The 115,343-nt window shown below is 41.0% G+C and carries 97 protein-coding genes, 1 tRNA gene and 1 pseudogene (2 of these 99 only partly in view); 56 read left to right on the top strand and 43 right to left on the bottom strand.

What is annotated here, in order from left to right; genetic code table 11:
- On the bottom strand, positions 1-248 hold the 5' portion of the coding sequence (locus RIB15_RS15435) for an STAS-like domain-containing protein (protein ID WP_350203071.1). Its footprint begins 55 nt before the window's first position; the window shows 248 of its 303 coding nt (coding positions 1-248); it begins with the start codon at positions 246-248; its stop codon lies off the left edge, out of view.
- Positions 245-1,177: a hypothetical protein gene (locus tag RIB15_RS15430; protein WP_350203070.1), complete on the bottom strand. Its 933-nt coding sequence runs from the start codon at positions 1,175-1,177 to the stop codon at positions 245-247. The genes RIB15_RS15435 and RIB15_RS15430 overlap by 4 nt, the downstream gene beginning before the upstream one ends.
- A 107-nt stretch (positions 1,178-1,284) precedes the next feature.
- Between RIB15_RS15430 and RIB15_RS15425 the strand changes: the two genes are divergently transcribed.
- The 3 genes from RIB15_RS15425 (at position 1,285) to RIB15_RS15415 (ending at position 3,640) form a co-directional block, all read left to right on the top strand.
- Positions 1,285-2,052, top strand: a complete 768-nt coding sequence (locus tag RIB15_RS15425) for a DUF932 domain-containing protein (protein WP_350203069.1) — start codon at positions 1,285-1,287, stop codon at positions 2,050-2,052.
- 128 nt (positions 2,053-2,180) lie between these two features.
- On the top strand, positions 2,181-3,116 hold the full coding sequence (locus RIB15_RS15420) for a YqaJ viral recombinase family nuclease (RefSeq protein WP_350203068.1): 936 nt from the start codon (positions 2,181-2,183) through the stop codon (positions 3,114-3,116).
- Positions 3,117-3,127: 11 nt separating this feature from the next.
- Positions 3,128-3,640: a phage replication initiation protein, NGO0469 family gene (locus RIB15_RS15415; RefSeq protein ID WP_350203067.1), complete on the top strand. Its 513-nt coding sequence runs from the start codon at positions 3,128-3,130 to the stop codon at positions 3,638-3,640.
- 51 nt (positions 3,641-3,691) lie between these two features.
- Here the strand turns inward: RIB15_RS15415 and RIB15_RS15410 are convergent, their stop codons facing one another.
- Complete coding sequence (locus RIB15_RS15410) at positions 3,692-4,621, bottom strand: ComEC/Rec2 family competence protein (RefSeq protein WP_350203066.1); 930 nt, start codon at positions 4,619-4,621, stop codon at positions 3,692-3,694.
- Between the two features lie 197 nt (positions 4,622-4,818).
- On the opposite strand from RIB15_RS15410, the gene RIB15_RS15405 reads away from it, so the two are divergent.
- Positions 4,819-5,022, top strand: a complete 204-nt coding sequence (locus RIB15_RS15405; protein WP_350203065.1) for a hypothetical protein — start codon at positions 4,819-4,821, stop codon at positions 5,020-5,022.
- A gap of 2 nt (positions 5,023-5,024) precedes the next feature.
- The gene (locus RIB15_RS15400; protein WP_350203064.1) at positions 5,025-5,732 is read left to right on the top strand and encodes an SOS response-associated peptidase; all 708 of its coding nucleotides are present in this window, start codon (positions 5,025-5,027) and stop codon (positions 5,730-5,732) included.
- Here the strand turns inward: RIB15_RS15400 and RIB15_RS15395 are convergent.
- Complete coding sequence (locus RIB15_RS15395; protein WP_350203063.1) at positions 5,724-6,215, bottom strand: hypothetical protein; 492 nt, start codon at positions 6,213-6,215, stop codon at positions 5,724-5,726. The genes RIB15_RS15400 and RIB15_RS15395 overlap by 9 nt on opposite strands.
- Before the next feature lie 42 nt (positions 6,216-6,257).
- Positions 6,258-6,863: a hypothetical protein gene (locus RIB15_RS15390; RefSeq protein WP_350203062.1), complete on the bottom strand. Its 606-nt coding sequence runs from the start codon at positions 6,861-6,863 to the stop codon at positions 6,258-6,260.
- A gap of 72 nt (positions 6,864-6,935) precedes the next feature.
- Between RIB15_RS15390 and RIB15_RS15385 the strand changes: the two genes are divergently transcribed.
- Complete coding sequence (locus RIB15_RS15385) at positions 6,936-8,279, top strand: Y-family DNA polymerase (RefSeq protein ID WP_350203061.1); 1,344 nt, start codon at positions 6,936-6,938, stop codon at positions 8,277-8,279.
- Between the two features lie 21 nt (positions 8,280-8,300).
- Here RIB15_RS15385 and RIB15_RS15380 read toward each other — a convergent pair whose 3' ends face one another.
- Positions 8,301-8,681: a hypothetical protein gene (locus RIB15_RS15380; RefSeq protein ID WP_350203060.1), complete on the bottom strand. Its 381-nt coding sequence runs from the start codon at positions 8,679-8,681 to the stop codon at positions 8,301-8,303.
- A gap of 301 nt (positions 8,682-8,982) precedes the next feature.
- Between RIB15_RS15380 and RIB15_RS15375 the strand changes: the two genes are divergently transcribed.
- The 4 genes from RIB15_RS15375 to RIB15_RS15360 all read left to right on the top strand — a co-directional run bounded on the left by RIB15_RS15375 (position 8,983) and on the right by RIB15_RS15360 (position 11,249).
- Positions 8,983-9,765, top strand: a complete 783-nt coding sequence (locus RIB15_RS15375; protein WP_350203059.1) for a lipase family protein — start codon at positions 8,983-8,985, stop codon at positions 9,763-9,765.
- Between the two features lie 123 nt (positions 9,766-9,888).
- On the top strand, positions 9,889-10,254 hold the full coding sequence (locus RIB15_RS15370; protein ID WP_350203058.1) for a hypothetical protein: 366 nt from the start codon (positions 9,889-9,891) through the stop codon (positions 10,252-10,254).
- A gap of 151 nt (positions 10,255-10,405) precedes the next feature.
- Positions 10,406-10,714, top strand: a complete 309-nt coding sequence (locus RIB15_RS15365) for a hypothetical protein (RefSeq protein WP_350203057.1) — start codon at positions 10,406-10,408, stop codon at positions 10,712-10,714.
- Between the two features lie 175 nt (positions 10,715-10,889).
- Positions 10,890-11,249 (top strand): hypothetical protein, encoded by a 360-nt coding sequence (locus RIB15_RS15360; RefSeq protein WP_350203056.1) that lies wholly within the window; start codon positions 10,890-10,892, stop codon positions 11,247-11,249.
- Between the two features lie 265 nt (positions 11,250-11,514).
- Here RIB15_RS15360 and RIB15_RS15355 read toward each other — a convergent pair whose 3' ends face one another.
- Positions 11,515-11,751 carry a helix-turn-helix domain-containing protein gene (locus tag RIB15_RS15355; protein WP_350203055.1) on the bottom strand — a complete coding sequence of 79 codons (237 nt, stop codon included), beginning with the start codon at positions 11,749-11,751 and terminating at the stop codon, positions 11,515-11,517.
- A 75-nt stretch (positions 11,752-11,826) separates the two neighbouring features.
- On the opposite strand from RIB15_RS15355, the gene RIB15_RS15350 reads away from it, so the two are divergent.
- From RIB15_RS15350 to RIB15_RS15315, 8 genes are all read left to right on the top strand, one after another.
- On the top strand, positions 11,827-12,030 hold the full coding sequence (locus RIB15_RS15350; RefSeq protein ID WP_350203054.1) for a hypothetical protein: 204 nt from the start codon (positions 11,827-11,829) through the stop codon (positions 12,028-12,030).
- A 17-nt stretch (positions 12,031-12,047) separates the two neighbouring features.
- Entirely contained in the window at positions 12,048-12,575 is a 528-nt protein-coding gene (locus RIB15_RS15345; protein WP_350203053.1) for a hypothetical protein, read from the top strand.
- Positions 12,576-13,411: 836 nt separating this feature from the next.
- A complete protein-coding gene (locus RIB15_RS15340; RefSeq protein WP_350203052.1) occupies positions 13,412-15,781 on the top strand; it encodes a glycoside hydrolase family 78 protein in 2,370 nt (789 codons plus the stop codon).
- Positions 15,782-15,808: 27 nt separating this feature from the next.
- Entirely contained in the window at positions 15,809-16,240 is a 432-nt protein-coding gene (locus tag RIB15_RS15335) for a hypothetical protein (protein ID WP_350203051.1), read from the top strand.
- 303 nt (positions 16,241-16,543) lie between these two features.
- Positions 16,544-18,808, top strand: a complete 2,265-nt coding sequence (locus tag RIB15_RS15330; protein ID WP_350203050.1) for a Piwi domain-containing protein — start codon at positions 16,544-16,546, stop codon at positions 18,806-18,808.
- Positions 18,809-19,684, top strand: coding sequence for a hypothetical protein (locus RIB15_RS15325; RefSeq protein WP_350203049.1), 876 nt, complete (start codon positions 18,809-18,811; stop codon positions 19,682-19,684).
- A 214-nt stretch (positions 19,685-19,898) separates the two neighbouring features.
- Positions 19,899-20,324, top strand: coding sequence for a hypothetical protein (locus tag RIB15_RS15320; protein WP_350203048.1), 426 nt, complete (start codon positions 19,899-19,901; stop codon positions 20,322-20,324).
- Between the two features lie 88 nt (positions 20,325-20,412).
- Positions 20,413-20,544: a hypothetical protein gene (locus RIB15_RS15315; RefSeq protein WP_350203047.1), complete on the top strand. Its 132-nt coding sequence runs from the start codon at positions 20,413-20,415 to the stop codon at positions 20,542-20,544.
- A gap of 590 nt (positions 20,545-21,134) precedes the next feature.
- Here RIB15_RS15315 and RIB15_RS15310 read toward each other — a convergent pair.
- From RIB15_RS15310 to RIB15_RS15280, 7 genes and pseudogenes are all read right to left on the bottom strand, one after another.
- Positions 21,135-21,356: a hypothetical protein gene (locus tag RIB15_RS15310; RefSeq protein ID WP_350203046.1), complete on the bottom strand. Its 222-nt coding sequence runs from the start codon at positions 21,354-21,356 to the stop codon at positions 21,135-21,137.
- Positions 21,357-21,541: 185 nt separating this feature from the next.
- Positions 21,542-22,339 (bottom strand): PriCT-2 domain-containing protein, encoded by a 798-nt coding sequence (locus RIB15_RS15305; RefSeq protein ID WP_350203045.1) that lies wholly within the window; start codon positions 22,337-22,339, stop codon positions 21,542-21,544.
- Positions 22,340-22,635: 296 nt separating this feature from the next.
- Positions 22,636-23,460, bottom strand: a pseudogene (locus RIB15_RS15300) (VapE domain-containing protein); the annotation flags it as partial.
- 12 nt (positions 23,461-23,472) lie between these two features.
- Positions 23,473-23,778: a hypothetical protein gene (locus RIB15_RS15295; RefSeq protein ID WP_350203044.1), complete on the bottom strand. Its 306-nt coding sequence runs from the start codon at positions 23,776-23,778 to the stop codon at positions 23,473-23,475.
- A 270-nt stretch (positions 23,779-24,048) separates the two neighbouring features.
- A complete protein-coding gene (locus RIB15_RS15290; protein WP_350203043.1) occupies positions 24,049-24,405 on the bottom strand; it encodes a hypothetical protein in 357 nt (118 codons plus the stop codon).
- A 1-nt stretch (position 24,406) separates the two neighbouring features.
- Positions 24,407-24,823 carry a hypothetical protein gene (locus RIB15_RS15285; protein WP_350203042.1) on the bottom strand — a complete coding sequence of 139 codons (417 nt, stop codon included), beginning with the start codon at positions 24,821-24,823 and terminating at the stop codon, positions 24,407-24,409.
- A gap of 95 nt (positions 24,824-24,918) precedes the next feature.
- Entirely contained in the window at positions 24,919-25,698 is a 780-nt protein-coding gene (locus tag RIB15_RS15280; protein ID WP_350203041.1) for a hypothetical protein, read from the bottom strand.
- A 299-nt stretch (positions 25,699-25,997) separates the two neighbouring features.
- Here RIB15_RS15280 and RIB15_RS15275 point away from each other — a divergent pair, with 299 nt between their 5' ends.
- From RIB15_RS15275 to RIB15_RS15260, 4 genes are all read left to right on the top strand, one after another.
- The gene (locus RIB15_RS15275; RefSeq protein ID WP_350203040.1) at positions 25,998-26,666 is read left to right on the top strand and encodes a helix-turn-helix transcriptional regulator; all 669 of its coding nucleotides are present in this window, start codon (positions 25,998-26,000) and stop codon (positions 26,664-26,666) included.
- 658 nt (positions 26,667-27,324) lie between these two features.
- Positions 27,325-30,465 (top strand): Eco57I restriction-modification methylase domain-containing protein, encoded by a 3,141-nt coding sequence (locus RIB15_RS15270; RefSeq protein WP_350203039.1) that lies wholly within the window; start codon positions 27,325-27,327, stop codon positions 30,463-30,465.
- A gap of 74 nt (positions 30,466-30,539) precedes the next feature.
- Entirely contained in the window at positions 30,540-31,463 is a 924-nt protein-coding gene (locus tag RIB15_RS15265) for a DUF5655 domain-containing protein (RefSeq protein WP_350203038.1), read from the top strand.
- A 1,072-nt stretch (positions 31,464-32,535) separates the two neighbouring features.
- Positions 32,536-33,000, top strand: a complete 465-nt coding sequence (locus tag RIB15_RS15260; RefSeq protein ID WP_350203037.1) for a hypothetical protein — start codon at positions 32,536-32,538, stop codon at positions 32,998-33,000.
- Positions 33,001-34,069: 1,069 nt separating this feature from the next.
- Here RIB15_RS15260 and RIB15_RS15255 read toward each other — a convergent pair.
- On the bottom strand, positions 34,070-34,381 hold the full coding sequence (locus RIB15_RS15255; RefSeq protein WP_350203036.1) for a GIY-YIG nuclease family protein: 312 nt from the start codon (positions 34,379-34,381) through the stop codon (positions 34,070-34,072).
- 442 nt (positions 34,382-34,823) lie between these two features.
- Between RIB15_RS15255 and RIB15_RS15250 the strand changes: the two genes are divergently transcribed.
- Positions 34,824-35,204 carry a RidA family protein gene (locus RIB15_RS15250; protein ID WP_350203035.1) on the top strand — a complete coding sequence of 127 codons (381 nt, stop codon included), beginning with the start codon at positions 34,824-34,826 and terminating at the stop codon, positions 35,202-35,204.
- A gap of 561 nt (positions 35,205-35,765) precedes the next feature.
- On the opposite strand, the gene RIB15_RS15245 is transcribed toward RIB15_RS15250, so the two are convergent.
- The 4 genes from RIB15_RS15245 to RIB15_RS15230 form a co-directional block, all read right to left on the bottom strand.
- Positions 35,766-38,408 (bottom strand): TonB-dependent receptor, encoded by a 2,643-nt coding sequence (locus RIB15_RS15245; protein WP_350203034.1) that lies wholly within the window; start codon positions 38,406-38,408, stop codon positions 35,766-35,768.
- The gene (locus tag RIB15_RS15240) at positions 38,405-39,367 is read right to left on the bottom strand and encodes a FecR family protein (RefSeq protein ID WP_350203033.1); all 963 of its coding nucleotides are present in this window, start codon (positions 39,365-39,367) and stop codon (positions 38,405-38,407) included. Before RIB15_RS15240 ends, RIB15_RS15245 begins: the two co-directional genes overlap by 4 nt.
- A 77-nt stretch (positions 39,368-39,444) precedes the next feature.
- Positions 39,445-40,704: a hypothetical protein gene (locus tag RIB15_RS15235; RefSeq protein WP_350203032.1), complete on the bottom strand. Its 1,260-nt coding sequence runs from the start codon at positions 40,702-40,704 to the stop codon at positions 39,445-39,447.
- A 140-nt stretch (positions 40,705-40,844) separates the two neighbouring features.
- Positions 40,845-41,450: an RNA polymerase sigma factor gene (locus RIB15_RS15230; protein ID WP_350203031.1), complete on the bottom strand. Its 606-nt coding sequence runs from the start codon at positions 41,448-41,450 to the stop codon at positions 40,845-40,847.
- Between the two features lie 56 nt (positions 41,451-41,506).
- On the opposite strand from RIB15_RS15230, the gene RIB15_RS15225 reads away from it, so the two are divergent.
- Positions 41,507-42,313 (top strand): M23 family metallopeptidase, encoded by an 807-nt coding sequence (locus RIB15_RS15225; RefSeq protein ID WP_350203030.1) that lies wholly within the window; start codon positions 41,507-41,509, stop codon positions 42,311-42,313.
- An 85-nt stretch (positions 42,314-42,398) separates the two neighbouring features.
- Here RIB15_RS15225 and RIB15_RS15220 read toward each other — a convergent pair whose 3' ends face one another.
- The 3 genes from RIB15_RS15220 to RIB15_RS15210 all read right to left on the bottom strand — a co-directional run bounded on the left by RIB15_RS15220 (position 42,399) and on the right by RIB15_RS15210 (position 48,583).
- Positions 42,399-45,236, bottom strand: a complete 2,838-nt coding sequence (locus tag RIB15_RS15220; RefSeq protein ID WP_350203029.1) for a M16 family metallopeptidase — start codon at positions 45,234-45,236, stop codon at positions 42,399-42,401.
- A gap of 285 nt (positions 45,237-45,521) precedes the next feature.
- Positions 45,522-47,975 carry a penicillin acylase family protein gene (locus tag RIB15_RS15215; protein ID WP_350203028.1) on the bottom strand — a complete coding sequence of 818 codons (2,454 nt, stop codon included), beginning with the start codon at positions 47,973-47,975 and terminating at the stop codon, positions 45,522-45,524.
- Between the two features lie 317 nt (positions 47,976-48,292).
- On the bottom strand, positions 48,293-48,583 hold the full coding sequence (locus tag RIB15_RS15210) for a GIY-YIG nuclease family protein (protein ID WP_350203027.1): 291 nt from the start codon (positions 48,581-48,583) through the stop codon (positions 48,293-48,295).
- A 360-nt stretch (positions 48,584-48,943) separates the two neighbouring features.
- On the opposite strand from RIB15_RS15210, the gene RIB15_RS15205 reads away from it, so the two are divergent.
- Positions 48,944-49,423: a DinB family protein gene (locus RIB15_RS15205; protein ID WP_350203026.1), complete on the top strand. Its 480-nt coding sequence runs from the start codon at positions 48,944-48,946 to the stop codon at positions 49,421-49,423.
- 259 nt (positions 49,424-49,682) lie between these two features.
- On the opposite strand, the gene RIB15_RS15200 is transcribed toward RIB15_RS15205, so the two are convergent.
- Positions 49,683-50,723 (bottom strand): GMP reductase, encoded by a 1,041-nt coding sequence (locus tag RIB15_RS15200; RefSeq protein WP_350203025.1) that lies wholly within the window; start codon positions 50,721-50,723, stop codon positions 49,683-49,685.
- 119 nt (positions 50,724-50,842) lie between these two features.
- Between RIB15_RS15200 and truA the strand changes: the two genes are divergently transcribed.
- Together truA and RIB15_RS15190 are read left to right on the top strand one after the other, a co-directional pair.
- Entirely contained in the window at positions 50,843-51,577 is a 735-nt protein-coding gene (gene truA, locus RIB15_RS15195) for a tRNA pseudouridine(38-40) synthase TruA (protein WP_350203024.1), read from the top strand.
- Between the two features lie 104 nt (positions 51,578-51,681).
- Positions 51,682-51,753, top strand: a tRNA-Asn gene (locus RIB15_RS15190).
- A gap of 100 nt (positions 51,754-51,853) precedes the next feature.
- Here the strand turns inward: RIB15_RS15190 and RIB15_RS15185 are convergent.
- The 4 genes from RIB15_RS15185 to RIB15_RS15170 form a co-directional block, all read right to left on the bottom strand.
- Complete coding sequence (locus tag RIB15_RS15185) at positions 51,854-52,447, bottom strand: hypothetical protein (RefSeq protein WP_350203023.1); 594 nt, start codon at positions 52,445-52,447, stop codon at positions 51,854-51,856.
- A 67-nt stretch (positions 52,448-52,514) separates the two neighbouring features.
- On the bottom strand, positions 52,515-53,453 hold the full coding sequence (locus tag RIB15_RS15180) for an NAD(P)-dependent alcohol dehydrogenase (protein ID WP_350203022.1): 939 nt from the start codon (positions 53,451-53,453) through the stop codon (positions 52,515-52,517).
- A 42-nt stretch (positions 53,454-53,495) separates the two neighbouring features.
- Positions 53,496-54,341, bottom strand: a complete 846-nt coding sequence (locus tag RIB15_RS15175; RefSeq protein ID WP_350203021.1) for an alpha/beta fold hydrolase — start codon at positions 54,339-54,341, stop codon at positions 53,496-53,498.
- A gap of 77 nt (positions 54,342-54,418) precedes the next feature.
- On the bottom strand, positions 54,419-55,066 hold the full coding sequence (locus RIB15_RS15170; RefSeq protein WP_350203020.1) for a hypothetical protein: 648 nt from the start codon (positions 55,064-55,066) through the stop codon (positions 54,419-54,421).
- Positions 55,067-55,891: 825 nt separating this feature from the next.
- Between RIB15_RS15170 and RIB15_RS15165 the strand changes: the two genes are divergently transcribed.
- From RIB15_RS15165 to RIB15_RS15155, 3 genes are all read left to right on the top strand, one after another.
- Entirely contained in the window at positions 55,892-57,700 is a 1,809-nt protein-coding gene (locus RIB15_RS15165; protein WP_350203019.1) for a helix-turn-helix domain-containing protein, read from the top strand.
- Positions 57,701-58,144: 444 nt separating this feature from the next.
- Positions 58,145-59,020: an SDR family oxidoreductase gene (locus tag RIB15_RS15160; RefSeq protein ID WP_350203018.1), complete on the top strand. Its 876-nt coding sequence runs from the start codon at positions 58,145-58,147 to the stop codon at positions 59,018-59,020.
- Between the two features lie 10 nt (positions 59,021-59,030).
- Complete coding sequence (locus RIB15_RS15155; protein WP_350203017.1) at positions 59,031-59,444, top strand: DUF6567 family protein; 414 nt, start codon at positions 59,031-59,033, stop codon at positions 59,442-59,444.
- A gap of 364 nt (positions 59,445-59,808) precedes the next feature.
- Here RIB15_RS15155 and RIB15_RS15150 read toward each other — a convergent pair whose 3' ends face one another.
- The gene (locus RIB15_RS15150) at positions 59,809-60,492 is read right to left on the bottom strand and encodes a DUF4386 domain-containing protein (protein WP_350203016.1); all 684 of its coding nucleotides are present in this window, start codon (positions 60,490-60,492) and stop codon (positions 59,809-59,811) included.
- 199 nt (positions 60,493-60,691) lie between these two features.
- Positions 60,692-61,828, bottom strand: a complete 1,137-nt coding sequence (locus RIB15_RS15145) for a DJ-1/PfpI family protein (protein ID WP_350203015.1) — start codon at positions 61,826-61,828, stop codon at positions 60,692-60,694.
- A gap of 184 nt (positions 61,829-62,012) precedes the next feature.
- Here RIB15_RS15145 and RIB15_RS15140 point away from each other — a divergent pair, with 184 nt between their 5' ends.
- From RIB15_RS15140 to RIB15_RS15120, 5 genes are all read left to right on the top strand, one after another.
- Positions 62,013-63,782, top strand: a complete 1,770-nt coding sequence (locus RIB15_RS15140; RefSeq protein WP_350203014.1) for a helix-turn-helix domain-containing protein — start codon at positions 62,013-62,015, stop codon at positions 63,780-63,782.
- Positions 63,783-63,945: 163 nt separating this feature from the next.
- Positions 63,946-64,578, top strand: a complete 633-nt coding sequence (locus tag RIB15_RS15135; protein WP_350203013.1) for a CatB-related O-acetyltransferase — start codon at positions 63,946-63,948, stop codon at positions 64,576-64,578.
- A 40-nt stretch (positions 64,579-64,618) separates the two neighbouring features.
- Positions 64,619-65,593 (top strand): NAD(P)-dependent alcohol dehydrogenase, encoded by a 975-nt coding sequence (locus RIB15_RS15130; protein ID WP_350203012.1) that lies wholly within the window; start codon positions 64,619-64,621, stop codon positions 65,591-65,593.
- On the top strand, positions 65,586-66,266 hold the full coding sequence (locus RIB15_RS15125) for a DUF4386 domain-containing protein (RefSeq protein ID WP_350203011.1): 681 nt from the start codon (positions 65,586-65,588) through the stop codon (positions 66,264-66,266). The genes RIB15_RS15130 and RIB15_RS15125 overlap by 8 nt, the downstream gene beginning before the upstream one ends.
- A gap of 479 nt (positions 66,267-66,745) precedes the next feature.
- Complete coding sequence (locus RIB15_RS15120; RefSeq protein WP_350203010.1) at positions 66,746-67,561, top strand: AraC family transcriptional regulator; 816 nt, start codon at positions 66,746-66,748, stop codon at positions 67,559-67,561.
- Positions 67,562-67,576: 15 nt separating this feature from the next.
- Here RIB15_RS15120 and RIB15_RS15115 read toward each other — a convergent pair whose 3' ends face one another.
- The 3 genes from RIB15_RS15115 to RIB15_RS15105 form a co-directional block, all read right to left on the bottom strand.
- Entirely contained in the window at positions 67,577-68,044 is a 468-nt protein-coding gene (locus RIB15_RS15115; RefSeq protein ID WP_350203009.1) for a VOC family protein, read from the bottom strand.
- 2 nt (positions 68,045-68,046) lie between these two features.
- On the bottom strand, positions 68,047-68,499 hold the full coding sequence (locus RIB15_RS15110; RefSeq protein WP_350203008.1) for a DUF6265 family protein: 453 nt from the start codon (positions 68,497-68,499) through the stop codon (positions 68,047-68,049).
- 140 nt (positions 68,500-68,639) lie between these two features.
- Positions 68,640-69,452: a helix-turn-helix domain-containing protein gene (locus RIB15_RS15105; RefSeq protein WP_350203007.1), complete on the bottom strand. Its 813-nt coding sequence runs from the start codon at positions 69,450-69,452 to the stop codon at positions 68,640-68,642.
- Positions 69,453-69,599: 147 nt separating this feature from the next.
- Between RIB15_RS15105 and RIB15_RS15100 the strand changes: the two genes are divergently transcribed.
- The 5 genes from RIB15_RS15100 (at position 69,600) to fbp (ending at position 77,243) form a co-directional block, all read left to right on the top strand.
- Positions 69,600-70,088 carry a hypothetical protein gene (locus RIB15_RS15100; protein WP_350203006.1) on the top strand — a complete coding sequence of 163 codons (489 nt, stop codon included), beginning with the start codon at positions 69,600-69,602 and terminating at the stop codon, positions 70,086-70,088.
- A 120-nt stretch (positions 70,089-70,208) separates the two neighbouring features.
- Positions 70,209-71,036 carry an alpha/beta fold hydrolase gene (locus tag RIB15_RS15095; RefSeq protein WP_350203005.1) on the top strand — a complete coding sequence of 276 codons (828 nt, stop codon included), beginning with the start codon at positions 70,209-70,211 and terminating at the stop codon, positions 71,034-71,036.
- Between the two features lie 139 nt (positions 71,037-71,175).
- Positions 71,176-71,859 (top strand): hypothetical protein, encoded by a 684-nt coding sequence (locus RIB15_RS15090; RefSeq protein WP_350203004.1) that lies wholly within the window; start codon positions 71,176-71,178, stop codon positions 71,857-71,859.
- 742 nt (positions 71,860-72,601) lie between these two features.
- Positions 72,602-76,051 carry a T9SS type A sorting domain-containing protein gene (locus RIB15_RS15085; protein WP_350203003.1) on the top strand — a complete coding sequence of 1,150 codons (3,450 nt, stop codon included), beginning with the start codon at positions 72,602-72,604 and terminating at the stop codon, positions 76,049-76,051.
- A gap of 178 nt (positions 76,052-76,229) precedes the next feature.
- Positions 76,230-77,243, top strand: coding sequence for a class 1 fructose-bisphosphatase (fbp, locus tag RIB15_RS15080; RefSeq protein ID WP_350203002.1), 1,014 nt, complete (start codon positions 76,230-76,232; stop codon positions 77,241-77,243).
- Between the two features lie 2 nt (positions 77,244-77,245).
- On the opposite strand, the gene RIB15_RS15075 is transcribed toward fbp, so the two are convergent.
- The 10 genes from RIB15_RS15075 to kduI all read right to left on the bottom strand — a co-directional run bounded on the left by RIB15_RS15075 (position 77,246) and on the right by kduI (position 87,264).
- The gene (locus RIB15_RS15075; RefSeq protein ID WP_350203001.1) at positions 77,246-78,541 is read right to left on the bottom strand and encodes a TRAP transporter large permease; all 1,296 of its coding nucleotides are present in this window, start codon (positions 78,539-78,541) and stop codon (positions 77,246-77,248) included.
- 12 nt (positions 78,542-78,553) lie between these two features.
- On the bottom strand, positions 78,554-79,045 hold the full coding sequence (locus tag RIB15_RS15070; protein WP_350203000.1) for a TRAP transporter small permease: 492 nt from the start codon (positions 79,043-79,045) through the stop codon (positions 78,554-78,556).
- Positions 79,046-79,048: 3 nt separating this feature from the next.
- A complete protein-coding gene (locus RIB15_RS15065; RefSeq protein ID WP_350202999.1) occupies positions 79,049-80,050 on the bottom strand; it encodes a TRAP transporter substrate-binding protein in 1,002 nt (333 codons plus the stop codon).
- On the bottom strand, positions 80,043-80,714 hold the full coding sequence (locus RIB15_RS15060) for a bifunctional 4-hydroxy-2-oxoglutarate aldolase/2-dehydro-3-deoxy-phosphogluconate aldolase (RefSeq protein WP_350202998.1): 672 nt from the start codon (positions 80,712-80,714) through the stop codon (positions 80,043-80,045). Before RIB15_RS15060 ends, RIB15_RS15065 begins: the two co-directional genes overlap by 8 nt.
- 100 nt (positions 80,715-80,814) lie before the next feature.
- Entirely contained in the window at positions 80,815-81,993 is a 1,179-nt protein-coding gene (gene uxuA, locus RIB15_RS15055; protein WP_350202997.1) for a mannonate dehydratase, read from the bottom strand.
- Positions 81,994-81,999: 6 nt separating this feature from the next.
- Positions 82,000-83,037 carry a PfkB family carbohydrate kinase gene (locus RIB15_RS15050; RefSeq protein WP_350202996.1) on the bottom strand — a complete coding sequence of 346 codons (1,038 nt, stop codon included), beginning with the start codon at positions 83,035-83,037 and terminating at the stop codon, positions 82,000-82,002.
- Positions 83,038-83,165: 128 nt separating this feature from the next.
- Positions 83,166-84,212, bottom strand: coding sequence for a LacI family DNA-binding transcriptional regulator (locus RIB15_RS15045; protein WP_350202995.1), 1,047 nt, complete (start codon positions 84,210-84,212; stop codon positions 83,166-83,168).
- A 69-nt stretch (positions 84,213-84,281) separates the two neighbouring features.
- Positions 84,282-85,577, bottom strand: coding sequence for a DUF4861 domain-containing protein (locus tag RIB15_RS15040; protein ID WP_350202994.1), 1,296 nt, complete (start codon positions 85,575-85,577; stop codon positions 84,282-84,284).
- A 10-nt stretch (positions 85,578-85,587) separates the two neighbouring features.
- Positions 85,588-86,373: a gluconate 5-dehydrogenase gene (locus tag RIB15_RS15035; protein ID WP_350202993.1), complete on the bottom strand. Its 786-nt coding sequence runs from the start codon at positions 86,371-86,373 to the stop codon at positions 85,588-85,590.
- A 51-nt stretch (positions 86,374-86,424) separates the two neighbouring features.
- Complete coding sequence (kduI, locus tag RIB15_RS15030; protein WP_350202992.1) at positions 86,425-87,264, bottom strand: 5-dehydro-4-deoxy-D-glucuronate isomerase; 840 nt, start codon at positions 87,262-87,264, stop codon at positions 86,425-86,427.
- Between the two features lie 259 nt (positions 87,265-87,523).
- Here kduI and RIB15_RS15025 point away from each other — a divergent pair, with 259 nt between their 5' ends.
- The 15 genes from RIB15_RS15025 to RIB15_RS14955 all read left to right on the top strand — a co-directional run bounded on the left by RIB15_RS15025 (position 87,524) and on the right by RIB15_RS14955 (position 112,511).
- Positions 87,524-87,910 (top strand): VOC family protein, encoded by a 387-nt coding sequence (locus tag RIB15_RS15025; protein ID WP_350202991.1) that lies wholly within the window; start codon positions 87,524-87,526, stop codon positions 87,908-87,910.
- A gap of 215 nt (positions 87,911-88,125) precedes the next feature.
- Complete coding sequence (locus tag RIB15_RS15020; RefSeq protein ID WP_350202990.1) at positions 88,126-89,208, top strand: glycoside hydrolase family 88/105 protein; 1,083 nt, start codon at positions 88,126-88,128, stop codon at positions 89,206-89,208.
- Between the two features lie 30 nt (positions 89,209-89,238).
- The gene (locus tag RIB15_RS15015) at positions 89,239-90,585 is read left to right on the top strand and encodes a pectate lyase family protein (RefSeq protein WP_350202989.1); all 1,347 of its coding nucleotides are present in this window, start codon (positions 89,239-89,241) and stop codon (positions 90,583-90,585) included.
- 77 nt (positions 90,586-90,662) lie between these two features.
- Positions 90,663-92,300, top strand: a complete 1,638-nt coding sequence (locus tag RIB15_RS15010; protein ID WP_350203081.1) for a glycoside hydrolase family 43 protein — start codon at positions 90,663-90,665, stop codon at positions 92,298-92,300.
- A gap of 2 nt (positions 92,301-92,302) precedes the next feature.
- Positions 92,303-93,076, top strand: a complete 774-nt coding sequence (locus RIB15_RS15005) for a rhamnogalacturonan acetylesterase (RefSeq protein WP_350202988.1) — start codon at positions 92,303-92,305, stop codon at positions 93,074-93,076.
- Positions 93,076-94,803, top strand: a complete 1,728-nt coding sequence (locus RIB15_RS15000) for a glycoside hydrolase family 28 protein (RefSeq protein ID WP_350202987.1) — start codon at positions 93,076-93,078, stop codon at positions 94,801-94,803. Before RIB15_RS15005 ends, RIB15_RS15000 begins: the two co-directional genes overlap by 1 nt.
- 1 nt (position 94,804) lies before the next feature.
- On the top strand, positions 94,805-95,821 hold the full coding sequence (locus RIB15_RS14995) for a pectinesterase family protein (protein ID WP_502881376.1): 1,017 nt from the start codon (positions 94,805-94,807) through the stop codon (positions 95,819-95,821).
- 78 nt (positions 95,822-95,899) lie between these two features.
- Positions 95,900-96,868, top strand: coding sequence for a pectinesterase family protein (locus RIB15_RS14990; protein ID WP_350202986.1), 969 nt, complete (start codon positions 95,900-95,902; stop codon positions 96,866-96,868).
- Between the two features lie 35 nt (positions 96,869-96,903).
- Positions 96,904-98,439 (top strand): tagaturonate epimerase family protein, encoded by a 1,536-nt coding sequence (locus RIB15_RS14985; RefSeq protein WP_350202985.1) that lies wholly within the window; start codon positions 96,904-96,906, stop codon positions 98,437-98,439.
- Between the two features lie 331 nt (positions 98,440-98,770).
- Positions 98,771-101,272: a TonB-dependent receptor gene (locus tag RIB15_RS14980; protein ID WP_350202984.1), complete on the top strand. Its 2,502-nt coding sequence runs from the start codon at positions 98,771-98,773 to the stop codon at positions 101,270-101,272.
- A 40-nt stretch (positions 101,273-101,312) separates the two neighbouring features.
- Entirely contained in the window at positions 101,313-103,868 is a 2,556-nt protein-coding gene (locus RIB15_RS14975) for a TonB-dependent receptor (RefSeq protein ID WP_350202983.1), read from the top strand.
- Between the two features lie 43 nt (positions 103,869-103,911).
- Entirely contained in the window at positions 103,912-105,927 is a 2,016-nt protein-coding gene (locus RIB15_RS14970) for a T9SS type A sorting domain-containing protein (RefSeq protein ID WP_350202982.1), read from the top strand.
- 237 nt (positions 105,928-106,164) lie between these two features.
- Complete coding sequence (locus tag RIB15_RS14965) at positions 106,165-109,059, top strand: TonB-dependent receptor (protein WP_350202981.1); 2,895 nt, start codon at positions 106,165-106,167, stop codon at positions 109,057-109,059.
- Between the two features lie 103 nt (positions 109,060-109,162).
- Positions 109,163-111,457 (top strand): T9SS type A sorting domain-containing protein, encoded by a 2,295-nt coding sequence (locus RIB15_RS14960; RefSeq protein ID WP_350202980.1) that lies wholly within the window; start codon positions 109,163-109,165, stop codon positions 111,455-111,457.
- A gap of 175 nt (positions 111,458-111,632) precedes the next feature.
- Positions 111,633-112,511 (top strand): RCC1 domain-containing protein, encoded by an 879-nt coding sequence (locus tag RIB15_RS14955; RefSeq protein WP_350202979.1) that lies wholly within the window; start codon positions 111,633-111,635, stop codon positions 112,509-112,511.
- Positions 112,512-112,594: 83 nt separating this feature from the next.
- On the opposite strand, the gene RIB15_RS14950 is transcribed toward RIB15_RS14955, so the two are convergent.
- A complete protein-coding gene (locus RIB15_RS14950) occupies positions 112,595-114,112 on the bottom strand; it encodes a glycoside hydrolase family 28 protein (RefSeq protein WP_350202978.1) in 1,518 nt (505 codons plus the stop codon).
- A 376-nt stretch (positions 114,113-114,488) separates the two neighbouring features.
- Here RIB15_RS14950 and RIB15_RS14945 point away from each other — a divergent pair, with 376 nt between their 5' ends.
- Positions 114,489-115,343: the start of a pectate lyase gene (locus tag RIB15_RS14945; protein WP_350202977.1), read on the top strand. 891 nt of this gene lie beyond the right edge of the window; only the first 855 of its 1,746 coding nucleotides appear in the window; it begins with the start codon at positions 114,489-114,491; the stop codon falls past the right edge of the window.

Here is a 115,343-nt window from a genome sequence, read left to right as displayed (position 1 = left end):
AGAAGTCTCTCATTATTTTCCGCACCATCTAGCTTAAACTTGACTTTAGATTTAAAGTCATCTCCCAATTCAATATATAACTCACCAAATAACTCTTTACAAAACCCGGTTGATAGGCTTTTTAAATCAGTAAGATCAAAATGAATTTCAGCTTCCTTTTCAACTATTTCTAAGATTTCATTTTTAATTTTGACCCCAAGAACTCTTGGACCTAAAGTTTTTCCATATTCAGATAATTTAATCTTCATAATGTAATCTGGTGATCTTCGAGATAATTTTCCACTTTTCTTCCATTCATTATCTCTTCAAATTTAGTATCTATTTGTGCCTTAATCTTTAAGTAGACTAATGTGCCATTTTCAAATCCACCTATCCCTGTCCTCATGGAATTATTTGTGACATTAATACTTCTACCGGAACTCCAGATGTGCAATTCGCCACTATTTGATTTAATTAGTTCTGAAGAACTATACAAGCCATATCCTGGACTATTATTTGGGTGTCCAGTTACTTTTTCCTCAAGTGCTTTTTTCAGTATTTGGTCAGTTGAAAAGTTACGGTATAAATCTTTGCTTTTTAAGCTATTTGCTATACCCTGTCCTAAGTCTAAGATAGCAATTTCAACTCCACTTTTATATGAGAATGACTGGAAATAAATTGGTTTGGGATACTCTTCAGTGTAATAACATTCATAACCATGTGTGCCTGCATTGTCCCAAATTTCATTTAGTATATAATCCAATGTTGCAAATGTATTATCTGTGCATTCAGTTCTAACTTTAATATGATCCATGATTTTTTCATGGACATCTAAACACTCATCCGTATTGTTACAACGTTCTAAAGGAACAGTATAATTAGAAATAGATTTTACGTAAGAGTCATGATATAACTCTTCCAGAGTATATAGCCCCCACGATTGTAGAATTTTAGTTACCCGGCTGCTTTTTTTATATCGTACATAAGTTTCAATTTCAGGAGATTTGTCTTTATAAATATCTCTAAAAGCACTCAGTAATACCGTTCCAGCAGGATTTATGAAGTTGCACTTAGAAATGTCAAATGTAACACGGTCATATTGATTAATAACTCTTAAAAAATCAGTAGATAATTCAAATAGCTCACTAATTTTTTTTCCTGTCAACCTCTCAGGAACACTTATAGTATAATTTTTCATACTAGTAATTATGTTGGAAACAACGCTTAATATATAATTTAAAACATTGTTTTTAAGGTATAAGAATTATGAGCAATTCCGCTTATTAAATCTATAATTCTTATACCATGAACCTACAACCATTCTGCTTTCCCGTTGTGGAAAGAGTCGTTGCAGTCGACAACGCCAAAACACCTCTTATCGACATCCAAGACCAAGATTCCTTTCTCCCTAATGGCTATAAAGCTATTGTCCGGGAGGATACCAATGAAGTGATAAGCATTGTCCGCGATTCCTATAAAATCGTGACTAACTCCGAGCTGATTGATCAGCTGCTTCGGCAACTGGCCACTTGTGGACATTCCTTCAGGATTGATCCGTCTCATTCCTTTGTAAGCAATGAGCGTATGAGGCTACAGATCACCTTTCCAGAATTAAAACTTCGGGACCAAGAGTCTGAGATTGCCTTATCCGCTTTCATTCACAACTCGTATGACCAAAGTGAAGGCGTTCGGTTTTATTTCGGAGCCATTCGTGCTATTTGTTCCAATGGGATGGTCTTTGGGCAGGTGCTTAGTAAATACTACTCCCGTCACACCAAGGGGTTCTCCTTTGAGAATCTGGGAGAGAAGCTGACAGAGGCTCGCGAATACTTTCCTGAAATTCAAGAGCGCATCAACCGCCTGGAAGTGCTTCGGGTAGACGAACAACTGGTCGAAAACATCTCAGAGAAGATATCTAAACGACTAGCTCAGGAAGCCATTGACGAGCAGGAAATAGGACGCATTTCCCAATGGATGCTTTTGAACCGTCTCACAAATCGTATCTCCCATGAGATGGAGCCACACGTACAGGCACGCTATCAGGACAAAGTCTCCAAAGTGTTTGCCTTATGAAGCTCCCCAGACTCATCATTAAAGTGATCATCATCATTATCACCGGAGGAAAAAACAAACCCAGATAAAGGCCGCTGTATTGCGGCCTTTTTTATTGGGATAACCTACACCTTTAACACTATACCACTATGAGTACCAAACTATTAGATAATATCCCCACTAAAGAGTGGGTAGATGCCCGCCAAGAATACCTGGGCGGAAGCGAAGTTGCAGCAGCACTCGGTAAGAGTCCCTATCAAACACCCTTTCAACTGTGGCTGCTGAAAACAGGCCGTAGAGAGCCGCAAGGTTCCACACCGATCACAGAGATGGGTCATATACTGGAGCCCGTCTGCGCGGAAAAATTCACAGAAAAGACTGGACTTAAAGTCCGCAATATTTCTGAGCCCTACGAGCATGAGGAGTACTCATTCTTACTCGGAAACATTGATAGGCAAATTGTAAGCTCTGAGAAGCATCCATGGCCTGGTGTACTCGAAATAAAAAGTACTACAAGCTTCAGAATGCGTAATGAGCCTAATGCCTATCCACTTAGCTGGGAATATCAGATCCAACATTACCTGATGCTTACGGGCTACCAGTATGCGTACCTCCAAATCATGGAACGTGATACGGGCGTGTTTCACGATCCGATCTACATCGAGCGAAATGAAGAACTGATCGCCATCAACACCCAAAAGGTGATTGAATGGTGGGAAGATCATGTGATTGCAGATGTCCCGCCTGATGCAATGACGGATGAAGACCTACTCATTTTATACCCGGACGCCAATGAAGGAGAAACCGTAGAGGCCAATCCTCGTCTCTATGCATACTTTCAGCAGCTTCAGAAAGTAAGAGACCGTCTGGATGAGTATAAAATTCACAAGGAGTCTTTGGAGCTTCTGCTCAAAGAAGAGTTAGGGAATGCTGAGCATATGACACTTGCAGGCCGGAAGCTCTTGAGCTGGAAGAACTCTACCCAACGAAGGTTAGATACCACCACCTTCCGCAAAGAGTACCCACAGCTTTACAAGCAGTTCCTGAAAGAAACCACTACCCGACGTTTTACCATTAACACTTAAACCCAATAATCATGGCACTAATTATAAAAGAAGAAATAATCGAATACCCCCTTGCTCCAGATGGACTTCAAGATGCCGTTCTCGTGGACGTGGTAGACCTCGGCGAGCTTGACACTCCCTGGGGCCCGAAATCGAAAATTTCTCTCGTCTTCGAGTTGGAGGACACGGACTCAGAGGGAAAGCATTTCATCGTTACCAAAAGGTATACGAAATCCATGAACATCAAAAGCAACCTTCGTTCCGATCTAGAGCGATGGCGCAGTTCTAAGTTCACCAAAGATGAGCTGGAAAACGGAGTAGATATGGAAGCCTTCATCGGGTTGAATGCTACGCTGTTTATTTCGCATAACGAATCCGAGGAGCACGGCAAAACATTTGCCAACATTGAAACCATTCTTCCCCGGAAGAAAAACAACAAAGTCGTCTTCTATGACCTCAAGTCTTCTGGTGATTATACCCGAGTAGTTGAAAGGGAGAATTATAAAGAGCCCGAGGAGTATGCCCAACATGTTAATGGAGCGTAAGCTCCAAAAAAGAGAAGGCACACCTTCTCTTTTAGATTAACATTCGCACAATTAATTCTCATAACCAACACTTATTACCCCTTCCGAAGTAATTGAAATAATGACAGAGTCATCTCCGCTCCCATCAACTACACCCGTAACTCCATCGGGCTCCCAGTGTCCGGCGTGAGATTCATCATCTTCCTTGTCGGTTCGGAAGATATTATGTAATAGAACCCCCGAATCTAAGAAACGCTGTGCAACCGCTGACCTTGGATGTCCGTACCTGTCATTACTACCTGAAGGAAAAATAACATATTCCGGATTTACTGACTCAATGAAAGGAATCGAACTGGCATCATTTCCACCATGATGAGAAGCTACAAGTAAATCTGAATCTATGGGTACCGCAAACCGGTTAGCGACCACAAATTTTTCAGCAGCTATAATACCATTATTGGGAAAGTTATCTGTTTCATGACGGCCAATCATGTCTCCAGTGAGAAGAATACTTTTTTGCCCATGTACAATTCTCATTACGATACTACCAGCATTGCGGTATTCACTTTCTTCGGATGGAGAGAAACCCCATTGAGGAGGTGGCACATGAAAACCAGCTACAAATGTAATATAGGTTTCTCCATAAACCCAGGTAGATCCTATGGGTAGCTGATGAACTCGTAGGTTAATGAGCTCATCTGGGTGCTCTGCATTAATAGCTTCATTGAGCTCGTTCCATTGCCCTATATCCGGGCGCTGGAATCCTGACCATAAAATCTTTTTTACCAAATATTCATCCAGTACTTTATCTGCATCGTAGATATGGTCTGAATCATTGTGGGATAACACGATCAGATCTATTGGTTGTTCTTCGGGTATCATTTCATTTATGTCATCCAGACAACCTCTTCCAACATCATAAAGCATGTAGTATGGGTCTGATGAATCCTGTAGATTTGGTATTTCAGCAATCACGCATAAACCAGCACCTACATCGGCCACTTTTACCTGTAGGTTTTGGGCGGAAATAATGCAAGTATTAAAAATTAGGAACATTATTGGCGAGAGAATCTTTGTTAATTTCATGGGTATTGAATTAATGGACCTTCAATAGTAAGAGTGTTTTTACAGACACTCCTTACAAAAAAGTTTTATTTAGTTTATAATACTACCAGATGTTCTAATTAATTATTAGTGATATGGCACAGTTTAAAATAGAAACAAGGAAAGACTCACCAGTAATTATTCACCAAAATAATCCGAAATTTGAAGCTTGGTTAGGTGGAGAAGATGGAGACTGGATTAACTGTGTTGAGTGGATTGACGAAGTTCCTGAAATAGAAAAAGACTCCTGGAAGGATAAAGCTAATCAATGGTATGAATCGAAAATGATGGAGAAGTAAGTATGTGTGGCCGGTATGTATTATTTAAGCAGATACAATCTATTGACGAATTCCTGAATGCTGTTGATAGTGGTAAATACAGAGCGCCGGGGAAGCAGGGGGAGTTTGAGTTTCGACCTAATTATAATGTAGCTCCCACCAATATCATGCCGGTAGCTTACACCAATGAAGACGGCAAAAGAATACTTGAACCGATGCATTGGGGTTTTATGGGCTGGAAACCCAAAGAAGGAGATCGTCCGTTCTTACCAATCAATACCAGGGACGATAAGGTTATGAAAAGCCGAATGTGGACTAAGCCATTTTTACATAAACGCTGCATTGTGCCTGCCAATGGATTTTATGAATGGACTGGAAGCAAAGGTAATAAGACCCCGCACTTTATCTATCCGAAGAATGGAGAGTTCATGGGGTTTGCCGGAATTTATTCAGATTTAGCACCAGAGAATTCCGGCGCTGGAATGTCCTACTCTATCATTACTACAGAACCAAACAAGGTTATGGAGAATATACACGATCGAATGCCGGTTATTCTACATCCCTCCGAGTTTGATGACTGGCTTGATCCGGGTAATGATGATCCAAATTATCTAAAGGATTTTTTGAAACCTTATCCTGATGATGGTATTGGTGAACACATAGTATCAAAAGCGGTGGGGAAGGTGCAGAATAATGAGCCTGGGCTTATTGAAAAAGCTGAACTATTCTGACTTTAAGTGCTCTTTTATAAAATCTATATCAGTCTCTACTCTATCAACTGAGGCCAAAATAAGGTCCAGATATCTGGTGATTTGTTTTTTGCCTTCAGTTTCTTGAAGATTTAACAGAGGCAGCTTCTCAAGGAACTCCTGACTTCTTTCCTGAAGCTCATCTTGATCTTTAATAATGCCATATATTTCCTGAATGAAAGATTCATCTGATTTACCTGAAGGTGAATACACGTCTTCCATGAATTTTTTCATGAGTTGGTTGAGCCCGCTTAAATGAGTTTCAAAATCCTCAATTGGATCGTTATCTAAATATAAATCTTCTTCGGTATAGTATTCTTCAGCTTCATCTTTTGGTTCAGAGTCATCATCTTCATGGTACTCTGAATCAAGAGCAAATACGTAGCGATTTAATGAAAAGGTCAGGTTACCTAAGTGATAACTTAATTCAGAAATGACTTGTTTAGCTTTTTCTCTTTGGTCCATAGTAGTAATATTAGTTGTCAATATAGTTAATGTATTTATTGGTCAGGCAAAAAAGAACTCTTCATCTACTTCCTGCATCAACCTCCAGTCTAACTGATCGAGAATATACACCAGGTGAAAGAACCGGTGCTCATCGGTTTCCACTACATAATTAAGCTCTTTGGTAATCATCACGTTTTCCGTATGCCGGGTGGGAATGCCTATCACCTGGGCTGAGTTAATTTTCCCGGACTGAAACCTATATGGTTGCATGCGTCGGATGAGTGGTCGTTCGGTTCCATCGTAGTGTTTTTTAGCCATCTCTTCTGGTAGCAGCTCAAACCGGTATGGGACAATCCGGTGTGCCCGTGAAGGAAGATGTTTATGCCGTTGCACATACACCAGCACCCGATCAATGGTTTTACCTTCATAACCCGGCGTCGGTATCAAACTCCAAAGCAGTTCCTCTTCATCAAATATCAGATCTAATACATCTCCGAATTTGGTTTCTATAGTATAAAAAGATTGCCGAACTCCACCTTGTATCTTACTATGACAAGAGCGTACCTGAGCAACATCTCTCTGGTATGGATTTCGCCAATATGGAGCTTCTATAATCCCGTAACGGGTAAAGACTGCCAACATATCTACAAGTGGAAATTTGTTCATGACCATCAAATCTATTTGGTCATTTTAAACTACACACATATATTATACATATCAATATGTACAGGAAGAATTATGCCACATAAAAAGCCTCATCCTTACCAGCCAGAGAAAGATGTCCACCGGATTACCCTATACAATACGATCTACCCTGAGCATCAGCATCGCTCAAAAAAAGAGCGCCTATATCTGCACTTCGACTTCGCCTGTTTCTATGCCCAAGTCGAGCAGCTCCGGAGAAAGATGTATGGCCTGCCCCTGATCATTGGAGGCTGGAGAAAGTACAACGGACAGGTGAAAGGTATTGTGGCCACCGCCTCCTATGAAGCCCGGCAGTTTGGCATCAAAACAGGCATGAGTGCATTTGAAGCGTATCAGCTTTGCCCTCATGTGTGTATGCTACAGGTAGATTACGATGCTTATACCTCCATCTCCAAACAAGTGCATTTCATATTTAAAGAGTTTGCCCCGGTAGTTGAGCGCTACTCGATGGATGAATACTTCATGGAAATAGACTTTCTTCGAGACCGTTCCCGGAAAGAGATTGACGGGTTTGCCAAGCGCTTACAGGATCGCATTTACGAGGCTACTCATTTGGTGGGTTCAGTAGGCATCGCCCGATCCAAAACTTATGCCAAGCTTTCCAGCAGCTTAAATAAGCCCAAAGGTCGAACGATGGTTTTGACTGATGAAGATGAACGTACAGATATCTGGCCACTAGATGTAGATGAAGTGTGGGGTGTTGGTAGGCGCCGGCATGAACACATTTTAGCCGAGGGGTATAAAACCATTGGCGATGTAGCTGAAAGAGGCAATGAGAAAATCTTCACTCGTCTTTTCGGGGCTAACTTTGGTAAGATGCTGTTCCAGACTATAACGGGTAAAGACCAAGGCCGCGTAATGGAAGAGATCTCCGAAGATTACAAGCCCAAACAAGGAGTCAGTTATGGACATACTTTCTCGGAAGGGTCGACAGAAGTAGACCGCATCAAAGGGGAGTTTGCCATTGGAGTGCAAGGACTTTGTTACCGGATGAGAGGGTATGGTATTCGGGCCAATTCCTATTCAGGGATGTTTGGTTTTAATGAGCCTGATAAGCCTGGGGTGGGATTTCGGTTTGTTACCCCGGCTCATACCAACATCGATGATTACGTGTACCAGGCTTTAATGGAAAAGGTAGAACCGGCTATAAAAAAGGCCTGCCAGCATGGCATCGAGATCAGAAACATTATGCTGGGTACACATCAGATCGATAAAACCAATCAGCTTAACGTGTTCTTCCAGGATGATGAGGATAAGGCAGCCCGGGTGAAAGCCATGGATGAGATCAAAAACCGATTCGGGCAGAAGTATATTACCAAAGCCAATATGCTACATCGGGTCAAAGGGAATACGCATTTTTTGGGGAGAAATAACTAAAAAGCTTTAGAATCTTAATTTTCAAGAGCCCTTCCAGACAATTACCTGTGCTTTATAAACTGTCTTAGACGTTTCATCAAAGGTAGCTATCCCATTGGTCATTGATCCTGTTCCAGCATTTCCACTTTCAAATTTAATTAAAGCATCACCACCCATTTCCTTTGCTCTATCCCGTAACTTCTCCATTATTTTCTCTGACCTATTACTTGGCCCATTGGCTGTTACCTCACCAATCACTTCATATTCGTTTTCAATATCTTCAACCTGTAATATTTTCATAACATAACTATCAGGTTTAGAATCCCTTTGGTTCTGATCAAAATTTACAGCCTGAACTCTGATACATGATACAAGTATTAATGCCCCGAATAGGATTAATAACCTATTTCTTACAATTTTCATAGTAATCCCAGATGTTGATACTTAAGATTTAATTTATATGCTAATCTTAGTTCTATTTAAAAATAATATCAAGTAGTATAGAAGGGCTGAGGCTAAAGTATATTTTCAAAGCGAATACATACTTTTTTTGGGAATGTAAAAGTAAAATTATGCGCTAATGTGATAGCTTAGTAGTCTTTAACAAAGATTTCGATAATATTTGATTATAAGCGGTTAATTATGATAATTCTAAAGAGACTAGCGATTTTAATTCCCGGTCGTTATGTACCATCTTCACCTTAAGCATTATCATATTTAAACAATGACGAGAAGTACTTCGTATCAGGAATACCAAAATCTTGCTCAGGTGTGTAAGGCAACTTACGCAGGCCCTATCCGTCAATCTAATCTTGGTTACGACTCGCAACGTATCGTCCATGGTTCATTTGGCAGAGGTTACTGCCGTATTTTTTGGCGTTCAGACCATGTCGTTATTGCGTTTCGAGGAACAAGAGAAAGTGTTGATTGGTCTATCTCAAATTTAAAAGCCTTCCCTGTACGACTCAATGATTGTGGTGATAATGATATTGGTGTTCGAGTACACCGCGGTTTTCAGAGAACACTTGATTTTGTTGATAAGTCGACTGGTCTTCGCAGTCTTGAGGCGATCTGGTATCATTTAACCAAAGAAGAATTGCTACAGCGAAAGCTTTCAATTATTGGCCACTCTCTCGGTGGGGCACTTGCGATTTTATTCGCTGTAAAGCTTCGTTATATGTATCCCAGTTATGTAAATGCAAATTTGATTGAGATAGTAACTTTTGGGTCGCCAGCTATAGGTGGTTCATCATTCTATAAATACTATGATGATCTTCATTCCCGTACTGTAAGAATTGTAAATGGATCAGATGCTGTACCGTTCACTCCACCTTTGTGGTATCGTCATGTAGGAAAAGAAATATGGTTGGGAGAAAGAATCAAAGTAGAAGACTTAGGTTGGCATCGAAGGCTGTTCTATGCACTTAATCCATTTGAGATATTTAGTATCGTAGGTGATCACTCGATTGAATCGTACATTAACCGCCTCGCTGAAAATGGCGCATAATAATTGGCTTCAACTAGGACGCGGACGGGGTGCAATCAAACTTGATTGCCAGGAAATAATTTTGCTACTTCAAATAAATTATAATCCCCGCGCCGTTTAAACGCTGGGTCGTTAGCAAGTTTCATGAGTAATAAGATTATTTTTAGTGCGGTAAGTGTTTTACTAGTATTTATTATTTATTTCTTATCAATAAATAGTTTTTCTTTCAGAGATAAATTAATGGAGATAGATTGCTCAGAAATTAAAACAAGAGAAATTGTTGAGACTTATGTTCCGAAATCAAATTTTATCAAAAGAAAAGCAATCAGAATAATTACTGATTCAAACGAGTATTTACTAAAAAATAATAGCGAAGAGTTGGTCAGTTCATCATTCAAAAAAATTGAGAGTTGCAAGGAAGTGCTAACAATTAATTTTAAAAGAAGATCTGAAAGTTTAACTGGTATAGAAAATGTATTTTTTAATTCTATTGATCTTATTATAAAATAGTAATTAAGCTTTAGAAAACTTGCTAACAATGCGTTTTAAATCGGACGCGGACGGAGTTCGATGGAAACTTGATTGCAAGGAATTAATTTTGCTACTTCAACGAAATCATAATCCCCGCGCCGTTTAAACGCTGGGTCGTTATGTACTTTCCATGAAATCTGATTTAAAAAAGGAAATATTATCTCTTGCCACTGAAGACTATTTTGGTCTTTATGAAATTATTTGGGGTTTAAATAATGAGTTTCCTGAACTGAGTGAAGCAAAAAAAATAAGCCGTTCAAAGAAAGCTATTTCAGAGTTATTGCAAGAAGAATTAATTCAGTTGTACAAAATTGAAGTTTCAAATGAAAAGTATGTTCTTATTCCTGCTGACGAGATTGGCTCATTTTTAGAAAAAGCAGAAAGTTGGAAACCAGGTAGTTCATACATTGGTTTTACTGCAACTTTAAAAGGTGAGTAAACTTATTTTACCAATTCAAAAAGTACATAACAACCGCATTAACGGCGGACGCAGACGTGGCTTTAATTTAATTTCTTGCCAATGATTGTTCAAATGGATAGCCTTTTAAAAAATCATAATCCCTGCGCCGGTTATGCGGTAGGTCGTTATACCTCTAATCTAATTCTGAAATAATATGGAACACACTGCCTTAACATTGCTTATTCTACAGATAAATAAATTGTTGGATACTGGGAAGTATGATGATATTACTGTTGATGATATTTATATGAATATTGATGAAGGAACGCTCTTACAATTCTTAAAAAATGAGTGCAGTGATGATATTGATCTGAGCTATCACTTGAGCACAAAAAAGAACTTCGAGAAATTTTATTTGGAACATCTTCAATCATTATATGATGCTTACGCTGGTGACCATAAGCGGAAGTGGGGTATCAAAAATAAAGGATTATGTCTTCTTCTAGCCTGGACAAATGAGATTTTACAACAAGGAAGTGGATGGAAACCAGCTAATAATATTTCCAAAAGATGAGCACCATAGATTACTTGTCCAAGAGATGTAACATCTTTACGGGTTTATCCGGCACTTATATCAGTTCTGTTTAGATCCAACAATCCAATCCTAATAAAGAAAAGCTCAACAGTGGTGGAGTGCTAAAAGTTTGAAGATTATTTTACTGTGTACTGTTAGTCGTAATAGTTGAATAAGTAATACTATTCTCAGCTACTAAATTTCAAAACTATACCACTTTATCACTTCTTAAATACTAATGTCACAAATAAACTCAATTTAATCCTCATCCTAATATTTCATCTACCTTCTGTGTAAACTCACTAACAGAGATATCCATTGCATTACAGAGTCGGTATATCGTATGCATAGTTGGTCTGCGCTTCAGTGATTCTATCTTTTCCACCATGGTTCTGTGAACACCACTTTCTTCAGCCAGTGCAATCTGAGATAAGTTCTTCTGAGCTCTGAAATGCTTTAATGTTTGGGCAATTGCTCTGGATATTTGCTCGTCTGTAGCCATTCCCAATAATGCCTTGACAAACAAGTTCTAACAACATACTATAGGGTGGTTATTTAATAAAATATGGAGGCCAGTATGTTGTACTATATTGTAGCCGGAGGAATAGTCATTTATGGGTTGTGGGCTGCCGGTAGTTTGAGTAAAGAGAGGGAAGAGAAGCTAAAAACCAGCAAATGCCTTAAATGCGATGAAGGAGTTGGGCAGCTGCAACAATCAAATAAAGGAAAGTATTCTTATAAATGTGATAATTGTGGGTCAGATTGGGTGGAGCGAAGATGAATGAGAGCAATGATAACATGACCAACTTAAAAGCCAGCATAATACTTTTTGTATTACCTGTATTTGTCTTGGTAATATTTGCAGTTAAGTTTGATTCTAAGGGGGCGGAAAACACAAAATATGAACTATCAACGGTACAAAATTATCCTCAGGAGACACAAACTCAATCACCTATCCCAGTGGATATTCTTGATGATCACTCGATGTTGGCGGAGAGTTTTATTGAACTGTTATCTAATAGATTGGATGTGGAAAATACATTGTTTGAGAAGAAAAGAATGTCAACAGGAAAATTAGCCGATTTTACTACACTGAGTATTGGCCCGACCAGTAGTAGTGATTTTAAATCTATTGTAGATTTTGAGGTAATGTTGGATAGGGATATAGAGAATATAGCCGGAGGATGGACAGATGAAAATGGCGTTATTATGACGCTACTCAATTTGAATACAGACGACAAAAAAGCGAGAGCATTGATGTTAATAGCTTACGATGCTTTTGAAGGTAAAGCTGTTTTTAATACAATGAGTTCGGTATTGAATTGATTTATCTATGAATTAAAAGATATTCTAAAAACAGTCGACCTGTTGTTCTGATTTTGGCTTTTATATTGACTTTTTTCACATGTGGTTGAAGTTGGTACATCGAAAAAGGAATAATCCCGATTCAAAAAAAGAAAACACATTTAGAATATTTTCTAAGAAGCATGCCTTAAGAGTTATTTCAGACGTAAAAAAGAATTCCAATAAAATAGATAACGGTCTTCAAAGTCTGTTTTCTACTTTTGCTACCGATTCGACGTTATTTTTGAAACAGAATTAAATTTATGACCAAAATTATTAAAGAAAATAAACTTATTACAGCCCTGACGACATTATGGCTTCTATTTGGTGTTAGAGTTCTGTATGTGTCCACACAAAAAACAGTGGTAAGAGGTTATATAGATAGCGATTATAACGTTCAATCATATAGTGCTACACCCTCTATAATGGATGGCTTTCCTGGTTTTCTTCTCCTATTTGTTCTTCCAGTTGCTTTGATATGGGGATGGAAATGGTACCAAAGGAGCAAAAGGGTGGATAAATAGCTTAGGTAATAATAGTCGGGTTAAAATAAGCTATGTGTTAAACTTTTTTGCCCAATTACAAGGCTTGTGACCAAGTGGCGAAAAATGCCAAAAACTCTTCTGGAGATATGATGCGGCTGAAAAACCGGCCAGATTATGCTGATGCGGTTAATAGCTGAGTCAGCGGAAGAAGGAGCGGCAGCTCTTTCTTTTAGCCTAACATTTAAGCATTGTTTTAACTACCTTTAGGGCAATTAGTATTACAGAATATAAGAGAATATGATACGTAAAGTCACAGTTTTCGGGCTACTCATAATGACAATATTTACCTCAAATGCTTTTGGTCAATTTGCTGGGGGTAGTGGTACAGAAGAAGATCCTTATCAAATTTCTACTGTCGAACAGTTACAATCTATTAGAGATTACACTAATAAGCACTTTATTCAAATCAATGATCTAGATGCCAGTACAACTTTATCTTGGAATGATAGTACTGGATTTGAGCCAATTGGTGATTCTATAATTAAATTTACAGGATCATACAATGGAGATAATTATAAAATAACTAATCTTGTCATTCATAGGCCGGATGAATATAGAGTTGGAATATTTGGATTTGTAGATAGAGGTAGTATTATAAGTAACTTACAATTAGAAAATATTGTAGTAGATGCAGGTGGTATAGTAGGAGCATTGGTAGGAGAAAATAACGGGAGCATAAATAACATAAAATTAATTGGTCAAGTAACAGGGGGTAATGAAGTTGGTGGCCTTGCTGGATTTCACAGGTATGGTGAAATTAGTGATATAGAATTAAATATAAGTGTTAAAGGGTCTTCTACTAGTGTTGGAGGGTTAATTGGCTATGCAAGAGGAGGAATTATTGATAATGTTTTTATAAGTGGGGATGTAACTGGTGAAAGTGTTACTGGGGGATTATTCGGACAAATGGGTGTAACTCTCAGTAATTCTTATTCTGATGCAAATGTTACTGGGATCAATATGGTAGGAGGTCTAACTGGATCCATGAGGTTCGGAGGTGAAATTTCAACTTCATTTGCAACAGGGGATATTCTTGGTGAAAATCATGTTGGGGGGTTGGTTGGTGAAACTAGCAATACATTTCAAAATACAATTGATCAATCATATGCTTTGTGTACAGTTCAAGGATTTCAAAATATTGGAGGTTTCATAGGCACAAGTTATGGAGAAACAAGTGTTAGTAGTAGTTATTCTGCAGGTGAGGTAACTGCTGACTCCATTTTTGGCGGCTTTATTGGGCTTAATGCAGGAAGTATTAAATCATCATATTGGAATAAAGATAGTGCAGATGTTGGTGTTGGTCATGGTTTGAAAGAGGGTGTTAACAGTTTAAGGTCTAGCCAAATGAAACAAGATTCTGCTTATTTTTATATGGCATCGTTTGATTTCTTAGATACCTGGCATCTAACTGATACCTACCCGGCATTACAGTGGCAAGATGTTGATGCTATACCTACTCCTGACTTAGATCCACCAAATGCTGTGGATAAAGTTTACCCTGTTAACGGAGAAGACTGGGTTCCTGTTGACACAACGTTTAAATGGATTAGTAACGAAGCAGACACTTATGAAATCCAAGTTTCTTCAACAAGTAGTTTTGAGTCAAATGTTGTGTCAATATCTAGCATTCAGGATACAACTATTGATTTATCTGGATCACTAGGCTATGGTATCGATTATTATTGGAGAGTTAGAGGTACTAATCTAGCTGGTACCGGCGAATGGAGTGAAGTAAGTATTTTCAAAACTGAATATGCATTGCCGTCTCCAACTACAAAAACACCCTCTGATAGCTCGGAAAATGTTTTAGTGCCTACTCGCTTCGAATGGGCTTCTGTAAGCGGAGCGGATGATTATGAGCTGCAAATATCTGTCCACCAGACTTTTGATTCATTATTTTCCCTGCCTAAATCTGCAACTTACAAATCTGCAAGTAATGATTGGTATATTGCTCAAGTTGTTGATAGCTTAAAGCTTAGTGCTCAATATTTCTGGAGAGTCCGTGCTAATAATTCAACAGGAAACGGTGAATGGAGCAAGATTCACACATTCATCACTGAAAGTGGAATCCCTGACATACCAGAATGGGATCCAGAGAACGGAGAGCAAGATGTATCAACATCGCCTAAATTAGTCTGGTCATCTTCTCGTAATGCAGAAACCTATCAAGTTCAATTGTCAGAAAGTGACGTTTTCCAAGATACAACTGTGAATGTTTCTGGTTTAAAAGAAACAGAGTACCAAGTAAACAACCTAAAACATAATACATTTTACTATTGGAGGGTGCAGGCCCATAATGATATTGGTGCAAGTGGTTGGTCTGATGTGCTCTCGTTTACTACTGGTGTTTCTACATCAAATGAAGTTGAAGGCACTCCAACAGAGTATACTCTCAAGCAGAACTACCCGAATCCATTCAATCCCACTACACAAATTCGTTATGGAATTCCACAGGCTAGTGGAGTAGAACTGGCTATCTTTAACATGCTTGGACAAAAAGTAGCCACATTAGTAAATGGCAAGCAAAGCGCCGGCTGGCATACCGCTACTTTTGATGCTTCCTGGCTTTCCAGCGGGTTCTACATTTACCGCATACGGGCCGGTGAGTTTGTGAGCACGAAGAAACTGATGCTGATTAAATAAGAACACTCAAAACATAATTAGTTATAAATGGGTACTTATATAACACGAAGATGTCCCCATTGTGGGTATACTTTAGAGTCTTTTGAGCGTAAATATTATGCAATTGGTCCACCACTAGTAAATTGCCCAAGCTGCCATCAAGGAATAAAACTCGATCATATTACCGAGTGGGGTCTTAAAAATATATTCCAAAAAATTGGCTTTATACTGATTACAATTTATACAACTATTTTATACGGCTTTATGGGAGGCATTTTTTTGTATGCCGGTTTCTCTTACATATTTGAATACACGATTGATAACTTTCATGCATTAATCTGCGGTCTATTTATTTGGGTATTATATAGTTTATATCATGTATTTTCATTGGGTAAGGAAATTGCAGAATCAAATAATAGGTTAAGTGACTCTTCATACAGAAAGAAGCTTGAAGAAGCAGGATTTAGGATTGATCAATAAGTTAAATTTTCTTGAATCGAGTAAATCTATTTGTTAGGTATAAAGAAAGCATCTATTGTGTAATTTCTTTCATTATATAAGTCATAAAAAAATCAGCCATTAAGCAGTGGGGAAGTCGTATAGTATGCTGAAAAATTCTCCTACAGAAATGATCTGATTGAGTTACCAAATGAAGAGCATTGAAAAAGTTATCCTTACTAAATACTCCCTTCGTACTTACGAAGATTTTGGGTCTACGATACATTAAATTATTATCTAATATGGAGTGTATATTAACAAGGAATAATCTTTTACGAACTAAGTATGGCATCTACAAAAATACTAACCAACTTTTTCCCAATAGAACTTTTCCCACCTAAAGAGTTAAAGCTTAAACTTTTCCCTTACTCTTTAGCTTTATTACGTGAATTAAGGGATAAACACAATGACACACATTCGTTTTTTCGAACTGGTGATTATATATATGGATCTTGGATGAAAGGAGATCAAATTGAGGGTGAAACGGTAATTGTAGATACTGAGAATTCTCCCGAAATAGTTTCATCCTTAATAAAGCACATTTTTTTTAGAGCCTTCCTTGAAAACACAGATGATATTGTTCCATTAAGTTTCTATCCATTTTCATTTGTATCACCTCTTGATTTGCATGATGCAGTAAGAGAGTTTTTACCTGATAACCTTAAAGGCATTATAACATATGATAGACAGTTTGAGATTGATCTAAGAACAATAAACGGAGTGAAAAAGCAACTCAAGTATGGCTTTACAATTAATATCAGCCATCTGTGGAATGTTTCTGAGAATATTCTTGAATTGATGAATAAAGGTATTAATCTAATTGGTTTTGATATAATCCACGCACGCCCATTACCAGGAAAAAAAGGAATTCTAGCTCCCCAAGAGACTTTGTTAGGAAGTTTGACAAAAGTTGAAAACAGAACCGCTTTTATTGATACTAATGAAGGCGAAGTTCAAATTAATGCTGAACAATGCTTTATTAGAAGAAGCACGGTATCAATTAAGAAATTACTAGTTGAACTTTTAAGTGAAAACCAAGCAGATCAAATTGTTAACAAAGCAAAAGTTAATAGCAGACTTAAATCCGACTATAAACAGTATTATACCAAGTTATATAAAGTTGTAAGTAAGCGACTTTCAAATTGGAGATACCATAGCTTGGATGGTTTTGAATATGTTCTCTCTGAAAATTCAGAGTTACCTCATAATAATTATTCATTAGAAGAGAATAAGTTCATATTCGATTATGGAACAGGAAGTGCTAACACAAGCATAATAAAAGGGCTTAGTGAGTTTGGTCCTTTTGACTCCACCTCTTTTACACCAAAGACCCCAAACATACTAGTTATTTGCAAGCCTGAATCGAGGGGAGGTTTTTCTAAAACTATGGGAATGCTGGGAGGCGGGATGCCTGACAGTAAGTATTATCGTAGGGGTATGAAAGACTTATTTAGATTACAGGATATAAATTTTGATGTCGGAGAGATTCAAGAAGATAATTATGAAGGTTATTTAAAAATAATTAAAGAGAAGCTAGCAGGAAATAAATCGTATGATCTTGTTGTAGTAGAAGGTACAAATAGAGATGCCTACAAAGACCAAAAGAATAATCCCTACTATAGGGTTAAGGCCTTTTTGCTATCACAAGGTATTCCTGTACAAGCGTTGCAAGAAAACAGAACTAGAAATACCAATGGACTTGAATATATTTTAGCTCCTCTTGCACTACAAATGTATTCAAAGATGGGAGGAATCCCTTGGGTTCTACCATCATCAAATGATGTTGATTGGGAAATAATAGTAGGTGTTAGCCATACTTACCTAAGAAGTAGCCATTATAAGGGAGGGGATTCTAAAAGAATAGTTGGATTGACAACTTTCTTTTCCAGTGACGGTAATCTATTGTTTTCTGATAATAGTAAAGCAACTGATTACGATAATTTCTTTGATGAACTTTTGCTAAGTCTAAAAAGCTCGGTTAATAAACTGAGTGAAGATATGGCTTGGAAGAAAGGGCAAACCGTAAGGTTTGTATTTCATGTGTTCAAACCAATGAAGAATACTGAGCTTCAAGTTGTTCAAGAGTTAGTGAACAGTTTTGAAGATTTTTCCATACAGTTCGCTTTTGTACAAATAGTAGATAACCATCCTTTTCTTCTTTTTGATAAAAAATCACCCGGTTCAAGAGGTAGAAGTAAGGTCAATAAAGATTTTGTACCCCTCAGAGGAACCAATCTGATAATCAATGATAACGAATGTTTATTAACCACCATGGGAGCCCATGAAATCAAATTTAAAGGGCATGCTCCAAGTAGGCCAGTTCTTATTAAATTACATGAGGAATCTACATTTAAAGACATGCACCACATTACTCAACAGGTATATAAATTTTCCCATCATTCTTGGCGCTCTTTAAATCCCAACCACACGCCAGTTACCTTATTTTATGCCAAGATGATTTCAAAATTGCTGGGACAATTTAAAGGTATTCCAGATTTCAGTTCTGCGGCTTTGTTAACAGCGATGAAAAGAAAAAAATGGTTTTTATAGATGTCTGATATCCTACAGTCAAATTATTGGGAGGCTTTCAAACAATTCATATTTCAAAAAGAAATTAAGATTGAAAATGAATTTAAAAGCTCTGATATCAAGCATCATATTATAAAGCTGATGATCGCTATTCAGGCTAATGAAAAAGCAAAATTTGACAATGCTTTCTCACAAATAAAGCAAAGAAAACTGGATGAACATGTACAGTGGATATATGACGATATATTGGTATTCGTGATAACTGTAGGTGTATTAAAATTCAATGTTAATAAGGATTGGATAAACCAACTTTTTGTATTGAGGGTTAAGAACCAAGCAGATGACAAGAAAAACTATACTGAAACACTCCATTTCCTTTTGAATGATAGTAATGCTGGTCAAGCACATTTGATAGCTCTTTGTAGAGATTTATCAGGAACCGTTGATAAGCTGGTAGATCAAGATGTGATTGAAGCCTATGGTATCGCTAAAGAGAAACAGAGCATTGAAACTGAGGAAGTGGAAAGAGTTATCTCAGAAGCGTCATTACAAACGGTGATAAAACTTAAAGGGCTTGATGACTTGGAAAAGAGAAGAATGCAAATAGCCTTTATTAATAATTTTTTTGGCAGATCCTCACTAATTGCAAAGGTTATATTTTGGTTATGTTTTGTGGCATTAATTCTGGTAGCAATTTATTTCTCATATTGGTTTATAACCACCATCCAATCTATGGATGAAAGTTGGTACAAAACATTGCTTGAATATGTTGTAAGCCCAATGCTTTCTTTTGGTTCAATATGGGCAATATTGACTAATAAGAAGAAATTAACTCATTCATTAGAGGTAGCAATCAATAAATTTTGGGGTAAAACTTCAGGAGAGAAATTACTATAACTTAAAATCATATTTATTGATTAAATCATAAAATAAAAACACTTCCAACTTGCTCACGGTTATAAAATCAGCATGTCTTAGCCAGCGTTGTACGGTACAATTAGAATCACAGGTGAGAAGTAATGTTCATTTAATTCAGCTAAGTTTATTATTTATAAAAAATTCTATTTTAAAAAAGTTGTTTCTATTGTTCACCATTTAGTTATATAAGCTAATGCTCAAAGACCCAATAAAAGATAAAGAAGTAAAGGCTATACCTCGATCGTTACAATCAGAGTGGGATCATTACACCGCTAGTATTTCCGAAGATGAGAAAAAGGCTATAATTAACTGGATTAGCAGTCAATTTGATGAAGTTGCGAATAGAACGGAAAAAGTTCAACCGTCAGGATGGTTAGGGAGTAAATTCAAATGGGATAATACTCCATTGATGCCAATATACAGAGAATGCACTCGGCTGATGGAGGGATTTCCAGAAGAAGAGATACAAGAAAAAGCTGGTCAAATATTTGGTTTATATGTGTCTCTTACTTTAGCAGAACATCGAGATGAACCGTGGATGTTTGTGAAAGGAGATCATTACAAGTCGAAAGGAGTCCCGATCAGAAGCAGGATATATTTTCTAGGAGAAGACGAATGACAAGATGTTCAGTCCATTCATTAATACTAAGTAGGGACTTTAATTCGTTTTCAATTGCAGAACAAATAACATAAAAAAGGAGGCTCATATGGGAATCAAACCCGGCCCAAAGAAAATAGCTAAGTCTACCGGTAAACCCGACCGGCGTCAGCGGGACAATAAAAAAACACCTGGAAATACTCCTTCACTCAAGAAACATAAGCATAAAAAAGGTGATTGAGTGTATCTGAGTAGGTTTAGGCATTCCAAAATAAAGAAAAAAAGCCCCCATCTCTGAGGGCTTTTATTTAAACATGCAGGAATTCCAGCATAAAGTCCTCAGCATCATGGGCATAACATCAGCCCATGGATGCAGCGCCATGGATCTTAAGGCTCCCAGTCAAACTTCCCGAAATCCGGTAGGAGTGTAGGTGCACTTTATTGATCATTACAATGTCTCCTATGCCATCAATGTGAGCATTTGCGGCTATGATATTGCCTCTTGCTTTATTTTTGCTGTGAATGGAACCATTTACAGCATTCCCTGAGAAGTGAGCGTCATTAATTAGGCTTACACATTTCTTTACATCTCACGGGGTTGCTAACGGTAACCTATCTTGAAGATAGTCTCCATCAAGCTTTTCATCATGTTCCCGGTCAATAACCAAGTATCAGCTAAAAAAGGGTGACAATGATATTTGCTCACCCGCCGCCCCTACAAGCTGGGGAGACTGTGTACAGAATACCCCCAGATATTCTTGGGTACTTAATTCTTGATATTGGTAAGACCGTTGTAATCAGCGGTTATTGGTTACTTTAAATTTAACTATGCTAATTTGCATGGGTTTTCTCCTTTATTTGTTTTTTGTTAAAAAGTTCTTGTTGGATGTGCAGGGCAAGTTCAATGACGTTTTCTGACTGGATTTGAACACTCTTATGTTCAGTATTAATGTTTTTAATCAGTTTTTGGATGAATTCCCCAGAGAAATCTACATGTGTGAATTCCTCCGGATCGCGCTTCCCGCTATCAATGGCCTTTTTTAGAATAGGCATGAATTCGATGGGCCGCTTTCACCCGTTAGTTTCAACGATACCTCGGATTACCGAAGTTGTTGTATCAAAGTACTCGGCTGTTTTTCGGTGGCCGAACATGTATCAGATGGACTGAATGGCTACTTCGCCATATTGGTCCAGAAGCCGAGATGATTTTGTGTTTTTATATTTCATAATGATTGATTTTAGATGTTATGTTTAGTGCAAATATGAAAGAAGGTGCCGATGCCTATCGGTCCAGGCCTCAGGCATTTGGTGTACTGAGAGTCGGCATGTTTCTTATCGTATTTATGATGATGTTTGACTGCCCGGTGAAAATAATCTCGCCCAGCTTCCCCAAACTCAGAAGCCAGCGCAAATCCTATATCCCGGTATATAAAATAATCAGGGGCTATAGGAATTTTATAGGTGTCTATAACCTGGAGCTTTTGTTCGACAAGATCTTTTGTTTTGCTATGCGATGTAGGGGGAAGACATTTTTTGAACACTATACGTTTCTTAGGAAGCCGATCGTAAACCTCAAAATCATCAGCAATGTATGCATCCGGATCATAGGAATAGGCGCGTTTATCATTGGCGTTTTTCCCTTTGGTAGAATCTAAGAGGATGCCGAGTTCTTTGAAGTCAGCGTCAAGCTGCTGGAAGTGCTCTTTTTGCTTGTCCGGAAAAGCGATATGAATGAGCCCCCAGACGCCATGACCGGAAACGGATAACCCAGCAAACGCTACATAGGGAATCAGAGAAACAAATTCTCTCACCTCCGTCCAGTCAGTAAAACTGGGGTTGTCGTCCTTGTCAATATCGAAGGTTAGCCAGCCGGTTCGCCGCAGGATGTGCTTCTCTGCATGCCCACCTTCCAGCAGCGCACCGGCACATAGTTGAGGCAGGTTCATTTTATGAGTTTTATCACCGGATTTTCGGTATTCCAGCACCAGATGCCCGAACTGCTCTCCGATTCTGCATTCCTGGATCCAATCATACAAGAGGATGGGTTTAGGCGGTTTTCAGTACTGGGGCAGATAACTGACCTGTGTGTTAAATAATGGGTGTATGTTCATTTTTGTTTCTTTTTTGATTAAAAATTACATGGGTGGGTAGTAAGTAGTTAAATAGGGGGTAAACTATAGTATTATTGATATATACTTTTATAATGAATATAGATGTATAACTACCCACCCTATGGTTAAAAACCCCCTTCAGGGTATAATTGGGACTGATTTCGAGGGTGGGTAGATGGGCAAGTAAGTACCCACCCAACATCCCCCAACTACCTCATGAATTACCTGTCATTACTCTCCTTTTCGGTCTCATGCATAGTATCTGCTATATTATTTTCATGATAACTGGGTCGTCGAAGCAGATAATATTTCACATTGTGGATCTTTATATATTCAAAACCCAGTTTCGTTAGTGCTAATCCTAGTTTTATTGCTTCGCCGCGAGCATTACCCGGTAACCGGTCACCATGCAGTTCTTTGAGTATTTCGGTAGCTGTTTTTTTAATTGCACCACCATGCCCTTTTTTATAGGGTCTGAAAGTCTTCCAGAGCAACTCTTCTTCAGGCTTTATGATCTCAAAAGCGGTGTTTCGCTCGTTGATCTGCTTTATCTCAGCTTGGTCAAAGTAATATTTAAAGCCGGACTTATACAGGTCGTAGGCTTGCTTCCAGACCTTATCCATATCAATGGTATGCTCATAATTTACTGAATGAGCATGATGAATTAAGAACCGGCGAGAACCGGTGGAATCACTTAGTATCTGGTCTATATTTACGCTTCCGACAAATGAAGCTCTGCGCATGAGGTTCTGAGAAAATTTATCATACGGTCGCCGGACTCTGATATCCGTTTTTGTGATAATTTCCTTCAGCGCCGCTTCTTTATATTTGGTAAGGGCTTCCAGCTCATCGACATTAATAATTAGGCATTCCGCTAGATTAATTATGGAGTCCTTATTATTGGGGTCTAGCTGTCCTGAGTAATAGTAATCTTGGATGGATTTGGGCATTAACCTTCCCAGATAGGTAGATTTACCACATCCTTGAACTCCTTTGAGTACCAGAACGGTATGATTAACTGTTCGTAGCTCCATGGCACATGCTACGGTAGCAACTAGTCATTTGCGGAGGCACAGCTCCCAGTAGGCTTGATCGGTAGTTTTAACCTCGCTGGCGAGTTCTTCTATGTAATCGTTTTTTGAAGGAAGAGCAGGAAGTCCTGTGAAGTATTCTTTAATAGGATCATACTCCGGAACAAAGTCAGAGTTCAGCAGGCTCCTAAGATTGGCTTCGGTAGTTTTACCACCATCTTTTTTATGCTGCTGATAAATGCTGTTAAAGCGCCGGTCATCGAGTTGTTTCCATGAACCGTTCTCTTCTATTTCAGTATAGCTTTTTACAGTATTATATCGAAAGTTGTACAAGTGACTCAGGTAAGCTCGTAAGTCATTGGGGTCAATTATGACCTGTTGTTGGATACGAGTGGAGGCTCCGAAATTGGTGGGGTCAGTACTTCATAACCCGGTATTATTTTTTTTCATAATTTTATTTTGTTTATATGTTATAATTAATTCTATTATATAATAAAGCACAAGTCAAGTGAATTTTAGAATAATTATGAAAAACCTCCAGTAGCGCGCGTACCAGAGATTTTTCATTTATTAAGAAAGGTTTAGTTGTTTATATAAATCAGGTTAGCTTTTTGCAATTGCCTCCATCAATCTTTTATGCTCAGATTTATTTATACGTTCGTTTTTGTAAATGATTAGTCTACTTGATTTGCCACTAGATTCTATATCAGCCATCAGTACTGCTTCAAAATGACCAGTAATATTAGGTATCTGAGTTTTGTGATCAGTAAGTCTCAAACGACCAAAAAATATAGAGCCATGCATCTGCCCAACACGGTACATATATATAATCTCTAATTCTTTTAGTTGTTCAGCTAAGTCTTTTTTGGGACTTGTCATGATTGATTCGCAGTATAAACTACCTTTACCATTACTTAGATGGCTGAATACTTTAATTTTTCCGCTAATTTTAATATTCATTTCAGCCTCCTGCTTTGCTAATTGAGTGTTTCTTCTCTTCGCGTTTGTTAGAGTAAAACTCTTCTAAAGCGGCTGACCATTTCTTTAGTTCTTGCTTCAGGTCATTACCTGTATACCGTCCATCTAGGTAAATATGTTCGACTTGATCTCCACGGTCTACGATCGCTATATGTTCAGATATAAAGTACAACTGCTCTTCATCATGGGTTTCAAGATCGATATCCTGAATTTGATCAGGGTATTTTTCTTTTAAATCATAATGGAACATTTCAATAATGTCGTAATGATCACCTGGATTATCCTTACCATGTGTGACAGTTATAGTAGCTAGGTGTTGATCTGCTATTTCGGGGTCTTTATGATGAGTAAAGACTTTAGTTTCCGATATATAGGATATATTATTTATGGATTTTTCCATTTTCCTCCATTAAAAGGATTAATGTTTTAATTGATAGGAAATGATAGGGAAACTATATTGTGGGATTGGGATTACAGGTAAAAGATCATCCCAAATTATATTTTTAAGCTATTCCAATATTTTTTAATCCAGGAGTCTGTAATGGTGTCCGGATACATTTTATCAAATGCATATGCAATCTCAGAACACATATTACCTTGATGATAGGTCCAGTATTTAGTGTTATTTATTTTATTTGTTTTTTGTTTAAACAAATAAGTCCTTGAACGACTAGTAAGAGTGTATTGCTCTGAGATTTTCTTAAGTTCGGTCTCAAAGTCATGAATAGTAGTTATTTTACCTTTCTTTATAGCTCGGATAAACCCCCCGAAATTTTTTCGTAATCGCTCCCTTTTATCAGCTAATTTGATGACTACACTACTCTCAACCCTTTTTCTTAATCTAGACCCAATATCTGCTTTTTTAATTTTATTAATTATTCCATATTGATCCTTTAGGCATACGGCCGTGATATATACATGCATTTTCTCTTTGACATAAAATATATATCGTAATTTATCTGACTTTAAGCTGTATAGTAAAATGAAGTCAATACGTTCGTGATCATATAACACTTTTTTAAGGCAATAACCTTTAGGAATCAGGAACTCTATGATGCTTTTTCCCGGTTTCTCCCTTGAATAGCTAAAGTTTCCATGCTCGTCATAAAGATTTAAATTGTCAAAATAGCTTTCAATGCCAGCTATATCTTTATTAAATTCATAATAGGGTGAGTTAATACTTTCAATAGTATCTATTTCTGAATACTCAAATTCTGATTGAGGTGAATTCAATTTACCCTGTATTCTCGCATGTTGTTTTAACTCAATGTTCATTACAATTGCAATTTTATGGCTCGTTTTATAAAAAAATAATCAAATTTGTCGGTAATAATATCAAATAAAATGTTAGCAAATGTGCTGAAAAGAGGGAATAATGATTTCCTAATTGAACATTCAGTGAAGTTAAATCCCGAAGAGATACATTTTGAAGATGGTTTTACCTGAGATGTTAGAAATTTGGGTATTACGGAACCGGGAATCTCGAAATCACTATTCCCAGCAAAGAAGACTCAAAAAGCAGAGTCGTTGATTTTGAGGATTTATGAAGGCGGTTAACATATAAACTTCTAAAAATGATATATCAAGCAAAACATATAATTTCAATACGCGATCACGTAGATAGTGTGTTTCTGCTTCATATAAAATTCCCAGAACAGGTTGATATAAATGTTGAGTTGGCTGAGATCAATAAATTGTGGGGCGAAAATCCATCAGGTTCTCAAATAGTTGATGAAAAAGAGTTATCAGGATTTTTTGACAAACATGGGCACTTTGTGTTTAGCAGGAAAATTAAGGAGCCAACCGCAATATATATAGAATTAGAGAAGGGGTACGAATTTCAGGATCTGATTTTAGAAGACTCAGGAATGCTAAAAAATATATTTATTTCTGATATGGGGAGATTGATCTATGCTTTTTATATGACTGGAAGCTCAGACATTGTTATTCAGGGTCGTAAGGTAAAAGGCTCTTATATTGAAAGCCTGATTAGTACTTCTCCCACTGATTCCCGAATTAGACACATATTGTTTGAGAGGAGTAAGATGGATAATTCTAAACCTGAGTATACCGTTGATGATTTACTAACAGCTGATGAAGTAGCTGAATATTTAAAAATGAGCAAAGGAACCTTTCAGAATAAATTATCGAAAGGTGAGATAATTAACCCTGTGATAATAGGTGGTAGTAAGAGATGGAAGTATAGGGATTTAGTCGATTGGATAAAGGAATTGAAGCCATAAAAACAAGACGAAAACTAGACGAATTCCATGAAAAAGTGTGAAAAAACATGAAAATTCGTGACTCGAAAAGTTGAAATGAGGCTTTCAGGGCCATATAGCGAGGGTGAACCGTGAATCCCCGCACCTCCACTTTATACTTCAAAAGCCATCATATTCGAAAGAGTGTGATGGCTTTTTTTTGTTTTCACATAGACGTTTTTTGAGAACATACAGATAGCTGAAAAAGCAGTTTTAATAGCTTTTCCAGTGGGCTTGCCAAACGATGCTTATCGTTCAGCAAATTGTTGCGCATCAACCATCTGGTTGATGCTTATGATTTTGGTCAGCGATGCTTATGTGTTGGAATAGTCAAAGTGTGTACTGACTTTTTTGTTTTTGATCAGCTTTCCTAAGACTGATGCTTTCCCTATAATCCGTTGATATTAAATTGATTTAAACCAAAGCTCTTGGTCTGACGACTCCAAGCTCGTCCGACCAATGGGTGGATTTGGCTTCTTGATACAGGGATAAACTTAAATTGTTATAAAAAGTCATTCCGCGGCGCATGCCCGGAATCCAAATGTGTTATTGAATACAAGACTTGATTTTATGACGACATTTAGATTCCTGCCTCCGCAGGAATGACCCTAATTAAAACTACTTTAGCAGAATATTATCTATGCCACTATTCCAAAACGCGGTACTGAATAAATATTTGTCGGGGATTGATGAAAAGAAGGTTGAGCAAGCCTGGGAAGCTTTTACCGCTCATTTCCACAATACCGAAGTTCAACAAAACATCCGCGAAGCTAAAGAAGAATCGTATCAGGAAGGGTTTTTGGATGACCTGTTTGTGAAAGTATTGGGTTATACCAAAAATCCCTCTCCAAATTATAACCTGGTGGTGGAGCAGAAAAACCTAAGTGATTCCAAAAAAGCAGATGGAGCACTTTTGGATGGAGATGAAGTCCGCGGGGTGATTGAGCTTAAGGGCACTGAAACCACTGATCTGGGTAAAGTAGAAACACAGGCTTTTGGGTATAAGAACAAACAGCCGGATGCCCTCTATGTCATCATTTCCAACTTTGAGAAGCTGCGGTTCTATATTGACAACGCGGTGGACTTCATTGAGTTCAACCTCTTCACGCTCACCAAAGAGGAATTCAAGGTACTGTGGCTGTGTCTCGGTTATTCCAATTTTGCGAAGGGGCTGCCAAAGAAGATCAAGGACAGTTCATTAGCGGAAGAAGAAAACGTTACCAAAAAGCTGTACAAGGATTATTCCGACTTTAAGCACGCGGTGTTTGAAAGCATCAAAAAACACAACCCGGAATACGACAAGCTGCTGCTTTTCAAGAAAACGCAGAAACTGCTGGATCGCTTTTTGTTCATCTTTTTTGCCGAAGACCGGAACCTGCTTCCGCCCAATTCCATCCGCGAGATCATCAAGCAGTGGATGGACCTGCGGGATAAGTACGATGAATATGTTCCGCTGTACGAGCGCTTTAAGAAATACTTCGGGTATATGAATGAAGGCCATAAGGGCAAGAACCACGAGATTTTTGCCTACAACGGCGGACTGTTTGCCGAAGACGAAGTACTGAACGATTTGTCCATTGACGACGACCTGCTCTACAAACACGCAACGCAGCTCAGTCATTATGACTTTGACTCGGAAGTAGACGTAAACATCCTCGGCCATATTTTTGAGCATTCCCTGAACGAAATCGAGGAAATTACCGCCGAGCTGGAAGGGCAGGAAGTGGACACCTCCAAAACCCGGCGTAAAAAAGACGGGGTGTTTTATACGCCCAAATACATCACCAAGTATATTGTGGAAAATACGGTTGGCAAGCTATGCGAAGAAAAGAAAGCCGAACTGGAAATTGTAGATGAGCGTTTTACAGAAGCAAAGCGAAGAACCCAAAAAGGCATTGACGATCTGAAGAAATACAGGGATTGGCTGCTGAACCTGACCATTTGTGATCCTGCGTGTGGTAGTGGAGCATTTTTAAACCAGACGCTGGAGTTTTTGATTGCGGAGCATTCATACATTGATGAATTGCAAAGAAAGTATCACGGGGATTCTTTAGGTCTGTCTGATATTGAAACCCAAATTTTAGAAAGCAATCTCTTTGGGGTAGATATAAACGAGGAGTCGGTGGAGATCGCCAAGCTCTCCCTGTGGCTGCGCACCGCCCAAAAAGGCCGCAAGCTCACCTCGCTGAACAATCACATAAAATGTGGAAACTCGCTGATCGATGATCCCGAAGTGGCCGGCGACAAAGCCTTTGACTGGGAAGAAGAATTCCCGGATGTATTTGCCAACGGCGGCTTTGATGTGGTGATTGGGAATCCGCCTTATGTGAAGTTGGACACGATAAAAGAAACTGCAACAGCTTTAAAGAAACAAGGTTATGAAACATTCAGCATGCGGGGAGATTTATATGGAATATTTGTTGAAAAAGGGTTTGACCTCTTAAAGCCAGAAGGAATCTACTCTTATATTATGCCTAATAAATGGTTGCAAGCTGGTTATGGGAAACCATTGAGAAAATTGTTTCTATCAAAAGAATTGGTTCAGCTAATTGACTTTGGAGATCTTCAGATTTTTGATGGAGCAACAACTTATCCCTGTATTTTTGTTGCGCGAAATGATCAACCAAAAAGTAGTATTGATGTTGCTGTATTAGTAACAGCTGGTGAAGAAGATTTTAACACAATTGTTAGTTCTAATTTAGAAACATTTTCTGTTAATGATTTTAGTGAAAAAACTTGGGTTATATCTTCTAAGAGAGAAAAAGAAATACTAGAAAGAATAAATAGTAATGCAATTCCTATGAAAGATTTTGTTAAAGGAAATGCTAAATATGGATTAAAAACTGGCCTTACTAAAGCATTCTTGATTTCCGAAAAAACAAAAAATGAAATACTCGAAATTGATCCTAAAGCTAAGGATCATATTGAGCCCTTTTTACAAGGTCGTGATATAACAAAATATTCTAATGCTACTGTAAATAGTTATCTAATTCTTTTTAAAAAGGGATTTACTAAAGATAGGTTAGGTGATTGTACAGAAGAAGAAGCGTGGAAATGGTTAAAAGGTGAATATCCTGGAATAACGAAATGGTTAGCACCATTTGAAGAAAAAGGAAAAAAAAGAACTGATCAGGGTGATTTTTGGTGGGAACTTAGAACTTGTGATTATTATGAGGAGTTCGAAAAAGAAAAAATTATGTATCAAGTATTGCAGGTAAAACCCTGTTTTATTTATGATACTGAAGGCTTCTACTGTAATAATTCGATGTGGATAATACCAACTAATGAAATCAGCCTTGTCGGTATTTTGAATTCAAAAGTTGGTTGGTGGTTAATTAAGCAATATTGTACACAGATACGAAATGGTTATCAGTTGATATGGAAATATTTTGGGCAAATTCCTATTCCAAAAAAATTAAATGGTAATCTTAAAGGTCATGTAGAAAAGATTATAACCACTAATAACAAGCTTCAAAAGCATACTGAAAAGTTTTCAAATTTATTGCTATCCAAATTTGACATAGAAAAACTATCTCAGAAACTCCAAAGCTGGCACGAGCTCACCTTCAAGCAATTCCTGAAAGAGCTGAAAAAGAAAAAAGTAGAACTCAACCTCGATAAAGAAGCCGAATGGATGGAATACTTCAATCAGCAAAAAGCCCAGGCCGACGACCTCAAATCCCAAATTGCCCAAACAGATTCTGAGATTGACGCGATGGTGTATGAGTTGTATGGGTTAAGTGAGGAAGAGATTGGAGTTGTGGAGGGGAGTGCCGGGTAAAAGCTTGAGAGAACATTAGGTATACGTGGTTCTGGTTGACCCAGAATTGAATTTTAAAATAAGAAACAGCAATTATGAAGTTGTTTAATATAAAAGAAGGTAGTGTCGTCCGGGTACATTCTTCCCCTTTTAAGTTGGAAAAGGACATACAAAAGCTGGTTGAAAATAATACCGGTACTTTATTCAACCTGGAGTACGTAAGGTCCGAATTTACTGTGGAAAGCTTCAGGCTTGATACACTATGCTACGACAAAGAATCTAATTCCTTTGTGATTATTGAGTATAAAAACGACAAAAAGTTTTCAGTAATTGACCAGGGGTACACTTATCTGTCTTTACTTTTAAATAACAGGGCTGAATTCATTTTGGAATACAATGAATCGAAAGATGGGATTTTAAAGCGAGATGATATTGACTGGTCGCAATCACGGGTGTTATTTATTTCACCAAGGTTTACTGAATACCAGAAACATTCGGTGAATTTTAAAGACGTACCCTTTGAACTTTGGGAAATTCATAAATACGAGAACGATACTATAGGCTTACAAAAACATGAACCTTCGTCGAGTGCAAGCATTCAAATGACTTCCTCCGGTAAATCTGGATCGGTTGTAGATTCTGTTTCCAGGGAAGTAAAAGTCTATAATGAAGATTATCATCTGTACAAGAATGAAAATCGCCCACAAGAGACTATCGACCTTTATTATAAATTAAAAGAGCGAATTCTTGATTTAGGAGACGATATTGAAATCAAGTATTTAGCACAAACTGTTCAGTTTAAAATTGATAAGTCTATTGTTGACCTGATTATCTACAATTCAGGAGTAGTCGCCGTTATTAATGTGAAGAAAGATGAGCTTGAAGATCCAAGAAAGGAAACACAGGATATGAGTGAAAAAGGTCACTGGGGTAATGGCGACTATAAATATAAAGTGAATTCTGACAGTGATATTGAATACGCTATTTATCTTATAGAGCAGGCTTACAATAAAGCATAAAGAAACCTGAATAGGATTTTTACCTTCGCTACGAAATTCCATCTTCGCAACGCAGTCTGGAAAAGGTTACAGAAGGGGAGCCATTTGATCAAGCTGGAGCATAAATCAAGCTCATCCTTCCATCCTGCACATCAAGGTTCAAACCGGGAGAGGAAAAGGGAGATCCTTCACTACATTTCGCTGCGCTACATTCGTTCAGGATGACGGGGCATTTTAATCATGATGAAAGCCGCCGTTGACGGCTTATGGTGATTTCCCCTCCCGCTTGTCATGCTGAACGGAGTCGACCTGTAGGGAGACGGAGGGAAGCATCTTCCCGAACCGAGATCCCAAGTGAATTTAGGAGATCGCGTCGTCGCCAGGCAATGGAGTCCTGTTTAACCGTATAATACTCCTCGCGATGACCGGGCTTTTACTACTAATTAACGTCCATACCCACACCCAACGTCATTGCGAGGAGGCTGTGTTGTGGAATACAGGGTTGGGAAGGTTAACGACGCGGCAATCTCTCCGAATCGGCATCCCAGGTGGATTAAGGAGATCGCGTCGTCGCCAGGCAATGGAGTCCTGTTTAACCGTATAATACTCCTCGCGATGACCGGGCTTTTACCACTAATTAACGTCCACACCCACACCCAACGTCATTGCGAGGAGCTTGGGATGTGAAATACAGGTTTGGTATATATAACGACGAAGCAATCTCCCCGAACCGGCATCCCAAGTGGCTTAAGGAGATCGCGTCGTCGCCAGGCAATGGAGTCCTGATTCACCGTATAATACTCCTCGCGATGACCGGGCTTTTACCACTAATTAACGTCCACACCCACACCCAACGTCATTGCGAGGAGCTTTAGGTGTGGAATACAGGGTTGGGAAGGTTAACGACGCGGCAATCTCCCCGAATCGGCATCCCAGGTGGGTTAAGGAAATCGCGTCGGCCGGTGGTGTTGCTAAGTTCAGGCTAATAAAGATACTCCCCGCGATGACGGGGATAACTTGAAGCAAACTCCTAAAATTTGACATCCTGATATTGTAGATTATTTTAGAAGCGTACAAATCAAAAAGGGGTATTATGCAACAAAACGAAGTGGTACTGGAAGTAAAAAAAGGTATGAAAATCTATCAACTGACCACCGGGGTACTATGTACCGGTGCTGTCGGTTTCCTTTTCTATGGGATGACAGAACTTTGGGAGTTTATGGAAAAGAATCAGGCGCTGCTTTTCGGAGCAATTATGATTCTTTTTTGCATGGGTATGATGTACACCATGCTTTACAGTTTTCGTCATCGAATTGTCTTTGATAATGAAAAGATGACCCGCCATGGTGTGTATAATAGCAAAGTTATATACTATAAAGATATGGAGGAGATTCGTTTTACCGACCATTATTGGCAATTCAGTGCTACTGGCAAAGTACTGGGGAATGCCCAAGCTTACCTGATTGATTTCAAATATAAGGACAAAGAAAAGGCGATCTCTTTTTTGAAAGAATTATTTTCGAATGAAGACCAACCGAAAGTAATCGTCGACAAGTGAGAGTGTTTCTGACGTTCTTTCGAACAGGCTGCCATTCGTCGCTTAATATGTTCGGGAGAGGTGCAAAAGGAATAACTTGAAGGGGGAAGGGCTTTTGTTTCAAGTAACTTCAATCAATATACGGCGGCAGGGCCCGGCTGACCAAATCTAATTTATTTTGGCCGACCAATGGCTGATTATGTATAAGTAATAACAGGTAATATGTATTCAATGTGATTTTTTAGTGGTGTAATGAGGAGGAATAAAGGTGGCACAGGCAGGTCAGAAAGATCTTACACTTCATTTCGCTGTGCTTTATTTCGTTCAGGCTGACAAGCCTGATATTCGTTTTGCTCATGCCTTCCTCCCCGTCATTGCGAGGAGGCTGTGTTGTGGAATAAAGGGTTGGGAAGGTTAACGACGCGGCAATCTCCCCGAATCGGCATCCCAAGTGGCTTAGGGAGATCGCGTCGTCGGCGGGCAATGGAGTCCTGATTCACCGTATAATACTCCTCGCGATGACAGGGCTTTTACTACTAACCACATCCATATCCAACGTCATTGCGAGGAGGCAGGGATGTGGAATACAGGGTTGGGAAGGTTAACGACACGGCAATCTCCCGGAATCGGCATCCCAAGTGGATTAAGGAGATCGCGTCGTCGGCAGGCAAGGGAGTCCTGACTTACTGTATAATACTCCTCGCGATGACTGGGCTTTTACTACTAACCACATCCATATCCAACGTCATTGCGAGGAGGCTGTGTTGTGGAATACAGGATTGGGAAGCTTAACGACGAAGTAATCTCTCCGAATCGGCATCCCAGGTGGGTTAAGGAGATCGCGTCGTCGGCGGGCAATGGAGTCCTGACTTACCGTATAATACTCCTCGCGATGACCGGGCTTTTACTACTAACAACATCCATATCCAACGTCATTGCGAGGAGCTTGGGATGTGAAGTACAGGTTTGGTATATATAACGACGAAGCAATCTCCCGGAAGCGACATCCCAAGTGGATTAAGGAGATCGCGTCGTCGAAAAAAAGTGGAAGCCTAAGCCCAGGCTAAAGAAACTCCTCGCGATGACGGGTTTATTTATAGTTCTTAGGAATAATCTCGTAGTAAAGGTCTTTCCACTCCGGGTTGAAGTCATTAATCAAATCAATCTTTTTCTGTCGCGATCCTGCCTTAATTTGTTTCTCTCTTTCAATAGCGTGAATAGGATCACCGGGTCCCTCAAAGAAAACCAGCCTGTCTACATTATATCTTTTAGTAAAACCTTTGATTTGTTTGTTCTTATGCTGCCAAACCCGATTTACTAAGTCACTTGTAACCCCGGTATACAGGACTGTATGATGTTTATTGGTCAGGATGTACACGTAAAGGTCTTTATCTCTTGGCATTACAGATTATAATAAAAACGCCCCGTCATTGCGAGGAGGCCGCAAATCCGAATGTAGGGCTGGGTGCATAACGACGCGGCAATCTCCCGGAATCGGCATCCCATGTGGCTTAAGGAGATCGCGTCGTCGTCGGGCAATGGAGTCCTGACTTACCGTATAATACTCCTCGCGATGACCGGGCTTACTACTAACCACATCCATATCCAACGTCATTGCGAGGAGGCGCAAATCCGAATGTAGGGCTGGGTGCATAACGACGAAGCAATCTCCCGGAATCGGCATCCCAAGTGGCTTAGGGAGATCGCGTCGTCGGCAGGTGGTGTAGTCTAAGTCTAAACAAAGATGCTCCTCGTGATGACTGAGTTTTTATTTGTCCAACTTTCCAGAATTGAAGAACTTGTCAGCGAACCGATCATTCATTCAAAATTCAGAATAAGAAACCATGAGAACGAATATATCCTCCGGGGCGGAGTGGGAAAATAAAGTCGGCTACAGCCGGGCGGTGAAGACAGGGAATCAGATCTTTGTTTCCGGTACCACAGGCATTGATGAAAACGGGGACGTTGTGGGTAAAAATGACATCTACCTTCAAACCAAACAATGCATCCTGAATATTGAGAAGGCGCTGAAGGAGCCTGGTGCTTCACTGGAGGATGTGGTTCGTACGCGGACGTTCATCACGGACATAGACCGGTGGGAGGAATTCGGGAAAGCTCATCAGGAGTTTTTCGGGGAAATTAAACCGGCGGCTACATTGGTGGAGGTTTCGCGGCTCATCCATCCGGATTTACTGGTGGAGATTGAGATGGATGCGGTGGTTTAGGTTTTAGTGAGTCATTCGTAGGTATCCTCAGGATGACTCTGTTTTCCCCCCCATTGTCATCCTGAGTGCGTAGTAAAGAACGAGGGGCAGTGCCCGTTAACACGAAGGATCTCAACCTCTGGCATAGCAAGTGGTTTAACCTTTGAAATCCCTCGTGATGTAGTTTAGAATCCTGTCAAGCTATAGTACACTCGGGATGACAACGAGTATGAAAAGGGGCTGTGCCGGGAATTGTCTGGTGAGCATCATGGCCAGAGTTCTTCGGAAGTATCCTCAGGATGACTTTGTTTTTTCCCCATTATCATCCTTGTAGATGGCAAGCTTTGTGGTTTTTGCATTGGGCATAATAAAGCACATTAGTAAGGAAAGGGAGATCCTTCACTGCATTGCGCTACGCTACATTTCGTTCAGGATGACAGTGCTATTACTATATAACAAGTAAGCCGCAGTTGGCGGCTTAAGATTGTTTCCCAATAACCCTGTCATACTGAGCGGAGCGAAGTATCTCATGTTTGTGGTTCCGGGGCATATCAGCAACGGGTTCAGGATGACTGTTAACCACTAAAATCTAACCATCACATTAAACGAAGGCTGGATGCCTAAATCATAGACGTTCACGGCTTGTGAGCTGAGTCGACGCTGCGAGGCCGGTACAGAAGTGTCGATCACTAAATCCAGTTCGCGGTACCAGGTATTCTGATGGTCCAGCAGGTTGAAAACCGAAGCCCCGATTTCTACCTGGGTTCCGTCCAGTTCCATATCATATTCAAAACCGATATCAACACGACGGTAATCATCCAGTCGCTGCTGATCTTCCACCTGTAAAAAGTACAATCGGTTTGGTGTTCCGGAAGCAACGGTCAGGCTGAAAAAGGTTTTCAGGTTGGGAATAACCCGGTATTCAATGGTTGAATTGAAGCTGTGCGTCCGGTCCCATTCGGCATGGAATTCTTCTCCACCCAGCAGATTTGGATTTTGAAAAGTGGCTTCCGAAAGGGTATAAGAGTGGGTTAGCGTCCACTTCTGAAAACGGTTCTTCAGCAAAAACTCAAGTCCTTTAGCCGTACCGTCGTTGTCATAAAACCAGGGCGGGGCATTAAAGCTGTTGATCAGTGTTTGAGCGTTAATGTCAAATAACCGGGCGTTATCCAGCGACTTATGATAGCCTTCCACCTGGAACAACGTGTTGTTCAGAAGCCTGAAATAAACGCCCGCAGTAAAGTAATCTGAAGCCGTTGGCGGCTGCTCCTCCGAACTGAGAATCCAGACATCCGGACTGCTGATATTGTAAAACGCCAGCCGGTGCGTAAACTGGTAATTCCGGCTGTATCCCAGTCCTAAAGAAACATCACGCTCGTTAAAGAATTTCAGTTTTACCCGTGGGGAATAGTACAGGTAATCACCATCTGTATAGTAATGCAACCGTGAACCGAGATGGACATCCACAATATCCAGAGAGGTAACATCAAGCTGGGCATAAAGGTCGGCCAGGCTGGATTCGAAAGAGGTCAGGAATCCGGGACGGTCAAAAGATTCTTCGAAATATTCCCCCAGAAAATACTGGTACGATGCTCCGAATGTCCATTGGGTGTTGGGCAGCACCAGATCGAAAGATTGATCCAGTTTTACTTCGTTGAAAATGCTTTCGTTTTGAAGCGGAAAGGTAAATACTTCTATGTTTGCACCGTTTTGTTGCACGCGGTTATAGACAAAATCATCTTTGCTGAATTCGGAGTTATAGATGCTGACCGCCGCCATCGAGCTGCTGTAGAGCCGGCCAGAAACCGGAGATTTATAGGACAAACTGGAACTAAAATTTCCCCACTCATTAAGGGTTTTTACTTCTTCCCGGGCAAAACGCTGTCCGGGATTGTTGGGGGTGAACCGGCGCACGAGTCGCTCAGCATTCTGGCTCACATCATCGGCTCCATAATAAGCACCGGCGATCAGTCGGCTTCCGTTTTCAAATTCAACATACATTTTTCCATGAAGATCAAAGAAAGCAGCGTCATATTCCCCCGGAAAAACCAGTCGCGATTCCAGATTGGTGATGTTATCGCCGGAGAGATTGCTGGGCCGGTCGATGTTCAGTCCAAAAGCAATCAGTTCATCATTCTGAAACCAATTCAGGGCATTCATATAGGACGTGCGTCCGGAAAACAGCCAGCTGCTTTTACCCGGAACAATAGGACCCTGAAGAGTGGCGTTAAAGGCAGTATTGCTGAGTCCGGCTGAAGCGCCAAAATCATTCAATGAGCCGGTTTTGGTGAGCATGGCTATGGTTCCGCCGGGCGAGGACTGAAACTGTGCGGGCGTCACGTCATAGAAAAAACCGGAGGTTTGAAGTGCGCTTGGGTTGAAACTATCCAGCAGCCCGAAAAGATGACTTTGATTGTAAATCGTAATGCCATCCAGCAGGATGTGTGTGGCATCAGCTGAACTGCCCCGTACATTGATTCCATTATTAAGCGCGGTTCCATTGGTGACGGAGGGAAGGGCCTGTAAGGCTTTGGTGGTATTGTTTTCTCCCAGAGGATTCAGCACGCCGGCGTTTACAAAATTGCGGTAGATGCTGTCGGAGCCTGACGGGTAGGTAAACCCGGTTACAATGATATCGTTTGCCTGAACAGCGGTTGGCATGAGCCGGATAGTCAGATCCTTGAACGATGTATGCTCATTCAGATTAAGCTGAATCTGGTTGTTTTCATATCCAAGATAGGAGCAATTCAGGATAACCGATTTCCCGGATAAGGTTTCCTTAATGCTGAAAACACCGGAGGCATTGGTAGCTACGCCTTTTTTAGTTCCGTTCTTTTCAAAGTAAACGGTAGCGTAGGGTAGGCGCTCGCCGGTTTCGGCATCTACTACCTGTCCCGATACAGAAAATTGTGCAGCTGAGGATGTTGACTGCTTATACAGGATGATTTGCTTTCTGGAGGTATCGGCTTCAACGGCGATGTTGAAGCGGGAAAGTCCGGCCCGCAGTGAGTCGATTATAGATTCAGAAGAGGCCGAAAAGCTTAAGCTGATACCAGCAAGTTGAGATTCCCGGTACAGAAATCGGTATTGGTCTTCGGATTCAATAGCATCAATAATTTCAAGTACCGGAGTCTGATCAAAGTCATATTGTGCACTGACAAAGCGGGGTAAAACAAGGCAAATGATCGCCCCGAAAAATATGATCAGCCATTTCTCTCTCATCATGAATTTGATTTAAAGACATATGAATCTTGACCGGTTTGTGTGAAGGTTCCACCCAATACCAGCTCAAGATCGCTAAGTACAGAAGGCAGATCAGTCAGCTGAACAGAACCGCTCAGGTTTTCCTGAAGAATTCCGGGCTCAGCCTGAATATGGATATTGAAATGCTGCTCCAGTTCACTGAACACCTGTTTTACGGCTTCATTTTGGAATATCAGTTCATTATTCAGCCAGTCGGTAAATGATGTCTCATCTGTATTAGCTATCTGCGGGGTTTCTGTAGTTTCATTCACGGTAGATGATTGTCCCGGAGCAAGTTCTACCGACTGCCGGCTATTCAGGGAAGTATATTGAATGCGTCCTTCCTGAAGGTATACGGTGGAGGCGTTGCCCCAGTCACTCAGTATAAATTTGGTTCCCAGTACCTGTACTTCTGATTGGCCTGTTTTTACCGAAAATATCCGGTCCGGATTTGTGGTTACTTCAAAAAAGCCTTCACCAGTCAGTTTGTACCCGGCTGTTTGTTCAGAAATATCCATCTCGTATAATTTCGAATGGGGGCGAAGGGTGACTGATGAGCCATCGGGCAGTGAAATGGTTTCAGCTGTCGCTAAACTTTCCCCAATCAAAACAGGAGCGGTCAGGTTTTGGTACAGATAGCTTCCTGCAAATGCTGCGATGACTAAGGCCGCGGCTACCGCATATCTTCGGATGGCCGGGGATAATTTGAGAATTCGTGCTGAACCAGTGTTTTCATTAATTTCGGTTTGAATGGAATCCCAGATAGATTCAGAGCTGATGGCTGTTTCGGACTTTCCTACAGAGTCTTTATACTCAAAAAGCCTGCCCAACAAAGGATCTGAAGAACTTTTCAGGACACTGAGATTCGGCAAAGCCTCGCCAATTTGACGCGCCAGCTGAAGGTCTTGATCGTCCGGTGATATGTTTTGATTGTCAGCCATTAAAATTATTGGTCTAAGGAAAAACCAGGCAGACCCGTTCAAAAGTCTGCCCGGTAATGTTTGAAGATTAGTTTGGGTTAGTCATTGTCATCATCGTCGTCATCATCACTATCATCGTCTCCACCGTCGTTATCGTCATCATCATCGTCTCCATCTCCATCATCTTCTGAAAGTTCGAACTCGATTTCTTCAGCGATAAATTCAGAGCGGTTATTCGGATTTCGGTATCCTTCCACTTCAGCAGTAACACCTATTCCGGCTTCCAGGGCTCTTGCTACAGCTTCCAGCGAATCCAGTCCGTCATCACCTTCGATTTCTGTACGATCAGAGACCTGAACCAGAATATCGTTTCTGAGGGTTACGGTTTGATTCAGGGTATCTACAGCCACGACAGAAGATTCAATGTCAATCTCATTATCGCTCACAAAACCAGTACGCAGATTTACTTTGAACAAGCGGTTAATATTCGCAAAGCGAAGAAGGGCTGTTCCGTCACCGTCCATTTCAATAGTCCCGGAAATGGTTTTGGAGGAACCTTCTCCATTACTGCTTCTGAATAGGTTCAGTTCATAGGTCAGCGTTCCGGTTACACCTTGTGTGAGTGAACCGTAAGCGGCTACGGTATCTTTATTCACCTGAATATCCAGGAAATTGATCTCGTTCACGAAAGAACGTTCGAACGTATCACCTTCTCTGGTTACCCCGTCAATAGAGCCATTGCCATAATGGTTTCCATCAATGGTGAGAATGGAGCTGGCACTGCTGACACCGGTTATTGAAAAAGTATCTGCACGACTAAATTCAGAACTCTTGAATCGATTTTGAGTAGTTCCTGTTTTATCGGAAGTGAAATCGATGTTTTCAATGCGCTCACGATTCATTCTTGGAGCTGCAATATACTCTCCGTTCAAATCGGTGAATACATAGGTTAGCACAGCAGAAAGGCTTTTCTGGAAATTCGGGTTGTTCACTTCCCGGTCAAAACTGATGGTATGCGTTCCCGTTTCCGGATCATACTCATACTGATAGTTGCTTTCTCTTCCGCGGCCAGAATGGTCGTCATCATCATGATCCTGGTAACCTTTCATTTGGTTGTCGGATCCGAATCCTGAGGATGAAACATTGGTAAGTGCATCGTTCAGGCTGGAGAAAACGCCGTCATTATCATCAGAAAGGGCCTGACCCATAATCTGGCTGGCGGCTTCTATTTCTTCTGCTGTCAGTTCCTGATTGTTGATATCGTCGGAGATATCGTCCAGGGTACAGGCAGAGAGCATGGCTGCCAGTACTACGAGCGGAAGTATTTTTTTAGGAATTTTATTGAATAGTGATTTCATAATGATTCAATTAATTATGTGTTCACTACTAGTACACATCAGATTCAAAGTTCCCCTAATCACATAGTAAATAAATTTCCACAGAATTCATGCAAGAAAAAGTCCTGTTATATTTACCTGAGAATCAGATGGAAATTGACTTATAGATAATCTTTTGCAGCTTCAGAAAGCGAGGAGCGGAGATCTTTAAGGGCCAGCCCCATATGGTTTTCGATGGTTTTGACGGATACATCCAGAAACTCTGCGGCTTCTTTATAAGTGAATTCCTGCAGAAAACAGAGCCTGAATACATGTTGTCGCTTTTCGGGCATTGCGGAAATGGCCTGTTCAATGGTTCTGTTTAATTCTTCCTGATGAATATTCTGATCAGGACGGTTGCCGGAGTCACTGTAGTCCAAATCCTGAACTTCTTTATTCTGATCGAATTTCTCGTTATCACGAAACAAGTTGAGCATTCGCGTATAGGCAATTCGGAAAAGATAAGCCCGCAATGATTTATGTTCTTCAATTGAAGAGCGGTTCTCCCAAATATACACAAAGGCTTTCTGGATCAGGTCTTCAGCGGCTTCTTTTGCAACACCTCGGGCAGATAAATATCGAAACAATTCACTATGATGGGCATCAAAAAATTTTTTAAATGCTTTTTGATCACCGTTTTTAATTTTTAAATAAATCTGCGTTTCGTTAGACTCCCCGTCGAGCGAAGTACCCAGAAGCAGCAGTAAGTGAATAATGGATAGATCCATAGATGAAATTTAATTAGGACCGAATTTCAATAAAATACCTTAGAATAAGAAATCAGATGAAGTCATTTTGGTTCATATTATTGTTGAGTATAGGATTTTTAGCTCAGGACGAAGGATCGGTTGAAGTTTACAGGGTAGAAAAGGAAGAGCATATTGAATTGCACGCAAGGAATACGCATTTATTTCCTGTGACGATTGAACTGGATGCAGAAACAGAGAGACTGGAGGAGAACAAAAGACTCCCGGTAATTGACTTTATTCCGCCTCAGAGCAACCAGCTTTTGGTAAGTTTCAAATATACCGACCTTAGCCAGGGATGGGATCTCAGCACCAAATACCGGTATTATGTGGGTAGCATTTTTGCCCGTCATAATGATTCATTTGCTTATCGGCTGCCATTTCCTGTGGGAGAGACCTATAAAGTAGATCAGGGATTTGGAGGATCGTTTTCTCATTATGGGGATTTGCAGCATGCGCTGGACTTCAACATGCCAAAGGGCACAAGAATCTATGCAGCACGCAGCGGTAAGGTCGTGATGATGGAGGAGGAGCATAATCGGGGAGGAGGTACAGAAGACATGATGGAGTACGCTAACTTCATCACCATTTTGCATGATGACGGCACTTTTGCCGATTACTCACATTTGAGACATCAGGGCGTTGAAGTTCGTTTGGGCCAGGAAGTGAGAACAGGCCAGCTTATCGGGTATTCCGGCGCTACAGGATATGCTACCGGTCCGCACCTTCATTTTACGGTCAAAAAAGCCAAAAGAGGTGGTGGTTTTATTTCGATACCGGTGAAATTCACCACCAAAGATGGCATTATTGAACTAAAAGAAGGCCAGAGTTATATCGGTTATTGATTTGGTTAGTTATGAGTAGTGAGTTACGGGTTATGAGATTTTGACTTAACCATTTTACTCAGTCCTCATAACTCACTACTTATTCCTAATTGCCTTCTTTGAAGGATTCGTTAACCAACACAGGTTCTCCAAAGCCAAGTTGTTCTAAACGATCCATTTGTGTTTTGGCATCGCCCACCACCAGCCAGATCATTTTATCCGGATTAGCATAGGTTTCGGCCAGCTCCCGGATACGCTCTTGGGTCATATTCTTAACGATTTCTTCGCGCTGCTTGATGTAGTCAGGTGACCAGCCATAAGCACTGATATTTTCCAGCATATTCAGTTTGGCGCCTAAGGTTTCAAACCGGCGGGCATTACTTTTCAGCAGGAAGCTCTTGGTGTTTTCAAGATCTTCTTCGGTGAAAGTGTCGGGATAATTTTCCAGAATTTCTTTGACCAGAGCCGCTGATTCATATGTCACATTGGTTCGTACACCACTTGAAATCATAAACGGACCGGCGATATCAGAACCGGAAAATCCGGAGCCAATTCCATAGGTGTAGCCTTTACCTTCTCTGAGTTCCTGAGTGAAACGGGAAGCAAAACCACCGCCACCAAGCTTGTAGTTCATTACTTCAGCCGGATAGAAGTCGGGATGGGTTTCAGGCATGGCCAGATAACCAAATCGCAAAACGGATTGTTTGGCATCCGGTACATCATAGAAATATACTTTTGAAGCGGAAGGAGATTCCGGCGATTCAGATTCAGGGATTTCAACCTCTTTTGATTCCCATCGCTCGTTAATGCTTTTGAGCGAGGCTACAACTTCACCCTGATCAATAGCTCCAACCACATGCATATCAGCTACGGAAGGAGACAAGTAATTTTCATAATAGGATTTCAGGTCATCCAGCGTTATTGCTTCGATACTGTTTGTAGTACCGATAGGGTTGAAGGATAAAATATGATCTTCACCATACAGTAATTTATTGAAGGTGTTGGTGGCAATACTATTTGGATTGGCACTTTGCTGAGCAATCTGACTCATCGTGCTCTGTTTAGCCAGATCAAACTCGCGTTCATCCCAGCGGGGTTCCAGCAGCATTTCCTCTACCAGCTTAAGGGTTTCATCGTAATAACGAGCAAGTGAGTTCCCCCTGATGGTAATAGATTGACGGCCTGAGTTTATATTTATGCTTGCGCCCAGCTCATCGATGGCTTGTTCCAGTTCTTCCGGGGTTTTATTGGCAGTTCCTTTGGTTAAGAGTTCTGCAACCAAATTGGCTACACCGGTTTTATCTGGATTTTCCAGCATCAATCCGCCTTTAATGGTGATCTCAAATTCAACCAAAGGCAGCTCGTAGTTTTCAATTCCATATACATCCAGTCCATTCGAAAGCTCCGTTTCCCAAACTTCAGGTACTTTCAAATCCGGACTTTCACCATAGGGAGGTTCCACAGAACGGTCAAAGCTGGATGGCGTTTTTTCATAAGCTGTTTCCTCGGGAAGGGTAAAGCTTTCGCCTTCTCCATTTTGAACAATCTCTTCTTCGACTACTTCAGCCAGTTCAGATCCTTTCAGCGCCAGTTCTTCCTGGCCCTGTGGTACAAAGCTGGTGGCTACGAAATGCTGGCCTTTGATGTATTTCTGATATACCCGCATTACATCTTCTTTAGTCACAGCCAGCGTTTTCTGGATGTCTTTGTTGATATAACCGGGGTTATCTGCAAAGATGTTGTACTGAGCCAGCTGAAATGCCTTTCCAAGCACACTTGAAAGACCATTATAGAAATCGGTTTCGATGCCCGCTTTGATGCGATCAAGGTCAGCTTGTGTAAATCCTTCTTGCTCAAACAACATAAAAGCCTCGTTTACGGCTCCGGCAACGTCATTCAGGTCCGTATTCGGATATGCACGGGTGATGAACGAAATTTCACCAGCCAATTCAGAATTTCCGCTGTTCATGAACACATTGGAAGTCAATTCCTGCTCTTCAACCAACACTTTATAAAACGGCGCTTTTTTCCCATCAGCCAGAAGTTCGGTGAGGATGTCCAGTGCGTATGCATCTTCATGATATAAATCGACACCCGGCCAAACCATTCGTAATTCAGGCAAACGGGCGAAATTATCTTCATAATATTTTTTCTTGGTTTGATCCAAAGATGCTGGCATATCCGGTAGCGGTTCAATTTCTTCGCCACGGGGAATTTCATCAAAATACTTGTGGATCCATTCCTTGGCCTGATCAGAATCAAAATCACCGGCAAGTACTAAAGTGGCATTATTTGGAACATACCAGCGATTGTAGAAGTCTTTTACATCCTGAAGAGTGGCATTCTGGAGGTCCTCCAGAGAACCAATAACCTGCCAGTTGTATGGGTGTTCTTTTGGATACATATTCTTGCCAACCACGTAATTGGCATGACCATAAGGCGCATTATCCACTCCCTGGCGCTTCTCATTCTTGACCACCTGCTTCTCCTTGGCGAGTACCGCTTCGGTTACGGTATTAATGAAAAAGCCCAGTTTATCAGCTTCGGCCCAAATCATTTTTTCCAGGGCATCTTTAGGAACTGTCTGGAAATAATTAGTTCGGTCACGACTGGTTGAGCCGTTTGCTCCTGAACCTCCGATTCGGCTGCTCATTTTATCCAACCCGCCTTTGCCAAGGTTCTCGGATTCCAGAAACAGCAGATGCTCGAATAGGTGGGCAAAACCGGTGCGCCCTTCAATTTCACGGGCTGAACCGACGTGGAAAGTCAGTGCTACCGCAACAACAGGGTCGGAATTGTCTTTATGAAAGATAACTTCCAGACCATTGTCTAGCGTGAATTTTTCATAGTCAACAGAGAACTCATTTTGCTTTTGTACACAAGATATGGCGAGAAAAGAAGTGAGTAAAAGTGTGGAGAAAAGATAGAGAATGCGTGGCTTCATGGGATGTGTTGAGTTTGGTTAAGTCGGAATATACGTGGTGGGGAAATACGCTGCTGTAAATATTCTTGTTGCGGATGGATTTGTTAAAATTGGTGAATGCAGCGAGGGTGCAAACATATGCGCCCCATCACACTTCACGAAGGGCTGAAACCCTTCGCTTGTTTACCGGAAGAGAGGGTTGCAGATGGGAAGATGGTGTTTGATGATTGGGTGCATTCCGGTAAGCAAGCGAGTCGTTTACGGCATCATTTATAAGAGATGATGGAGAAAAACAATTATACAGATTTACTCCACCGGCACCAATCGCATCGTTCGGATTTCCACCTCTTCAAAAAGGGTTGAATCCTGGTAAAGCCATCTGTACTGACCATCGAGCCACAGATCGGTTTGGTCGCCATAATGGTCTGATAACGGATTCCCGGATTGTCCGGTAGGCAGGATGCTTTTGCTCTTGCTCATATCAGATAAATCAGAAATACGACGTATGGAAGGCCCAAGTATCATTTCAAAAGCATTATTCCAGCGATATTGACCATTATTTACGCTCATACCGTGGCTGGGGACTTTATATGGACCTTTACTGAGTACGTTATCCACAATGAGTTTCAATGCTTTTGGTGCTTCCGGGTCTTTGGCTGCCTGAGATAAGAGTGGCGGTTCCAGCCTGAGTGTATGAAGCTGCTCCCATCTCCATTCAAATGGTTCACTGCCCAGAGAATCACTTAAAAACAGAATGGCATCCTGCATGCTTTTTACCACCATATCTTCTTTGGTCTCAACGGAGTCGGTAGCCAGATTATCGAATAAAGAACTTTCTGTATCTATGAGCGATGACATAGTCCGGACCGGGATATTCTCATGATGAATGAAATTGGAGTAGGCTACATCGCCGAAGTCATCCTTAAGCGTGTTTTGTGTAAAGTTCACAAAGAAAACGTCAAAAATAGAAGCGGCGGTTGATTTCAAATCGTACTGATAGTTCCAGTTCTCCAGGTAGGAAATGGGAAGGTCAAAATTATATGCATCCTGCCCCTTAATGATCTCGAGGATCTTTGGCGTCAGTTTGGCTGCAAAGGCAGAGTAAGAATCGTTTTGTAGCTGCTGAAATTGGTCGTATCCCAAAGTGGAATCTGAAGTCAGAATTTGTTCAATGCGTTCAATCCTTGAAGGGGGCTCCCAGAATGTGGCAATATAATAAGGGTAACTGTCGGTAGTGATTTTATTGTTGGCATTGGCAATCCAGCCATCTTCCGGATTAATTAGCCGGGGCATTTGTTCATGAGGAATAAAGCCCTGCCAGTCCTGTGATGGGTCCCAGCCTCGTCTCAAGGTAATCGGGTCGCCGGTTCGGATAGGAAGTTTGGCCACCGAATACATTGCGATGTTGCCTTCTACATCACCATACATCAGGTTCAAACCCGGCACACCAAAAGTTGGGAGGGCGTCCTTGAAATCCTGAAAATTATCTGCCCAGTTGATTTGATACAGCGTCCGCATCTCGTTACTCATTTCATAGCCCGTCCACTGCATGGTTATAACTTTATCTTCCGTCAAAGCCTGAACCGGATAGATGTCAGAAATGACCGGTCCGTGTTTGGTGTAGCGAATTTCAAAAGACTGGTCATCACCGTCTTTAACTTTTATAATCTCCCGAATTTTATTGAACTGTTGGTAAGAAGCAGTGGAGTCGTTTAGAGAATCGGCTACATATCGGCCACGATCCTGTGGATCTACTTGCTCGAGAAAGAAGTCAGTGTCATCACTCATGATACTGGTAAATGACCATGCCATCCGATCGTTTTGGCCAATGATTATAGCCGGCACTCCGGCAAGGGTAGCACCCGATACGTTCTTTCCATTCAGATTCAGGTGTACCTCATACCATTTACCGGGCATATCCAATCCAAGATGCGGATCACCGGCAAGAAGTGGATAACCCGATTCTGATTTGGAACCATCTATCACCCATGCATTACTCCCAACATGAGTTCCTTCCATTTCAAGCAGTTCACGTTTGTTAATTTCCTGTTGCAGCATAGGCATCAGCGCTGAAGAAAAGCCCATGGATTCGGTATCATCCAATGAGGTTGGAGCTGTATCAGGGAATCTCAATTGAAGCTGATCAAACTGGTTGGCTGGTAGTTTTTCCTGTAAATAACCGTAGGTAACTTCACTCCACCAGCCCATATTCAATTCCCAGCTCATGAGCCGGCTGACGGCCAGTGAACGGGCGGGATTCCATTCAAGCGGCTGGATTCCGGTCAATGAAAACTCAACCGGCAAACGATTTGAGTTGTCATCTACAAATGCATTCACTCCATTTGAATAGGCATTCAATACAGATCGCTCTTGCTGTCCAAGAGTATCTACAAGCTGTTGCGCAATTTTCCAGAAGCCGAGCGTCCGCTGATATTTATCCAGATTGATAAGCTCCTGATCATTTCCAAAGAACTCCGCAAACCGGCCTTCGGCAGCGATCTGTGTGAGTGTCATTTGCCAAAGCCGGTCTTGTGCATGAACATAGCCTAACGCATAGTATAAATCTTGCACATTGCGGGCATAGATATGAGGAACGCCGTATGCGTCCCAATGAATTTGAACCTCTTCAGAAAGCCCATTCATGGTAATGGTTTCTTCATAATCGGGCAGGGGTTTGTAGAAGGTCCAGTAGAAAGCCAGGCCGGCAAAGCCCAGGATCAGAATGAAAAAGAAGATCAACAGCTTTAAAAAAGTGTTCATGCAGTAGTAAGTATTAAATTGAAACTGTTATGGAAATTAAACAATCTGAAGGGGATATAAATCCATTATTTTTTATTTGGAGTTGGTCGGAGTGAGGTATGGATGAAGGGTTCATTACGACTTTTCTTCAAGGGATGAAAGAATCAGTTTCACAATGTCATCCTGAGTGCGTAGTGAGTAGCGAAGGGTAGTGCTGGAGAACACGAAGGATATCAAATTGTAATTTATCGTTGACGTCAGGCGTTGAGATCCTTCGCGTTTATAACCTAAACCTGTATGGCATCTCTTCGCTCAGGATGACAATATTTGTTGCTGATTTATGAATACCAATCCTTGGCCAGGTCATTCCACTTCGGATTCATACTATCTATTAATTGCTTTTTCTTCTTTCGACTCCAACCCTTGATTTCTTCTTCTCTCTGAATGGCATATCCAACATCATCTGTTTCGGCATAATAGACCAGTTTGTGTAAGTTATATTTCTTAGTGAAACCATCAATCAGCTTTTGCTTGTGCTGATAAACTCTGTGCTGCAGATCATTAGTCATTCCAGTGTAAAGCATCCTGGAGCTATTGCTCAATATGTATGCATAATAAGATTTACTCATGTTTGTTAGAGCACATTTAAAAGAATTACTTACAGATTTTTCCGGCTACCCTCAATTGTCATCCTGAGTGAGTAGTGAGTAGCGAAGGGTAGTGCTGGAGAACACAAAGGATATCAAATTGTAATTTATCGTTGACGTCAGGCGTTGAGATCCTTCGCGTTTATAACCTAAACCTGTATGGCATCTCTTCGCTCAGGAGGACAGTTTTTGTTGCTTGATTGGTTTGAGGAGTCGATAAGAAATCAAACAAGTCATTTACGGCTTCACGATTCTAAATCCGAATTAAATGCAGTTTGAATGATTCTCCCATAACATGTATTTAAGGGATGAATTCAAACCTAACAAAAGCCAAAGCACTTCATGGAACAGCATTCAGAGCGGGTAACCCGCGAGCATTTAATACACCAACTGGAAGGCGGGCAGGCATTTATAAAAATAGAGGATTTACTGGATGAAATTGATTTCGAAGATTTGGGAAAGCGCCCGGATGGACTTCCATATTCTTTTTACGAACAGTTTTTTCATTTACGGGTTGCTCAGTATGATATCCTGGATTTTAGCAGAAACAGCCATTATGAGCGAATGACCTGGCCTGATGATTATTGGCCGATGGAGCAGGCTCCTGCAAGTGAAGAAGAATGGGAAGAACTGAAAAAGCAGTTCTTTGACGAACGTGATGAGATGATGAATTTTATTCTGGATCCAAAAAATGACCTGCAGACCGAAATTTCCCACGGTGATGGACAAACCTTACTTCGTGAAGCCTTACTGGTTCTGGAACATAACGCATATCATATTGGTCAGCTGGCGATTATATTTCGGTTGTTGAATAAGGAGTGAAGTCAAAAGGGTAGCAAAGGGTGATGTTCATGAGTAATATTTTCATCCTGAGTGTGTAGTGAATAGCGAAGGGTTGGGGAAGATAACACGAAGGACCTCAAATCATGAATCATCAGCTATGTTTGACGTTGAGATCCTTCGCGACAATCAGCAAAACCTGCATAAAAGTCTCTTCGCTCAGGATGACAATTTTATTTCAGTCATTGGAGAAGTAAGTCGTTTACGGCATCGCTTACCATGTAAAAGCACCAAGTTAATCCTACTCAGAAAACATCTCATTCAGCTGTTCCTGAACACGAATGAAGGTAGTTCTTTTGGTCAGCTCTTTTAGTTGTTTGGCACCTACATAGGTACAGGTAGAACGCACCCCACCCAAGATATCCTGAACGGTATCTTCCACTGGTCCTCGGTAAGGCACTTTCACTGTCTTCCCTTCTGAGGCCCGGTATTCGGCAACACCTCCGGCATATTTATCCATAGCGGTTTCAGAGCTCATGCCGTAGAATGATTTAAATTTTTCGCCATTTTCTTCTATCAGTTTTCCACCGCTTTCCTCATGACCGGAAAACATCCCGCCAAGCATTACGAAGTCAGCCCCTCCGCCAAAAGCTTTGGAAACATCACCAGGGGATTTACAGCCCCCATCAGATATAATTTGTCCGCCAAGCCCATGAGCAGCATCCGCGCACTCTATGATAGCAGACAGCTGAGGAAAACCTACACCGGTTTTGAGTCGGGTTGTACAAACCGATCCGGGGCCAATCCCAACTTTTATGATATCAGCTCCGGCTAACAATAACTCTTCTACCATTTCACCTGTTACCACGTTTCCGGCAATAATTACTTTTGCGGGATATTTTTCACGTACTTTTTTCACGAACTTTACGAAGTGTTCAGAGTAACCGTTGGCTACATCAATGCAAATGAAGCGAAGCTGAGGAAATTCCTCCATAAGTGTATCCAGCTTATCCATATCTGAAGACCCGGTTCCGGTACTTACAGCAATATACTCCGTGATATTTTTATCGGCCGACTTTAAGAAAGCTTTCCATTCCTGAATTGAATAATGCTTGTGGATGGCGGTAAACATTTTGTATTCAGCCAAAGCTTTCGCCATTTCGAAGGTCCCCGTTGTATCCATGTTGGCAGCCATTACAGGAACACCGGTCCAGTCTTTTTCGGCATGCAGGAATTTAAAAGTCCGTTCCAGGGAAACGTCTGCCCGTGATTTCAGGGTAGATCGTTTTGGCCGGATCATTACATTTTTAAAACCAAGCTTGATATCTAGTTCTATGCGCATAATATTTTTTCAAAATTTCAGGCTAACAGTTACTTACGAAAGATGATAAAATTCAGGACGAAACTGAATATGTATTTTCTAATGTCAAGAATGTGAAATCACATTCATATATTGCAGACATGCAGAGATATCTACTTACGATTGAGTACGACGGCACCGATTTTTCAGGCTGGCAGATTCAACCCAATGCACCTACCGTTGAGCAAACTATTGAGGATGCATTCTCTACGATTCTGCAATCCAGTATTGATATAATAGGGCAGGGGAGAACCGATGCCGGTGTACATGCAACCGGACAAACAGCACATATAGATTTACCCGAAACTGTTGCTGCCGAAGATCTTATCTATAAAGCAAACAAGCTGATTGGGAAAGAAATTCAAATCACGGATATAAAAAAGGTGGGCGCTGAGTTCCACGCTCGTTTTGATGCAGTTGGCCGACAGTATGAATACACCATCACTAAAAGATGGATGCCGTTGAAGGAACGTTATTCGTGGCAGCTCAATCAACCCATCAACTTTGCTAAACTGGAAAGTTGTGCCAATATCTTGAAAGGGGAGTTTGATTTTGCAGGATTTTCTAAGTTCAATGAAGACAACATGACGACCCTTTGTGAAATCCAGCTTTCGGAATTTGAGCAGGAGGGAGAGGTGATCCGGTATCATATCAGAGCCAATCGGTTTTTGAGGAATATGGTACGCCGACTGGTGGGAACAATGGTGCGCGTAGCACAAGACAAAATGACGATGTCACAGTTTGAGGAGGCTTTAACAAACCCGGATTCAAACATTCCAACTTTTACAGCACCTGCGGGGGGATTGGTGCTTCAGAAAGTTTTCTATAAAAAGTGAAGAAAAGTGTTGAAAGTAGGCGGATAATGTCTTTATATTTGTCGCCCCTTCAACGGGGCTTTTTTTATTTATTGAAGTAAATAAAGTCAAAAAGCTACAAACATTCCTCGGTAGCTCAGTGGCAGAGCAGTTGACTGTTAATCAATTGGTCGTAGGTTCGAATCCTACCCGGGGAGCTTAACAGCCGATCATCGCAAGATGGCCGGCTTTTTTTATGTCTCTCCATTTCGCCTGAAGCCTTTTGTCAGGTATGTCTTGCACTTTTATTTTTCCGGATCAATTGGGTTTAGAATATTCAATGAGTTCCTCGACATACAAAAAATCACCTTGAGACTGAGTCAGTTTAATAAAAGTTTTTACTACCGGAGCATACAACCAAATCTCCTCTTCATCCGCATTATATCCTCTGGAATTTGTGGTTTTACCGGTGTACTTGATGGTATATGCCATGAATGTTCCGGCTTCTACCGTTTCCTCCTGATAGGATAACACTTCGGCTTGTTGACTCTGTGTTCCCGTGGTACCATCCTGACTGGTCCAGCTGTTTTCATATTTCCACGTCTTACCTACTTCCAATGGCCAGTCATACTTAGGTGTTTCGCTTTCATCCGGCTTCACGATGTCGGCGAGAGGAATGGTGTCATTGCCTATGGTCATTCCCAATCCTTCATTCATTTGTACGATCATTCGTTTGTCGGTGCCATCTGAACGTACTTCTCCTTCAGTCGTTACGCCTTTGTATTTCCAAACCCACGTTTCGCCAAGTTGATAATCTTCGATAGTAGGTTGTTGGGTAAGGTCAGGTTTCTTTTGGCTATCGCAAGCACTTAATATAATCAAGCATAAGAGTGTAATAAGTTGAGTTTTCATCTTTGTTTTTTTTGATAATGATTTTAGCGCTGAATTCATGGTTATTTTTGTTTTGTTCTTTGACAGGTCAAAGGGAAACACTTATGATGACATTACCTTGCTTATGCCCAAGTTTAACATAATCGTGGGCCTCGGCCATTTTTTCTAATGGGAAGACTCTATCAATTACCGGTTTGATTTTCCCTGCTGCGAGGTAGTTTTTCAATTGTATAAAAGCACTTTTAGGGGTTTTGGGTACGCCAGTATCAATGGATATGTATTTACCATTTTTATGTAACGCCTTTTTGCTTTTTTCTTTCAGTATTGAGGACTTTGAGTTTCCGACGGCGTCTAATACATATTTATAAGTGGATAACTGTTTTTCAGCACCCTGAAGGGTGTAATCAATCACCCGATCACTACCCAGCGATTTGACCAAGTCAACGGTTTTGCCGCTACAAACAGCGGTTACGTTTGCGCCGGCAATTTTGGCTAATTGCACCGCCATGGTCCCAATACTGCCAGAAGCCCCGTAGATTAAGACTTCATCGCCTTTCTGAATGGAGGTTTTGCTCAGTAGATGCATAGACAGTAAGCCACCATAGGGAGTAGCGGCAGCCTCATTATGACTGATGTTGGGCGGTTTCAGGGCGATACTCCAGTCTTCGGGCAGGCATATATACTCTGCATAAGACCCAAAGCGGTGATTGGTAGGGGAAATAGAACCGTAGGCAAATACTTCATCACCTATCTGGAAGGAGGTTGCTTTTTCGCCCTTTGCTACCACTACTCCGGATGATACCATCCCCAAAATGGGGTTGCGTGGTTTCCCAAAACCGAAGATGATTTGAAGTATAAATTTTGAAATAAGCGGCTCATCCAATCTTCGTATAAGCACATCGCTGGCGGTGACTGAGGTAGCTTTTATTTCTATCAACACCTCATTGTTTTTTGGGTTTGGTTTTTCAACATCTGCCAGTACCAGGTTTTCAGAACCTCCGTATTTCAAACATTTAATCGCTTTCATAATGATTACAAAGTTTAAGGTGAACCAAATTTCTAGCACTCCTTATCTCATGATCTCCCGTTCAATCATTTCGTTTTGTTCATTGTTTTGAACATGTTTTGAGTGATCCAAAAGCGTACTTTTTATAAGCGACGGAAATATCTTTGCTGCCCGTTTTATCATTTTATTTCCGGGAAACATGATGTCGTTTTGAGCTGCGAAAATGGTAATCGGAGTTGTGATTTCTTTGGCTGCCTTAGCATCTATGACAGGAACCGGGGTAAAGTCCATCTCAAATTCTAAAAAGACTTTGGAAAGAAATTCGATAGCAAACTCATCCCGATCGGTGAACAAGTGGGACAGAAACTTCTCGACATACTTTACTTTTTTAGTTTTCATATACCTTTTCATAGGGATAAACACTTTGAAAATGGCCTTCAATGGATTTCCATTTACGATATATGCTGGCGCTGATAAGTACACTTCTTTGATGTTGCTCTCATCATGTTCCAGCGTTTTCAGAATGATCAATCCGCCAAATGAAAATCCTGCCAGGGTAACCGAGCTTAAATCCAGACTTGTGATGATTTCATTCATCCATATACCGTAGGAATCATCTTTCATACTTAAGCGGGTCTCAGCACTTTTATTGGGTTGAGCCAGGACATCCACCGCAAAAACTCTATAGGTTTTATGCAGATTAGCATAGGTCTCGAGAGCAATAGGGGCACACCCATTTGAACCATGAACAATTATGATCGGCGGATTTGCAGGATCTCCTGTTGCTATGATGTTGGTCTTTCCAAAACTGGTTTGTACCGTTAAGTATTCATATTCAATCTTTAGGCTATCCAGCTTTGCATCGTATAGTTGAAGTATTTCTTTCTTGCCCTGTTTGGATTTAAACATAGTATCAGGTTATTAGTCTTTCTTAGTGGAGTTATTCTTTTGGGCATATCCCATCGCTGCTATGAGGCCGCTAAACTTTAAAATTTCCACCCTAAATAAATATTTGGCTCAAAAAAGAAAAAGTTTCCATATTTGTCATCAAACTCCTTAAATCCAGCAGGCGAGTTGTTATCAAACATCCACTGGTTGATATGAACCTGAGGTTCTATGAAAAATCGTTTTTTCTTCCCAAATGCTGCGTGATAACCCAAATGAACCGAGTTATAAAGCTTAAATCCATTTTTGATTTTTTTACCGTCTAGATCGGTATAGGTTTGAATTTGTGGTAGCACTTCAACAGATGCAAAAAGCCCTTTCCAAAGCATGCGTTGATATGAGACGCCAATTCCTGTTTCTCTTAAGTATCCATCGTAGTATTCAGTCCCAGATTCTATTTTATCCACAACACCCTGCCACCATGTGATTCCCATGGGTTGAAATAATCGCCATGTAGCAAACTTCACTCCAATGATGCTCTTATCATCAAGGTTACGTTTTATATGTAATTCTACCATTTGAATACTAGTTCGCTTTCCATAACCATAGGCAATCTCATCTGGAACTAAATAAGGCATACTTACCCGCCACTTATAGGCTACTTCAGTTTCTTTACCCTCCGGTGAGCTAGTTTGAGCAAAAGAACTAATTGAGACAAGCGTAAAAACAATAATAAGTAGGTTTTTCATTGTTCTAAATTTTAAATGATTAAATGAATGATTTGATATTTGTCGATAGATTCAGTTTTAAAAATCCACTTAATCGAATCGACAGATCAATGATCGTAAGAAATAGCAGGTCAAACGTCCTGAAATGAAATCACGGACGTATTGATGAAATTTTGGACTTTAAGAGTGCTTATGGAGAAAGGGATTAGACCAGTGGCTTTTACCTTGTTGCGAAGATCCATCTTCGCAATGCTGTCCCGGAAGCTCCGGCTTCTCGTGCAGGAAAGGACTTGGTTGCCTGTCATTGTTTTCCTTGTTCTTTTGTACCGACAAAAGAACCAAAAGCTCTCGACTGCGAAAAAAGAGCTAAAGATGGCTACATTCCGCTAAAAGAAATCAATGCTCCCCGGCCGGGTTTGCCTGTAGATCAAGTGCCATGCGGTATGATTTCTTTCTTCACGCTTCATTTCGTCATCTTCTTAACGCTCTTTTTTTTAATGTCGAATGGACTTCAATATCAACTGGAATAATTGATGGGATTAAAAAGAGAGCGGAGGTACTTGGTGATTTGATACAATAGGTTATAGTATTCGTCTTTGTCCCCTAACCGGAGCTCTTTTCCCGGATGCTCAGCTGAGGCTATGCTCCCATTACGTGCTGATAATAAAAGGAGGGTAATCCAATTAGAAATAAAACAAGGACGGCTCCCCGTGTCCGAGTTACTGTAAAGGATATTAATGACACCTATCGTCTGACCTTTTTATTTCTGTTCCTTTATTCCCATGATTTTATATCTTCTTCCTGTATATATGAATAACGGGTAGTACTTAAACACCTTCTTTATTTTTGATCGATAATAAATCCATAGCTATTCTGCCATTTCTGAATCTCAGTTCAGATCCTGAAAATGAATATTTCAGTGATGGCATCACCGAAGATATCATTAATGCCTTGACCCGGATTCAGGGTTTAAAGGTGACTGCGAGAACTTCTTCGTTTGCGTTCAAAGGGCGACATATGGATGTGCGTCATATTGGTAATCAGTTGGGTGTATCTACGGTGCTGGAGGGGAGTGTACGTAAGTCAAAGAAAAGAGTCCGGATCTCTGCTCAGCTGATACAAACGACAGATGGATTTCAAATATGGTCGGGTCGCTTTGATCGTGATATTGAGGATATCTTTGAGCTTCAGGATGAGATTAGCTTAGCTATCGCGGAACAGATCAGGGAAAATTTTGGTCACCTGGAAATCGGTGAACGCCTGGTGGCTGTGCCCACTCAGAATATTCAGGCATATAATCTCTATTTAAAGGCGCGATATAATCACTTGCGTTGGGACCGTGAAGGGATCGATAATGCAATGAAGTTTTATCAGCAATGTATAGAGATGGATCCAGATTTTTCCTGGCCATATTTTGGAGCGGGTTTTTGTCATTCAATGTTTGGGTCCTGGACCCCAAATATTGCATCACTTGACATTGCAGCAGATTATATAAGTCGCGGATTTGAGGTCGATGATCAGTCATTTCTGGGATACTATAGCAAAGCAACGCTTGAATTTTGGGGGCACTGGAATTATCGGGAAGCAGAAAAGCTATATCTAAGGTCAATGGCCTTAAATCCATCTTATACGGAAGCCGAGGAAGGGTTAGCTGAATTATATACGGCCATTGGTTGGTTCGATGAAGCTATGGATCATACAAAACATATCCTTCAGCTGGATCCACTTTCGCCCAACCATCATTTTACCAAAGCGAACATTCATTATTTGCAGGAAGACTATGAATCGGCCCTTGCAAGTATAGAAGCCGCTCTCCGGACCGATCCGAATTTCACGCATGCCATCACCTTGAAGCAACTTAGCCTGATCAAGTTAAAGCGTAAAGAAGCCTTGGAGGCCTATTTAGAAAATACGCCATTGGCTCAATCTCCGAAATCATGTAGCATGCTGTATACATTGACTCATCAACCTGTCGATCATGGTATCAAGCGTGAGGATATTGATGAGATCGTAGAAGAAGAAGAAGGTTTTTCAATTGTGCCCTGGCCTTTGTTTTTATATACGCAGTTTGGGGAGAAAGAAAAAGCACTGGACCTTCTTCAAAATGCCGTGGCTGGAAAAAGAGGTCAGTTCGCAAACTTCCTAAGCCGCCTATTTCTTGACAAAATTCGAGAAACAGATGGTTATAAAGAGTTGGTCACAAAAACATTCAAACCATCCCGGTTACCCAACAAACGATCAGGGCAGGAGCTGAGTAATGGAAATGCGCATAAGAATAATGAGGTTGATGCCAGATTATTGATGCAGCCTGAAGAGATCGACATGGCTATAAAAAAACTCGATCAGTTAATGCAACAAGATGAACGCTATCTTGATACGGCATTGACTTTGAGAACCCTGGCTGATGAAGCCGGACTTCATCCAAATAAATTATCATGGATGCTGAACGATCAGGTGGGGGTAAGCTTCAACGATTATGTTAATAATTTCCGGTTGGAGTGTTTTAAGCAGAAGTCACTGGATCCCGCTAATAAGAATTTCACCTTACTGGGTTTAGCTTTTGAAAGTGGGTTTAATTCTAAATCCACTTTCAATGATTACTTCAAAAAGAAAACAGGTATTACCCCACGCAAGTGGTTGAAGAAGCATCAGTAGGAGGCTTGATTCTAAGCCTGCAAGGAGTCTTAATCTGCAACAGAATCTTCATTTTTGACCTCATTTGTTTTCTCCTTCACAAGGAGAAAGACGCACATAACACGTCAGAGACTTACATAGGAATAGGTTTTTAAAGAAGCCTGGAAAAAGTCTCTCATTGAGAAGGAGTCCCGATTTTCAGGAAGAGAGGTCAAAGCTTAGGCCTCAGAATAAGTAGTTACCTACTCTCTCATTTTAATTACTTCCTACATTGGTCCCAGCCAAGGGTTTGAAAACGCTGAATTTTCAGTGCAGAGTGGTTGAGTCTTCTCATTCTGTTGCTAACAGTCCTTTCTCTTTTCTAAAAAGTCCGAGATTTCATAAAAAGCGCCGAAAATATCATTCCGCACGATTATTAGATGCTTCCTGCTGATCTTGGCTCTGGAATTAAAAAAGGAATGCACCATGACAAAAATATTAGTTGCCGGAGCCAGTGGCTATCTCGGCAAATATATACTTGAAGAACTGGATAGCTGGGGAATCCCAGTTTTAGCTCTTGTTCGGGCTCCGGAAAAGTTGAAAGACCTGAAACACCGAAATATCAAGATAGTGCAGGCTGAAGTAACCCGGCCAGAAACACTGAGTGGTGTTTGTAAAGGTGTCTATACCGTGATATCAACCATAGGCATCACCCGCCAAAAAGATGGGTTTACCTACATGGATGTGGATTACCGGGCAAATTTAAACCTACTAAAGGAAGCAGAACGAGCCGGGGTTAGGAAATTTATATATGTGTCTGTCATAGACGGAGACAAGCTACGCCATCTTAAGATCACTGAAGCTAAAGAACGATTTGTGGATGCCCTTAAAGCTTCGGGATTAGAATATACCGTTATTCGAACTAATGGATTTTTTTCAGATCTGCGGGACGTACTCCATATGGCCAAAAAAGGAAGAGTTTTGTTATTCGGGAATGGAGAGTCTAAGCTAAATCCTATCCACGGAGCTGACCTTGCGGAAGTGTGCGTACGGGCTATTGCTCAGAAAGATAAAGAGATAGCGGTAGGCGGACCAGATATCCTTACTCAAAATGAGATAGCAGAAATGGCTTTATGCGCTTGGAATAAACCGCCTGACATTGTTCACCTTCCGGGCTGGATCAGGTTATTGATACTACATACAGCTAAGATTTTTCTACCCGGACAAAGATTTGGACCGCTCGAATTCTTTCTCACACTTATCTCGCGCGAAAGCATTGCAACCCGCTACGGCACTCATCGCTTACAGGATTTTTTTAACCAAGAAGTACAACAACTAAAACAACAATCCAATCAAAAATAATCTTATGAACATGAAATCTTATACATTTATCATTCTTATGGCCGTGGCATTTCTGCTTACTGGCTGTGGAAACGCAGGTATGTTTGTAGCCTCTAATAGTACCGAGGTTCAGCTAAAAGAAGGAAACTATACTATTGTGGCTAAAAATGTGACGGGCACCTCAGAAACATCGTATTTATTTGGAGCCAGTTATTCATGGGGCGTTGCCACTAATTCTGTAGGTATCATTCCTCTTGATGGAAATAAAATGTTATATAAAGAAGCTCGTGAATCGCTTTGGGATAACTTCGAGGAACAGGGAGAATCGATAGAAGGGAGAACGCTAGCGCTTATTAACATTCAATATGACTCCAACACGTCGAACTTTATGGTTTATACAAAAGCATCGGTTTCTATTACCGCTGATATCATCGAGTTTGAATAAATTAAGTAGATATAGTGCTAAGAATGAAAGGTTCCGTTCAATTACGAATGGAACCTTTTCATTTACATAAGGTTATTGATTGAATCAATAAAATGCCTGGCTTATCTGCGCTCTTCAATTACTTGTTTAAACGCTACTTTCACATTTATACCTGCCAGTCTTGTCAGTAGAGTTAGCAGGATTAATCGGTTTTAAAAGGCTCGCATGATCCAAAAAAGGTAGTTTTGAGCAATTTATTCCAGTCTATTTCGAAGCGATATCACTGATGCCCATAATGCACTAAGTTTATTTTTGATATTTGGGTGATAGTCTTTTCATGGAGTCATAGAATGAAAGTAAATTTAAGTCAAATGCACCTTAATAATCAGGACTCATTTGTATTCGGCCGGATACCGAAAATTAGCAGATACCCGATCATCCAGAATTCACCTATCGTGGCTGGTATAGTCAGGTAGTTTACGATTGATGCTTCTATTCCTGCATAATAAAGTAGTGTGCTAAGAATATACCCAACCCCTCCAATCATAAGAGTGTAGCCAAGCCATATCGGCATACGTTGGGAGGAAAATACAATAAATCCCATGGGAATAAGCCACAGACCAAAGAATGTGCTTCCCGCAGCCCAAGCATTTTTAATTACACTTTGGAGCACTGAGATCAGCATTACCTGTTCATCTAATGGCATGGAAGAGTCTGCAATCTCAAGAGCCGATGCCATTCCAATAGCACTGATCATAATGGCTACGGCATTCACAGTGCCCCAGATCGCTACGGACCAGGCCGCCCATTCATTGATGGGGCTGAACAATTTGTAGAACCAGACGGCAGTTAAGACCTGGGAAAGAATAATGGCAAATTCCAGTAACAAACGAATTCTGGCAATCGACTCACCATCGATAATATTTTGTAGTGTGGTTGCCGGGTCTCCAGTTATAAATATTTTCGGGTGGAAGACCAAAAATCCAAGCACACCTGAAACTGCCATAAACAAATACCAAATACCGGTGATTCTGGCGGTTGTTTTAAGAGGATGGGAAGAAGTATTCATAGATAAAGTTAGTTGGTATAGAAAAAACACGGCAGATGTACGCTGGTTTATATAAATAGGTTGCGACCTAATCTGAGCCTTGAATTTTAGTCACCCAAGCCCGACTAACACCAAGCTTAAGGGCAAGATCGGCTTTATTTTTTACCTTCCCGGAGTCTAATAATTTTCGGTACAACTTAGCCTGTTCAGCAGGAGATATTTACTGCTCCATCTCATTTTTAAGTTCATTGGCAGTTTCTGAATCCGGGTCGATCTTTAGACTTTCTGTCAAGTACTGCTCGGCTTTATTTATATCACCATTCTTATAATGATATCTTGCCAATTCCTCTAAGATTTGAGGATTGTCCGGTATCAATTCTGAAGCAATTTCAAGCAATTGAATTCCCTGGTTTTGGACTTCCGCACCCATGTAGCCACGGCTGCCATAAATACTTAGTTCAGAGAGTAACCTTTCGTCTAACAACGAATCAGATCCATGGGAATCGATGAATTTATAAACGTCGTTTTTGCTACCCTGAATTCTATTTTGGACAATGCCAACGGTGAAGCTTACTTGATCCCAAGGTCGTTGTGGAGGTGTTTTCCCCATTAGTTCCATCATATCTTCTGCAACTGAATAGGTGGAAAGAGGATTTTGACCAGTAACCAGACGTCCATCTACAACAGACTGGTCAAACAGAGGCGGCGCTTCCTGAAATTTTGCTCCTAAACGGGTCAATTCATCCTGCAACATAAATGGATAAAATTCTGCAGCCTTCGAAAACAACTGCTCTTCCAAATTCGTGAATGAGCTGATGTATTTACCTTCGATTAAGCGATCCCCATTGGATAGCCTAACGTTTAAAAGCGCGGCTGGTCCATGACAAATAGCACCAATCACTCCGCCTTGTTCATAAATAGAAGAAGTGAGTGTAGCAAGCTCGCTACTGTTAGGAAAATCCCAAAGTGTTTTACCTCCTGCGAAATAAATAGCATTGTACTCACTAGCATTAACCTGGTTAGGAGACAGGGTATTCTTTAACTGATCCATGATTTCAGCATTATCAATGAATGCTTTGTCAAGCTCGCTGAGCTTTTCTTCAGGTTCATACTGAGTTTTTCCGCCATGTGGGCTCATAAAGTCCACCGTAAATCCACTTTTAATGAACACATCATAGGCTTGCGTTACTTCTGAAAGGGTGTATCCACCGGCAATCGTAGAATCTCTACCATCGATAGTTACCTGAACCTCTGCATTATTGGTTACTACGATTAAGATCTGGTCCTGAGCTGAAAGTGGAGAACTGTATAGAAGTGAAGTGATAAATAAGATGAATGGACAAAAGTACTGTTTCATGAAATTGTTTATTTGATTTAAGATTTCAGTTGAAATATGAGAACTGAAAATGCTCACATCGTCCGAATGTATAGATTCGGACTCATGCCCATTCATTCCACCTTAAACCCTGACTCAATGAAGTTCTGTCATTGGATAGTTAATGCCTGATTACCTATTATCATTTCGCTTGTAATCTCAAATTGTGTCTAAAGCTCTAATGACCGACAAATCCGTTGCAATATTACCCTTTATCAATTTAAGTCCGGATAAGGATAATGAGTATTTTAGTGATGGAATTACGGAGGAAATTATCCTGGCTTTGTCAAAAACAAAAGGACTGAAGGTTATAGCACGAACATCAAGTTTTATGTTTAAAGACAAGCACTTAGATGTCCGGGCGATAGGGAATCAACTTGGAGTAGCCACCATTCTGGAGGGAAGTGTCAGGAAATCAGGGATGGATGTGAGGATATCGGTTCGGTTGGTGCGTACGAGTGACGGATTTCAGATTTGGAGTATGAAATTCGATCGCCAGCTTGAGGATATCTTTAAGCTTCAGGATGAGATCAGTTTACTGGTGGCGGATAAAATCAGAGAAAATTTTGGACACATTGAATTGCAGCCATCATTGGTTTCTGCCGATTCCAGTAATTTTGATGCCTATGACTATTATCTGAAAGGTCGGTATGAGCAACTAAAATGGACCAATGATGCTTTACTACGAGCTATAGAAAACTATCGAAAGGCCATTCAGTTAGATCCGGAATTATTCAGGGCCTACTATGGGATTGTACTCTGCTATACCTATATGCTTTTCTGGAGTTCGGGAGAAGAAGCCAGATCTGAAGTCTATAAGTATCTGGAAAAAGCCGTGGAAATAAACAGTGACTCTTTAGATTATCATTTAGCTAAGGCATCAACAGACATGATGATTGAATGGGATCACAGCAGTGCCATTGATCATTTCAAACGTTCCCTGGAGATGAACCCCAATAATGCCGAAGCTATAGAGGCTATTGCAGGGATGTATATTATGGTGGGGCAATTTGATGAAGCCATGATCCACATTGATCGTGCTCTGGAGATAAATCCTCTTTCCCTCAATCATACGTTTATGAAGGGGAACATCTTATACTTCTCCGGCGAATATGAGAAAGCCATTCAACAAATGAACAAGGTGTTGAAGCAAGACCCTAAATGGATATTTGCTGTACAGTTGAAAGCCGCGGCCTTGATTTTGACAGATAACAAAGCGGAGCTTGAGGAGATATTGGAAGAGTTTAGCGAGTTACCATTTATGGATTACTATACTACCCTTTATCGCCTGTACCATCATCAACCCATTTCAGAATATGAGCAGCCGTTCCTGGCTGATGAGACCATCCATCCGTGGCGGTTATATTTTCTTACCCTGGAAGAGAATTATGATCAGGCTTTTGAAATGTTGGAAGAGGGACTGAATCAAAAGCATGGAAAATATATCTGCTTTAACTATGATCCTTTTTTAGTAAAACTGAAGACCCGGGAAGAGTACAATAACCTTCAGGAGTTCCTTCCCCAAAAATTTCCGTTACTAAGCGAGATCTATGAAGACTCATCTGATTCAAGACCATTAATTACCGATAAGGAAGAACATAAAGAACTGGTACGAGCCTTGGATAAAAGCATGGAGGTAGAAGAACTATATCTTGATCCAAAACTTTCTCTGTCCAACCTGGCTGATCATATTAATACGAGTTCCAACAAACTGTCCTGGTTAATTAATCAGGATAAAAGAGCGAACTTCCATCATTTCATCAACTCTTACCGGCTGGAACATTTTAAAAAGATGGCTGTGCTACCAGAGAACCAAAACCTGACTTTACTGGGCATTGCCTTCGAATGTGGATTCAATTCAAAAACCACGTTTAATGATTATTTCAAAAAAAGCACCGGTCTTACTCCGCGGCGCTGGCTGAAAGAACAGAAATAACTACCTGATCCAGGAATTTCGGAACCTGTTAGCCCAGTTATTATTTAACACCTGATCCTAAAGTTCGAATGAGCAAAAAAGTCCGAATACGTATATCCGAACGATTCGTGGAAGTTATAGCCCCATCTTAGCACCGTAGATAACAGAAATTAACTCACTAGGTATGTACGGTCCTGATAAAGACACTTTATTTCCTTTAGCACATCACAAAAAGCTGTGTTTTCTGAAAAACCTTATAAATCATTCCAATATCGAAGTAGGCGACTTCACCTATTACGATGACCTGGAAGATGTTCAAAACTTCATGCGGAACGTGAAATATCATTTCGATTTCACCGGTGACAAATTGAGGATAGGGAAGTTTTGCATGATCGCATCAGGAGTCTCATTCATCATGAATGGAGCCAATCATCTGACAGATGCCATATCAACGTATCCCTTTGCCATCTTCGGTAATGGGTGGGAGGATGCGATGGAGAACAAAGTCTATCCAAATAAGGGCGATACGGTTATCGGTAATGATGTCTGGATAGGGCACAACGCAACAATAATGGCTGGGGTTGAAATTGGAGATGGAGCGATCATAGCTACGAATGCTACCGTAGTTAATGATGTGGAACCCTATAGCATAGTTGGAGGTAATCCGGCTCACCTAATTAGATATAGATTCCCAGAAGAAAAAATCGTTGAGTTGCTAAAGCTGAGGTGGTGGGATTGGGACATATCGAAGATCACACAAAATCTGACCTTCTTGACCGGCAAGGACTTTACAAATGTCCTCTCTGAATCAAAATAAGTACTCAATTTTCACTAATCCTTTGAATAAGATGAATACTATGAAATCTATCATATATGACACCTACGGAAGCCCGGATGTTCTGAAGCTGATTAAAACCAGCATCCCTAAACCCGGCCCGAATGAACTACTGATAAAAGTTATAAGTAGTACCGTTACTGCTGCAGATTGGCATCTGAGAAAAGCTGACCCCATGATGGTTCGATTCATGAATGGTCTATTGACCCCAAAAAGGAAGGTCTTGGGTCAGGAATTTTATGGAGAGATCATTCAGATAGGAGAGAGCGTAACACGATTTAAACCGGGCGATAAAATTTTTGGGAGTACTGGATTAAAGACCGGCGCTCACTCAGAATTTATCGTATTGAGTGAGGATAGTGTAATCACCAAGGCTGACAAAGATATTGAAAATGAATCACTGGCAGGTATTCCAATCGGGGGGATGACAGCATTGTTTTTTCTGAAACAGGGGGGGCTGAAAAAGAGAGATCGGGTATTAATAAATGGGGCATCCGGGAGCGTGGGTAGTTATGCTGTCCAGGTAGCCAAAGCTAGAGGAGCTACCGTCACCGGAGTTTGCAGCACCCGGAATGTGAAATTAGTGCGCGAGATCGGTGCAGATCAGGTAATTGATTACAAAAAAGAGAAGCTCTCTGACCATCCTCAAAAATATGATATCGTTTTTGATACCGTAGGAAATCTGAGCTACAGGGGTGTTAAACCGTTATTAAGCTCAGAAGGTCACTTTGTATCAACTGCATTTAATCTTGGATTGATGCAGGCAATGATGATGAACACGTTCCGAAAAGGTCATAAAGTGTATACAGGAGTCACAAAAGAATCCCAGGAACTATTGGATGAGATCAAAGACCTGCTCAAATCAAAAAAGCTCAAGGCGGTCATTGAAAGAACATACAGCATGGAAGAAATCAAGGAGGCTCATATACATGCAGAATCAGGTCATAAACAGGGAAATATCATATTGGCAATTCAGGGAGGAACCACTCATGTATAATGAAAAGAAAATCGGCCGAATTACCGGATTGCTCTATCTGATCGTCATATGTTGTGCGGGATTTGCTCAGGGTGTGGCAAGAGAAACCGTATTTATCGCCGGCGATGCGATCGCCACTGCCAATAATATTCTGGCTAATTCAGCATTGTTCAAATGGGGGTTAGTTACAGACCTGATCGCTTTTTCAACAGATATTGCGATTTCAGTATTGCTATACCTATTGTTGAAGTCGGTGAATAAACCGCTCGCATTGATCATGGCATGTTTCAGGTTGATAGCGCATCCGGGAGTAGCAACTGCAAATTTACTTAATCATGCGGCTGCTCTTAACGTTTTGGAAAGTGATGGACTTGCCAGTCAATTTTCTCAGATTCAGCTAAGTGAATTGTCCCTGTTTTTTATGGAAGCCCATCATTTGGGATATATTCTGGCGGGAGTAGCATTCGGAATTCACTGTTTACTGCTCGGCTATTTGCTGATGAAATCAGTTCACTTCCCAACACTTCTGGGCATCTTTATGATCGGAGCCTCCTTCGGTTACCTAATCGAAAGCTTTGGATTTATTTTATATCCTGAACACAAGGTCATTTTCGGATGGATCGTTGGGTTATCGGCAGCGTTGGGGGAAGTGACTCTTTGTATCTGGTTGATGATCAAAGGGAGCAAAGAATGAGCATTCCAGTGAAAAGTTTAAATCATATATCCTGGTCTGTAATAATGATCTTAGCGACCATGACTTTTACAACCTCCCGGTTTTAAGTCAGCCAAAGCAACCAACCTTAGAAATAAAGGTTCATTTTGATGAAAGTGGGGATTACCTCACGTATGCAGAAAAAACGGTCACTCAACAAGTTATTAGCTATCGCACTGGTAATTACGTGATCCGAAAAGCCATGAAGAAGTCGGGTAAAAGTATACTGGAATTAAGTGCGTTAAGTCCGGCTGAAATCTTTGAATTGGCTGGGTACAGCTATGATTAAATCTTTACTTACCGAAATAAGAAAGTTGCTCACAACTGTTTAATCATTTAGAATTAACGTTGCCTGACTTGACGGTTGATATAACCCAAACAACTCTTACAAACTTGCATATCTTTTTAGGCTGGATGCTATATTTCGATCAGAATTTTAATGGGGTGTGATTAATTGAACTATGGTATATAAAGAATTTAAGCCTTCTGAGGATTTGAAATCTATCCTTAAATGTTATTGGGTACTGGAAGGAACCAGAGAGGAAATTCATGAGAAGCAGACTATTGTTCCTGATGGATGCATGGAAATGATCTTTCACTACAGAGATCTTTATTATCAGTATTTACCGGATGGAAGCAGGATTGAACAACCACGATGTTTTGTATTCGGTCAGCTTACACGGAAACTTGAAATAGAGCCTTCTGGAGATTCAGGAATGTTTGCAGTCAGGTTTCACCCGGAAGGGTTACAACCTATATCCAAATTGGCAGCCAAAGAATTTCAGGATTCTGCGGTTCCGCTGGATATGATTTTGGGTGAAGAAGGAGTAATGCTCGAATCCCAAATTCTGAAGGCTTCATCCAGCGAACAGAGAATAGATCTCATCGACCAATATCTGACCGATAAGTTTGAGTCTTGCGATGTAGCAGATTCTATTGTGAAAGATGCTGTGAGTATCATTATAAACAGCCGGGGCAGGCAAAAAATACATGAACTTTCTATTGATAGTGCTGTAAGCAGACGTACTCTGGAACGCAGGTTTACGGATTCTGTGGGGTTAAACCTCAAACAATTATCAAAGATCATCAGACTAAAAGCTACTGTAAATAAGATGATCAATAAAGAATATAGTACCCTGACTGAGCTGGCTTATGACAATGGATACTATGACCAGGCCCATTTTATCAAAGATTTTAAAAAGTATACCGGGCTTACACCCAAGGATTTCTTTGATCCAAAGTTGAGCTTTACTCATCTCTTTTATGAAAATGGATAAGATGTAGAACCGATCTTAATTTAAGGATTCAATAATAATCATCGAATTCTTATCTGGGTCATGAATACCAACGCTTCGAACTCCTTCCTGAATAATGACTTCTCCTAATAATGAACCCCCAAATTGTTCAACTTTTTCTATAAAAGCATCAAAATCAGTTACGGAGATATCCAATTGATGCCGTGTTTGTTGGGCAGTATTTTGTGCAAATTCAGCAGGACAGACTAATAAATTATATCCCAGCCACTTACCCTCAAATAGGGTAAATTCATTGATGATTTTTTCAGAAAACTCGACATTATAAACTTCAGTATAAAATTCAATCATTTCGGGCATATCATGGGCTGCAATGGTCATGCTTCGGAGGGTGCCGATACTTTGATGAGCAACATCCTTTTGGTTATTGTGCTTTTGAACTTCTTGAGAATAAACATCTATTGATTGAAAAAGCCCTGGCAACAATAATATCCAAAATACTTTCATAGCTACTTGAATATAGTTTTAGTCCAGGTCCATTGCATTCCTTTCTCACCACTTTCATCTTCAATTCTGGCTGTAAGTTTATCACCGGAACGTATGTAGATGATACGCTGGGGGAAGTCATGGCTGAGGTTTTCAAAAACGACTTTTTCTGAAGTCAGCTCTGATAAGGTAAACTCAGTAGGTGTTTTACCGGAGGGGGAAGCGAGATACACTACCGTGCCGTCATCTTTGGTGGTGATGCGCAGAAATTCAAAAGCGGATTTTTCTCCAAATACATCTCGATGTACGCCAAGGATCATATTTCCGGAAACGGGAGTCCAGAGTTCTTCCATATCAACACCCTGCGTATTACCAGTCCAGTAACCACTGATCCAGTTAAGGTCTTGTAAATTCTGGCTCATTAATGAATTTGATGTACTTAGAATCAGGATTGAAAGAAGTAGTAGATTTTTCATAAACTAATATTTAGGTGATAATTTTAAGCCAAATTAACAGCCAGTATCCGAAGTAAATTGTAAAAAACAGACAGAGCTAATTTTGGAAAGAGGATGGTGAACATTGCTTAAAAGTAACGTCTTGGTTCTCAATGTAAGTATCAGGCTTTAATTATATGTTCTCTTATCAAATCATTGGTAGTGAAAGGCATATCAGAAAAAAACTCTTTGGGAGGCATACCGGTGATTTTTCGACATTCTTTCACAAAGTGAGATTGATCATAATAGCCAAATGATAAAGCTTCGACCAGATTGGTGGAGGGATTCTTCTTTAGATGTGAAGTAGCCAGATCAAATCTGATCACATCTTTGAGCTGTTTTGGAGATAGTGAAAAATGTTTCTTTACAAATCGATAGAGACTTTTGGTTGTCATGTAAAGGGAGCGGGAAATGGATCCTATATCTTCATTATTGAGATCTGTGAATTCCTCCAGTACTTTTAAAATTTTCCCTTCATTAGGGATGGGAGATAGTATTTTTTTAAACACTGCGTCTAACCATTCTGTCTCAAATCCTTCTTGTCCGGTGGCTAATCGTTTCCTGATCTCATCTTGTACTTCCGGACTGTAAGGGAAAGGAAATGGGATCAGAAGTTTGTCGGTTTTTGGAAGTTTAAACTCAGGGTGACCTAACACTGAGATCTTCATTTTTATATTTATGCACTTCATTCCCGCATCAATACGAAGTAAAGAAGAATCATTACTGGCAAAGAAAAGCCCTGTTTTGTGAGCTTTTTTAAAAGTGCCATCACATTGATCAAGTACCGAAAAACTACCATTTAAAATAAAATAAACATCAAATTTACCATTGGGTACTGTTTTCAGGTAGGCCGGTTTACTAAAGTCATACAACTGGTACCGGTCAATATGTAAAGAAACCGCAGGGTCTTGAGGGATTTTCTCTAACGGGATCATAATGTCTGATATTTACAATTAAACCCTTAATTATTTAGATAACCTATTATCACCGGAGAAATACGCATCAAACTTGAAAAAGTTATCAGGGTTTTTAACGGTATAGAAATAACTCAACCATAAATAGCAGACAGAATCGGAGTGATGATGAAAGAAATAATTATGCCCATGATCGTATTGATATCCTCGATGTATATGAGCCAGGATGTTACTGCGCAGCAAAACCTGGAGCAACACTTTATAGGCAGCTGGCAGGGTACAGGTCATTTAATGGGTTCCGAAGCCACCTTTGATATGCGTTGGCAAAAGAAGCTGGGTGGGCAATTCTTAAAGCTTACATTCCAAAATAGCAGAACTCCTGAGAATAGCAGTCCTGTCATTTTTAATGCTATCGCAATGTATCGTCCGGGAGCAAAGGAATGGACCGGTACCTGGTTTGATGTAAGAGGGATAAGTTTTCCGCTGAAAGGTCATGTTGAAGACAAAACGTTAACCGTAGATTGGGGTAGTTCTGATACAGAGCAAGGCCGAACGGTTTACGCTTTACAAAATGATGGGAGTATGATAGTAACCGATTTTATTTTACAACAGGGAAGTTATACCGAGTTTGGGAAAGCGACTTATAGCAAAAACTGATCAGGCATTTGAAAAGTGTTTTGCCTTGAAACCTCCGAAAATGTCGGATATTTACAATTAATACGCCTTTCAGTTGCTTAGAATACGATTTCAATAAATCATTTAAGACGTGTAGGTATTATGAAGCGTATTCTTTTAGTATTTGTTTCTGTTTTTTTTGTGACTCAGGCATTATCTCAAAAAACAACCTCAAGCAATATGATAGAGGGGGAAAGTTTTGAATTCACAACCCAGCATTCCACCCTTCACTACGAAAAATATGGATCCGGTACTCCTTTACTGATTCTTCATGGAAATGGGGGATCCACTAAAAGTATGTATCGCCTACTTCCTGATCTTGTATCAGAATATGAAGTTATTGCAATTGACAGTCCTTGCCACGGGCAAAGTTCCTGCAATGAAAACCTGTTGAGTTATGAATTTATAGCCCAAGAGATAACGGCCTTTGTTAACGAACTGGGATATGATAAGATTAAGATATGGGGACACAGTGATGGCGGTATCGTCGCTTTGATGTTAGGCTATACTATACCAGGGAAAATTGATCGCATGTTAGTATCAGGGGCAAACACACGTCTGGACACCACAGCCTTGTTGCCTGGAATCGTGGAAATGATAAATAGATACGATGAAATCCCAATGCCGGATATGAGGGTACAAGTAAAGCTGATGGCCAATCAAAAACCCATTCCTGATTCAAAAATCAAAGAAATATCTATTCCGGTTACCCTGATGGTTGGAGATCGTGATGCCGTCAGGATTGAACATACACTAGAGATGTTTAATCTGTTGCCCAATGCAAATCTATGTGTTCTGCCGGGTACAAGTCACTTTCTGGAGAATCCCGGATATGTGATCACTCAGCTTCAGCAGTTGAATACGCCATTCAGGTCCCCATCTACACTGGATGTAGTTCAGCAGATATCAGGTCAAATATTTCAAAATTAAATTCGAACAATGTTGAAGTTATTACCTTCGTTTAATATGATGCGAAGGCCCATCTTCCGCGTTATTGCATTTATTTGGTTCAGTTTTAGTTCTAATCAATTATCTTATCCCGCAAAATTTCCATATAAAAATTCGGGTTGTGAGAAAGTGGATCAAATTCTTAGGTATCGTTTCCGTGTTTCTGATATACACGGCAGGTATTTTCTACTGGTTTGAAGCGGAGAAAGAGGTACGTGTATTATGCTCTATATTTGCGGAAGGGAAGTCTGTGGAGATGGTTCGGAAAACTTTGGATACCGGGAATCTCTTAAATTATTCCGATAAAGATAAAGGGATCACGGTAAACAGCATATACACCCTCAATTCTGCTGAGTGTACGATCAGCTTGTCTGAATCAACCGCGGTGATCGAATCAGTTTACAGGCAATCCTTCAGGCTTGAAATTGCAGCGGGGATAGTCGCCGCTGTTACAACCTTTTTGCTGGCAGGCTTTCAGTTACTGCTTTCTTTCGGGCTTCCTTGGGGAGAATTTGCATGGGGCGGATTTCATAAGGAACTTCCCAAATCACTAAGAATGGGGAGTTTTGTCTCTTTTGTGTTGTTAACAGTTGGAGGATTTTCGGTGCTCTCTTCAATAGGTTTTATGGAACTGATTTCCTCACTTGGTAACCGAATCATTATACCTTTACTGACGCTGCTGTTTATGGGTAGTGTAGCGGGCAACTTTAATTCTAAAAGCGAGAAGGAGAAAATGATAATGATTCCGGTAAGTATTATTCTCTTCTGCACCTATATAATTGTATGCATAAATGTGTTCGGATAAAGTCGTTTAATCTCCTTTCTTAAACTATCAGACTTTTGAAATAATTTTTAACTCTGATGGAGTCCACTTTCTGCTACCGGGCTATCTTTATAATGGAATCAGAATCTTTTTCTACTATTTTAGAAATACCCATGGTTATGCTTAGTGGGGCTTGGTTCGCATCAACGGGTCATACTTTTTGTTGGGTTTAATTCTATTATCCACATGTAATGGCTTAAATAAATAGAACACATTAAGCACAATAATATCATTCTCGCACACAGCTTATGGTGTTTTAGTATTCTTATCATTCAAGTGTAACCGGTTAAGTGCTCTGTAGCTGCATCAAAAGCAACTTCAATTGTATTTAAAAACATATAAATCAGCAGGTTAAAAACACCATGAACTGGCTAATTGTTTAGTTCCTGCTGGTTTCCATTTCAATATTGACTTTTCATCAGTTTCCATTAAATTCTATAGAGTTACTTAACCGATAACTTAAAATTAAAATCAGCCTGTTTATGATTGGGGATTTACTGGTAATTAGCAGCCGAGCAAGTCTTTAATAGTGAATAGTTTTCTGTGACCACATGCAGTGCTGAATGAAATGGCAAAATAAATTGAATTAATTTTTTTAGGTATTTGAGTTTGATAAGTAGTCAGCCTGGAATTAGGACTTATCTGGCACAATTGAATTTTGGAGTACGAAAGAAAATGCTTTTAAGGAATATCAAATCTAACAATCACTAAAAGAGGAGAAGTAATGAAGCGGATATATACTATAATATTAACGACGTTTTTGGTAGCGCTTTTTGCGACTACGGGCGCCATAGCACAGTCTAACGGAGACTTCCGTTCGGCCGCCGATGGTGACTGGAGTGCAACAGCTACATGGGAAACATTTGACGGTACGAGCTGGGTTGCCGCTGGAGCAGCTCCGGATGGTTCTGAAAATATTGCCATTCTTGATGGTGATTCAGTGAATGTAGCTACTGGAACGGTAACGATAACAGGACAAGTAACCATTGAAAGCACAACTCCACTTACAGGAGGGGAGTTAACTGCTGACGGAGGTACATTGGTTTTTGCCGATGGAAGTACCTATCAGCATGACCGTGACGGAGGTTCCGTACCGGAAGCGGATTGGCAAACAGGTTCAACAGTACTATTTACGGGAATTTTGGGCAATGGTCCGGATAACCGCGACCAGGCATTTCATAATATAACCTGGGATAACCCTGGTCAGATTTCAAATTTGAGTTTGGGACTGGGTACGGTAACAATTTCTGGTACTGTACGAGTTGTTGACACAGGTTCAAGCCGCTTTCGATTAACCTCAGCTGGAGATGGTGATGGACAAACTATTACTATTGAAGGTGACTTCCTTGTTGAAGGTGGGGCTGTTGAAACCACCGGATCAGGTGATGAAGCTACGTACAATGTTGTTGTTAATGGTGATGTGGTTGTAAGCGGAGGAACTACATTTGCCACTAGTCGCGGTAGTGGAGGACAAGCTACATGGACTCTAAACGGTGACTTTACAGTATTAGGCGATGCAGAGCTCCGAGATTCTCATGATGGAGATATGTCTCGTATTGTTTTCGCTGGTAGTACTGTACAAAATGTATCAATAAGTAGCGATGCTGAGTACAATGGATCTATTAATTATTCTGTTGCCAGTGGCTCAGAGATATCCGTTGTAGCAGACAGTACCTTTCACTATGAAGATGACTTTAACCTGGAAGGTACGTTAACGGTATCTGGTGAAATTATTGCCAGAGACACGCTGACAGTAAATGGCGGTACCATGACCGTTGCTGACGGTGGTACTTATAATCATGCACATGATGCCGGAGAAATTCCAACGGCTACATGGGCTGATGGCTCTACTGTATTATTAACAGGGATAGAAACAAATGACCCGGACAATGGCGATCAGGATTTCTTTAATTATACCTGGGATAATGCAGGTCAGATCGAAAATATTAATATTGGCTGGGATGATTACACCCTCAGAGGTAGCATGTCGGTTCTCAATACAAACGGGAATCAGTTCCGCTTGTCATCAGCCGGCGATGAAGGCGACCCTGCACGCAGTATTACCATTATGGGTGATGTTGTTGTAGATGGTGAAACCTCAGAGTTTACTGCAACCGGTTCAGGAGATATATTCGACTATGATGTAACTGTTATGGGCGATATTTCCATCACAAATGGAGGTTTCCTGTCTGTAAGCCGTGGTAGTGGTGGTAGAGCCGTTTGGACATTATACGGTGACATGACCATTAATGGTGGTGAAATCGGAGATTCTGATATCGACAAGCATGGTCAGACCCGCAGTTTTGTATTTGCAGCTGATACTGCCAGCGACGGAGTTCCGGGACAAACTCTTACTGCTAATAATGTAAGCTATGACTCTGAAGTATACTTCGAAATTACAGACTCTTCTGGTGTAGCTTTAGCCGCAGGCTCCGACTTTGCATATGAAGGTGTATTCACCAACTATGGTGTATTTGATGTAGATGGTGGTGCAACATTAACATTTACTGATGAAAGTACCTACGACCATGCCAGAGATGGTGGTGATTTTCCTACAGCTACCTGGGCCGAAGGCTCAACAGCATTAGTAAGTGGTACGGTAACATCAGCTCCTGGAAATGGTAATCAAGACTTTTATAACCTCGTAATTAATGCTACCGGTAATCTTGAAAACAATGACCTTGGAATGATGGATAACACCATTGGAGGTAATATTGATGTTATAAGCACTGGTACTGCCCGCTTCTATCTTTCTAATCCAAGTTCTTTTGATACACTCAGCATAACTATTATGGGAGATATCAATATGGGTGCGAATGCAGAAGCATTTGCTTCTAACGGAACAGGTAGCGGAGCGACAGAGATTAACATCCATCATCACGGAAACATCACTGTGGATGGAGGTAACTTCTCTATTTCTAGAGGTTCAGGTCCGATCGTAAATTGGTATCTGTATGAAGGTGATTTCACCTTTAATGCGGGTGAAACCCAAAACTCTAATGCCAGAGCTGGTTCTGCATTTATCTTTGCAGGAGAAGAAACCGCTCAGCATTTAGCAGTATCGGATGAAGTTGAAATTTCTCACCTGCCAATCTTAGTTCAGGATGGTGCTTACCTCGATATGGGTACCAGTAACCTTTCTGAAAGTGGTGACAACTTCACACTAGAAGCTGGAGGTACACTTGCCAGTTCTGATTCTGCAGCATTTTCTGCAGCAGATGGCGGAAACCTTGAACTGGGTGGTTCCGGAGATAATCAACTTACACTGAGCAGCGAAGCACATTATGTGATTAATGGCTCCGAAGCACAATGGACCGGATTCTCATTGCCACTTCAGGTCGCTTCTTTAACTATCGATAATGAAGCAGGTGTTACACAGTCACGAGGCGTGACAATTAATGAATACCTGACACTTGCGGCAGGTGTATTTGATAATACCATCGGATTCACATTAGCTGAAGGAGCTACTGTAAATTATGAAGGTGGTAGTTTAATTATACCCGTAGGCGGCCCCTCAATAGGTGCGTTTGCTCTTACATCCCCTGAAAGCGGTTTCGAACTGGATCTTACAGGTGATGCAAGTACAGAAGTGACAATTAGCTGGGAAGAGCCAACTGCTCCTGATTCAGTTACCTATACATGGCATGCTGATTCTGTAGGCGGAGATTTCTCCGACCCATTGGTAAGCATTCCAGCTGATGATGAAGGGTCTGCTACAACACTTACGTTAACCTATCAGGCTATAGACGATGTGATAGCTGGTTTAGGGGTTGCAGAAGGTGAAGAGATAGACCTTATTTGGTCAGTAACAGCTGAAGCAGGTATAACAACACGTTTTGCTGAATCTTCTTTTGATCTTAGCATCACAAGAAATCTGGGTGTTTCAAACGAAGTGGAAGATCAGATTCCAACGGAATTTGCATTGAAGCAAAACTATCCTAATCCGTTCAACCCAACCACAACAATTAGTTACGACATACCTGAAGCATCAGAAGTATCTATAGAGATATTTGATGTTACGGGTCGTAAAGTGACTGAATTGGTGAACGCACGACAATCTCCCGGTACATACGAAATACAATGGAATGCCGCGCAGTTTGCGACTGGTATTTACATTTACAGAATTACAGCCGGAAATTATTCAGCAGTACGCAAGCTTACTTTGATTAAATAAGATAATAAGTAGTTAAAGTAGCGTATTTTAAAATACACCATCCGGAGTGCTTTATATAAAAGCCTCCGGGTGAGTGTATTTTTTTTATAATGAAATTTGATGGGGAAAGCAGTTCTGAATCAAATAGATTCCAGAATAATACTTCAATAAATAGTATTAAAGACAAGAGCACATTCTTATGAAAGATTTAGTAACACTTGAAGAATATATTATCCGCGCTCAAAATAAATTTCCGGGTGCTACCGGGGAGTTATCTCAATTGCTTAGAGATATTGGGCTTGCTGCAAAGATCATTTCAAGGGAAGTGAATAAAGCCGGTATTACAAATATTCTTGGATACGAAGACTCGGAAAATGTTCATGGAGAAAGCCAAAAGAAACTAGACCTATTTGCAAATGAACAGCTCATTTCCGCTCTAAGCCGTTCAAATATTACCTGTATGGTAATTTCTGAAGAAAATGAGGGGGTTGTCCGCCTAAGCGGAGAAGCAGGTAAATACATTGTGTATATGGACCCATTGGATGGTTCATCAAATATAGATGTAAGTGTTTCTATAGGAAGTATCTTTTCCGTTTATATGCGACCCGAAAGCAAGAAAAAGCTGGCGGAAGGAGATGCCCTTCAGTCTGGAGAAAAACAAGTAGCCGCTGGATATGTCCTTTATGGATCGAGTACGGTGCTTGCTTATACAACAGGTTTGGGTGTCCGTATTTTTACTCTTGATCCCAGTATCGGAGAATTCATCCTCAGTCATGAAGACGTAAAGATCCCTGAGTATGGAAATATTTACAGCGCAGATGAAGGGAGCTACAACTTTTGGGATCCGGGCTTAAAGCAATATGTAAAGTACTGCCAAGAAATTGATCCAGACACCGGACGACCGTATAAAGCGCGGTATGTTGGATGTATGGCAGCAGATGTGCACCGCACCTTACTGCAGGGAGGTATTTTTATGTATCCTGATAGTTCAAAATATCCAAATGGAAAGCTTCGCCTAATGTATGAGTGTAATCCTCTGAGCTTTATTATAGAGCAGGCAGGTGGATTGGCAATAGATGGGAGCAGGCGCATTATGGAAATACAGCCTGCTTCATTACATGAGTGTACGCCAATTTATATTGGTTCCAGAAAGAACGTAGAGAAACTTCGGGAATTCTTTGTTGAATTTAATACTGCTAATTCCTCCAGGTAATATCAGAATCCAAATAAATTTGGTAACCACAAGCTGATTTGTGGGAAATATGTAATAACCATCAGGGCTACAATCATTGCTATAAATAACGGCAGCAATGGTTTTATGACCTTGACGATGGTTGTCTTGGCAACTCCTACTCCTACAAATAAAATAGTTCCTACCGGTGGGGTACACAAGCCAATAGATAAGTTCAGAATCATGATAATTCCAAAGTGAACCGGTTCAATACCCAGTTCTACTACAATAGGAAGGAATATAGGGGTGAAAATGAGTACTGCCGGTGTCATGTCCATAAAAGTTCCTACAAACAACAGAATAACATTGATCATCAAAAGAATGACGACTTTGTTATCACTTAGCGATAGTAGTGCTTCTGTTACATTTTGAGGAATTTCCTCGAACGACATTACCCACGACATAGCAATGGAAGCTGCGATAAGTAACATCACGATGGATGTTGTTTTAACAGATTCCAGGAAAACCTGTGGTAATTCTTTAATCGTCAGTTCCCTATACATAAATCCTAAAATAAGGGTATAAACCACAGCAATTGCTGAAGCTTCTGTAGCTGTAAAGATACCGGCTATGATTCCCCCAATTACAATCACAAGGAGTAACAAAGCAGGGAAGGCTCTTACAAAGCTTTTAGCTACTTCAGCCAATTTAGTGCGTTCACCAACTGGGAAGTTTTTCTTTTTAGCCCAAAATGCTGCAACGATCATAAGAGCTAAACCGGTAAGTATACCTGGCAAATATCCAGCCAGGAAGAGGGCTGCAATGGAAACCCCACCACTGGCAAGTGAATAAATAATTAAAATGTTTGAGGGAGGAATGAGTAGTCCCGTTGTAGAAGAAGTAATATTAACGGCAGCCGAAAACTCCCGGGAATAGCCTTCTTTTTCCATCCTTGGCCCCAGAATGGAACCGATAGCAGAGGCAGCTGCAACAGCAGACCCAGCAATTGCTCCGAATAACATGGCTGCTACTATATTAACATGGGCCAGCCCCCCGGGGAGGGAGCCCATCAAATCTTTGGCAAGCTTAATAAGCCGTTGGGCAAGCCCGCCTTTGTTAATCAATTGCCCTGCCAATATGAAAAAAGGAATAGCAAGGAGGGTAAAACTATCAAGGCCGGTACCCATTCTTTGTGCCAGAGTGGTAAATGCCGGAATGCTATCTATACTTACCAGCAGAGTAAAAAGCCCGGACAAACCAATACTCCAAGCGATAGGTACGCCTATTCCTAATAAAACGATAAAACTTAAAACCAGGATCAATACTTCAGTTAAAACCATGAGATACCTTATTTAAGATGGATTATTTTGAGAGGAGAGGTCGGGCTTTTCAGGGCTCATAAGGATGATGTCTCTGATTTTATAATACACAATGAGTATCCCGCTGATGGGAAGTATTGTATAAACATAAGCCAATGGTAACTGCATGGCAGCAGAAACCTGACCAAGTGTATAAGTGATGTATACTAACCTGGAACCACCTACAACTAGCACAGTAAAAGAAAACAGGATGATGAGAACATTAATAAATACCGAAAGGCGGTATTTTGATTTACCCTCAAGGCTGGCTGGAAACAGATCGATGGCTAGGTGAAGCCGTTTACCGGATGCATAAGCTGCTCCAAGTGTTCCGATCCAAATGAGCAGGTAGCGGGCTAGCTCATCGGTGAACGAACTTGGAGATGAAAAAACGTATCGTGTTAGTACCTGCCAGCAAACACTAAAAAGCATCAGTGCCATAAGAGAGGCCAGGAAATATTCGAGATATCGGTCAAAAGTTTTCATAGATCAATCGGTCTGATGTTCGTCCAGGATTCGCTGGATCAGTTGATAAAATTCGGGGTCTGATTCACGGTATTGTTCGTAAATGGGCTTGGTCATGTCAATAAAGGGTTGCTTGTCAGGATAGGTTATTTCAACACCGGCTTCCTGAGCTACTTCAAGTGCTTCCTTCTCAGCTTCTGCCCAAATTTGTCTCTGGTAGGTCGCGGATGAATCAGCGGCTTCCTGTATCCAGGCTTGCTCTTGTTCTGTCAGGTTCTCCCATTGCAGGGTGCTGATAATTAACAAATCGGGAAGCATAGTGTGTTCATCAAGGCTATAATATTTAGCCACTTCATAATGCCTTGATGTCAGGAAAGAAGGAGGATTATTCTCGGCTCCATCCACAACACCTTGCTGCAGCGCAGTATATAATTCGCCCCACGAAATTGGAGTTGGAGAGCCTCCAAGCTCATTTACCATGCTTACTGCCATTTGGCTTTCCATAACCCTGATTTTGAGTCCCTGCAAATCTTCCGGAGTTTCGATAGGGCGGTCTTTTGTGTAAAAACTACGTTGCCCGGCATCATAGTAAGTGAGCCCTCTAAGCCAGTATTCTTCACCAGCCAACAGCAACTCTTTACCAATTTCCCCATTCAGTACATCCAGAATGTGTTGCTCGTCTTTGAAAAGGTAGGGAAGGCTGTACACTCTAAGTTCAGGTACAAAGTTTTCCAGTGCCGCTGAGGATACTTTCGTCATACCAATACTTCCAATCTGAAGTAATTCCAGAGCTTCCCTTTCAGATCCAAGTTGCTGACTGGGAAAAATGGTGATCTTAAGCTTTCCCTCAGATTTTTCGTCTACCAATTCAGCCATGCGGACCATTCCCTGGTGAACGGGGTGGGAAGTACTTAAGGCATGAGCCAGGCGAATGGTTTTCTGCTCCTTGGTAACTTCACCGCATCCGGTAATATTAAATATCAGAAAGCACGAAATCAGGAATATCGGAAGAGACAGCTTATGCATTACGAATAGAGTTAATAAGTTCGAGTGTATTTCTTACATGTTTTTCGAGTCCGGTAAAGTCTTTGGTAGACAGGAACTCTTTAGTTACTAACTGAGAGCCCATTCCTACACAGGTAACACCGGCATTAAACCAGCCCTCAAGGTTTTCTTTTTCTGCTGTAACACCACCAGTTGGCATGATACTGGTCCATGGACAGGGAGCAGTAATGGCTTTCACAAACCCGGGGCCTAACTGACTTCCGGGGAAAAGTTTGACAATTTCTGCTCCGAGTTCTTCTGCCCGGGCAATTTCAGAGAGGGAACCACAACCGGGCGACCATAACACTTTTCGGCGATTACAAACAATGCCAATGTCTTCCCGAAGTACAGGGGTAACTACAAAATTTGCACCCAGCTGCATGTATAAAGAAGCCGTTCCGGCATCCGTTACAGAACCAACACCAAGAATCATTTCAGGTAATTCCTTTTCCGCAAATTTATTGAGTTCACCAAAAACCTCATGAGCAAAATCACCGCGATTGGTGAATTCGAGGATTCGTGCTCCTCCTTTGTAGCAAGCAGTGAGTACTTCCTTACAAGTATCCAGATTTTTATGATAAAATAAGGGGACGAGCCCCGTTTCTTCCATCACAGTTGCGACCTTTATGCGTGAAAATCTTGCCATGAAATTAGTACGTGTTTGAAATTATATATTCTGTGAAATCGATTGCATTAAGTAAATCATGTATGGCTTTAAATTCAAATAAAACCGCTTCCATGTAGGGTTAATTTTTATTTTCCATACTGAACCGAAGCCCCTGTTCCAGTCCTCTGAGTTCACTTAATCCTTTTAGTCTTCCAATACAGGAATAACCGGGGTTTGTGACCTTGTCAATGTCGTCTAACATTTTGTGTCCGTGATCTGGTCGAACTGGGATAATCCGGTTTTCATCCAGCTTGGAAGATTCGAGAACGGCCTTCATAACTCCAGCTATATCAGAATCTCCGGCCAGGTGATTAGCTTCATAGAAACTACCATCACCTTCTCTTTGTACGCTTCTAAGGTGTAAAAAGTGAATGCGATCGGCAAATTTTGCTGCCATCTCGGGCAAATGATTGTCACTACGAACTCCATAAGAACCGGTGCAAAAAGTGATTCCGTTGTTAGGCGAATCCACATCGCCCAAAAGTCGTTTAATGTCCTGCTCCGTACTCACCACACGAGGTAACCCGAGAATAGGAAAAGGAGGGTCATCAGGATGGATGCACATCATTACATTATGTTCTTCAGCAACGGGAATTACCTCCTCCAAAAAAGACCGGAGGTTGGCTTCCAGTTCTTTGGCATCAATACTCTTGTATTCATTCAGCATCTTTTTGAATGCTTCTAAAGAGTAGCCTTCATGGCCGCCGGGAAGACCGGCAATAATAGTATCTGTTAACTGATCACGGGATTTCCGGTTCATGGAGTTGTGATACAATTCTGCTTTCTGAATTTCGGAATCCTTGTAATCACTTTCGGCACCATGGCGGCGTAGAATAAAAAGGTCAAAAGCAGCAAAGGCGGTTTTCTCAAATCGTAAAGCATATGCGCCATTACCAACCGGATAGTTCAGGTTGGTTCGGGTCCAATCCAGGATGGGCATGAAATTATAGCAAACGGTTCTAACTTCACATAAAGAAAGGTTCCGAAGCGTTTGCTGGTAATTCTCAATGTAGCGAACGCACTGTCCACTTTTCTTTTTGATATCTTCATGAACCGGCACACTTTCCACTACCGACCATCTCAGGCCAGCCGCTTCAATTTCCCGCTTCCGTTTCTGGATTTCATCAACCGACCAAACTTCTCCAGCAGGAATGTGATGTAAAGCAGTTACGATTCCCGTTGCTTCTGTCTGCCGGATGTCTTTCAGGGTAACAGGGTCGTCGGGGCCATACCAGCGCCATGTGTATTCTAACTTCATAGCCAGCTATCTTGATACACGGCCGGAAGCATCTCCGCCCATTAATTTTTCTACTTCATCAACGGTTGCTAAATTAGCGTCACCGTAAATGGTGTGCTTGAGGCAGGAAGCTGCCACGGCAAAATCAAGTGCTTTTTGATCGTCATCTTCATAGGTAAGTAATCCATAAATCAGTCCACCCATGAAGGAATCGCCGCCGCCAACACGATCTACAATATCCGTGATTTGATACGTTCTGGTTTCCAGGAATTCATCTCCGTTATATAGCACGCCAGACCAGGAGTTATGCGAAGCACTAATAGAACCCCGCAAAGTTGTGATGATTTTCTTCGCTCTTGGGAAGCGCTCTTTCAATTTCTTACATACAGACAGATAAGCCTGGCTGTCCATAGATTCACCTTTGGTGATATCTACGTCTTCAGGCTCAATGCCAAAGTGTTTTTCAGCATCTTCTTCATTACCAAGGATCACATCACAGCCTTCTACCAATGCTGGCATAATCTCACCGGGCTCCTTGCCATATTTCCAAAGCTTAGCACGATAATTTAGGTCGGTAGATACAGTAACACCTAATTCGTTGGCCGCTTTGATGGCTTCCAGGGTTACATCAGCTGCTCCCTGAGAAAGGGCAGGGGTAATACCCGTCCAATGAAACCAGTCAGCTCCATCAAACACTTTTTCCCAGTCAATATCACCCTTTTTAATCGTGGAAATAGCAGAGTGTGCACGGTCGTAAACTACTTTACTGCCACGGCTTACAGCGCCTGTTTCCAGAAAATAAATTCCTAAACGCTCTCCGCCGCGGATAATATGGTTAGTGCCCACATTACGTTTTCTCATCTCCATGAGGGCGCATTCACCGATATCATTATTCGGAAGGCGGGTAACAAACTCAACCGGTATGCCATAGTTAGCCAAAGATACGGCTACATTTGATTCGCCTCCTCCATATATAACATCAAATGAGTTTGCCTGTGAAAATCTCAGAAATCCGGGAGGGGAGAGTCGAAGCATGATTTCCCCAAAGGTGACTACTTTCTTCATAACAACGGTTAGGTTAATTTGATTATTTGTTTAGCTCACCAGCTTTGATGAGTTTATTAAGTATGTTGTGCAATCGATTGTACAATTAATGAATTGCTACAGTATTTTTCAATAGAAAAATCCTTAAATCAGGATTTTTTTGGTTTTATTTGTCCATTTTTCAGTGATGATTTCCTGATGATCAATTCGGGATTTAAAACAGTCTTTGATGGCGGGTGATCAGAATCCTTGTCTTTCACCTGGTCCAGGAAAAGGTTTGCCGTAAACTGCCCCATTTTTTTGCTGTGTTGATCAACGGTTGAAAGAGCAGGATCTACCAGAGAGGTAAAAGATTCGTTACTGAATCCAACCACGGCAATATCATCAGGTACTATAATTTCTTTATTCTTGAATATCTCCATAGCTCCCATTGCAGCATAGTCACTGGCTGAGAATACGGCATCTGGCAAATCAGGCCAATTCGAAATTTCTTCACCAAGCATTTTACCTGATTCCAGCTTTAAGTCACTGGATAATACAAGCGATTCATCAATAGATATGCCGTGCTTTTTTAGTGCTTGTTCATACCCCCGTTTTCTGTCACGATATATGCTGACGTTTTGGGGCCCGGAAAAGTGAACAATGCGCTTGCAACCTTGTTCAATCAGGTGTTCGGTTGCCTTGAAAGCTCCCAAATAATCATCAATAACAACGGTGTCTACTTCAAATGCATCCTGCATCCGGTCAAATAGGATAAGGGGGATGCCTCGCTTTATGACTTCTTCATAATGGGAAAAATCGGTGGTTTCTTTTGCATAAGAAGCAAAAATAGCATCTACCTGGGCTTCCAGTAATGCCTTGATATTGGATTTCTCCTTCTCCAGCGAATCATTAGACTGGCAGATAATTACATTATAGCTGGTGTCGTTAAGCACATCTTCGACTCCACGTACAACGGAAGCAAAGAAGTTTCGGTCAACAGTTGGGATAATAACTCCAACCAAATTACTGGTCCCTCTTCGAAGAGCAGCCGCAATGCTGTTTGGCTGATAGTTCATTTTCTTTGCCATTGCGATCACAGATTCTTTGGTAGAATCGCTGATACGCGGATGATCTTTTAAAGCCCTGGAAACCGTTGAAGCGGTAATATCCAGCTCACGCGCAATATCATGGATGGTTGTTCTTTTTTTTGCCATCAGTGCTCAATAAGGGTCGGGTAGTTCAATGAAAGCATATCAGTAAAATAGTTTGAAATCAATTGCGGTCTATTTAATGATAACCGGAGCAGATTCTTTTTGTATTTCTTCAGAAATAAAAGCATCAAAATATTCCGGACTAGCAAATTGCGTATCGCTTAGTTCCCATCCTGCAAGTACATGATAGGTCAGGCTTTTATCCTGTCTTAGCTCAAATAGATTCAAAAAACTCGTAGTTACACCTGGTCCCGAATCCGGGGCTTTTTGGTAACTCAGGTAAGATTCTGATGGAAAAATAATCCCCATACCAAGATACCAACCGTCGTCATAAGTCTGTTTGTCGTGAGTATAGAATGCAGAATAATCGGTGCCTGTCTCATTAAATAAAATAGGAGGGTTATCATTGTGGATGTTAACAACTCCAACAATCAAGGTATCTGACGCATTAGGGCTTTTAAGAGTGATATCATTCGTATAACCATAGCGGCCAGCCCAAATGGTTACGGTGTTTTCAAGACTATAATTTCCGTTTCCGGTGTTCCATCCTTCATAATTGAGCTTGAAAATGGAACGAACAGGGCCTTCTGTAATCAATTCATAGGATGTCTTGGCAACATTGTTTTGCTCTGCATCCATGCGAACTCCAAGCCTGACAGGCTGGTTATTTTCCAGCATGGCAATACCACCAAGTCCCAGGGAATTCCCCACAGCAAGAATATCTCGCCCCCAAGGCAACATTACATGATAATTGTCTTCCAGTGAGCCATCTTCAGCTATACCCACTGTATCGAGTGCCATAGAGGCCATTGTTTTACCAAAAAGGTCCCGGCCATTTCTTCCATCAATATATTGCCGGAAGCCTACCTTGTCGTTTTCCCATGCAGGCCCGTCCATTTGGTACCGTGTGAACAAGGGAACCGGAAGTTCATTGCCGGGGATCTCTAAAGTCTCCACAGCTCTAACTCCGTCCTCATCTAAAACACCGAAGCGTACATTTGTACGTGCAGTAAACTCGGGATAATCTTCAGGGGATATGAACTCAATAGAAACATTTTGAGTATCTCCAGCAGCAATAGATAATGTAAAGGCTAGCTCATCCCACGAGCCGTCACCGTCTATATCATCGATTTGAGCAGGAATTGGTTCTCCATCTTTTACAGGCAGGGGAAGCTTTCCTTCCATAATCTGAATACCACCGGCTTTTTCGGTAATATCCTCCCGTGAAAACACAATCGGCTCGTCCGACCGGTCAATATTTGAACTATTGATTACAGTAAAGTCTTCCTGAGATGCTGAGCAACCCGAAAGAAGCAGAAGAGATGTGGAAATTATAATTCCTTGAATGATAAAGACTGAAGTACGCATGGCTATAAGATTATTCGTTGGCTGGTTTACCGATGGTGGCTAAAATTCCGCCATCAACATAGATGATTTGTCCATTTACAAAGTCACTGCCTTTTGAGGATAGAAAAACGGCTGCGCCAGCCAGATCTTCAGGATCACCCCATCGGCCAGCTGGTGTTCGTTGTATGATGAAATCATTAAAGGGATGGCCGTCCTTGCGAATGGGCTCGGTCTGTGATGTTGCAAAATATCCGGGGCCTATTCCGTTTGCCTGAATGTTATGTTTTGCCCACTCTGTAGCCATGTTCTGCGTCAGCATTTTGAGCCCGCCTTTGGCAGCTGCATAAGCTCCGACGGTATCACGCCCAAGTTCAGTCATCATAGAACAAATATTGATAATCTTGCCTTCACCACGTGGAATCATGTGTTTAACAACCTGTTTGGCCATAATAAAAGGGCCCACAAGATCTACATCGATAACCCGGCGGTAGTCTTCCACTTCCATATCTTTTAGGGGGACTCTTTTAATGATCCCTGCGTTGTTCACAAGTATATCGATAGGGCCAATTTCCTTCTCGATCTTGTCGACATGTTCTTTGGCTTTATCTTCATCGGTTACATCAAAAATAAAGCCATGAACGGTATATCCTTGCGAGCGGTATTCTTCCAGTGCACGCTCCATTTTCTCCGGGGTAGTCCCGTTGATAATTAATTCCGCTCCGGCATCACCAAGTCCTTTAGCCATGGCCATACCCAGACCGTGGGTAGCACCGGTTACAAAAGCTCGCTTTCCTGTTAAATCAAATAGAGAACTCATAAGTGTAAATCAGTTTGAAGGTTAGATTGAATGAGAAGTAAGTGTTTAAGCTTACTTCAGGTCTTGGATCTCAACATGATCCATATCTCCGTAATCCAGGTTCTCGCCATTCATAGCCCATATAAAGGTGTAATTACTGGTTCCCGATCCACAGTGAATAGACCATGGGGGAGAAAGTACTGCCTGATTGTTTTTCATCCAGATATGGCGGGTGTTGTCCGGTTCACCCATGAAATGACAAACAGCTTGTTCTTCCGGAACTTCAAAATAAAAGTAAGCTTCCATTCTTCGATTGTGAACATGGGCAGGCATGGTATTCCAGACGCTGCCTGTTTCGAGCTGAGTCATACCCATTTGTAGTTGACAGGTATCCACGATGCTATTCACGATGAGTTTACGAATCACGCGATGGTTTGCGGTTTCAAGGGAGCCGAGTTCTACAATCTCAGCTTCATCCTGCGATATTTTTTTGGTGGGATAGGCTTTATGTGCGGGTGCAGAGTTAAAATAAAAGAGAGGCTGCTTGCCATCTTTTTGGTGAAAACTAACTTCTTCTTCACCACGGCCTATATAAATCGCTTCTTTAAAGTCTATTTCATATTCGCTATCACCCACTTTAACGAAGCCGGGTTCACCTACATTTATAATACCAAGTTCCCTTCGCTCAAGAAAAAAATTAGCTTTCAAAGGGTCGATTGTTTCCAGCTTCAAAGGGGAGGAGTCAGGTTTAGCGCCCCCCACAATTTGACGGCCATAGAACGAATAAACAAGATTGATTTCTCCACTAACAAATAAATCTTCAATCAGAAAATCATCCCGGAGGCGTTCAGTGCCATAATTCTTAACATCTTCAGGATTTGCGGCATATCTAACGGTGTAATTCACAGACATAATTGGCTGGCTTTTTATTTAGTGTAATCGATTGCACTGAATATATAAAAAAATTCCAGATAAGCCAGAGAATACAGGAAAGCAGTTTTTGTTTATAAGCATCCTAAAAAGCAAAATTTATCCGCTGCTTACTCTTTTTAAAGCTGATATTCATCAAATGAGGAAGGTGTTTAATTTATTTTCAAAAATAACCATACTTTATGCAATCGATTGTATTACAGAGAAGATTCTTTATAAATCTAAAAATGACAAAGAGAATATGAAAATTGAGCATTTTGCCTTAAACGTTGAATCACCCGTTGAAATGAGAGAGTGGTATGTCAATCATCTTCATTTCGACATCGTTAAGCAAGAGAAGAAACCGCCGTTCACTACTTTTTTAGCAGATGAAAGCGGGCAGGTTATGCTTGAGATTTATAATAATCCGTCAGATAACGTGCCTGATTATCATGGCATGAACCCCTTGATCGTTCATTTGGCCTTCACCTCAGAGCATCCAGAAAAAGAAAAGGATCGGCTTGTGGAGGCCGGAGCTTCTGAAGTAAGCAATGAAGAGCTGGAAGATGGTTCACATCTTATCATGCTCAGAGATCCCTGGGGACTCGCTATTCAACTATGCAAACGCGGCAAGAAAATGCTTCCATAGAGAGCCTGAAGACTTAAGTTACCGGTTAAAGTATTGCTTGCTTTCTTTTACTAAATCCTGTTAATTGACAAAGCGCAACCGTTTGCGCGGCGTCAATAATTAATGTTGGAATTACAATGATGAAAACCCTCAGCCTAACCCTTATACTGTTAATAACAGCCTGTTCACCTATAATAAGCCAAAGTGTTTCCAGTGACTTAAAGTGGTCGGAAAGAATGGCATTATCTATAATGGAGCGTAATCCTGATCCTGTATATATGGATTTTCGGGATGAACCGAAGTGGGAATATACTTTTGGATTGGTATTGAAGTCGATCGAAAAGGTACACAAAGCAACTGGAGAGCAGAAATACCTCGATTACATTGATGCTTACTATGACTTCATGATTGAAGAAGATGGAACCATCAATAAATATGATGTTACCAATTTCAACATTGACCGCATTGCTCCCGGGAGAGCTCTATTCCATTTATATGATGAAACCGGGAAGGAAAAATATAAAAATGCCATTGAGCAGCTTCGTTACCATTTAAATTATCAGCCTAGAAATCATCTGGGTGGATTTTGGCATAAGCACAGGTATCCATGGCAAATGTGGCTGGATGGGGCTTATATGGGTTCTCCTTTCTATGCTGAGTATGGTCAGCGCAATGATGAATATGAGAATTTTGATGATGTAGCTCTTCAGGTAAAACTAATGTTTGAATATATGAGAGACCCTGAAACAGGCCTTCTTTACCATGGCTGGGATCAAAGTAAAACTCAAAAGTGGGCAGATCCTGAAACCGGGCTTTCACCTAATTTTTGGGGAAGGGCAATGGGTTGGTATGTAATGGCCATTGTTGATGTGTTGGATTATTTCCCGGAAGATCACCCGCAACATGATGATTTAGTACTCATCCTTGATGAGGTGGTTCAGGCGTTGGTTAATTATCAGGATGAGGAATCTGATGTCTGGTATCAGGTTGTGGATCAGGGGAAGCGTGAAGGAAATTATCTGGAAGCTTCAGCCTCAATCATGTTTACTTATGCGATCAAGAAAGGAGCTAACCAGGGATACCTTGACGAGTCTTATCACCAGGTAGCCGGGCGTGCTTTTGAGGGGATTTTAAATGAATTCATTGAAGTGGATGAAAACGGCCTGGTCAATATCAATCATGTTTGTGCAGTAGCTGGTTTAGGGGGCGATCCCTACCGTTCAGGGTCTTATGAATATTATGTTAATGAGAAAATTCAGGTTAATGATACCAAAGCTACCGGCCCGTTTATTAAACTAAGCCTGGAGATGGATAGGTAACATCTTACATCTTAAACCCAAACATTTGATATGAAGCTAGTCGAAATAAATAAACTTATGACTGTTCTGCTCATTGGAATGTTGACGGGTATAACAGTTTCGGTTTCGGCTCAGACTCTGGCATTTCCGGGAGCCGAAGGGTATGGTAAATATACTACCGGTGGCCGGGGAGGAGAGGTTATCTATGTCACCAACTTAAACGACAGCGGTCCCGGAAGTCTTCGTTCTGCTGTAGAAAAAAAAGGTCCCAGAATCATTGTTTTTTCAACTTCCGGCAACATTCATTTAAAGTCTCCGGTAATCATTGGTTCCGGAGATCTGACCATTGCAGGTCAATCTGCACCGGGGCAGGGAATCACTATTCGGGATTATCCGGTAGAGTTGGATGCAGATAATATCATTATAAGGTATATGCGGTTTCGCTTGGGAGATATTCACAAAGTACAGGGTGATGCCTTAAGCGGGTTGGGAACTGAAAATGTAATTGTAGACCACTGTTCAATGAGTTGGGGGATAGATGAAGTGTCTTCATTCTACAGAAATAACAATTTCACATTACAATGGAGTATTATTTCTGAATCCCTAAAGAATTCATTTCATGAAAAAGGGGCTCATGGTTACGGCGGAATTTGGGGAGGGAACCGGGCAACATTTCATCATAACCTTATAGCCCATCATAGCAGCCGAAATCCAAGGTTGGCTGATTCAGATCCTTATGATAGTCCTACCAACCGAAAGCTGGATTACTACAACAATGTGATATACAACTGGGAATTCAACAGTATGTATGGTGGTGAAAAGGGAGAGCAAAATATTGTTAATAATTACTACAAGGCCGGCCCGGGAACTGATGATGATGTATCAAACCGTATTGTAAATCCCTCTGAGCCGTATGGAAAGTTTTATGTGAAAGGGAATTTCGTTTATAATCATCCGGGTGTATCTGAAAAGAACTGGAATGGAGGTGTTCAAACCCGGTATCCGGAACAAACCAAAGCCCAATCATCTTTTGGCTTTAATCCGAAAAATCTGGAGACCGCTGAACAAGCTTTTTCTTCTGTTTTGGAGCATGTTGGAGCAAGCTTTTACCGGGATGAAATTGACAGCAGAATCATAGAAGAAACACGAAAAGGAACGGCAACCTTTAAAGGGTCAAAGTCTGGTTTACCGGGTATTATAGATTCACAAAAAGATGTTGGGGGCTGGCCAGAACTGAAAGCAAAAGAGGCTCCCCTTGATACCGATCTGGATGGCATGCCAGATAGCTGGGAGGTCGAAAATAATTTGAACCCTGATGACCCTTCAGACTCGAATTTATATACCCTTCACAAGGGCTATACAAATGTTGAAATGTACCTAAATGGATTGGTTGAATAGATGGTAATTACTAGAGATTAAGATTGAAAATGAAGAAAAATCCGATGTGCCGTTTACTTGTTTTTTGCCTGTCCGGAATGATAATTAGTTATTTAGGCACTGGAAAATCACATGCTCAACAGCAGGGAGTGTCTAATGTTTGGGTGGCTGATAACGGGGATGGTACTTACACCAACCCTATTCTGCATGCTGATTACTCTGATCCTGATGTGATTCGTGTGGGGGAAGATTTTTATATGACATCCTCAAGCTTTAATACGTCTCCAGGATTACCAATTCTTCACTCTAAAGATCTTGTGAACTGGAAACTGATTAATCACGCATTACCAAAAATAATACCGGAAGAGCACTTCAGAACGCCACAGCATGGCAATGGTGTATGGGCTCCCAGCTTCAGGTACCACGAAGGCAAATTTTATATTTATTGGGGTGATCCGGATTTTGGAATTTATATGGTTAAAACCGATGATCCCAGAGGGGAATGGGAAGATCCTGTTTTGGTAAAAGGCGGAAAAGGGCTGATTGACTCTTCACCGCTCTGGGATGACGATGGCAGAGCATATCTGGTTCATGCCTATGCAAGAAGCCGTTCAGGTATTAACTCGGTGTTGGTGGTGCAGGAAATGAACAAAGAAGGCACCACGGTAAAAGGTGACCCTGTACTCGTTTTTGATGGTCACGAAGGAAATCGTGTGGTAGAAGGCCCTAAATTTCTGAAAAGAGGTGATTGGTACTACATCATGGCACCTGCCGGCGGAGTAGCTAAAGGCTGGCAACTTGCCCTGAGATCTAAAAATGTATTTGGTCCTTATGAAGCTAAACGAGTTCTTCAGCAAGGCAATACCAACATAAACGGGCCTCATCAAGGGGGGCTGGTTGATCTGGAATCTGGAGAGTCTTGGTTTGTTCACTTTCAGGAAAAGCAGCCTTATGGACGGATTGTTCATCTTAACCCGGTACGCTGGGAAAATGGCTGGCCAATGATGGGCGAAGATCAGAATAATGACGGGGTAGGAGAACCCGTTAAAACCTATCAAAAACCTGATGTTTCATCTTCAAATACACCAATTGTAACTCCGGTAGAGTCGGATGAGTTTAACAGTGATGTACTAGGACTGCAATGGCAATGGCATGGCAATCCTGAATCAACCTGGGCTATGACTTCCAACTTTGGATTTCTCAGACTCTATGGTAAACCTGCTCCTGAGGGAGCCCGAAATCTATGGGATGTACCGAATCTATTGCTGCAAAAATTCCCTGCGCCAGAATTCACTGCAACTACTAAAATGGAATTTACTCCCCATATGATTGAAGAAAAGGCTGGTTTAATTGCTATGGGTGAAGATTACAGTTATGTGGCTATAAAGAGAGCAAAAGATGGATTTCAAATAATACAGGTTTTAGCTACAGGAGCCGATGCTGGTGAAAAAGAACACGTTCAGGAAACCATTAATGTTGATCAAAATGAAGTTTGGTTCAGGGCAGAGGTACAGGCAGGTGGATTGACGTCGTTCAGTTTTAGTACAGATGGCAAGAAGTTCAAAAATATAGGGGAAAAATTTCAGGCTAAAGAAGGTCGGTGGATTGGAGCTAAAATTGGAGTTTTTGCAACACAACCCCGCAATGGTGATAAGGAAGATTATCTGGAATACAGCAGTCAGCACTCAGGCTTCGCAGATGTAGATTGGTTTAGAATTACACAATTGGAGAAATAATGATGGCAAAATTATCAACAGAGAAACTATTACTAAGCAGTATTATACTCACATTAACCGTGGTGTTGAGTCTTATGGCTTTCACCCCGAATGAAAAACCAGTCGTTTATCTTGTTGGAGATTCAACGATGTCTGATAAACGTATAAGCTCCTATCCGGAGACGGGATGGGGCATGCCTTTCCAGTATTATTTCACCGATGAAATTGAAATTGAAAATCATGCCAGAAATGGGCGGAGTACCCGTACGTTTATTGAAGAAGGGAGATGGGAAACCATAAAGGAAACCCTGAAAACCGGAGACTTTGTACTCGTTCAGTTTGGGCACAATGATGAAGTTCCCACCAAATCCCGATACACCCCGCCTGAACAGTATCAGAAGTTTCTTCGCCAATACATTTCTGAAACCCGGGATAGAGGTGCGCATCCGATTCTGCTTACTCCAATAACACGTCGGCAATTTGATGAAAATGGACAGGTGAAAGAAACTCATGAGCAGTATTCAGCCCTGATGAGAGAAGTGGCTGAAACCGAGAATGTTCCTCTGATTGATATGGATCGCAAAAGTCAGGCTATGTTAACCGAAATAGGCAAAGAAAAATCTACATTGCTGTTTTTGCAATTGGAACCGGGTCAAAACCCAAACTACCCGGATGGGGTGACAGATAATACCCACTTTAGTGAAACAGGTGCCCGGATGATGGCTGAGTTGGTGATGCAGGGACTGGAAGAGTTGGACCACGAACTTGCCAATTACATCGTTGAGGGCGAAGAGTAATGAAACGATTAATCAATCTGTCGTTCATTCTATTGCTTACTATTGGCTCTGTTAATTGTACCTATAATAACAACACAAGCAAAGATTACTTTGCTCCCGTCCCAGTTCATTACTATGCCGAATTTCCGTTTGAAATGGATGAAATTCCCATTCCTGAATTTCCTGACTACTCCGTAAATATCACGGAATTTGGGGCCGTTTCGGATGGAGAAACACTAAACACAGAAGCCATTTCTAAGGCTATTGATGATGTTAGTAATAATGGCGGAGGTACGGTTGTGATTCCAAGAGGAATCTGGCTTACCGGGCCAATCATTCTGAAGAGCAATATTAACCTTCATGTTGAAAAAGGGGCTCTCGTAAAGTTCAGTGATAATTTTGATCACTACCCGCTGGTTGAAACGGTGTTTGAAGGCTTGGATACATGGAGAGCGATTTCTCCGATCTATGCCAAAGGCGTTGAAAACATCGCGATAACCGGGGAAGGTATTTTTGATGGGTCTGGCGGAGCCTGGCGCCCAGTTAAGAAATTCAAGGTTACAGAAGACCATTGGGAAGAACTGATTGAATCGGGCGGTGTTTTATCGGATGACGGTCGGGTTTGGTATCCAACTGAAGCTTCAAAAATGGGAGATCCCGGTACGTTTAATGTTCCTCCAAACAGGGAGACCAAAGAGGATTATGAAGAAGTAAGAGATTTTCTTCGGCCTGTTTTAGTAAGTATTCGGGAAAGTAAGAATATCCTTCTGGATGGTCCTACATTTCAGAATTCGCCCGCATGGAATATCAATCCACTGATGAGCGAGAATATTATTCTCAGAAATCTGACGGTACGAAATCCCGAGTATGCCCAAAATGGAGATGGTCTCGACATTTCATCCAGTAAAAATGTACTTGTTTATAATAACAGCTTCGATGTGGGCGATGATGCTATATGTATTAAGTCAGGTAAAAATGAAGACGGCCGGCAACGTGGTGTTCCAACAGAAAACGTGATTATAAGAGATAACAGCGTATATCATGCGCATGGGGGATTTGTTGTAGGCAGTGAAATGTCGGGTGATGTCAGAAACATTCATGTAGCCGACCTTACTTTTATGGGAACAGATGTAGGTATTCGTTTTAAAAGCACGCGTGGAAGAGGCGGAGTGGTAGAGAATATACAGATTGAAAATATTCACATGATAGATATGGTAACGGAACCCATTCGCTTTAACCTTTATTACGGTGGAGAAATGCCTACTCCCAACCAAAAGGCTGAAATAGTAGACAAGAAGAAGCTGCAGGAACAAATTCCTGAAGTCAATGAAGAAACGCCCCGATTCCGGGACATCAGTATTAAAAATGTATACTCTTTTAATTCAAAAACGGCTCTTTGGATTCAGGGACTTCCAGAGATGAGTGTCCGGAATGTTCGCATGGAGAATATGAAGCTGACTGCCAGCCGTGGAGGTATGATCATGGATGCTGAAGATATTTTAATGAAAAACGTAGACATAGAAGTGAATGAAGGTCCGGTTTTGTTTTTGAACAACGTGCATAGTATCTCACTGGAGGATATGAATATAGGATTTGCCGAAGACGCCGGGGCTGGAACAGGTATACGTCTGGTTGGTCCGTTTTCGGAATCTGTTAGGTTGATGGGCGTCAGATTCACTAATACCGCTGAGGAAACAAGTATAGGTCCCAATGTGGGGAAAGGCGTGTTAAAACGACAGGAGAAGTAAAATGCTGATCCGGGCAAAACTTCCAGCCAGTTTTTTAAGGGCACTAGCTCCGGTAATGTTTATACTTCTAATCCCAACGCTTTTGATGGGTTTTCAAGCCGTTGACAAATACGACTTTGTAGTGGCTAAAGATGGTTCAGGAGATTTTACTTCCGTTCAGGATGCTATTGATGCTGTTCCCGTTTTCCGGGACAATGAAACTGTTATATATATCAGGAAAGGAGTGTATAAAGAGAAGCTTACACTTCCACCCAACAAAACCAATGTTACATTTATCGGGGAAGATGTAGAAGAAACCATTCTCACCTTTGACGATTATTCCTCCAAAACCAATCAGTTTGGGGAAGAGTTGGGAACCACGGGTTCTTCCAGTTTTTTCTTATTCGGAGATGATTTTACAGCAAAGAATATCACCTTCCAAAACTCAGCCGGTCGGGTTGGTCAGGCCGTAGCCCTGCGTGTAAATGGGGATCGTGCAGTATTTATAAACTGCCGTTTTCTTGGAGATCAGGACACTCTTTACACTCACGGCAGCGAAAGCAGGCAGTATTATAAAGACAGCTATATTGAAGGAACGACAGACTTTATTTTCGGATCATCTACTGCGGTTTTCGAAAATTGTGAGATCGTTTCCAAAAAAAAGAAGGGAAGTTATATCACTGCGGCTTCCACGCCGGAAGGAAAAGCTTTTGGTTATGTATTTATCAATAGTCGCTTTACCGCAAAACCGGATGTTGCAGAGCAAACCTACTACTTGGGGCGTCCCTGGCGTCCACATGCTAAGGTAGTGTTGATCAACAGCTATCTAGATAGCCATATCAGGTCGTCGGGCTGGCACAACTGGAATGACCCAGCCAAGGAAGAAACGGTTTTTTATGCCGAGTTTGAAAATGAAGGGACGGGATTTCATCCAGAAAAAAGGGTTAAATGGTCTGCTCAGCTTACTACCGAAGAAGCTTCAGCTTATACCCTTGAAACTATTTTTAATGGTTGGAATCCTTTGGAAAGAATTGAATAGTCCTTAGAATTTCTGGAGATGCTAACGGAATAATCTTAATGACCTGTTGGAGCAGGAAAAATCAATCCGGAATAGAATATGTGTAGAATAATAAAACCTATTATCGTGCTTTTTTTAGGACTGCTGGCATCCGATGCTCTTGCTCAGGGATATGAAACTGAGCTGGTGGTAGCGAAGGATGGTAGCGGTGACTATAGCAGCATTCAGGCCGCCATTGATGACGCAAAGTCTTTTCCTTATGAGCGTATCACTATTCTTATAAAAAACGGAGTTTATAAAGAGAAAGTGAAAGTACATTCCTGGAATACAAAGCTGAGCTTAATTGGCGAGAACAAAGACTCAACCGTCATAACCTGGGATGACTATTTTGACAAGATCGATCGTGGGCGAAACAGCACCTTTCATACCTACACATTGTTGGTTGAAGCAAATGATTTTTACGCTGAGAATATAACCATTGAAAATTCGGCAGGTGATGTGGGTCAGGCTGTAGCATTGCACATAGATGCGGACCGTGTTTCCATTCAAAAATGCAGGATCTTGGGGAATCAGGATACGGTTTACCTTGCTGGGGAAGGGAAACGTCAATATTTCAACAACTGTTATATAGAAGGAACAACGGATTTTATTTTTGGAGGAGCCACCGGACTATTTGAAGATTGCCAGATCCATAGCAAGAAAGATTCATATATCACGGCAGCTTCTACTCCACAAGGACAACAATATGGCTTCGTATTTAAGAACAGCACACTTACTGCAGATGAAAGTGTTAATGAAGTTTACTTAGGACGTCCGTGGAGAAATTATGCGAAAACCGTTTTCATGAAGACGGAACTCGGAGGTCATATTATGACTGAAGGGTGGCATAACTGGAATAAGCCCGATGCGGAGTCTACTGTTTATTACGCTGAATATGAGAATTCAGGACTTGGTTTTAAACCTTCTGAAAGGGTTGAATGGAGTTATCAATTGAAAGCTGAAGAAGCTGAAAAATATGCTAAAGAAAAGATTTTGAAAGGCTGGAATCCTGCGGACGAAAACCGCTAAGAAATGAATAATGCAAACAACTTAAATCCTGAACAATGAATATTGATCAACCATTAACAGATAGGGAAGCAGTTTCAAAAATACAGGATGTTATAGAAGGAATGGATGGGTATAGCCTTTACGAAGACTCAATACATGAGCATGAAGAGGTGGTCTTATGCATTGCCAGAAAAGGACTTGAAAAACACCTTTTAGTGATATCGAAAGATGGAAGTATTCCCAATACTGAATTTACGGGTAAGGAAATAAAATCAGGTTCAGTTTCTGTTTTGGAATGTGAACTTTCCCATGAAAATGCCTCTGTTCTGCGTTCAAAGTTTGACTTTACAAATCCCGTATTGATCGGTAAAACGGATTCATATGGATTTGGAGACCGGCTTGGAAATGCAGGTCCTGCTCATTTGAGAGCCGTAAAAGAAGCCGGGTTTAAACCAGTGCTCGCTCAGCAATCCATTCGTGAGCTTGAAAGAACTAAAAGAACTGCTGAGGAAGTGATGGATGCAGCCTCGTGGTCTGTGTTTCAGGAAGGATATCACGATGGATTTGGAGCTGACGGAGATCACCTTAAAACAACGCAAGATATTGACCGGATGGTAAAAGCCGGATTCACTATGTTTACCATTGATCCCAGCGATTACGTGGTAAATGAAGTAAAGCAAATGACAGAGGAAGAGCTGCAATCGAGTTATGAGAACCTTCCCTGGGAAGAAATTGAAGACACTCCGAAAGATTTACTGGACCGATTCGAATTCTCTGACATCGAGTTAAATACGGGATATAAAATCAATCCTTCCATCCGTGATATTAAAGAAGGAATGGTAAAGTATGGGCGTGTGATTACTCATACCCGGATGATGGCAAGCTATATTTCGGCTACTTATCCGGATCATCCCTCTGAGCTCGAGCTTTCGGTTGATGAAACCAATGCGCCGACTACTCTTTTTGAGCACTACCTGGTGGCTTCAGAACTGGATCGTTTGGGAGTAGAGCTCGTTAGCCTTGCCCCCCGGTTTTGTGGAGACTTTGAAAAAGGCATCGACTTTAAAGGAGATTTGGATCAATTTCGAGATGAATATGTAGAACACCTTGCCATAGCTGAAAAATTTGGGAGCTATAAATTGAGCATCCATTCAGGCAGTGACAAATTCTCAGTGTATGAAGTTGTAGGCTCGCTAAACCTGGGCGCTGTGCATGTAAAAACAGCGGGAACAAGTTACCTGGAAGCTTTGAGAACAATTGCGGAGTGTGAACCTGACTTTTTCAGGGAAATTATGGCATTCTCGCTCAGGCGCTTTGATGAGGATAAAAAGACCTATCATATTTCAGCTGATCTCAGCAAGATTGAAGACCCGTCAAAAGCTAGGGAAGAAGAACTTCCAGAATATCTGGATGACAATAATGCTCGCCAGGTTCTGCATGTAGCTTTTGGATCTGTGCTATCTGGCGATTTACCTGAGGCTAAAGGATTTAAGAAACGACTGATGAATGCTCTTGAAAAAAATGAGGAGCTGCATTATTCAAATTTGGAAAAACATTTCCATAAACATCTCAGTCCTTTTAGCGTGAAATGATGCAGGAAGCATAAACTTTGTAATCATTAGGAAATTAAGGTTGATTATCCAATGAATATGCCTTTATTTAATCCTTAGTTTAACCGGTTAAGTACGCTTGATGATTTTTGGATGAAATGAGTACGATAGGCGGAAAATTAAGCAGCTTTTTATGGTAAACACTCGGAAAAATAAAAAACAATTTGGAAGCGCTTTGACGCACCAAATCAAAAGTTCAGTAAAAGATATTGGAGTCATGATCAGTAAACGGGAACAGACATCACCGGTAAGCAGCCTCTTTATCCATCGTTTTACTCAGATAGCCTGGGCTGGGTGCTTTTTAATAATGATAATGTCAGTGCTTTCCCCGACCAACCTGCATGCTCAGGATGAGCCTGAAGCAGATACGACCAAGATTTATCTTACAGGACCCTACAATTTTTCGGTTAATCCCTTCTTTTCCTCTTCGCTTGATTTCAGTGATTTCGCTGATTTTGGAGATATTTCACTGCAAGAAGCGTTGATTCGTATCCCTGGTGTTCAATCATCCAGAAATGGTGAAATAAATATTCGGGGAGTTGGATACCATGCATATGGAGTTTCTTATAATGGGTTAAGGCTGGCAAATACCGGGGCTGGAACACGGAATATAGATCCTTCTGACATCTCAATTGATGTTATTCAGAGCATTGAGGTAACAAAAGTTCTTGATCCTTCTATGGATGCAGATGCACTTGCGGGATTAGTGAATTTAAACACCAGGCGTGCGCTTCCTGCTGGCAAAAAGCGAACAGTAAGTGCTATGGCAGGTGGGGAAGCCAATACCAAGTATATCAGCAGAACCGGACCGGGAAGTCGGGGCTGGATTCAGTATGCAGAGAATTTTACAGATGAATTGTCTGTGTCTGTGAATGTTGGGTACCATGAGGCTATTAATACCCGGGAGGAGTTACAACTCGGTTTTGGTGCTCAGAATTTTGGGAATGGATTTGTGGATGTTTTTGAACAGGTTTCACCAGCTGTTAGAATTGATCAGGAAAACAGACTTACTGCCTCAACAGATGTTTACTTTAACCCTGATGAAGACAACTCTTACTATTTCAGAGGCTTTTTAAATAGCAACGACCGGACTTTTATTTCTCATCAGGATAGTTGGATTACAGGTGGAGATTTTATTGATCAGTCCACTACCGGGGCAGATGGAGAGCAAGGGGCTTTCAGGCATGAGGCTAGCAGAAATGAATTTAAAACTACCCAGCTTGCATTTCAGGGTGGAGCAGAACATGAATTCGATACCTTTATATTCAGTTATAATGCCGGTTGGAGTCAGGGAAGATCAGAGAATCAGGACTATGTATTTCCCTTTCAGATAGAGGGGCTTAACTATGCACTTGATTTAGGTACTAAGAATCGGCCTCAAATGACTTTCACAAATCGTGAAGTCCAAATTTTGGATGATGGAACCGTTGACCGTCAGTTTATGATAGGGCAAAACTTTGATCGTACTATTCAGGAGCATGTAAATAATCAGATATCAATTCGGACTGATGTTGAAATACCCATCTCTTCAGGAGCTTTAAAAGCAGGATTAAGTTCACGCTGGTCTCAGAAAGATGGTGATTATGACGAAAGCAGCTTTGAGTACAATCGTACCCTTCGCATGATTAGCTTTAACATGCTGCGCGAACCAAATCGTGATATTGATGTTATTGATGAGAGTTACCGGATACCCTGGTTTGTGAATACTGAAAACGCACGGATGTTTTTGGAGAGTCAGCGTCCGCTTTTTACCGGAGATGATAATCTTAATGCATATCAGTCTGAAATTCAGAATTACAGCACCGGAGAGCAGATCTATGCAGCATATGGAATGGGAGATCTGCAGTTTGGAGACCTGGGTGTAAAACTGGGAGTCAGGGTAGAATATTCCATTACTGAATTGGAGGGTAACCAGATTGATTTTGATGAAAATGGAGATCCCGGGCCGGTTCAGGAAGTCACTGAATCAGAAAGTCTGTTAAACCTGTTTCCAAACTTACAGTTGAACTATGGTTTGTCTGAATCCAGCAGTGTGAAAGCAGCTTATTCCAAAACCATCGACAGACCCGACTATTTCCCCCAAACACCATTTGAACGAATTGATAATCAGGACTCCACAATTTTCAGAGGTAATCAATTACTTGAACCCGTGATGTCGGACAACATAGACCTGATGTTTGAGCAAGAAACGGGGAACTCCGGTATTCTTTCAATAGGTGGATTTTATAAATCACTCACTAACTTCATCGAACAGCGACTTAGTACAAATTCTGATGGATACGAAGAACAAGTTTATGTAAATAGCTCCGAAACGGCCTCGCTTTATGGCGTAGAGATTGCTGTAGAGCAACGTTTACAGTTCCTTCCTGGCTTTTTCAGAAACTTAGGCGTGTATGCCAACTACACATGGTCACAATCAAGCTATCGATCAGTCGATAATAGAGACAAAATGGCCTTAACCGGTCATAGTCCTCATGTGTTAAATGGCGCATTGAACTATACTATTGAACGTTTTGATGCGCAGATATCCTATCACTGGAGTGCAGAGTCTTTATCAGGCATTGCATCTGTACAGCAACGAGCTCCCTCTTTAGGCCAAGGGGTGTTTTATTTGGATAGATATCAGGATGGATATGAAGAGTTATCAGCTGCGGCAAGTTACGAGTTGTCTGATCGGTTCAGGGTTTGGGCAAACGCAAACTATTTACTGAATTCTTCTGAGATTGAGTACATCCGTAACAGAAGTGAATATCCTGTAAGTACGTACCAACGCAGTGGACTTGATTTAAGAATAGGAGTGCGTTTTGACTTATAATTTAAACGATAGAGACACAGAAAAAAGCAGAACGAATAACATGAAAAAAAGATCTCTACATAGCATGGTTGAAATAAGGAGTAAGTCTATCATCGGTCTGCTCATGATGTTGATGTTATTGCTGGGTTCCTCACAAATGCATTCAGTGATGGGACAAACAGAAGCGGAAAACCAGCTTTTTGTGGACTCTTTGACCGCTAGTCAAATCAGTAATTTTGGAGATTTCACTATCGAAAACAGCCTGATAAGATTACCCGGAGTTCAAGTTAACCGGGACGGCCAGCTGAGTTTTCGGGGTACTGGTTACAACAATTTTTATATGATGGTTAATGGCCAGCGAATGGCAGCAACGGGTCGAAATAACAGAATTACGAACCCCGGAGCTATTTCTGCTGATGTGGTGAAAACCATTGAGTGGATCAAGGTATTGACACCCGATATGGATGCGGATGGATTTGCCGGTGCAGTTAACTTAAAAACATATCAACCAACTACCACTCAGACGTTTATTTCAGGAAGCCTTGGCGGTGGCCTGAATCCAAAATACCAACAAGAAACAGGAGCAACTGGACGAAGCTGGCTGCGATTTACAGGTCCGGTCAGCGATAATCTCAGCCTTGCTATAGATGTAAACTATCAAAGAGAGCAACGCGCATGGGAATCTTTAGGGATAGGTTATGGAGTAGTAGATTTGGGTTCTGGGCCAACTGATGTAATTGAAACTTTATCTCCGGGTTTTCAAAGTGAAGGATTTAATCGTTTTGCCAGTAATCTTCAGTTGAACTATACCCCCTCTGAAACTTCAAGCTATTACTTTCATGGAATTGTAAATATCAATCGACAGCAAAGATCTGATCATTCCTACAACTGGATAGCAAATGGCGATTGGGAAGATCAAACAACTACAGGAACGCAAGCTGATTTTGGTTATGATTTGAACTTTGAACAGCGAAACACTTCATTATTTACCTTTCAGGCCGGCGGGCAGAATAACTTCGATTCGTTTAAGTTGGATTATCAGGCAGGGCTATCTCAAAGTATTGTAGACAGGACAGAGAACTTATTTCCGTTTCTTGCTACGGGTGTTGAATACACTATTAATGATTCAAATACCAAACGTCCAACCGCTTCACCGTTAGATGCGAAACCAATTCCTGCAGATTTGGACCTGGAAGAGATGAACTACATTATAGATAATTATAGAGACCAGGAAGTAAGCGTGCGGGTTAATGCTGAATTTCCAATTAGTGTAGGAAGCCTGAAAGCAGGAGCAAGCGCTATTTTCAAAGAACAGGATGCAAACGAACTTGGAGCTTTTAGTGAGTACCACTACCAATTTCAAGGTTTACTTGATCTGGAAGGATTTGAAGAGGGAAATCTCAACAGCCTGAGTATTTTTGATGGCCGGTATAATTTAGATCGGCTTGCAGATCCTCAACAAGCACTTTCATTTTTTGAAGCCAGTATCCCAAATATGAGGCTCGACGAAAGAGCATATTATCAAGATTCCGAGATATACAATTACCTTGGTAATGAAAATATATATGGCACCTACGGTATGACCACATTGAACTTCAATCCTCTTACCGTAATTATTGGAGCTAGGGTTGAACATACCACTTCATCTTATGAAGGACGGGTGGTTGAGTATAATCGATTTAATCAGTTTGAGGATGCTTCTGATACTTCAGCAACTACAAATCAAACGTACCTGTTTCCGAATGCCCAGTTGAAATTCGAAGTTAATGAACAGGCAAATGTAAATGCCGCATATTCACGGACAATCTCTCGCCCGGAGTTTAATTTAATTGCTCCCTTTGAATTGTTAACACCTCAGGATACTTCGATTTTTGCAGGAAATCCTAATCTGGATCCCATCATATCTGACAATATTGATTTAATGCTCAACTATGAATTTGCAGGAGGAGGACTTGTTTCGATCGGTAGTTTTTATAAAATGATGACAGGATTTATAGAACCTGTTAGTACCCAAGTTCAAATCAACCAGGGAGAATACACCTATTTTGAGCCATTATTTGACGATGGAGTGACGCAAATAACCGGAACCAATCGTACCTATCAAAATTCAGAAAACACCGCAACCGTTTATGGTGCTGAAGTTACTGTACAGAAACAGTTGAGTTTCCTGCCAGGGTTTTTGGAAAATTTTGGAGCTTATGCGAACTATACCTGGTCAGAGTCTGATTTTGAAAATGCGCGGGGAGATCAAACTGATATTCCCGGACAAAGTCCACACGTGGTAAATGCCGCATTGAATTACCACAACGACAGGTTTTTTGCACAGGTTTCCTATCACTGGTCTGCGGAGCTGTTGTCAAATCTGGAAGAAAATACCCAGCCAGCGCCATCTGTAAGTGGAGGAGAAGTTTATTTTGATCGTTACCAGGATGGTTATCAGGAATTGTCGGCAACAGCAAAGTTTGATTTGTCTGATCAGGTACAGCTTTGGACAAACATATATAACCTGCTTAATGTAGAACAAGTAGAATATGCATTCAGCCGATCAAATTACCCAACCAGTATTTATCAGCGAAACGGCATTGAATTTAATGTGGGAGTTCGCGTAAGCCTTTAGTTCATATTATTTATCACTCACTCACTTTATTAATTCTATTTTTATGAAAAATCAGTTTAAAAATATTGCTCAGGATTTTACCTCAGGACTATTTTACAAGAGCATAATCATCCTTCTGTTTATGTTTTTTACCGTTGATGGTATGGGGCAACAGTTAGCGTTTCCCGGAGCCGAGGGGTTTGGAAAATATACCTCAGGCGGACGAGGTGGTGAAGTGTATACCGTAACAAATTTAGACGATTCCGGACAAGGCAGTTTGCGGTATGGTGTTGAAATGGAAGGAGCCCGAACCATTGTGTTTGCTTTATCTGGAACAATAGAGCTTGAAACAGATCTCAGAATCAGAAACGATTCCATCTCAATATTTGGACAAACTGCCCCTGGAGATGGTATTGCTATAAGCGGGCGTTCAACAGTTATTGATGCAGATAATGTTATCATTCAATACGTACGGTTTCGTCCGGGAGACATAGGTAGTGGAGATTTGGATGGACTGGATGCACTATGGGGTAGGGAGAACAAAGATGTAATTATCGATCATGTGTCTATGAGCTGGTCGGTAGATGAAGCTGGAAGCTTTTATGACAATGAAAACTTTACCCTTCAGTGGAGCATCCTTAGTGAGAGTATGTATAACTCCATTCACTCTAAAGATGAACACGGTTACGGTGGGATATGGGGAGGAGCGGGAGCTACTTTCCATCATAATTTATTAGCACATCACACCAGTCGAAATCCTCGTTTCAATGGCGCAAGATATACGACAACTCCACAAACCGAATTAGTTGATTTCCGGAATAATGTAATTTATAACTGGGGATTTAATAGCGCTTACGGTGGTGAAGACGGCAATCATAATATGGTAGCTAATTATTATAAAGCCGGTCCTGCAACTGATGACCGGGACCGTATTCTGGATGCTGACCCAAACAATGGAAGCCACTGGTACATCGCTGATAATTATGTTGATGGATACCCGGGAATAACCGCTGATAACTGGGATGGAGGTGTTCAAAACCTGTCTGAATTAGAAGAGGATCTAATAAGAGTGGATGAACCTTTTGAAGCTCCGGCTTTGGAATCTTTTGAGACAGCCGAAGAAGCTTACTTACGAGTACTTGAGTATGCCGGCGCCATATTGCCCAGAAGAGATACAATTGATGCAAGAATTGTAAATGAGGTTGAAACCGGTACTACAACTTTTGGAGGTACATACGGCTCTAATTCGGGAATTATTGATAGTCAGGAAGATGTAGGAGGATGGCCGGAGTTACTTTCAGCTCCTTATCCTCAAGATTCCGATGGGGATGGAATGCCGGATGAATGGGAAACTGATAATGAATTAGATCCTCAAGATCCCGAAGATGGCAAAACCATCGCCACAAATGGCTATACAAATCTTGAAAATTATATTCACTCTATTCAGGAACAAGGAGATTTTACACCAGCACCAGGAAACCTTGCTTTAATATCTCCTATTGGAAAATCCGGGATATCGGTTCAGCCCGAATTTAAGTGGACGCAAGCTACATTTGCTGATAGTTATGATCTACAGATAAGGGAAGGAGCAGGAGAATGGGCTGATATTGTTTATGAAACCACGGTTGAAGATACTTTATATGCTTTTCCTGCCGATTCACAGCTTGCTGGCAATGACACGTTTTTCTGGAGAGTGAGAGGTAAAAATGAAACCGGAACCGGGCAATGGACAAGTTTTGAATTCTTTGAAACAGAAGTAACCACTTCAACTGAGAGAGCAGATGGTGTTCCAGTGGAATTTTCTTTATCACAAAATTACCCAAATCCATTTAACCCAACTACAAATATAAGTTATGGATTACCTCAGGCTGCAAAAATAGAAGTCAGGGTGTATGATATGGCAGGACGTGAAGTAGCTCAAATTGTAAATGAGAATCAGTCAGCAGGATTTCATACGGTTCAGTTTGATGCGAGTTCCCTGGCATCAGGGGTTTACATTTATCGCCTTACAGCCACATCAGCTGAAAACTCTGGAAATGCCATGTTTTCGCTTACAAGAAAAATGACATTGATCAAGTAGAATGGCTCTTATTATTCATTTAATGAGTGAATTAAAGGATTATTAAAAGAATAAATTTTGATTCTTAGAACAGAATATTGTTAATTATAGTAGTTTATTTAACCGGTTAAGTTGTTGGAAGTTATGCTCAGTAATCTAAGTCGAAATAATAGTTCAGTTTCAGCCTTTCGTTTAGGAAATCTTGAAAGCGCTTCTGGAAAAGAAAAGTCACTCTGTCTAGCAACTCTTTCTGTTTTGGTGCTAGCCATTTTGATGGTTTTACCAACTAATGTTTTAGCTCAGACCGGAGTTATTCGGGGGGAAGTAACCGATGCGGAAAATGGAGAAGCGTTAATTGGGGCAAATGTAATTGTTCAGGGGACTGATAAAGGGGCGTCTACCGACATAGATGGCCGGTATGTAGTAAGAAATGTACCCGTCGGTAATTATACTCTGATCTTCCGTTATTTAGGATTCGGGACCAAAGAGTTAGAAATAACCGTGGAAGAAGGAGAAACCCTTGAGCTGAATATGGAACTCTCCAGTACTACTATTGAAGGAGAAGAAATTCAGGTAACTGCACGCCAGAGGGGGCAATCGCGAGCACTGAGTGAACAGCGTAAATCAGTAAATATCAAAAATGTGATATCGGCTGAGCAAATTGAAACCTTTGCCGACAACACTGTTTCCGGAGCTCTTTCGAGGATAGCTGGAATGGGGCATGGGGGTGGCAATATTCGGGGTGTTGGTGCAGGTTCTGCGAATATTACGATGAACGGGCAGCGAATGGGAGCAACCGGGGGGGACCGAAGTGTTGACTTAAGTACCATTTCTGCCGATATGGTTCAGAATCTTGAAGTGATCAAAGTGATTACCCCTGACATGGAAGCAGATGCTCTTGCGGGAGTAATTAATATAAGTACCCGTCGCCCGGTTGGCGGAGAAAGAGATATGAATATACGTTTGGGAGGCGGTTTTCAGGATCGCTACATCAGACATGCCGGAACCCAGCAAAGAGCCTCATTAAATTATGGCGATAGTCCTAATGATGATTATTCATTTGGATTCAATTTCAGTTACCAGAAAGACCCATCAGCAAGTGAAGTTTTTACCACTGAATGGGCAAGCCGGACCTTTGAAAGTACAGCGCCAAATGTAGTAGATATATTATCTGATGTAACTAATGAGTTTAATGTAAACATTCCGACGAGAATCGGAACCGGACTGCAGTTTACTTTTCAGCCTAGTGAAATAAGCACTTATCATATAGAAGGTATATTCAATGTAGAGAACGATTCGGAGTATCAGTATAACGTTAGTTACAATCCCAGGATGGCCAATTATTCTGAACCTACTTATACCGGTGATCCGGATGGTGCGAACGACCCGGATGCTGAAAACCAAGGTAGTATCAGTTACAACCCAAGACTGGATCAATCTATTACTCAACAATATACCGTTCAAGCTGGTGGACGGCATCGGCTGGATAATATGGATATTGAATATAAGCTGGGGTGGGGACACGGCCGCTTCAATGAAGATCAATATCGGATGAATTTTTCAACCAGTTCTGATTTTGAATTTATCTTTAATACGGATGATCGATGGAATCCAACCGTTCAGGTAGCTCCATGGAGTCGCTACTCAGGCAGTGGTTATCCTGCTCCAGCCGACATAACCACGGAAGGAACAGATGTGATGGATCATCGCGTAAACAGTAGCGTGGATAATGATTTTGAAGCTACTTTTGACATAGAGATTCCATATTCCAATGGATCATTTAAAACAGGATTGAATGCCTCGCTTACCTATAAGCGCGGAATTGGTGAGCGATTGTTAAGAGATTACAGCTCCAATCTTAACATCACAAACTTTCAGCAAATTGAAAACGCCAATTGGCAAATATTTAATCGAAGCGGACAAACGTACTCCATACCTTGGTTGATCGACTTAGACAGGGCTAAAAAATTCTACCTTACTCAAACCCCGCGCTTCCAAACCGATTTAGACGAGTGGGCTTTAGCTACAGAAACCTCTAAATACAACGCCAACGAAAATACCTACGCTACTTATATAATGGCTGACTTCAAAATTGATTGGTTCACTGTTTTAGGTGGAGTGCGTATGGAATATACCGACAACAGTTATACTGGAAGAGAAAGTGAAATTAGCAGTTCCGGAGTATTTCAGGGAGCTACTGATATTACGGAAACTAATAACTATCTGAACTTATTTCCGAATCTTCAGACAGTATTTTCACTGGGCGATTTCACAAATCTTCGATTTGCATATTCCCGCTCTATTGGTCGGCCGAACTTTGGTCAACTAAACCCTTATATACAACGCAATTTTGCTACTAATACCATTCAACGAGGAAACCCGAATTTAGAACCGATGCTTTCCAACAACTTCGATATTCTGTTTGAGCATTACTTTATGAATGTTGGTCAGTTTACGATCGGGCTTTTCTATAAGGATATGAAAGACTTTGTGTTCTCCTCAAATCAAGTAGTTGACTACTCGGCTGACAATAATGATGAAGGACTTACGGGAAGATGGAACGTCAATAGCTTTAGTAATGGTGACCAAGCAACTGTATATGGTGCAGAATTTACATGGCAACAAAACCTGGAATTTTTACCCGGATTCCTTAGCAATCTTGGTACCTATGTAAACTATTCTTATTCACAATCAATTGCTGATGTGGGCAGAACTGTTAATGAACGTTACACGCATGGAATCGCTGATTTCCTTGAATTTGTAGGCAAGGATGTGGATCCTGACTACAAATATATAACTCCTCTGGAAGGGCAAAGGCCACATATTTTTAATGCAGGCCTCGACTACACCCAAGGAGAGTTCTTCACACAAATTACTTATCAGTGGTCGGCAGCAGCAATTTCTTCTTACGGAAGTAATGCTCAGGATCTTGTTTCTGTCGGGAATGTTTACTACGACCAGTTTAATGGTGCCACAAGAGATTTATCCTTTACAGCAAGATACTGGATATCCGAAAATTTCCAGGTGTGGCTTGATGCATCGAATATTCTGAATGACTTAGAACGTGACTACTTCTACAAACCGGATCTTTATCCTTATACAACAGAGTTAAATGGAAGGGAAATTACTTTAGGATTGCGTTACAGACTTTGATATGAACCCTGATGCAATGAATAATCCTTAGAAAGGTGATCAGCATCAAAAGATTGAGCAAGGGTCTAATTAATTTATGAACCATAAATCAAAACCGAGCATTATGCTAACATTCGATACGAAAAATAAAAAGCAGGGAAGAGCAGATGACATGCTGTATCTTTCTCGTTCAAAACTATTCAAGGCTATTAGCAGCATCTTTTTAATGCTAATGATGACTACATTTATGACATCTAATTCATTTGCCCAACCAGGGGAAGGATATGTTATAAATGAAGACGATTCACTAGCTCTTGTTGCATACTACGAATCTACAAATGGCGATCAATGGATTGATAATTCCGGGTGGCTAACGGAAGCTCCTGTCTATTCATGGGTTGGCATTGAAGAAGTAGCAAACGTTGCCGGCGATGGCGAACCTGCCGACTGGCGTGTTACTGTAATTGATATGCCGCGGAATAATATGACAGTTCCGGGTCCACTTCCTGCAGATTTGGAAGACCTCGAATTTCTGGAGGATTTTAAAGCAGATGTTAACCTTCATATAGGAGGCCTTCCGCCAGAAATAGCTAATCTTAACCGCCTTCAGTTTTTACTGGTCCGAACAAATTTATTTACCGGAGAAGTTGACTGGAATGCATTCTCTCAAATGGAGTCTATGCAACAGTTTCGCATTCGTCAGAATTACTTCTCAGGACCCCTGCCTCAAACGCTTGGGGGTAATGGCTCATGGCCGGCACTAACACGTTTTTATGTTGATGACAATCGGTTCACAGGTCAGATTCCTAATGTACATGAAGAGTTGACGACTCTTAATCGAGTGTATTTTCATAATAATCGGTTAACAGGTCCAATTCCCGACTGGTCTAGCCTGGAAGGAATGGAATACTATCGAATTGCTAATAATGACCTGGATCCCGGTCCAATTCCAGAATGGATCTATGATTCATGGGGTGAAACATTGATTCGGTTCCAAATTCAAAATACCAATCGCACAGGATCTATATCTCCAAAACTGGCACAGATGGAAGCACTGGAACAGTTTATAATCGGTGGTGAAGGAGATACCATTGGTGCGGGAGAAACCACTGATGATATCCCGGATCTTTCCGTAATGCCTAGCCTCAGAAGAATTAATTTTTACGGTGGCGGCTGGACCGGAACACTTCCAGCCTGGGTAGGAGACGTTGCCAACCTGGAGGATGTTCACTTCTCAAACTTGAATATTACAGGTACCATACCATCAGAATGGGCCAACGCTGATTTAGTATCCGTTCATCTCGAAGATCTGGATATTGAAGGTGGATTGCCCGAAGCTTTTTCAGTTGTGAATAGTCTTCAGGAAATCACACTTATCGATAATCCAAATATGGAGGTTGGCGACATTCCAGCCTGGATAGGAGGAAGTATTGGTAACGTTACTTCTCTGACTCTGGAGGACGTTGGAGTAACAGGTGATATATCTGATAATAACCTGATAAATCTGCAACTTGAGTCACTTAATGTAAGTGATAACCCCGAGCTTTCAGGAACATTACCAAGCTGGTTTGAAACCAAGAATTGGAGTACGCTGGAGTTATCCAGAACGGGTATTGAAATGAGCAGCATCCCATCCTGGCTTGCTGACATGGATAACCTTTCATATCTGGGGCTTGGCGGATTAGGACTCGAAGGTACCATACCATCTTTCTTTGGTGAAGGCCTTATTGCTGTAAACCTGTCAACTCTGGCTCTTGATGATAACAACCTGACGGGCAGCATTCCTGCTTCATTGGGGAATACCATACAGCTTGACTCACTCAATCTGTCAAACAATCAATTGTCAGGCGAGATACCTGCTTCTTTAGCAGATGCTGGTCGTGTAACCGATGATTTGAGTGTATTAACTGCACTTCAGTTATCTGGAAATGCGGACCTTACTGGTGAACTGCCTATAGGACTCACGGATGCTATTTTCATGAGAGTACTAGAATATGATGGCACCGATATTTGTGAACCATCAGATGCTGCTTTCGAAGATTGGATTGCGGGAATTCCTGACTTTGCAGCCGAAAGCTATCCGGTAGCCTATTATAATGTTTCACGAACCAATGTATCGTGTGGAGGTACTTCTGTTGAAAATCCAGGAACACCAAACAGGTTTTCTTTACAACAGAACTATCCAAATCCATTCAACCCAACTACCAGTATTAAATATGATATACCGGAAGCTGCAAACGTATCATTGACTGTATATAATATGCTTGGACAGCAAGTGGCTACATTAGTCAGTGATTTTAAAGCTGCTGGGTCTTATGAAGTAAATTTTGATGCTTCAGCACTCGCTAGTGGAAGTTATATCTATCGGCTTGAAGCTGGAAACCGTGTTTCCACTCAAAAAATGATGCTGATTAAATAATTGGTTTTCGAGCCATTGCTGAGTCAATTATACTCAGCAAGAATCCACAACACAACCACCCGTATAGCTGTAAATTGCTATACGGGTTTTTTTATAAGAACTTATAAACCCATAGAGAAACAGTTATACATTTATTATGAAGTTACAGCATAAAATATTTCTAGTAATACCTGTAATGATTTCACTTTTTTTCCCTGAAATTTTATCTCATGGAGAGTTGGTTTCCTGGGGAGGTGACAAGCGTGGGCAAGTTTCAGAAACTCCTTCAGGAACTGATTTTATGGATATATCAACTGGTTATTTACATAGCGTAGCTCTTAAAAATGATGGAAGTATTGTCGCCTGGGGTACTGATGGAGATAAACAGGTCTCAGATACTCCAACAGGGCATAACTTCATTGATGTAGCCGCAGGAAGTAATCACAACATTGCCTTAACCGAAGACAGTACCATTGTTTATTGGGGGTGGGATTATACCATCAACGAACAGTACGCAAGAGGTGTGATCCCAAAGCGTAGTGGTTTTATAGCCGTTTCGGCGGGTGGAAATCATAGCCTCGCGTTACACAAAGATGGTAGTATCTCAGCCTGGGGTTGGAATACAAATGGGTTGATTAGTAATACTCCAAAAGGCAATGATTTTATAGCAATCTCTGCCGGCGCCAACCACAACCTGGCATTGAGGTCGGATGGTACAGTAGTAGCCTGGGGAGATGATATGTTTGGCTCAGTTGAAGACACTCCTTCAGATAAAAACTTTATTGCTATTTCAGCCGGTGCCCGTCATAGTCTGGCTCTACGGGAGGATGGAAGTATAGCTGCCTGGGGTTGGGATCTTAAACAGGAAGTAAGTTCTACACCCAAAGAAAAAGACTTTAAAGCAATTTCAGCGGGTTACTCTCACAGTTTGGCTCTGCGCAAAGATGGTTCTATTGTAGCCTGGGGCTGGGAAAGAAATGATGAGGGACAAATTAGTGAACTGCCTGAAGGTAGTGGCTTTACGAAAATCTCTGCCGGTGATTTTCATAACATTGCAATACGGGCTAATCGGTAACTAATAATATTTTCTGGAAATAAATAAAGCCCCGGACACTTTTAATGCCAGGGGCTTTGGATACAAAAGAGATTCTTTGTGATTTACCAGGCTTGAACTTGCGGTGCTTTTTTGATGATATCTTTGGTTAACCCATTTTCAAAAGTAATGTCATTAAGCGGGAAATCATCCGTAAAGATTGCTCCGGTATGAAGCCCTTTGAATAAAAGGGGGTTTCCGGAAGCCTGATCTTTGAGGCTAACATTGTTAAGGAAAAGCTCATAAGCATCTTCAACAATCATGGCCTGCTCTTTAGAGTTGATGGTTACATTTTTCATCGTCAGATTTTTAACGCGGGTAATTCGGGCTCCCTTTTCAGAGTTGATAACATTTATGTTTTCGAGATGGATATTTTCGAGCCATTTTTCAGGGAGTCCAACAAGTTCAATGGCTGTAGGTACACCGTCAATTTCAACATCTTTTATGCTGATGTTACGAACCAGCGGAGAGGGTCCGGTAGCTTCAGGCCCGGTATAAAAGGTATTGAAGTTAATAGCCTGATAGGTGATGTTTTTCATGGTTACATCATGGATGTAAATATTCTCAACTACGTTACCGCGCCCACGCTCTGTTTTAAAACGAATGCCTCTGTCACTGCCATCAAATAAGGCATTATGAACATAAACATTCCTGATGCCACCCGAAGTCTCACTTCCGAAAACAACACCACCACTGCCTGTTCTTACTTTTCGTGCTTCAAAATTACGAACCACTACATTTTGGGTCGGGATGTTAATTTCAAGGGCTTCTTCATTCAGTCCAGATTTGAGTACAACGGCATCGTCTCCCGTCTCAAAGTGATTGTATTCCACTAACACGTCGTTGGAAGAGTCTATGACAACACCATCTCCGTTTGGAGCTCTCAGGCTATTTACGGTGATACCACGAACAATAATCTTGCTGCTGTAAATAAGATGAATATTCCACATTGGAGAATCATTGAGTGTGATATCTTCAACTAAAATGTTTTCCGACTTCCAGAAAACCACAAAACTTGGACGCATGCCTTCGTGTCCGGCCCCTTTGCCCCAATCTCTCCGCGACAATGGCACTTTTGTAGCAACGGCTCTTGGAGGAGCTCCATGCTCTTCAAACCATTCCCACCAGTGATCGCCCTGGGCATTTAACACTCCCTTTCCTGTAATTGCTACATTCTTAACTTTGTAAGCATAAATCATGGGAGAGTAGTTGTAGGCCTCGACTCCTTCATGACGCTGACGAACTACCGGTAAATAATCCTTCTTATCTTCACTGAATAATACTTCAGCACCTTCTGCAAGATGCAGGTTCATATTACTTTTTAAATGGATAGGCCCGGTCAGCCATTTTCCTTTTGGAATCAAAATTTTACCACCACCGGCATTTTCAGCAGCTTCAATTGCGCGATGTATTGCATCTGTATTCTTAAACTCAGGAGATTCACCCAGCGTTTTGGCACCATAATCCCTGATATCAAAAGTCTGTTTTGGTATATCCGGGCGCTGTAGCTCAGCCATTTCAAATGGTGCATTAGCGGGGGCTATTTCGTCAGGTTTCTCTCCAATTTGGGCGAGTAGTGTCACAGGAAATAAGAAAAATGAACAGAGGAATAGCGCTTTAAATATCGTTTCCCTTAAAAAAGAATGAAATGTTCTGGAAGTTATTTGAGCGGTCATATTCAACATGGGCTGTACGATTTGAATTTTTTGATAGGCAGTGTGAATCAAAGTTTGTGATAGTTAAGATAACATACCCTCAATTCTAAGTTCTCTGTGCCTGATTAAACGAGGAATATGAATTTGGCTACGATTTTAAGTTACCGGTTAAATTATATATATTAAAATGCGCTTTTGCAACTGTTAGAGCGTTAAAAGCGAATTCTAATCTAATTTGTACAGGTTTATAATTTTAGAATTATTTGATGGGAAAATTCGTAATCAGTTGCTCATTCAAACTAGCATGAAGATAATGGTGGCAGGATTAAAAAAAGGTGTTGGTCTGATAATACTGCTTAGCTTGGGCTTATTGTGCACCGGTAAAGCCGCAGATTTTGATTTACAAAAAGGTAAGAATCAAAATGGGAATCTTGCTGACACTTCTAAATACCTGAAGGCCGTTCATACCTTTGCTGATAATGTGCTTAAAAGCGGCAGGGATATTTATGGAAAAGTTCATTCTCCTTTATTTGTAGATGGCATTCACATAAATACAGGTGAACCCGTAAGATGGGAAAATGGTCAGCAGCCGTGGATTATATCAAACTTTGGCAGCCAGCAAAACCTAATGCATGTTTTGGTTGGATTAAGTGAAATCACAGGAGATGAAAAGTACAGGGATGCCGCAGCAGAAGCAGTTAGGTATATGTACGATTTCCAAACCGATTCAGCAGGATTATTGTACTGGGGAGGGCACCAGTTTGTAGATTTAGAGAATATGGAGAATCAGTTTAAAGGACGTCCTCATGAACTGAAAAATAACTATCCATTCTATGAATTTATGTGGGAAGTAGATTCTGTTAGTACCAGAAACATGTTACGTGCCATGTGGAATGCACATATATTAGACTGGAGTGTTTTGGACTTAAACCGACATGGTGAATATGATTTACAATTGAATAAACTGTGGAAACATGAGTTCGAACAACCGCAGCCATTCTTTGAAGGTGAAGGGCTTACGTTTATCAATGCCGGAACAGACATGATTCAAGCTGCAATGGCATTATATGCTTTGGGAAAAGATGAGGAAGCTAAAACCTGGGGAGTCAGGCTTTATCATCAGTATGTAAGAGCAAGACATCCTGATACCGGTCTTGGT

Source organism: Gracilimonas sp., from assembly GCF_040218225.1.
GTDB lineage: Bacteria > Bacteroidota > Rhodothermia > Balneolales > Balneolaceae > Gracilimonas.
The sequence above is the reverse complement of the archived record's forward strand: the minus strand, read 5'-3'. Positions and strand labels throughout refer to the sequence as shown.

Excerpts from the sequence above, each read along its gene's own strand:
- RIB15_RS15425 (WP_350203069.1), top strand. The coding sequence starts at position 1,285 with ATGAACCTACAACCATTCTGCTTTCCCGTTGTGGAAAGAGTCGTTGCA.
- RIB15_RS15230 (WP_350203031.1), bottom strand. The coding sequence starts at position 41,450 with ATGGATCTATCCATTATTCACTTACTGCTGCTTCTGGGTACTTCGCTC.
- RIB15_RS15310 (WP_350203046.1), bottom strand. The coding sequence starts at position 21,356 with ATGCCTATTCTAAAAAAGGCCATTGATAGCGGGAAGCGCGATCCGGAG.
- RIB15_RS14955 (WP_350202979.1), top strand. The coding sequence starts at position 111,633 with ATGATTTCACTTTTTTTCCCTGAAATTTTATCTCATGGAGAGTTGGTT.
- RIB15_RS15085 (WP_350203003.1), top strand. The coding sequence starts at position 72,602 with ATGAAGCGGATATATACTATAATATTAACGACGTTTTTGGTAGCGCTT.
- RIB15_RS15150 (WP_350203016.1), bottom strand. The coding sequence starts at position 60,492 with ATGAATACTTCTTCCCATCCTCTTAAAACAACCGCCAGAATCACCGGT.
- RIB15_RS15275 (WP_350203040.1), top strand. The coding sequence starts at position 25,998 with ATGATATATCAAGCAAAACATATAATTTCAATACGCGATCACGTAGAT.
- RIB15_RS15370 (WP_350203058.1), top strand. The coding sequence starts at position 9,889 with ATGAGTAATAAGATTATTTTTAGTGCGGTAAGTGTTTTACTAGTATTT.
- RIB15_RS15340 (WP_350203052.1), top strand. The coding sequence starts at position 13,412 with ATGACAATATTTACCTCAAATGCTTTTGGTCAATTTGCTGGGGGTAGT.
- RIB15_RS15250 (WP_350203035.1), top strand. The coding sequence starts at position 34,824 with ATGAGAACGAATATATCCTCCGGGGCGGAGTGGGAAAATAAAGTCGGC.
- RIB15_RS15035 (WP_350202993.1), bottom strand. The coding sequence starts at position 86,373 with ATGAGTTCTCTATTTGATTTAACAGGAAAGCGAGCTTTTGTAACCGGT.
- RIB15_RS15285 (WP_350203042.1), bottom strand. The coding sequence starts at position 24,823 with ATGGAAAAATCCATAAATAATATATCCTATATATCGGAAACTAAAGTC.
- RIB15_RS15290 (WP_350203043.1), bottom strand. The coding sequence starts at position 24,405 with ATGAATATTAAAATTAGCGGAAAAATTAAAGTATTCAGCCATCTAAGT.
- RIB15_RS15400 (WP_350203064.1), top strand. The coding sequence starts at position 5,025 with ATGTGTGGCCGGTATGTATTATTTAAGCAGATACAATCTATTGACGAA.
- RIB15_RS15135 (WP_350203013.1), top strand. The coding sequence starts at position 63,946 with ATGTACGGTCCTGATAAAGACACTTTATTTCCTTTAGCACATCACAAA.
- RIB15_RS15110 (WP_350203008.1), bottom strand. The coding sequence starts at position 68,499 with ATGAAAAATCTACTACTTCTTTCAATCCTGATTCTAAGTACATCAAAT.
- RIB15_RS15170 (WP_350203020.1), bottom strand. The coding sequence starts at position 55,066 with ATGAAAAACCTACTTATTATTGTTTTTACGCTTGTCTCAATTAGTTCT.
- kduI (WP_350202992.1), bottom strand. The coding sequence starts at position 87,264 with ATGTCTGTGAATTACACCGTTAGATATGCCGCAAATCCTGAAGATGTT.
- RIB15_RS15420 (WP_350203068.1), top strand. The coding sequence starts at position 2,181 with ATGAGTACCAAACTATTAGATAATATCCCCACTAAAGAGTGGGTAGAT.
- RIB15_RS15235 (WP_350203032.1), bottom strand. The coding sequence starts at position 40,704 with ATGAAATCACTATTCAATAAAATTCCTAAAAAAATACTTCCGCTCGTA.
- RIB15_RS15050 (WP_350202996.1), bottom strand. The coding sequence starts at position 83,037 with ATGAAGAAAGTAGTCACCTTTGGGGAAATCATGCTTCGACTCTCCCCT.
- RIB15_RS15220 (WP_350203029.1), bottom strand. The coding sequence starts at position 45,236 with ATGAAGCCACGCATTCTCTATCTTTTCTCCACACTTTTACTCACTTCT.
- RIB15_RS15145 (WP_350203015.1), bottom strand. The coding sequence starts at position 61,828 with ATGAAACAGTACTTTTGTCCATTCATCTTATTTATCACTTCACTTCTA.
- RIB15_RS15205 (WP_350203026.1), top strand. The coding sequence starts at position 48,944 with ATGGAACAGCATTCAGAGCGGGTAACCCGCGAGCATTTAATACACCAA.
- RIB15_RS15100 (WP_350203006.1), top strand. The coding sequence starts at position 69,600 with ATGAAAGAAATAATTATGCCCATGATCGTATTGATATCCTCGATGTAT.
- RIB15_RS15065 (WP_350202999.1), bottom strand. The coding sequence starts at position 80,050 with ATGCATAAGCTGTCTCTTCCGATATTCCTGATTTCGTGCTTTCTGATA.
- RIB15_RS15210 (WP_350203027.1), bottom strand. The coding sequence starts at position 48,583 with ATGAGTAAATCTTATTATGCATACATATTGAGCAATAGCTCCAGGATG.
- RIB15_RS15180 (WP_350203022.1), bottom strand. The coding sequence starts at position 53,453 with ATGAAAGCGATTAAATGTTTGAAATACGGAGGTTCTGAAAACCTGGTA.
- RIB15_RS15200 (WP_350203025.1), bottom strand. The coding sequence starts at position 50,723 with ATGCGCATAGAACTAGATATCAAGCTTGGTTTTAAAAATGTAATGATC.
- RIB15_RS15395 (WP_350203063.1), bottom strand. The coding sequence starts at position 6,215 with ATGGACCAAAGAGAAAAAGCTAAACAAGTCATTTCTGAATTAAGTTAT.
- RIB15_RS15120 (WP_350203010.1), top strand. The coding sequence starts at position 66,746 with ATGGTATATAAAGAATTTAAGCCTTCTGAGGATTTGAAATCTATCCTT.
- RIB15_RS14975 (WP_350202983.1), top strand. The coding sequence starts at position 101,313 with ATGAAAAAAAGATCTCTACATAGCATGGTTGAAATAAGGAGTAAGTCT.
- RIB15_RS15415 (WP_350203067.1), top strand. The coding sequence starts at position 3,128 with ATGGCACTAATTATAAAAGAAGAAATAATCGAATACCCCCTTGCTCCA.
- RIB15_RS15335 (WP_350203051.1), top strand. The coding sequence starts at position 15,809 with ATGGGTACTTATATAACACGAAGATGTCCCCATTGTGGGTATACTTTA.
- RIB15_RS15365 (WP_350203057.1), top strand. The coding sequence starts at position 10,406 with ATGAAATCTGATTTAAAAAAGGAAATATTATCTCTTGCCACTGAAGAC.
- RIB15_RS15430 (WP_350203070.1), bottom strand. The coding sequence starts at position 1,177 with ATGAAAAATTATACTATAAGTGTTCCTGAGAGGTTGACAGGAAAAAAA.
- RIB15_RS15315 (WP_350203047.1), top strand. The coding sequence starts at position 20,413 with ATGGGAATCAAACCCGGCCCAAAGAAAATAGCTAAGTCTACCGGTAAA.
- RIB15_RS15375 (WP_350203059.1), top strand. The coding sequence starts at position 8,983 with ATGACGAGAAGTACTTCGTATCAGGAATACCAAAATCTTGCTCAGGTG.
- RIB15_RS15000 (WP_350202987.1), top strand. The coding sequence starts at position 93,076 with ATGAAACGATTAATCAATCTGTCGTTCATTCTATTGCTTACTATTGGC.
- RIB15_RS15095 (WP_350203005.1), top strand. The coding sequence starts at position 70,209 with ATGAAGCGTATTCTTTTAGTATTTGTTTCTGTTTTTTTTGTGACTCAG.
- truA (WP_350203024.1), top strand. The coding sequence starts at position 50,843 with ATGCAGAGATATCTACTTACGATTGAGTACGACGGCACCGATTTTTCA.
- RIB15_RS14990 (WP_350202986.1), top strand. The coding sequence starts at position 95,900 with ATGTGTAGAATAATAAAACCTATTATCGTGCTTTTTTTAGGACTGCTG.
- RIB15_RS15060 (WP_350202998.1), bottom strand. The coding sequence starts at position 80,714 with ATGGCAAGATTTTCACGCATAAAGGTCGCAACTGTGATGGAAGAAACG.
- RIB15_RS15255 (WP_350203036.1), bottom strand. The coding sequence starts at position 34,381 with ATGCCAAGAGATAAAGACCTTTACGTGTACATCCTGACCAATAAACAT.
- uxuA (WP_350202997.1), bottom strand. The coding sequence starts at position 81,993 with ATGAAGTTAGAATACACATGGCGCTGGTATGGCCCCGACGACCCTGTT.
- RIB15_RS15265 (WP_350203038.1), top strand. The coding sequence starts at position 30,540 with ATGAAGTTGTTTAATATAAAAGAAGGTAGTGTCGTCCGGGTACATTCT.
- RIB15_RS15045 (WP_350202995.1), bottom strand. The coding sequence starts at position 84,212 with ATGGCAAAAAAAAGAACAACCATCCATGATATTGCGCGTGAGCTGGAT.
- RIB15_RS15405 (WP_350203065.1), top strand. The coding sequence starts at position 4,819 with ATGGCACAGTTTAAAATAGAAACAAGGAAAGACTCACCAGTAATTATT.
- RIB15_RS15155 (WP_350203017.1), top strand. The coding sequence starts at position 59,031 with ATGAAATCTTATACATTTATCATTCTTATGGCCGTGGCATTTCTGCTT.
- RIB15_RS15005 (WP_350202988.1), top strand. The coding sequence starts at position 92,303 with ATGGCAAAATTATCAACAGAGAAACTATTACTAAGCAGTATTATACTC.
- RIB15_RS15320 (WP_350203048.1), top strand. The coding sequence starts at position 19,899 with ATGCTCAAAGACCCAATAAAAGATAAAGAAGTAAAGGCTATACCTCGA.
- RIB15_RS14985 (WP_350202985.1), top strand. The coding sequence starts at position 96,904 with ATGAATATTGATCAACCATTAACAGATAGGGAAGCAGTTTCAAAAATA.
- RIB15_RS14960 (WP_350202980.1), top strand. The coding sequence starts at position 109,163 with ATGCTAACATTCGATACGAAAAATAAAAAGCAGGGAAGAGCAGATGAC.
- RIB15_RS15360 (WP_350203056.1), top strand. The coding sequence starts at position 10,890 with ATGGAACACACTGCCTTAACATTGCTTATTCTACAGATAAATAAATTG.
- RIB15_RS15025 (WP_350202991.1), top strand. The coding sequence starts at position 87,524 with ATGAAAATTGAGCATTTTGCCTTAAACGTTGAATCACCCGTTGAAATG.
- RIB15_RS15270 (WP_350203039.1), top strand. The coding sequence starts at position 27,325 with ATGCCACTATTCCAAAACGCGGTACTGAATAAATATTTGTCGGGGATT.
- RIB15_RS15015 (WP_350202989.1), top strand. The coding sequence starts at position 89,239 with ATGAAGCTAGTCGAAATAAATAAACTTATGACTGTTCTGCTCATTGGA.
- RIB15_RS15125 (WP_350203011.1), top strand. The coding sequence starts at position 65,586 with ATGTATAATGAAAAGAAAATCGGCCGAATTACCGGATTGCTCTATCTG.
- RIB15_RS15350 (WP_350203054.1), top strand. The coding sequence starts at position 11,827 with ATGTTGTACTATATTGTAGCCGGAGGAATAGTCATTTATGGGTTGTGG.
- RIB15_RS15260 (WP_350203037.1), top strand. The coding sequence starts at position 32,536 with ATGCAACAAAACGAAGTGGTACTGGAAGTAAAAAAAGGTATGAAAATC.
- RIB15_RS15130 (WP_350203012.1), top strand. The coding sequence starts at position 64,619 with ATGAAATCTATCATATATGACACCTACGGAAGCCCGGATGTTCTGAAG.
- RIB15_RS15105 (WP_350203007.1), bottom strand. The coding sequence starts at position 69,452 with ATGATCCCGTTAGAGAAAATCCCTCAAGACCCTGCGGTTTCTTTACAT.
- RIB15_RS14980 (WP_350202984.1), top strand. The coding sequence starts at position 98,771 with ATGTCAGTGCTTTCCCCGACCAACCTGCATGCTCAGGATGAGCCTGAA.
- RIB15_RS15240 (WP_350203033.1), bottom strand. The coding sequence starts at position 39,367 with ATGGCTGACAATCAAAACATATCACCGGACGATCAAGACCTTCAGCTG.
- RIB15_RS15245 (WP_350203034.1), bottom strand. The coding sequence starts at position 38,408 with ATGATGAGAGAGAAATGGCTGATCATATTTTTCGGGGCGATCATTTGC.
- RIB15_RS15325 (WP_350203049.1), top strand. The coding sequence starts at position 18,809 with ATGTCTGATATCCTACAGTCAAATTATTGGGAGGCTTTCAAACAATTC.
- RIB15_RS15115 (WP_350203009.1), bottom strand. The coding sequence starts at position 68,044 with ATGAAAGTATTTTGGATATTATTGTTGCCAGGGCTTTTTCAATCAATA.
- RIB15_RS15385 (WP_350203061.1), top strand. The coding sequence starts at position 6,936 with ATGCCACATAAAAAGCCTCATCCTTACCAGCCAGAGAAAGATGTCCAC.
- RIB15_RS14970 (WP_350202982.1), top strand. The coding sequence starts at position 103,912 with ATGAAAAATCAGTTTAAAAATATTGCTCAGGATTTTACCTCAGGACTA.
- RIB15_RS15390 (WP_350203062.1), bottom strand. The coding sequence starts at position 6,863 with ATGAACAAATTTCCACTTGTAGATATGTTGGCAGTCTTTACCCGTTAC.
- RIB15_RS14995 (WP_502881376.1), top strand. The coding sequence starts at position 94,805 with ATGCTGATCCGGGCAAAACTTCCAGCCAGTTTTTTAAGGGCACTAGCT.
- RIB15_RS15010 (WP_350203081.1), top strand. The coding sequence starts at position 90,663 with ATGATAATTAGTTATTTAGGCACTGGAAAATCACATGCTCAACAGCAG.
- RIB15_RS15345 (WP_350203053.1), top strand. The coding sequence starts at position 12,048 with ATGACCAACTTAAAAGCCAGCATAATACTTTTTGTATTACCTGTATTT.
- RIB15_RS15020 (WP_350202990.1), top strand. The coding sequence starts at position 88,126 with ATGGCATTATCTATAATGGAGCGTAATCCTGATCCTGTATATATGGAT.
- RIB15_RS15330 (WP_350203050.1), top strand. The coding sequence starts at position 16,544 with ATGGCATCTACAAAAATACTAACCAACTTTTTCCCAATAGAACTTTTC.
- RIB15_RS15380 (WP_350203060.1), bottom strand. The coding sequence starts at position 8,681 with ATGAAAATTGTAAGAAATAGGTTATTAATCCTATTCGGGGCATTAATA.
- RIB15_RS15225 (WP_350203030.1), top strand. The coding sequence starts at position 41,507 with ATGAAGTCATTTTGGTTCATATTATTGTTGAGTATAGGATTTTTAGCT.
- fbp (WP_350203002.1), top strand. The coding sequence starts at position 76,230 with ATGAAAGATTTAGTAACACTTGAAGAATATATTATCCGCGCTCAAAAT.
- RIB15_RS15185 (WP_350203023.1), bottom strand. The coding sequence starts at position 52,447 with ATGAAAACTCAACTTATTACACTCTTATGCTTGATTATATTAAGTGCT.
- RIB15_RS15280 (WP_350203041.1), bottom strand. The coding sequence starts at position 25,698 with ATGAACATTGAGTTAAAACAACATGCGAGAATACAGGGTAAATTGAAT.
- RIB15_RS15070 (WP_350203000.1), bottom strand. The coding sequence starts at position 79,045 with ATGAAAACTTTTGACCGATATCTCGAATATTTCCTGGCCTCTCTTATG.
- RIB15_RS15175 (WP_350203021.1), bottom strand. The coding sequence starts at position 54,341 with ATGTTTAAATCCAAACAGGGCAAGAAAGAAATACTTCAACTATACGAT.
- RIB15_RS15215 (WP_350203028.1), bottom strand. The coding sequence starts at position 47,975 with ATGAACACTTTTTTAAAGCTGTTGATCTTCTTTTTCATTCTGATCCTG.
- RIB15_RS15075 (WP_350203001.1), bottom strand. The coding sequence starts at position 78,541 with ATGGTTTTAACTGAAGTATTGATCCTGGTTTTAAGTTTTATCGTTTTA.
- RIB15_RS15160 (WP_350203018.1), top strand. The coding sequence starts at position 58,145 with ATGACAAAAATATTAGTTGCCGGAGCCAGTGGCTATCTCGGCAAATAT.
- RIB15_RS15040 (WP_350202994.1), bottom strand. The coding sequence starts at position 85,577 with ATGCGTACTTCAGTCTTTATCATTCAAGGAATTATAATTTCCACATCT.
- RIB15_RS15355 (WP_350203055.1), bottom strand. The coding sequence starts at position 11,751 with ATGGCTACAGACGAGCAAATATCCAGAGCAATTGCCCAAACATTAAAG.